Here is a 96606-nt window from a genome sequence, read left to right as displayed (position 1 = left end):
ACGAAGACGTAGTACGGGTGGAACGCGGCCTGCATATAGGTGAGGACCAAATAGTCCGAGACGAGCCAGCCGCCCCACAGGACCAGCGCCAGCCAGACAGGGTTGGACCTGGTCCCCTCGCCCCTGACGGCGAAAAAGCCCAGCGCCAGCGCGACCAGCGCCGTGGGGATCAGCCATGCGACGTGCAGGCCTTGGGAGTCCTCGAACACCCGCCACAGGCTCGGCGGCCCCGCGAATCCCGGGCCTCGTGCCGCGCCGTACTTGCCCCCGCCGAGCAAACGGTCGAACCCGTTGCCGCCGAGCGCGAGCTCCAACTCGCTGTTGCCCTGCGAACCGCCGACGTACGGCTTGCGGTCTGAGGGCGTGAGGGCCACGGCGAGGAACCACCAGCCCGAGCTGACCAGGACCGCCGCCGCAGCGGCGGCCAGATGCGCGATCCGCCGCCCCAGGCCGAACTTCTCGCTGAGCAGGTACGCCAGGCCCAGCGCAGGCAGGGTCATCAGCCCCTGGAAGGTCTTCGTGAGGAAGGCGAAGCCGATCCCGGCCCCGGCGAGCGCCAGCCAGCCGACCGCCGCCCGTTGCCGCGACGAGCCAAGCGCCCTGGTCACGCCGTACGCGCCGACCATCATGCCGAACACCATCGCCGCGTCCGGGTTGTTGTCGCGGAACATCACCGTCGCAATCGGGGTCAACGCGAAGACCGCCACCGCGAGCAGGCCCGAGGCGTGGCTCGCGAGCCTGCGCACCGAGGCGTAGAGAAGCCACGCGCTCGCCACGCCCAACAGCGCCTGCGGGACGAGCATGCTCGCGCTGGAGAACCCGAAGATCCGCGCCGAAAGGCCCATGAGCCACAGGCCGCCCGCCGGTTTGTCCACAGTGATGAAGTTCTGCGGGTCGAAGCTGCCGAAGAACCACGCCTCCCAGCTCTGGCTCCCGGAGAGCACCGAGGCGGCGTAGAAATCGTTGGACATGCCGTTGACCGTGATATGCCACAGCTGGACGAGCGCGAACGCCGCCAGCGCCGCCGCGACCTCCAGTCCCTCGCGCCGCTCGCGCGCCCACGCCCGGACCACGTCCTGCCTCGTTGTTCCCATACGCCAAGTCAACGCGGGCAAACTGGGAGAAAGCTGCGAACGCCGCCACCGAGCCAAAACCCACACCGGACGGAGACCAGTGAGATCCCGACGGCACCGTCTGCTGCATATCCGCAGAAGGCCAGTGCGACAACACCAGCCCTGGCCGAATCAGAGCCGCCCCTCACCCGCCAGCGGGTTTGCGCTCCACGAAATTGGTCTCATCGCGCCGTCGCGCGCTTCTCTCAGGGCGATCAGGGAGTCGTCTGAGCCGAAACCGGCACGCTCGCCAGATGCTCCAGCACCAGCGCGGCGGTCTCCTTCGGCCGCTCCTCTGGGATCCAATGCGAGACGCCCTCAAGGATCTCGAACCGGTACGGGCAGTCCACCCACTGGCCCGTACGCACTGCGGCAGCACGGCTGAGCGCGGCGTCGCGGTCGCTCCGCACATAGAGGGTCGGCCTCGACACCCGTCCGGGTATCTCCAGATGGGACGAATGCCGCACCGCTCGGTACCAGTTGATCGTGGCCGTGGCCGCGCCCGGCTCGCGCAGCAGCGTCAGAGCCTCCTGCACCAAAGAGTCGGACATCCCGAAGACGGGAGGCATCACCCTGCGGAACACCCACCCGTCCCGAACCCGCACGAGCCGCTCCGGGAGACGAGGCAGCTGGAAGAGAACCGCGTACCACGACTTGAAGAGCTGGCCACGCAAAAGGGCTGCAGCCATGGTGCGCGGATGCGGCACGGACAAACAGGTCACTGTGCGGACCTTGGCGGCGTGCTCGCTGACGAGCGCCCAGGCCACGGCGGCGCCCCAGTCGTGGACCACCAGGTCGAAAACCTCGGCTCCGGGCTGGTCGGCCAGCGCCAGGACATCGCCGACCAGCAGGTCCAACGTGTAATGCTTGGCGCCTTCCGGGCGAGCTCCTGGCGAGTAGCCGCGCTGGTCCGGAGCGAGCACACGGCGCCCGGCTGCGACCAGTGGCGGGATCACACCGCGCCAACTCCCCGAGCGTTCGGGGAAGCCGTGCAGCAGCACGACCACCGGCCCGTCCAGCGGGCCCTCGTCGAGCACGTCGAACGTCAGGCCGTCATTGGTGAACGGAGCTGAGCCTGCTCATGCTTTCGCTCCAGCGCGCAGGTAGCGCCCAGTCTGCTTGTCCGCGCCGTACCCCGGAACGAACTCGCCGTCCCGCCACACGATGCTGCCGCCCACGGCGGTCACGGAAACGGCGTTGTCATTGCGCCGCACCATCCGGGAGAGCCCGCCGAAGAACGGCACCTCTGCCTCGTGGTACTCCGCGAGGGAGTCATCGAGGCCTGCGGGGTTGACGACCACGAAGTCCGCGCGGTCCCCCAGCCGCAAAAACCCGGCGTCCAGACCGAAGAACTCGCCGAGCTCGCCGGTGAGCCGGTGCACCGCCTCGCCGAGCGAGAGCACCGGCGCGCCCTCGAGCACCCGGTCGTGCATGCGCTTGAGGAACCGCAGGTGGAAGTTGTAGAACGCCATGTTGCGCAAATGCGCCCCCGCGTCAGAGAAGCCCAACTGCAAATTCCGGTCTTTCGCCATGGCGTCGAGCTGCTTGGACCGCACGTTGGCAACCGTGATGCGCCAGCGGACGTTGCGCTCGCCGTGCTCCACGAGCACGTCGAGGAACGCGTCGGCGGGATTGACGCCGCGCTCGTCGGCGAGCTGGCCGAAACTCTTGCCGATCACGCTCTGGTCGGGGCATTCGACAATCTCGGTGTCATAGAGCATTTTCTTCAGGGCGGGGATCCGTTCCATGAGGCTGCCCGCGCGGCGGAATTTCTTCCGGTATTCCTCGTCCGACATGAGCTCATTGCGCTGAATCTGGTCCTTGACGTGCAGCGCGGCGGCGCCAGCGTTGAACCCTTCGAAGACAGGGAGGTCGATCCCGTCCGAGTACAGCTCGAACGGCACCGGGAGATGCTGGAACTTGACCTTCGCGCGGAAGAGGAGGTTCCCCAGCCACGCCAAGCCGCGAATGGCCAGCTGCGCCAGAGGAGCCCCCTCCGAGTCCGCCGCCATCAACAGGCTCACCGGCACAGCCGGTTTGCGCCAGAGCCAAGCGCTGGAGGCGACGAAAAACAACAGCGCCGACGGCGGGTTCATAGCGTTGGGCGCGCTCTGCAGCACGCGGCCGCGTTTGCGCAACACCGAGATCAGCCTGAAACGCTCATGCCACCAGGCGTAGGTGGACGGCAAGGCCCGCGACCGGTGCTCGCCCCCGTCGATCTTGTCGAGCGGCGTGTCCATTCCGGAAAGGCCCAGCATGCCCGCGTCCAATGCCTCGTTTAAAAGCTCCGCCATCTTGGCGAGCTCTTTGCGGGTCGGCAACACCCAGTTGTTCGTGGCGCGGCCAAGCCCCATCACAGCCGCGCGCAGATCGGAGTGGCCGACGAAGGAGCTGACGTTGGGGCCAAGCGGCAAGGAGTCCAGCGCCTTGACATAGCCGTCGGCGTTCTCCCAGGTCTTCTGGTCCTGCAACGCCTTGACCACGAACTGTCGGGGCACCGCCTCCACCCGGCTGAACAGGTCCGCCGCGTCGTCTGGCGTAGAGAACACGGTGGACATCGAGCAGCAGCCGAGCACCGCGGTGGTGACCCCGTGTCGCACGGACTCCCGCAGGCCGGGGTCGAGGAGCACCTCCGCGTCGTAGTGGGTGTGCATATCGACGAAGCCGGGGATGACCCATTTGCCCGTTGCGTCGACGACCTCCGGGCAGCCGTCCTCGTCCAGCGGCAAGACGGAGACCGCGGCCACCCGTCCGTTCCGGACGCCAAGGTCCGCGCGCACCGGGTCGGAGCCGGTGCCGTCGAACCAGAGCCCGTTTTTGACGATGATGTCGAACATGATGGGGCCTCCAAAGATGCTGGCGAGAAGTTCTTGAACTAAATTTATATGATACTATCAGTAACAGTATATTTATCCAGACCCTCTCCCAGGCAAGCCGGGTCATCCCAAGTCCGTGGCGCGCTTCTGAACCAGGGCCTTGATCGGAGTAAAATCTCACCACTTCTGCGGCTTGATCGCCCTCAGCCCAACCCGCCAGGCTGTCCATAGGCTCAGGCTCGCCGGATCACGCCAGACGACACGAAGAATCCGCCGGGGCGAGAAGCCGCTCTCCGACGAGCCGAGCGGCGCTCCTACCCGATCGCTGAACCGCCCTAGGGGCAGAAGCATCATTCGCTCCACTGAACGGGACTCGTGCGCGCCTGACCGAGCTGCGCCTATCGGTTGTAAGACCATGGCATACGCGTCATCGCGAGGGCGTCTCGAGACTGTGCAACAAAACTGGGAGAAAGCCGCCAACCCCGCAACGGGGAGTCCGGCCCGCCCGGCCGAGGGCGCATCAGCTCAAGCCCGCGAGGCGGGAGAGCGCCAGCGACTACACGGCTTCTTGTTCTTGCTGCGGATGAGCCGGCCGGTGGCGAGCGCGGAATTCCGCCATAATCTTCTTCCTGAATTCAGGGCTTGCGGGCTCGTGCAAAGGATCGCCGTCCACAAACCTGGGCGGGAAGACCACTCGACGCATCTCTTTGACCTCGGAAATCACATCGACCGGATACATCCTGTCGCGAGTGCTTCTGTAATGATTCTTGATCGCCTCGCGCACATCGCGATACGACCATCTCTCTTCCCTCGCGATCTCAAGCCACGCGTCGACCGTTTCATCGGTGATATAGCGGTCGTCGAACGCCTTCGCGAACCGCAGAAGGCTTTCCATCTGTTCTTTTTCCACCTCGGGCCTCCGTCTCGGAAGATCGCGTGTGTCAGAAGAGCATCCATGCTCGCAAGAACGGCAACGCGACGACGATAACCCCGCCGCTTCTCCGCGGTCCGCATATCGACCGGCGAGTCTCGACGCAAACGCCCAGCCACAACAGTTCACGGAACAGCTGCGCGACAGACGGAGCGGAGGTCTTTCTGTTGGACGCGAGGATCTTTATCCGCAAGAGCGGCTTCTGCGGCCCGCCCGAGCCATCGGCGGAAGGAACGCTCGCTTTCGGTTTGCCCCGGACAGCCGTATCCTCGTCGGCATGTTCGTGCTCGCCTTGCGGATGGAGCTGCACCTCCCCCACGCGCAGACCCTCAAAGACCGCCGCCAGGTGGTCAGGTCCATCCTCGACAAAGCCCGCCAGCGCTACAGCGTCTCGGCTTCGGAGGTCGGGCATCAAGACCTCGTGCAGCGCGCGGCGCTCGGCTTCGCGGTCGTGGCCTCCAGCGCGCAGCAGGCCGAGGAGATCATCGCGGACGTCGACCGCCTCGTCTGGTCGTACCCGCAAGTGGAGGTCGGCTCCGCCGAGCGCTCCTGGCTGGAGTAGCCAACGTCACCCTTCGGGCGAGGACCAGTCCTCGGCCATCCCCCGGATGTACGCGGCCTGGCCGAGGTGCTGGGCGCAGTCGTCGACCACGCTCACCAGGCGCACGCTCGCGGTCACCGGGGGGTTCCAGCTGCGGTCCACGATCCGGGCGAGCTCCGCGTCGGTGACCGTGTCGAGGTAGCCCTGCACCATGACGTGCACCCGGTTTTGGTACTCGTCCAGCAGCGCCGCGCTGCCTCGGAACTGGCCGACGTCCTCGGCGGTGTGCCCGTAGCCGTGCGCCGACGGCGGGTACGGCAGCTGGAAGCGTCCGTAGAAGCCCTCCCTCGTCCACACCTGCTCCACGCCGGCGATCTGGGCGACGTGGTCGTCCTGCACTCGGGCCGCGTGCCAGAGGAGCCAGCCGATGGAGTTGGAGGTCGGCGTGGGCCGCCACAGCAACGCCTCCTCGCTCAGTCCGTCGGCCACGCTCTGCACGTGCTCGCGGATCCGGTGGTACGCGTCGTGCAGCAACGACTTCGCGCTCTCGCTCATGCTTCGATGCTAATGAAAAACCAACCAGGCGGAACGCGGCTACGATCGGGCCATGGCCCCAACCGCGCGAGCGATCCTCTTCGACCTGCAGGGAACCTGCACCGATTTTTTCACCTCGGTCGTCGCCGCAGCCCGCGCCATCGACGGCGGCGAACACCCGGACCTGGACTGGGGGCCTTTCGTCTCGGACTGGCGCAAGGCCTACATGCGGGCATTGGGCAACGACGCGACGGCGAAAGCCGGAGCCGCTCCCGCGTGGCGCAGCGTCCGCGAGGTGTACCGGCAGGCGCTGGAAGCCCTCCTCGCGGAACGGGGCCTCGACGGGTTCGACGAGGACCAGCTCGTCGGCCTCGTCCTCGCCTGGGAGGAGCAGGAGCCATGGCCGGACGTCGTCCCCGGCCTCGCGCGGCTGCGCGCCCGCCACACCCTCGGGGCGCTGTCCAACGCGGACGTGCCCGCCGTCGCGCGCACGGCGAAGGCCGGAGCCCTGCCCTTCGACGTGCTCTTCTCCGCGCAGATGTTCCAGGCGTTCAAGCCCGACCCTGCGGTGTACCTCACCTCGGCCCGCTGGCTCTCCCTCGATCCCCCGGACATCATGCTCGTCGCCTGCCACGCCTACGACGTCGCCGCCGCGCACCGGCTCGGTTTCCAGACCGCGTTCGTCCCCCGGCCCGACGAGCTCGGGCCCGGCGCGGGGGCCGAGCCTGCGCCGGAGTCCGCGCTCCTCGCCCGCGATTTCCTCGACCTCGCCGACCAGCTCGGCTCCTGAAACGCCCCGGTCGCAAGAAACGTGCAGGAAACAGCCCCGGCGTAGCGTGATCATCACAGCCGTGGGCCCGCCCGCTCCCGGGCCCTCCCCCCGGCGCCATGGAGGACTAGACTGGAGCAAATCGAGAAAGGCGGTGCGCGGATGACGCATCCGCAGGTCACAGTCAGCGGGACCGTCACAATCAACGGCGCGAGCGTGCCGATCCCCGCCGAGGACGTCCACACCACGGCCCTCGATTTCGTCCGCTCCCGAGGCTGGACCGGGGCGAAAGAGGGCTGCGCCGAGGGCGAATGCGGCGCCTGCGCCGTCCTCGTCGCGAGGCCTGGGCTCGCCGCCGAGACCGAATGGACCGCCGTGAACGCCTGCCTGCTCCCCGCCGCCGCGCTCGACGGGCAGGAAGTGGTCACCGCCGAAGGCTTGGGCACGCCGTCCGCGCTGCACCCGGTGCAGCGCGAGATGGCGACGCGCGGCGGCTCGCAATGCGGGTACTGCACCCCCGGCTTCATCTGCAGCATGGCGGCCGAGTTCTACCGCCCGGACCGGGGCGCGGCGGGCGGAGCCGACGACGGGACCGTCGGCCCCAACGGCTTCGACCTGCACGCGCTCAGCGGCAACCTCTGCCGCTGCACCGGCTACCGCCCGATCCGCGACGCCGCGTTCGCGGTCGGCTCCCCCGACCCCGACGACCCGCTGGCCGAACGCTGCTCCGCGCCGCCGCCGAGGGCGAGGCGGACGAGCGTCGAGCACGGCGGCAACGTTTTCCTCCGGCCCGCCGCGTTGGACGAGGCGCTGCTCCTCCTGCGCGAGCGCCCCTCGGCGACGGTGGTCGCGGGCTCAACCGACGTGGGAGTCGAGGTCAACATCCGGGGCAGGCGCCCCGAGTTCGTGATCGCCGTGGACCGGCTGCCCGAGCTGCGCCGGCTCGTCGTTGGGCCGGATTTCGTTGAGATCGGCGCGGCGGTCCCCCTCACCGAAGTCGAACGCGCGCTGGACGGCGCGGTGCCGCTGCTCTCGCAGATGCTCCCGCAGTTCGCCTCGCGGCTGATCCGCAACAGCGCGACCCTCGGCGGCAACCTCGGCACCGGCTCGCCCATCGGCGACAGCGCGCCCGCCCTGCTCGCGCTGGAGGCGACGCTCGTCCTCGTCGACGCGGACGGCGAACGCGAGGTGGCGCTCTCGGACTACTTCACCGGCTACCGCCAGAGCGTGCGCCGTCCGGACGAGCTGATCCGCGCCGTGCGCGTCCCGCTGCCGCTCGCCCCCGTCGCCGGCTTCCACAAGATCGCCAAACGACGCTTCGACGACATCTCCTCGGTCGCCGCCGCGTTCGCCCTCGACATCGCGGACGGCGTGGTCCGCACGGCGCGCATCGGGCTCGGCGGGGTCGCCGCGACCCCGATCCGGGCGCTCCGGGCCGAAGCCGCCCTTGAGGGCCAGTCCTGGTCGCTCGCGACCGCGCGCGAGGCCGCGAGCCTCCTGCGCGAGGAGGGCACCCCGCTGGACGACCATCGGGCCAGCGCCCGCTACCGCGCGGCGATGCTGGAGCAGAGCCTGCTCAAGCAGTACGCGGCGACCACAGCGGCGGCGGCCCGATGAGCGCGCTGTCCGAGCGCCCGGAGGACCCCGTCGTCGGGGTCGCGATGCCGCACGAGAGCGCCGCCCTGCACGTCACCGGCTCGGCCCTGTACACAGACGACCTCGTCCACCGCGCCAAGGACGTGCTGCACGCCTACCCGGTGCAGACCGCGCACGCGCACGCGCGGATCCTCTCGGTCCGCGCCGACGCGGCGCTGGCTGTCCCCGGCGTGGTCCGGGTGCTCACCGCCGATGACGTGCCAGGGGTGAACGACGCGGGCGTGAAGCACGACGAGCCGCTCTTCCCGCAGGACGAGATCTCCTTCTACGGGCACGCGGTCTGCTGGGTGCTCGGCGAGACGTTGGAGGCGGCCCGGCTCGGCGCGCTCGCCGTCGAGGTAGAGGCGGAGCCGCTGCCCGCGCTGGTCACCGTCGCCGAGGCCATCGCCGCCGAGAGCTTCCATGGCGCGCGGCCCACGCTGCGCCGGGGCGACGTCGAAACGGGCTTCGCCGCCGCCGCGCACGTCTTCGAGGGAGAGTTCGAGTTCGCGGGCCAGGAGCATTTCTACCTGGAGACGAACGCCGCCCTCGCCCATGTCGACGAGAACGGCCAGATCTTCGTCCAATCCTCCACGCAGCACCCTTCTGAGACCCAAGAGATCGTCGCCCACGTGCTTGGCCTGAAGAACCACGAGGTCACCGTCCAATGCCTGCGGATGGGCGGCGGCTTCGGCGGCAAAGAGATGCAGCCGCACGGCTACGCCGCCGTCGCCGCGCTCGGCGCGACGCTCACCGGACGGCCGGTGCGGGTCCGGCTCACCCGGACCCAGGACATCACGATGACCGGCAAGCGCCACGGCTTCCACGCGGCCTGGCGGGTCGGGTTCGACGGGGACGGGCGTTTGCTCGCCCTCGAGGCGACCCTCACCTCGGACGGCGGCTGGAGCCTCGACCTCTCCGAACCGGTGCAGGCCCGCGCGCTCTGCCACATCGACAACGCCTACTGGATCCCGAACGTGCACGTGCGCGGGCGGATCGCGAAAACCAACAAGACCTCAAGCACCGCCTTCCGAGGCTTCGGCGGGCCCCAGGGGATGTTGGTGATCGAAGACATCCTCGGCCGGTGCGCGCCGCTGTTGGGGGTGGACCCGATGGAGCTGCGCAGGCGCAATTTCTACGCCGAGGGCCAGAGCACTCCCTACGGGCAGCCGGTGCGCCACCCGGAGCGCATCGAGCGCGCTTGGAACCAGGTCCTCGAACGCGGCGGGGTTGCCGAGCGGCTGCGCGAGATCGCCGTCTTCAACGCGGCCAACGAGCACGTCAAACGGGCCATCGCGGCGACTCCGGTGAAATTCGGGATCTCGTTCAACCTGACCGCGTTCAACCAGGCGGGCGCGCTCGTGCTCGTCTACAAGGACGGCTCGGTCCTGATCAACCACGGCGGCACCGAGATGGGCCAGGGCCTGCACACGAAGATGCTGCAAGTCGCGGCCACCACTTTGGGGGTGCCGCCCGGCTGGGTGCGGCTCGCCCCGACCCGTACCGACAAGGTGCCCAACACCTCGGCGACGGCGGCGAGCTCCGGGGCGGACCTGAACGGAGCGGCGGTCAAGAACGCCTGCGAGCAGCTGCGCGAGCGGCTGCTGCAAGTGGCCGCGACCCTGCTCGGCGCGAACGCGTCCGACGTGCGGATCGTCGAGGGCCGCGCCCGCGTGCTCGGCTCCGCCGAGGAGGGGATCGCCTGGCCCGACCTCGCCAGGGCCGCGTACCTCCAGCGGGTCCAGCTCTCCGCCTCCGGGTTCTACCGCACCGAGGGGCTGCATTGGGACGCGGCGACGATGCAGGGCTCGCCGTTCAAGTACTTCGCCTACGGGGCCGCGGCGGCCGAAGTCGAAGTGGACGGGTTCACCGGGGCGTACCGACTGCTCCGGGTGGACATCGCGCACGACGTGGGCGAAAGCCTCTCGCCGCTCATCGACCTCGGGCAGATCGAAGGCGGGTTCGTCCAAGGGGCCGGGTGGCTGACGCTGGAGGACTTGCGCTGGGACTGCGGGGACGGGCCGACGCGGGGCAGGCTCTTGACCCAGGCGGCGAGCACCTACAAGCTGCCCAGCTTCTCCGAGATGCCGGAGGAGTTCCACGTGTCCCTGCTGGAGAACGCGGCGGAGGACGGCGTCGTCTATGGGTCGAAGGCCGTCGGCGAGCCGCCGCTCATGCTGGCCTTCTCGGTCCGCGAGGCGCTGCGCCAGGCCGCGGGGGCGTTCGCCGCCGGGCCGGTCTCGGTGGACCTGCCCTCCCCCGCCACGCCGGAGGCGGTGTTCTGGGCGCTGCAAGCCGCTCGAAGCGCCGCGTTCAGCCATGTCTGACAGCGTGTGGATCGGCGCGGCGGCGCGGCTGCGTGAGCGCCGCGAGCCTGGGGCGCTCGTCACCCTGGCGCAGGTGCGCGGCCACGCCCCGCGCGGCGCGGGGGCGAAAATGGTGGTCGCGGCCGGCCAGACATGGGGGTCCATCGGCGGCGGCAGCATGGAGGCGGCCATGGTCGAACGGGCCAGGGCGCTGATCGAGGCGGGCGGCGGCGAGCCGGAGCTCGTCGAATTCGCGTTGAGCGACCGAGCCGTCCACGAGCACGGCGTGCAGTGCTGCGGCGGGACCGCGACCCTCCTGGTCGAGCCGCTGCCCGTGCCCCCCGCCGTCGCGATCTTCGGATTCGGCCATGTCGGGTTGGAGCTCGCCCGGATCCTCGCGCGCCACGACCTCGATCTGCACCTGATCGACAGCAGGGCCGAGCAGCTCGCCGCAGAGCGGCTGGGCGCGCTCGCCGACGCGGTCGCCCGCGTGACCGCGCACCACGCGCCGGTCCTGCCGGAATCCGTGCTCGACCAGCTCCCCGCAGGCTGCCACGTCCTCATCATGACGCACGACCACGCCGAAGACGCCGCGCTCTGCGACGCGGCGCTGCGCCGGGACCGTTTCTCCTCCATCGGCTTGATCGGCTCCGCCGCGAAATGGACTCGATTCCGCCAGCTCCTCACATCCGAGGGCGGCCACGACGAGGCGAGCCTCCAGCGGATCACCACGCCGATCGGACTGGCCGAGATCACCGGAAAAGAGCCCGCGACCATCGCGGTGAGCGTCGCCGCGGACCTGTTGCGGCGGTTTCAACGGCAGGGCGCTTCTCAGCGGGCTCTCAGACACGCATAAGCGAGCCCACAGCGACGAAGCAGTAAAATAAGGCGCATGCCTTACGAAACGATCGCCGTCACCCCCGACTTCATCGCAGACCCGTGGCCGACCTACGAGCGGCTGCGCGGCAAGGGGCCGGTGCACAAGATCGCGACTCCAGGAGGGATCACCGCGTGGCTGGTCATCGACTACGACCTCGCCAAACGCGCGCTCACCGACCCCGCCTTCAGCAAAGACCTCGCCGCGCGCCTGAAAATCATCGACCGCCTGCTCGGCCACCAGCCGTCCGACGAGCCGGTCCGCCCCGCGCTCTTGGGGCTCGACCCGCCCGAACACACCCGGCTGCGCAAACTCGCCGCGAAGGCTTTCACCGCCCACGCGAGCGCGACGTGGCGGCCGAGGGTGGAGGAGATCGTCGCGGGCCTGGTCCAAACGCTGCGCGACGCGCCGGGGCCGGTGGACCTCGTCGCGCAGTACGCCTACCCCCTCCCGGTCGCCGTGATCTCCGAGCTCCTCGGGGTCCCAGAGGCGGACCGGGGCAAATTCGGCGCGTGGAGCAGGGAGATCATGGACTTCCAAACCCCGGGCAGAGAAGGCGCGGCGGAAGTGGCCAACAAGGAGTTCCGAGCATTCGTCCGACAGCTCGTGGCCGCCAAACGCGCGCAGCCCGGTCCGGGCGACCTGCTGGACGACCTGATCGCCGCGACCGAAGATCCCCCGCTCGCAGAGCTCGCGGGAGGCGCCCCCAGCGACCGGCTCACCGACGAGGAGCTGTTCTCCATGATCATCATCCTCCTCATCGCCGGGCACGAGACCACCGTCAACCTCATCTCCACAGCGACCGCCCTCGTCGCGAACGACGACGGGCTGCGCGAGCGCGTGCTCACGCGCCCGGAGAGCGTCCCCGCGCTGATCGAAGAGACCTTGCGCTTCGACGGCCCGGCTACCGTCGCCACGATGCGGCACACCGTCGCCCCGGTCCTGCTCGGCGATGTCGAGATCCAGGCGGGCGAGCTGGTCATCGTCGGCCTCGGCGCGGCGAACCGCGACCCGGCGAAATACCCCGAACCCGGCCGCTTCGACCCCGACCGGTCCACCTCGGGCCATCTCGGCTTCGGGCACGGCGTCCATTTCTGCCTCGGGGCTGCGCTGGCCCGCATCGAGGGGGAAGTCGCCGTCCGCGAACTCTTTCGAGCCTTCCCCGGCCTCGTCCTCGCCGAGCAGGAGCCCCGCTGGCGCCCCAGCTTCCTGCGCGGCCGGCTCGCGCTGCCCGCCCGGCTGACGGCTACGCCCCGCTGATCGGCCAGCCCGGCCTGCGTTTCTCGCGCGGCGGGGCGTAGCTGCCCCGTTTGCTCGTCGCGAGCCCGAGATCGACTAGGGATTCGGCCAGCTTCACCGCGGCGGCGACCCCGTCCACCACCGGCACGTCCACCCGCTCGGCCACCGCTTCGGCCAACGCGGCCATGCCCGCACAACCCAGCACGAGCACTTCCGCGCCCCGCTCGAGCACGCGCACCGCAGCGGCGAGGACCGCGTCCACGGCGGCTCCGCCCTCCAGCTCCAGCACGCCCAGATCCGCCGCGACGATCCCGGCGCACCGGTCCAAGAGGCCCGCGACGCGCAGGCTGTCCTCGATCTGGCCCACCGCGCGGGCCAACGTGGTCACCACGCCGTAGGAGCGCCCGAGGAGCATCGCGACCTGCGCCGCGGCTTCGGTGATGTCCACAACGGGCACCTCGAGCAGCTCGCGCGCCCCCTCCCTGCCGTGCTCGCCGAAGCCAGCCATGACCAGGGCGTCGAAGGGGAATCCCACCGTGTGCAACCGGTCGAGCACGGCGGCGGCGGTCACGAAGCTGTCGTAGTAGCCCTCCGCCGACTCCGGCCCCCACAGCGGCTGGAGCGCGCTGATCTGCGTCTCGGGGCGCGCCGCCGCGCGCGCCTGCGCGCCGATGGCCTCGGTCATCGCCGCAGAGGTGTTGCAGTTCATCACGACGATGCGCATAGCGACAGTCTATGTGCGTGAGGCGGGACTCGAACCCGCACGTCGAGGACACCAGAACCTAAATCTGGCGCGTATACCAATTTCGCCACTCACGCTCGCCGGTCCAGGTTAACATCCGAAGCGCCAAGAGCGGCTGCGTCGCATCGGGCTCCCCGCGCCTGGTCCCTCGGCGCGGTCCCCCGTGTTCCGCACCCAGTACAGTGGTCGTATGTCCGCCGAGGAGAACCCGGGCCCCAAGCGCCTGGCCCACCATCCGGCGATGCTCGTGCTCACGTTCGCCGCGGCCTGCGCCTGCCTGCTGCTCGGGTGGTGGCAATGGAACCGGTTCCACCAGGCGGGCGGCACGTTCCAGAACCTCGGCTACGCGCTGCAATGGCCGCTTTTCGCGGTCTTCACAGTCTACGGCTACGTCCGCTTCTTCGGCTTGCTCAAACAGAGCCGCGAAGGCAGGGATGTCACCGCCGCGTCCCGCGAGTCCTCCGCGATGCCGCCGCTCCCCGAGCGCGAGGGCTCCGACGAGCTCGCCGGACCCAGGCATCGCGGGCTCGCCGCCTACAACGCCATGCTCGCCGACCTCGCCGAGCAGCAACCGCCTGCCGAAAGGAGCAGCCGATGACCGAGCCGAAGACCGCGCGCCGGTACACCCCGGCACAGATTCTGGCCGCCTTGCGCCGATTCCGAGTGATGGCATGGGCGACCGGCCTGTGGCTGCTCGTGCTCACCGCCGAGGTCGTCTACCACTACCTGGTGATCCCCAACTTCGGCGGGGAGCGGCCCGACTGGGCGAAGTACATCGGCACCGCCCACGGCTGGTTCTACTTCGTCTACCTCATCACCGCGCTGGACCTCTCGCTCAAAGCCAGGTTCGAGCCAAAGCGCCTGCTCGTCACCCTCATCGCGGGCACAGTGCCGTTCCTCTCCTTCTTCATCGAGCGCAAACGCACCCGCGAAGTCCATGCGGAACTCTCCGAAGCCCAGAGCTGAAGCAGTGTGCGATCATGGCATCCATGGGAACACCGCGTTCTTCTTTTCCGGGTGGCAGGCTCCGGCTTGGGTTCGCAATCGTCATGCTCGTCCTCGGGATGTCAGTCAGTGCGGCCTGCACGAAAACCGTCCACGGGAAGGCGTCTCTGCCGCAGAACAACACCGATCTGGCGCATGATCCGCAAATCACGAACATCGGCGTGGACACCCCGGTCTCCACGCGCAAAGAGGGGTCATCGAGCAGCGCTGGCGGCTCGGACGCGACGGGGAGCGACCTCAGCGATTATTTGAGCGAGAAAAGGGTCGCCGTCGCCCCCGTCTCTGCGGGGCAAGGGCTGACCGTCTCCGTCCGGACCCCGAGCGGCTGGAAACCGTCGCAGACCAACGGAGCCTCGCAGCAGGTGTCGATCGTGCTCCCCTCGGACGACGGCGTGTACGCGCTCATGACGGTCGACGTGTACCGGCTGTCGCAGACCCCGCCGACGGCAGAGCTGATCGCCGCCGCGAAGAACTCCATCAACGCCGCGGGCAACCTCCAGACGCCGAACGACACCCCTTACCAGGGGAACCCGTCGACCGCGGGCATCGTGACAGTCACGACGAAAAAAGGCAGCCGCGTCGTCGAGGTCATCCGCTACACCTTCGTCCAGGACGCGTCCCCGTCCACGACCTACCTCGTGGAAAGCGTGATCGTGTGCGGCACCAACAACTGGGAATCGATGCGCAACGACCTGCTGCGCCTCGACAGCAGCATGAGCTTCGACAACTGACCGTCTCCGGTCAGCGCAGAGCCGCGAGGTGCGGGAGCATCTCGGCGAGCGCTCTGCCCCGATGGCTGAGCGCGTCTTTCTCCAAGGGCTCCAGCTGCGCCGCCGTGCGCCCTCGCGCGTCGTCCGGCAGAAAGACCGGGTCGTAGCCGAAGCCGCCTGAGCCGGAAGCCGCCTCGGCCACCGCGCCAGCCCATTCCCCTCTCGTGAGGATTTCCGGGCCGTCGGGAACCACAAGGGCGCAGACCGAGACGAACCGGGCCCTTCGCTTGTCCGGCGCAAAGTCCTGCATCTGCTCCAGCAGAAGCTCCCGGTTCGCCTCGTCGCCGGCCCGTGCGCCCGCCCACCGCGCCGAAAGGACCCCCGGCATGCCGCACAGCGAGTCGACCGCGAAACCGGAGTCGTCTGCCAGCGTCGCCAGCCCGGTCGCGAACGCGCCCGCCCTCGCCTTGATCAGCGCGTTCTCCTCGAAGCTGGTCCCCGTCTCCGCGGGCAGCTCGTACGCGGCGACATCGCCGAGCCCGAGCACCGCGAGCCCGCCGACCCCAGCCCTCTCCAGGATCCGGCGCAACTCGGCGAGCTTCTTCGCGTTGCCCGACGCGACCAGTACCTCAGCCACCGAAGGCTTTCTTCTTGCCCCCAGAGGGCGGCTCGGGCAACGTTCCCGGATACGGCAGCGCAAGCGCCTCGCGCTGCGCCACCACAAGCTGTTCGATCCCCGCGAAAGCGAGGTCGAGCAGCTTGTCGAGCGTCTTGCGGTGGAAGGTCGCGCCCTCGGCGGTGCCCTGCACCTCCACCAAGGTGCCGGTGTCCGTCGCGACGACGTTCATGTCCACCTCGGCGCGGGAGTCCTCCTCGTAGGGCAGGTCGAGGCGCACCCGTCCGTCCACCAGGCCCACCGACACCGCGGCGATGGCGCAGGAGATCGGCTGCGGGTCGGCGAGCCTGCCGCTCGCGGCGAGCCAGGTCACCGCGTCGGAGAGCGCGACGAACGCGCCCGTGATCGCGGCGGTCCGAGTGCCGCCGTCCGCCTGCAGCACGTCGCAGTCCACCGAGATGGTGTTCTCGCCCAGCGCCGCCAGGTCGATGCAGGCCCGCAGCGACCTGCCGATCAGCCTGCTGATCTCCTGGGTTCGCCCGCCCAGCTTGCCGCGCACGGACTCGCGGTCGTTGCGCGTGGCCGTCGCGGCGGGCAGCATCGCGTATTCCGCCGTCAGCCAGCCCTCGCCGGTGCCCTTGCGCCATCTGGGCACGCCCTCGGTGACGCTCGCCGCGCAGAACACTCTGGTCTGCCCGAACTCCACGAGCACAGAGCCCGGCGGGTTTCCGGTGAATCCCCTGGTGATCTTCACCGGGCGCATTTCGTCGTCGTGGCGGCCGTCGAGGCGTGTGGTCATGCCTACCACCCTATCGGTCGCGCTCAGCGGGTCTGACGGCGCACGGCGCTGCCGCTTTTGGCCACGTCGAAGCTCTCGTCCGCGCGCACCGCCCGCACCGGGCCGTTGAACGCCGCGCGGGCTTCGGCCAGCACGTCCTCGCGCGAGGTCCACGGCGGAATGTGGGTGAGCAGCAGCTCGCCCACCCCGGCGCGGCGGGCGATCTCCCCCGCCTCAGTGCCGGAGAGGTGCACGCCGACCGGGCGGTTGTCCGGGTCGTGGGTCCACGAGGCCTCGCAGAGGAAGACGTCGGCCCCCTGCGCCAGCTCCTCGACCGCCTGGCACACCCCGGTGTCGCCGCTGTAGGCCAGCACCGCCCCCGAGGAGTCGACGATCCGGAGGCCGTAGGAAGTCGGCGGGTGGAAGACCCGGAACGGGGTCACGGAAAGCTCCCCGAACTTCACCGGCTCGCGCTCGGCCCAGGCATGGGCCTCCAACGTGTCGGAGATGTCGTCGCACTGCCCGCCGACTTCCGCCGAGGCGACGCCGAGCCGCAGCGCGGCGTCGGCGGGGCCGTAGAGCAGCGCCCGCTCCCCGACCGCGTCGGGGCCGTAGCGCCGCCACACCAGCAGGCCCGGAATGTCCAGGCAGTGGTCGGCGTGCAGATGCGACAGGAGCACTGTCACATCGTTCGGATTGGCATGCCGCTGCAAAGCCCCCAACACGCCGCCGCCGAAGTCCACGACGAGCGGCGGAGCGTCCGGAGCTGTCACCAAGTAGCCAGAGGCTGGCGAGTCCGGACCCGTGACGCTGCCGGTGCAGCCGAGAACGGTGAGACGCACCTGACTATCTTCCCATGGTCATCCAACCGCTGCGCGCCGGGTCCAATCCTGCTCCGCGCCGTCCGCGTCCTCGGCCCCCGTCGGGCCCGCCGCGAGGAGACGGCCCCCGAGGAGGTCGCCCGCCCATTGGAACAGCCGGTCCGACTGTCCGGTCTGCGTCACCAGCACTGGGGCCGGAGCCCCCGCGCCGGGCCGGGAGACCCCCTCCGCCGCGAGAATCCGCGCCACGTCTTTCGCCGTCTCCTCCGAGGGGGACACCAGCCGCACGCCCGGACCCATGACCTCCCCGATCAACTCGGCGAGCAACGGGTAGTGCGTGCAGCCGAGCACGAGCACGTCGACGTCGGCGGCTTCGAGCGGCGCGAGGTACTCGCGCGCCAGCGCCTCCAAGCGCGGCCCGGAGACGACGCCCCGCTCGATGAAGTCGACGAACTGCGGGCACGGGGCGGAGACGATGCGCGTGTGCGGCGCGACGGCGGCGAACGAGTCCTCGTACGCGCGGGACGCGATGGTGATCCGCGTGCCGATCACGCCGATCCGACCGGTCCGGGTCGCGGCCAGCGCGCTGCGCACAGCGGGCAGCACCACCTCCACCACCGGGACCGGGTACCGCTCGCGCGCGTCGGCGAGGCAGGCCACCGAGGCCGAGTTGCACGCGATGACGAGCATCTTGACGCCCTCCTCGACCAAGGAGTCCAACACCGCCAAGGCGTGCTTGCGCACTTGCGCGACGGACTGGGGGCCGTAGGGCTGGTGCGCCGAGTCCGCGACGTAGCGCATCTCCTCGTTCGGCAACAGCTCCGCGATGGCCCGCGCGACGGTGAGGCCGCCGACTCCGGAGTCGAAAACTCCGATCGGAGCTTCGGACTTCGCGCGGCGCATAGGTGCCAACCTTAGCAGAACGCCAAGGAGAAAGAGGGGAACTCGCTGTTCACAGCGGATTTCTCGGGTCGGTCAGGCTGCTGTGGGAAGGGTACCCGCCGAGCGAGGTCGCCGAGACGACCGCGTCCACGATCGCCCGCTCCACGCACTCCGCCGCCGCTTCGCACAGCTCGCTGAGCACGGCCAGCTCCAGGAGCGGGTCGAAGGCGCGGGGCCCTTTCCCCGTCGACAAGGCGAAGATCGCGTCGCCGTCGAACGGCCCGTGCGCCGGGCGCACCGCGCGCGCCAGCCCGTCCTGCGCCGCGCCCGCGAGGCGCAGGCACGCCTCTCTGGAGAGCGCCACGTCCACGGCCACCACGCCGATGGTCGTGTTGAACCCGATGCGCTGCTGCTCGGCTTTGGCGCGCTCCCGCTCGGCGAGCACCGCCAACGTCTCCTCCGTCAAAGCAGGGAACGTCCGCCTCGCCACCGGGAACGCCGCCTCGCCCCACAGCCTGCCGGTCAGCGGATCGTAGACCGATCCCGCCGAGTTCGCCGCCACAATCGCGCCGACCCGAGCCCCCTGCGCGGCCCCCGCGCGCACGACCGCGCTCGCGGTGCCGATCCCTCCTTTGAGCTGTCCCGCGGTCGCCCCCGTCCCCGCGCCGACCGTCCCGGTGGCGAACGCCTCGCCAGCCGCCTTGGCCGCGCGGTAGCCGAAGTCCGCGTCCGGGCGCGCCGACCACGCCCCGAGCGGCAAGTCGAAGAGCACTGCGGCCGGCACGATCGGCACGACCCCGCCCCAATCCGGGGCCGTGACGCCGTGGCCGCGCTCCTCAAGCCACCGCATCGTCCCGTCCGCCGAGGCCAACCCGTACGCGCTGCCGCCGGAGAGGACCACTGCGTGGGCCTGCGTCACGGATTTGCCCGGCGAGAGCGCGTCGGTCTCGCGCGTCCCCGGAGCCCCGCCCCGCACGTCCACAGCGGCGACAGCGCCCTCTGGGACGAGCACCGCCGTTGTGCCCGTGGCCCAGCCCGAGTCCAAATCCACGCGGTGATGGTGCCCGACCAGCACGCCCGCGACATCGGTGATCCGGTCGCCCGCGACACTCTCTGCCATCCCCCGAGCCTATCGCCGCCATGAGCACGGAGGCGGCAGGGGTGCGCGAGGCGCGATGGAACACCGCAGACCGAGGCTACCGCGTCAGGGCGATCAGGAGCGACTCCTGCAGGACCGTCAGCCAGTGGTACACCCCGAGCTGCGCCGCGTGGGGATGTCCGGGCGGGAGCTGTTCGGGGGTGTCCGGGGTAATGTCGAGGATCGAGCCGAGCGTCAGACGCAGATCGTTCAAAGCAGCGACCCAGGATCGCGCCTCGTCCATAGAGAGGACCGCTTCCCCGGCGTGCTCGGGCAGGCTCGCCGCGAAGACCCTGCCGAAGCCCTCCTTGGCTTCGAGCACTTCCGGCTCGTGCAAGCTGCGCATCGCCGAGTTCAGCTCGCGCGTCTCCCGCTCCTCGCGTCCGTCCCCGTCGTCCGGACGGTGCATGTCCGGGAGGAGCCTGCGCAGCGCCACCCCGGTCGGCGGCTCGGCGTGGCCGATTCTGATGCCGGTGAGCTCGGACAGCTCGTCGGAGGGCTCGCTCTGCCGGCGCTCGGCGAACCAGCCGAGGACCGAGCGCGACAACGCGCGCAGCACCTGCAGCTCGTGCTCGGCGAACTGGATCCTGATCTGTTGCCCGTCGCCGGAGTCGGTCCGCCGCCACGGCCCGACCCGGATCTCACCTCTGGCCATGACTTCTTTCCACAGTGGTCGTGCTTCCCGTCCTATTTGCCTTGTTGCATCGTGGCCCACAATCCGGCTTGCTGCAGCTTCACGACGTCGGTCTCCACCTTCTCCCGAGAGCCGGAGGAGACCACCGCCTTGCCGTCATTGTGCACTCGCAGCATAAGCTCGGTCGCTTTCGCCTCGCTGTAGCCGAACACGGTCTGGAAGACGTACGTCACGTATCGCATGAGGTTGACAGGGTCGTCCCAAACGATGGTCATCCAGGGCAGATCCGGTTCGGCCGAGCTGTCCGCCGCCTGCTCTTCCCCTGGCAGCCGGAGCGGAGCCTCCCGCAGCGGGGCCTCCGTCGCCAGGGTCGTTGTCGCCGCGTTTCTCACTCTTCTAGGGTAATCGACTATGACGATCCCCGCCGATGCCCCGTTCCTCGGAGGCGCCCCGAGCACGGCCTTGCTCACCGACCACTACGAGCTGACCATGCTCCAGGCCGCCTTGGCCGACGGCTCGGCGGAACGAGCCTGCGTGTTCGAGGTCTTCTCCCGCCGCCTCCCAGAGGGCAGGCGCTACGGCGTGGTGGCAGGGACCGGCAGGTTCCTCGAAGCGCTGGCCGAGTTCCGGTTCGGCGAGGCGGAGCTGGCGGTGGTGGAACCCTTCTTGAACGCGCAGACGCTGGACTGGCTGCGAGGCTTCCGGTTCGGCGGCGACGTCGACGGGTACCCCGAAGGCGAGCTGTATTTCCCGAATTCGCCGATCCTGTCGGTCCGGGGCGGCTTCGCCGAATGCGTCGTCCTTGAGACCTTGATCCTCTCCGTGTTCAACCACGACAGCGCCATCGCTGCGGCCGCCGCGCGCATGGCGGGGGCGAGCGGCGGGCGGCCGCTCGTGGAGATGGGCACCCGCCGCACGCACGAGCAGGCCGCCGTCGCCAGCGCGAGGGCCGCATGGATCGCGGGCTTCGCGGCCACCTCGAACCTCTCCGCCGCCCGCCGTTACGGCATCCCCACCACCGGCACCTCCGCGCACGCCTTCACCCTCGTGCACACCACCGCCGACGGGCCGGACGAGCTGGGAGCCTTCCAAGCGCAGGTGGCGGCCCTCGGCAAGGGCACGACGCTCCTCGTGGACACCTACGACATCGCGGCAGGGGTGCGCAACGCCGTCGCGGCGGCGGGGCCCGAACTCGGCGCGGTGCGGATCGACTCCGGCGACCTCGGGGTCATGGCCCGCAAGGTCCGCGCGCAGCTGGACTCGCTCGGCGCGCCGAACGCGAAGATCGTCGTCTCCGGGGATCTGGACGAGTACGCCATCGCGGCGCTGCGCGCCGAGCCGATCGACGTCTTCGGCGTGGGCACCTCGCTCGTCTCCGGGTCGGGGGCTCCGACCGCGGGGATGGTGTACAAGCTCGTCGAAGTGGAAGGCGTGCCGGTGGCGAAACGTTCGGCCAGCAAGCAGACCATCGGCGGGGCGAAAGCCGCGTGGCGGGTCAGCCGTCCTTCCGGAGTCTACGTCGAAGAGCTCACCTGCCCCTTCGGCGGCGAGGCTCCTCGGGCCGAGGAGCCCGGCCTGACCGTCGAGCCGCTGCTCGTCCCGCTCGTGCGCGAGGGCGGGCTCGTCTCGGACGAGCGGCTCGACGAAGCCCGCGCCCGCGTGGCAGACGGGCTCGCGCGGCTGCCGTGGGAAGGACTCTCCCTCTCCCCCGGCGACCCCGCGCTCGCCGTGCGCCACGTGCGCTGAGCCCCGCTCAGCCGAGGCCGAACTTGTCGATGACCCGGTCGATCTGCGGCCCGAAGATCATGCCGCGCTCGTTGGTGACCCGCACAAGCTCCAGCAAGATCGGGCCCATCTGCGGCGCGAGCGCTGCTTCCGCCGCTTCGCCCGCGAACGCGGACGACTCGACGAACCCGAGGGCGATCAGGCCGCGCACCGCGTCCGTCCCGTCTCGGAAGTCCTGCTCGATCCGCTCAAGGAGCCGGCGCGCCGGCTCGGTCCCGATTTCCGCCATGACCCACCTCGCCACGTCGGCCAGAATCAAATACGTGCCCATGGGGTACCCGTCGCCCTGCTCGGCTTCCTCGTCGATCAGCGCCTGCACCGCCGGTTCGAATTCGCCGAGCCTTCGGACGAAAAGCTCCCCCTCGGCCCGCTCCCGGCGTTCGACCTCCGCTTTCTCCTGCTCGTCGAGTTTGCAGAAGCCGCCGTCCGGGACCGCGCCCGAAGCCGCCATATCCCTGGAGGTCAGCCACCCGAGCTCGCCGAGCAGCGGAGTCCCGCCGCTCGTGACGAGCCACGCCCGGATCTTTTTCAGCCAGGCCGAACGGCCCCGCCGCCAGACCTCGAACCGCCACCCGCCCTCGTCCTCGACAAGGTCGCCGACGACCACGCCCCGCTCGAAAAGCTGCTCGAGCAGGCACTCGCCCAATGCCATGCTCTCCCGCAGCCCTCGCGCCAGCCCCCGTTCGCGCTGGATGCTCGCCACGTCGTGGTAAAGCACGGAGATGGGGATCCAATCCCTGCTGGCCCGCTCGACGAAATATGCGAGGCTTTCGTCGAACTCGCCGCCAGCTTGATCATCCACAGCCACGACGCTAGCAAACAACGCCGGACTCGGCATGTCGATTTACGGGCCGACGAGCGTCTGCCGCCCGGCGGAGCCCGCCGGGCTCGGCTCCGGCTTCAGACCCGGCGCACCCACGTGGTCTCGGTGAGCCGGTCGGTCCAGTCCCGCTTGAGCCGGGTGGGGTCCCAGAGCGCGGAGAGATACGTGAGCGGGGCGAGCGCCACGCCCGCGAACGGGACCAGCAGCGCCGCCGAGGGCAAGAGCTGGCGGAAGATCGACGTGTTCGTGTCCATCACTTCGCCGGTGTTGTACTGCACCACGTGGAGTTTGAAGATCGAGCGCCCGATGGTGCTGCCGCCGAACTGCGTGCACAGCACCTCGTACACCAGGTTCAGCGCCACGAAGACGAGCGCGAAGGCGAGGTAGCCGCCCACGCTGAAGTCCAGCACGAGCTTGCCCTTCAAAAGGTAGGCGAGCAAGAACCACAGCCCGACCGCGATCAACGAGACGAACACGACGTCGATGGCGCGGGCGAGGATCCGCACGCCCAGCGAGGCGGAGCCTGAGTAGGCGCGCAAGCGCGGCACGTCGGCCAAAAGCGATCTCGACTGCCCGTCCGAGGCCCCGCCGAGCGGCTGCGCGGCTCCGGGGCGCGCGCCAGGGTGCGTGCTTTCGGGGCGGATGCGCATCTGCTCGAAGGGATCGTCGGACGGACCGGGCAACGGAGCCGACTGCGCGGATTCCGCAGCCCGGCGCGCCTGCGGCGGGACGGGCTGGACCGGGGCTTGCGGCCGCCCTTGGACGGGCGGGGAGGACGGCTGCGGCGCGGACGGGGCAGCGGCTTGCTCCTTGGGAATCCGCATCGCCTCAAACGGGTCGCTCACGCCCTGACCTCCTACGTCTTTTGGGCGTGTCCGCCCGATCTCAACAGAACACTATCAAACCGGCCGTGCCGAGACGAGCGAGACCAGGCCGACGTTTCCCCGCATTCGCATGGATGCGGCACGGCTCGCCAGGCGAAGGCCGGGGATTAGAAACCGAAGCGGTCGAGCTGCTTCGGATCGCGCTGCCAGTCCTTGGCCACTTTCACCCGGAGGTCCAAATGGACCCGCGTCCCGAACGCGGCCTCGATGCGCGAGCGCGCGGCGGCTCCGATCTCCCGCAGCACGGAGCCTTTCGCGCCGATCACAATCGCTTTCTGGCTGGGCCGCTCCACGTACAGGGACGCGTACACGACCCAGAGGCCCTTTTTGCGCTCGGTCTCCTCCACGACCACCATGACCGAGTGCGGCAGTTCGTCGCGCAATCGGGCGAGAGCCGCCTCGCGGACCAGCTCTGCCACCCTCGCCTCGTCCGAGTCGTCCACCACCTGGTCCGTCGGATACCACGGCGGCCCTTCCGGCATGAGCCCCACCAGCAGCTCCGTCAGCGCCGACAACTGCTCGGGGGACTGCCGGGAGACCGGCACCACCTCGTGCTCGGGGCCGAGGAGCACCGAGAGCGCGAGCAGCTGCTCCGCCGTCCGCTCCCTGCCGCGTTTGTCGATCTTGGTGACGAGGCCGATCAGTTTGGCCTTCGGAGCCTCGCGCCGCACCTGGTCGAGGATGAACCGGTCCCCCGGCCCGATCTCCTCGTCGGCGGGGACGCAGAACCCCACCACGTCCACCTCGGCGAAGGCCTGGGCCGCCGCGTCGTTGAGCCGTTCGGACAGCGCGGTGCGCGGCCGGTGCACGCCGGGGGTGTCGACGATGACGATCTGGTGCTCGGGGGCGTTGAGGATCGCCCGCACAGCGCGGCGCGTGGTCTGCGGGTGCGCGGAGGTGATCATCACCTCCGCGCCGACGAGCGCGTTGATGAGCGAGGACTTGCCGACGTTCGGCCTGCCCGCGAAACAGACGAAGCCCGAGCGGAAGCCCTCCGGGAACCTGTGCTGCACTGCGCCTCCGAATCTCGTGCGGCCCTCCGTCACGCGATCGCCTCCTTGGGGAGTTCCGCGCGGTCCGTGTCGAGCCTGCGCACCAGAACGGTGGTGATCCGCAGCCTGCCCCGCGCGTCCGGGCCGCCCTCGGCGACCAGCTCCAGCCCGTCGGTGCGCACCGTCGCGCCGGGCAGCGGCACCCTGCCGAGGCGCAGGGCGAGCAGCCCGCCGACCGTGTCCACCTCTTCCTCGTCCAGCTCCACGTCCAAGAGTTCGCCGAGGTCTTCCAGATGCACCCTGGCGGACACCCGGTACTCGTTCTGGCCGATCTTGTCGACCGGGGCGACTTCGTTCTCGTCGTACTCGTCGACGATCTCCCCCACGATCTCCTCGAGCACGTCCTCGATGGTGACCAGCCCGGCGATGCCGCCGTACTCGTCCACCAAGAGGGCCATGTGGTTGCGGGTCCGCTGCATCTCCTCCAGCAGCTTGTCCAGCGGCTTGGAGTCCGGGACGAAGGTGGCGGCGCGCATGAACTCGCAGACCGGAGCCGCCTGGCCGTCTTTGCCCCGCAGCTCGCCGTCCGCGCTCTGGATCGTGTGCTCCACCAAGTCTTTCAGATAGGCCACCCCGACCACGTCGTCCACCGTCTCGCCGATGACCGGGATCCGCGAATGGCCGCTGCGCACCGCGAGCGAGATCGCCTGCGCCGCCGTCTTGTCCGCCTCGATCCACACCATGTCCGGGCGGGGCACCATGATCTCCCTCGCCGTCGTGTCCCCGAGCTCGAAGACCGACTGGATCATCCGGCGCTCCTCGTCGGCCACCACGCCGCGCTCCTTCGCGAGGTCCACCAGCTCGCGCAGCTCGATCTCCGAGGCGAACGGCCCCTCGCGGAACCCCTTCCCCGGCGTGATGGCGTTGCCGACGAGGATGAGCAGCTTCGAGACGGGGCTGAGGAGGCTGCTGATCATGCGCAACGGGATGGCCGAGGCGATCGCGATCTCGTAGGCGTGCTGTCGGCCGACGGTGCGCGGGCCCACGCCGATGAGCACGTAGCTGACCAGCACCATCACGGCGGCGGCGACGGCGAGGCTCGGGCCGAAGCTGAAGAATTCCCTGGTCACAGCGACGACGAGCGCGGTGGCCGTGATCTCGAAGGCGAGCCGCAGCAGCACGAGCAGGTTCACGTACCGCGCCCGGTCCGCGATGATCGGCAGCAGCCGGACGGCCCCTGGGCGCTCCCCCGCGGCGAGGTCCTCGACCCTGGCCGCGGAGATCGAGTTGATCGCGGCGTCCACGCTCGCGAACACGCCGGCGAGGCAGGCGCATCCGAGCCCTCCGACGACGAGGCCAAGCACGGAGGCTACCGAGTCAGAAGCGCTCACCGCTCAGTCGCCGCCCTCGCCGTCCAAACCGACGCTGCGCAGCAACTTCGCGTCCCTCCTGCCGAGCGCTTCCGCCTTGGCCTGCGCCTTCGCGTTCGCGTACCAACGCTCCACCAGCTTGCCCTGCAAGCCGAACATCTCGGCCTCCTCCTCCGGCTCGGCGTGGTCGTAGCCGAGGATGTGCAGCACGCCGTGCACGGTCAAGACGATCAGCTCGTGCTCCGTGCTGTGCCCGGCGGCCTCGGCCTGCTCGGCGGCGACCTCCGGGCACAGCACGATGTCGCCGAGGAGGGTCTGCGCCGCCTCGACCGCGTCGGGACGGCCGTCCGGCTCGGCGTCGTCCATGGGGAACGAGAGCACGTCGGTCGGCCCCGGCAGGTTCATCCACTGCTGGTGCAGGTGCGCCATTGTGCTCGTGTCCACCAAGAGCATGGACAACTCCGCGGCGGGGTTGACCCGCATTTGGTCCAGGGCGAACTGCGCCACATGGATCAGCATGCCCTCCGGGGCCGCCAGGCCCGACTCGTTGGCCAGCTCCACGCTCATCTGGGCTCCCCCTTCGTCCGCGCCTGGCCGCTCTGCGCGCGCCGCGACTCCTCGTCCGCCTCCGCGCGCTCGTACGCCTGGACGATCTGCGCGACCAAGCGGTGGCGCACCACGTCGGCGTTGGTGAGGTTCACGACCGCGATGTCGTCGACCTCGCGCAAGAGGCTGGTCGCCTGGGCGAGCCCGCTGCGCCGCCCGTGCGGCAGGTCGCCCTGGGAGAGGTCGCCGGTGACGACCATCTTCGAGCCGAACCCGAGCCTGGTGAGGAACATCTTCATCTGCTCGGCGGTCGTGTTCTGCGCCTCGTCGAGGATGATGAAGCTGTCGTTGAGGGTGCGCCCGCGCATGTACGCGAGCGGCAGCACCTCGATGACCTCGGTCTCCAGCAGCTTCGCGGCGGTCTCCGGGGCCATCATCTCGCGCAGCGCGTCGTACAGGGGGCGCAGGTAGGGGTCGATCTTCTGGTGCAGCGTCCCCGGCAAGAAGCCGAGGTGCTCCCCCGCCTCCACCACCGGGCGGGTGAGCACGATGCGGCGCACCTGCTTGGACTCCAGCGCCTGCACCGCCTTCGCCATGGCGAGATAGGTCTTCCCGGTGCCCGCGGGCCCGGAGCCGAACACGATGGTGTGGGCGTCGATGGCGGCGACGTACTGCTTCTGGCCGAGCGTCTTCGGCCGGATCGTCTTGCCATTGCGCGAGAGCACGCCGTGCCCGAAGACTTGGGCGGGCGACTCGTCGGTGACCGTCTGAAGGCGCGCGGCCTGGCGGACCGTCTCCGGGGTGAGCGCGCCGCTGCGCTCTGCGAGCTCCACCAGCTCGTTGACCACGCTCTCCGCGCGGGCCACGGCCTCCGGGGCTCCGGTCAAGGAGATCACGTCGCCTCTGGCGTGGAAGTCGACCGGCAGGATTTGTTCGAGCGCCCGCAGATTCGCGTCCATCGACCCGAGCAGCAGCAGCATGGTCTTCGGCTCGACGCTGATCCGGCGGCGGACTGGCCTCGTTTCGCCGGGTTCGGTGGGGATCGCCGCCAAGACTGGGCGGACAGTCGCCGCTTCCCGAGAAGTTTCTTCCCGATGGGCTTCGCGGGGGTCCCTGGTCACAGGGCCGCTCCGCTGCTGGGGTCGTCTTTCCTCTGGTGGATCGTGTTCTCCTGGTCGCTCTGTCGCTCTTTCGGGATATGCCGGAAAGTCTACCGTCTGCCGTGCGGATTGGCCAGCGCGTTCCCCTCCCGAGCAGCCGCGACCCCGGACCGCCGGGAACGCGGCGATTGCGACGAGCGCGGCAATCACCGAGAAAGAAATCGAAACGCCAGCCCGTGGGAGCCTCGGCCGGATCGCGCCCGGCGCGCTCGCCGCGTTCTGGCTAGCATGCGCGGGGTGACCTCCCGACCTCCGCTCTCCTTCCACTGGTTCCTGCCCACATACGGCGACTCGCGCGGCCTCATCGCCGGAGGCCATGGCACCCATATGTCCGGCGACCGCCCCGCGACGCTGCGCTACCTCAAGCAGATCAGCCTCGCGGCTGAGGAGAACGGCTTCGAGGCGGTGCTCACCCCGACCGGCGCGTGGTGCGAGGACGCGTGGCTCACCACGGCCCTGTTGGTGGAGTCCACCGAGACCCTCAAATTCCTCGTCGCGTTCCGCCCCGGCCTGATCAGCCCGACGCTTGCCGCGCAGATGGCCGCCACCTACCAGTGGCATTCCGGAGGCCGGCTCCTGCTCAACGTCGTCACCGGCGGCGAGGCGCACGAGCAGCAGGCATACGGCGACTTCCTGCCGAAGGCCGAGCGCTACGAGCGGTGCGCGGAATTCCTCGACGTGGTGCGCAGGCTGTGGACCTCCCACGAGCCGGTGAGCCTGGACGGCACGCACGTGCGCGTCCACGAGGCGCTGCTCGCCCGCAGGCCCGACCCGGTCCCGCCCGTGTTCTTCGGCGGCTCCTCCCCCGAAGCGGGCCGAGTCGCCGCCGCCCACGCGGACACCTACCTCACCTGGGGCGAGCCGCTGGACGCGGTGCGCGAGAAGATCGACTGGATCCGCTCGCTCGCGGCGGAGCGGGGCCGCGAGCTGACCTACGGCCTGCGCATCCACGTCATCTCCCGCGACACCAGCGAGCAGGCCTGGGCCGAAGCCGCCCGCCTCTTGGCCGGCGTCGACCCCGCCGACGTCGCACGGGTGCAGCAGAACCTCGCCCGCAGCGAGTCCGAGGGACAACGCCGCATGCTCGCCCTGCACGGGGGCAGCGCCGACAACCTCGAAATCTCCCCCAACCTCTGGGCGGGGGTCGGCCTGGTCCGGGGCGGCGCGGGCACGGCGCTGGTCGGCTCGCACGCCGAGGTCGCCGACCGCATCGCCGAGTACGCGGACCTCGGGATCGACCACTTCATCCTCTCGGGCTATCCGCACGTCGAGGAGGCCTACTGGTTCGGCGAAGGCGTGCTGCCGATCCTCGCCGACCGGGGCTTGTGGCGGAGCCCGAACCGAGGCGAAGCCGCAGCGTCAGGCGTCACAGCGTTCGTCGGCTCGAGAGGCTGATCACAGCCCGTGATGATCAAGGGAAGGTGCGTCGGCCACATGGGGACGTTATTCTGAAAGATATGTCCCAACTGGCGGCTTTCTTCGACCTCGACCGCACGCTCATCGCGAAATCGAGCTCGCTCGCCTTTGGCCGCCCCTTCTACGAGCAGGGGCTCGTCGGCCGACGCGCTGTCTTGAAAAGCAGCTACGCGCAGTTCCTCTTCCAGCTCTCCGGGGCCGACCACCAGCAGATGGACCGGCTCCGCAAGCACCTCGCGGACATGTGCACGGGTTGGGACGTCGCCGAAGTGCGGGCCGTGGTGGCGGAGACTCTGCGCGACATCGTCGAACCGATGGTGTTCTCCGAGGCGACCGAGCTGATCGCCGCGCACAAAGCGCGCGGGCACCGCGTCGTCATCGTCTCCGCTTCGGGGCAGGAGGTCGTCGAGCCCATCGCCAAACTGCTGGGGGCCGACCACTCCATGGCGACGCAGATGACCGTCAAGGACGGCAAGTACACCGGCGAGGTGGACTTCTACTGCTTCGGCGAGGGCAAAGTCGAGGCGATGGAGGCATTGGCGCAGCAAGAGGGCCTCGACCTCGCGGGCAGCTACGCCTACGCGGACTCCATCACCGATCTTCCGATGCTCGCCGCGGTCGGGAACCCGACAGCCGTCAACCCCGACCGGGCGCTGCGCAAGGCCGCGGGCAAGCGGAACTGGCCGGTGCTCTCCTTCTCCCGTCCGGTGTCGCTGCGGGCGCGGATCCTCTCCCGCACGGCGCAACAGTTGCCGAAGGGACGCGCCGCGCTGATCTCCGCCGCGGGTTCGCTCACGGCGGCGGTCGCGGGCACGATCACCTACATCGCCCTCACCCGCAAGCGGAGCTGATAACGCGAGGAGGCGCACGAGCGCCCAGCCGCGGCTCGGATCGCCGCTACAAACCCAGCAGCACTCCGTCGAGGATGTCTTCCTCCCGCACCAAAAACTCAGTGATCCCCGCGCGCTCGCGCAGGTAGAGCCCGACCTCCGCGAGAATCCATGCGCCGCAGGGGATGACCTGCGCCCGACCGGGGTCCATCGGCCCGAGCGCGGTCCGCTCGGCGAGGGTCATCGAGCTGAGCAGACCCGCCGTCGTCACGACCTGGGAGACCGACACCCGCTCGCGCGAGAGAAGGCCCGGCTCCAACGCCGTGTGGCCCAGCGCGATGGCCGCGACGGTCAGCGCGGTGCCCGCAACCGCGACCGCCGTGCGGACCTGCGTGAGACCGGCGGGCTCGTTCGCGTGGAGCAGATCCCTCGCGTAGGCGCGCGCCCCCGCGAGGTCGGCCTCCGCCGGCGGGTCGGCGCTCACGAACCGCTCGGTGAGCCGGACGCACCCCATCGCCAGCGACACCGTCCCCGCCGCCTCGGACGCAGAGCCGACCGCGAGTTCCGTCGAGCCACCCCCGACGTCCACGACGACATAGGGCCCCGGAGCCGCTATGCCTCCCGTGGCCCCCACGAAGCTCAGCTGCGCCTCTTCTCGTCCGCTGATCACCCGGACATCCGGGTCGGGACACACCCCGCCGAGCACGGCCCGCGCCCGATCCAGGAACTCGTCCGCGTTCCGCGCGTCACGCGAGGCCGACGTGGCGACCATCGCCGCGCTCTCGACGCCGGCCTCCCGCATCAAGCCCGCGTAGTCCGCCAAAGCGGCCAACGACCGCTCCATCGACTCGGCGGCGATCCTGCCGGTCTTGTCCACGCCCCTGCCCAGTCCGACGATCCGCGTCTCGCGGCGCACGACCCGCACGCCGTCCGGTCCGACCTCGCCGATCAAAAGCCGCAGCGAATTCGTCCCGCAATCGACGGCTCCCAGCATCCGGGCCTCAGACATGCACGGCCGCCAGCTGCTCTGCCACATCGGGCCATGTCGAAAGCGACGGCCACTCCTGCGGCCAGGCGCCTTTCTGGCGCTCCCCCGCGACGCGGACGCCCAGCGCCACGGCGATGTCGCCGACCGGGTTGAGCCCCGGCCCCTCCGACAGCGAGTGCGCGATCAGGGCGTGCAGGCACTTCACCCGGTCCGGCATGCCGCCCGCGCTGAACGTGCCCTCCAGCCGCGACGTGCCCGCGCGGTCGGCCGCTTCGTCCCGTTTCGCGAGGAACGCCTCATGCGCCCTCCGATACCCCTCGGCCAGCGCCGGGTCCGAGGCCAATGCCTTGGCCAGAATCGCCATCGTGCCCACCGACTCGAACCGGCCCGCTGTGGCGGTGAGCCTGGGGTCCGTCAAGTAGTACAGCGTCGGGAACGGCGTGCCGTCCGGAAGCCGAGGGCTCGTGAGCACCACGCCAGGGCTGCCGTCCGGGCACCGGTAGGACACTTCGAGGACTCCGCGCGGCACGCGCCCGAGCTGCTCCGCGATGACGGCGAGGTCTTCTTCAGAAACCATAAACGCGACCACCTCAACAAAAACAAGCTTGATCGGTCAAAACCCGGCCATCACGAGGAGGGGACGGTGATGGAGGACCATACTTGCCCGTACCACGGGCCCTCTTTCTTGCGCTCGGCGGCAGCCGGGACGGACTGCTGCTCGCCGTGCGACGGGAGCATCACCTGGACCGGGGTCTCCCCTGGGAAGACGTAGCCCATGCCTCTGGCCTGGATGATCTCGTTCGCGTTCGAGTCGCGACGCGCCCGCTGGTACCGCAGTGTGTCGATGGCCGCCTGCTTCTGGCGCTCTTGCGACGCGAGCTGGGCCATCTCATGCTGCTGGGTGAGGTACACCCGCAACGGCCCGGCCAACGTCAGCGCGAGCCCGCAGACGACCAGCGCGAGCACCACGGCCCGGCGGGCGAACATCGCTTGGAACATGCGGCCTCTCTCACGCCTTCTCGAAGCGGGGGAAGGCAAGCTCCCCCGCGTACCTCGCCGCGTCGCCGACGGCCCTCTTCGATGCGCAACAGCTGGTTGTACTTCGCGACGCGCTCGCTGCGCGCCGGGGCCCCGGTCTTGATCTGGCCCGAGGAGGTCGCGACGGCGAGGTCCGCGATGGTGGTGTCCTCGGTCTCGCCGGAACGGTGGCTCATCATGGTCTTGTAGCCGCTGGTCTGCGCGAGGGTGACCGCGTCGAAGGTCTCGGTGAGCGAGCCGATCTGGTTCACCTTCACCAAAAGCGCGTTGCCCGCGCCCTTGATGATGCCCTCTTCGAGCCGCTCGGGGTTGGTGACGAACAGGTCGTCGCCGACCAGCTGCACCTTCGAGCCGATGCGCTCGGTCAGCGCGACCCAGCCGTCCCAGTCGTCCTCGGCGAGCGGGTCCTCGATGGACACCAGCGGATAGTCGGCGAGCAGGCTCTCGTAGAAGTCGCCCAGCTCCTCGGCCTGGCGGATCTTGCCCTCGAACTTGTAGCCCTCGCCCTTCGCGAAGAACTCCGTCGCGGCGACGTCCAGCGCGAGCGCCACGTCCGAGCCGAGCTTGAGGCCGGTCGCGCTGATCGCGGCGTCGATCAGGTCGAGCGCCTCGCGCGTCCCGGCCACCTGCGGGGCGAAACCGCCCTCGTCGCCGAGCCCGGTCGCAAGGCCGCGCTTCTTCAGCTCCGCCTTCAAGGCGTGGTACACCTCGACGCCCCAGCGCAACGCGTCCTTGAAGTTCGGCGCGCCGATCGGGGCGATCATGAACTCCTGCACGTCCACGCCGGTGTCGGCGTGCGCGCCGCCGTTGAGGATGTTGAGCATCGGCACGGGGAGGATGTGCGCGGTCGGGCCGCCGAGGTAGCGGTAGAGCGGCAGGCCGACCGAGTTGGCCGCCGCCTTCGCCACCGCGAGGGAGACGCCGAGCACCGCGTTCGCGCCGAGCCGGGACTTAGCCGGGGTGCCGTCCGCGTCGATGAGCGCCTGGTCCACCAGACGCTGGTCCTCCGCCTCGAAGCCCGCGACGGCGGGGCCGAGCTCGCGGATCACCGCTTCGACCGCCTTCTGCACGCCCTTGCCGCCGTAACGCGGCCCGCCGTCGCGCAGCTCCACCGCCTCGTGCTCGCCAGTGGACGCCCCGGACGGGACCGCGGCCCGTCCCGCGCTGCCGTCTTCGAGCAGCACCTCGACTTCGACCGTCGGGTTGCCCCGAGAGTCGAGGATCTCCCGCGCGTGAACGTCCTCAATGCTCGCCATCGGCGGCCTCTCCTTCTTCGTCGTTGCGCCAGCCCACTCGTCTCGGGCTGACGGTCCTTAGCCTAGCGGCTCCTTGCGCCGCCGCCTCCCTCACATCGCCGATGGACGCGCGATCCGCCAGGATCCGCGCCCTCGGAGCGAGCCAGGTCACACGGCGCGAACGACAGAACCACAGCGCAGCGCCGAGAACGCCGCGAGGCGCCGCGCAGACCCCGCCTGGGGAGCCCTGCGCGGATGTATCGCAAGGCCGCAGGCGACGTGGCGTACGAACAAGCGAGGAACGAGCGGGTACGCGAGAAGCCGAGAACGCCGCGAGGCGCCGCGCAGACCCCAGGACTAATGCGAGAAGTGGCGGACGTCCGTCAGATAGAGCGTCACACCCGCCTTCTCCGCGGCCTCGATGACCTCGCCGTCGCGCACCGAGCCGCCAGGGGCGACGATCGCCTTGGCTCCCGCTTCGGCGAGGACTTCGAGCCCGTCCGGGAACGGGAAGAACGCGTCCGAAGCCCCGACTGCCCCGCGCGAGCGCTCCCCCGCGCGAGCCACTGCGAGCCGCGCAGAGTCCACGCGGTTCACCTGGCCCATGCCGACTCCGACCGTGGCGAGGTCGCGCGCGAGCACGATGGCGTTGGATTTGACCGAGCGGCACGCCCGCCACGCGAAGGCGAGGTCGGCGAGCGTCGCCGCGACGGCGGGCTCGCCCGCCGCGAGCCGCCAGGCGGACGGGGAGTCCCCCGGCGCGCCGAGGTCGTCGTACTGCTGTAAGAGCGCCCCGCCGGGGATCGGCCTGAGCTGCCAGCCCGGACGAGGCACCTCGGGGACGACGATGAGCCGGATGCTGGGCTTGCGGGAGAGGATCTCCCGCGCCGCCGGGGCGAAGCCGGTGGCGACCACCACTTCCGTGAAAATCTCGGCGATCTGCCCCGCCAGCGCCTCGTCCACCTCGCGGTTGACCGCGATCACCCCGCCGAACGCGCTCACCGGGTCGCAGGCGTGCGCCTTGCGATGAGCCTCGGCGACCGTCTCGCCCACCGCGATCCCGCACGGGTTGGCGTGCTTGATGATCGCGACCGCCGGGCCCTCGTGCTCTCCTGCCGCGCGGAGCGCAGCTTCCGCGTCGGTGAAGTTGTTGTAGCTCATCTGCTTGCCGTGCAGCTGCTCGGCCTGCGCGAGCCCGGAGCGCGCGGTCGCGTTCACGTACAGCGCGGCGCGCTGGTGCGGGTTCTCCCCGTACCGGAGCACATCCGCGCGGCGCAACGTGAGGCTCGCCCATGCGGGCGGCTCGTCCCCGGACTCTTGCGCGGAGAACCAGTTCGCGATCGCGGAGTCGTACTCGGCTGTGTGCTGGAAGGCGAGCTGGGCCAGCTGCCGCCGCCTCGCCAGGTCGAACCCGCCCGCGTCCACTGCGGCGAGCACTTCGTCGTAGAGCCCTGGATCGACCACGACGGCCACGCTCGGATGGTTCTTCGCGGCGGCCCGCACCATCGAAGGGCCGCCGATGTCGATCTGCTCGACGCACTCCTCGAACCCCGCCCCGGAGGCGACGGTGGCCGAGAACGGGTAGAGGTTCACCACGACCAGGTCGAACGGTTCGATCCCGAGCTGCTCCAGCTGCTCGAGGTGGGCGGCGAGCCTGGTGTCGGCGAGCACGCCCGCGTGCACCTTCGGGTGCAGCGTCTTGACCCTGCCGTCGAGGACTTCGGGGAAGCCGGTGAGCTCTTCGACCCGTTGGACCGCGACGCCCGCGCCCTCGATGAGGGCGGCCGTCGAGCCGGTGGCGACCAACGACACCCCGCGCTGCGCGAGGCCGGCCGCGAACTCTGCGATCCCACGCTTGTCCGAAACGCTCACCAGCGCCCGGCGGATCCCCCGCCGCTCAACGTCCGTCAACGATCCAGCTCCTTCCGATGTGCCGGCGCGACCGCGCCGGTGATAAGCCCTGCCACGGTTTGTGGCAAAAGCCGCCGTTCGACTTCTTTGATCCGCTCGTGCAACGTTTCTTCGGTGTCCCTCGCCAGCACCGGGACAGGCTCCTGCGCGAGGATCGGCCCGGTGTCCACGCCGTAGTCCACCAGGTGCACCGTCGTCCCGGTCACCCGCACGCCGTAGGCGAGGGCGTCCCGCACCGCGTGCGCGCCGGGGAACGAGGGCAGCAGCGCGGGGTGCGAGTTCACGATCCGGTCGGGGAAGCGGTCGACGAAGACCTTCGCGAGCACCCGCATGAACCCCGCGCAGACCACCACGTCCGGGCTTGTCGAAGCCACGGCGCGGGTGAGCGCTTTGTCCCAGGAGGCGCGGTCCGGCCTCGCCCTCGGATCCACCCGCTGCACCGGAACCCCCGCGTCACTGGCGATGGACTCCGCGAGACAGGCCCGGTCCGCGACGAGGCCGACCACCTGGCCGGGAAAGCCATCGGCCGACGCGGCTTCAAGGAGGGATCTGAAGAGACTGCCGGTCCCAGAGGCGAGGACAGCGATACGCGCTGATCGAGGAATCTCGGAACCTTCATGGGTCACCAGCAGATCCTACTCGGCGCGCTCCTCCCCCTCGGCCTCGGGCTCGGCTTCCTCGGCGGCGTGCTCGGCGGGCTCGTCCGACGCGTCCGGCTCGGCTTCCGCCGGTTCGCCAGCGCCTTCCTCCGCCTCGTCCTCGCCCTCCGCCCAGGAGTTCGCCTCCCGCGCCGGGGAGATGACCACGGCAGGCTCGGGCCGCTCGCGCAGCGCGGCTGGGGCGGTGGTGGCGACGGCCACGGCCACGGCGGGAGCCGCGAGCAGGACGAACGCCGCCCCCCAGACGAGCGGCAGATTCACCGACCACGAGCCGAGCACCGCCACCCTGCCGCACACGGCGGCGGAGACGAGGAGGACGAGCGTCGCCGCGACGCCAGCGGCCGCCGCAGAAGAGCGCGCCGAAGCCGTCACCGTCCGAGCCTTGCCCGCGCATTCGCCGCCGAGCCACGCGCCGACCAGGGCGGGCACCAGGAGCGCCGCGAACGAGGCCTTCCCGAAATGCCAGGAGACGAGCGGGGAGAAAACGGGCAGCAACGGGAGCTGTCCGATCTGCGCGTGGTCAAGGCCGATGGACGTGCCGCCCATCCGCACCGTCGCGCCCAGCAGCACATCGGTCCCGGAGACCATGACGTTCGGGAAGTACAGTGCGCTGATCAGCAGCACGCCGACCAGTCCGACGCCGTCAGAGCCCGCGCCGAACCCAGAGGCGAGCCTGGCCCAATGCGCGACCATGTTCAGCACGGTCAGCCCGCCGCCGAGGACGAACAGCCAGAGGCCGGCCCGGACCCCGAGCTGCAGAGCGGCGGGGCCCCAGCTCGGGAGCGCCTCGCCGACGGCCTCGCGCCGCGACCACAGGATTCCGAGGCCGGACGCGACAAGATGGACCCCGGTCACCCAGGCCAGCGCCGGGGCGGGCGCGGGAGCGTTGAGCGGGACGACCGTCGCCGCGTCTTTCGCCGTCGCGAGCAGAATCATCGTGATCACAAGCGGCCCGCCCATGGCGGCCGCGAGCACTTGCCGCAAGTCCCGCGACGTCGACCGAGTCGAAGCCGCCTGCGCCGAGATCCTGGCCACGAAGAGCATGACGAAAGCCGTCGGGGCGAGGGGCAGCGCGCCGAGCGTGTTGTCCGCGATGGAAATCGGGACTTGGTGCACCGCGAGCCACATCAACGCGATGGCCCCGAACGCCCCCTGCAAATCGCTGTCGACGCTCACCAGCGCCACCAGGGAGATCGCGGCGACCAGGCCGAGCAGCATGCCAGAAGGGGCGAACGCGACGGTGAAAAGCGAGCGGGGCTCCCGCGCAGTCCTCGACTCGGACCAGACCAACACGTCCCGAAGCACGCGGAGCGCGTTCGGGTTCAGCCCGGAAGCGTCGTCCCTCGTCGAATTCTGGACACGTGTCCTGTTCGGCTTCGCCCCGTCTTTTCTGAGCGCCGCGCGAGGAACCGTACGAGTGACCATCTCGACCAGGATCGCAGACCCTCCCCCAGAAACAGTTCAGGCTCGCCGCGAACGGCGAGCCTGAACTGTGCGCATTGTCGGCAGGAGAGTCCCGCGCGCCGCGCGGACCCCAGTCAGTGGGCGCGGGGCGGCTCCCCCAACCCAAGGTTGATCTGCGGCTGGCCGGGCGCGGCGGGCGGCTGAGCGCCCGCGCCCGCGGCGGGGATGCCGTAGGGGGAGGCGGGCGGCGGGGCCACCGGAGCCTGCTGCGCGGGCGGGGCCTGCTGCTGCGGGGCAGCCGGAGCAGGGCTCGCGTACGGGCTGGGAGCCGCGGCCTGGCCCTGTCCGAACTGCTGCGCCTGGGCCGGGGCCTGCGCGTAGGACGGCTGCTGCGGGGCGGACGGCTGCTGCGGAGCCTCGTAGGACTGCGGGCCGATCGGCTGCTGCGGGCCCGCGTACGGGCTCGCCTGGGTCTGCGAAGGCGGAAGCTCCGTCTTCACCAGGTCCTCGTCGCCCTTGTCGGTGAACACGACCGCCGAGGCGAGGCCGCCCTGGATCAGCGCGAGCACGAAGACGACGATCACCAGGACCAGCGTCGTCGTGTCGGGCTGGATGGCGGCGGCGAACACCTGGATCACCGCGACCAGCCCGGTCAGCGCGCCTGCGACGCTGAGCGCCGCGACGACGACCGTGTTCTTCTGGGCCGGCTTCGCCGCGAGGCCGAAGCCGACCACCAGCGCCGCGGCGAACTCCACCGCCGCCGTCGGCGCGATGAGCACAGGCCCGAGATCCCCGAGGATCACCGCGACGAAATGCAGCAGGCCGATCAACGCGCCGACGCCGAGCACCGAGAGGCCGAAGACCTTGCCGAGATCAGCGGGGGCCTTCGGAGCCTGCGGCGCGCCGTACGGGCCGGGCTGCTGCCCGTAGTATCCGCCCTGGGGAGGACCGTATCCGCCCTGGGGCGCTCCATACCCGCCTTGCGGGGGCGCCCCGTAACCTTGCTGTGGATAGCTCATGCGAATCTCCCTCGTTCAAATCTCAAGTGCACAGCACTGAACCTTTTCAGCGCCTCTGACGTTAATACAAGCCATCAGCCTACGCCACACCGGCATCAAAGATGATCAAGCTTTGCCCGTCAAGATCTCCCGTGCGAGCGCCGCGGTGCCCGACGGGGTCTTGCCGACCTTCACGCCGACCGCCTCGAGCGCGGCCTTTTTCGCCTCAGCGGTGCCCGCCGAGCCGGAGACGATGGCTCCCGCGTGGCCCATGGTCTTGCCCTCGGGGGCGGTGAAGCCCGCGACGTAGGCGACGACCGGCTTGGTCACGTTCTCTTTGATGTACGCCGCCGCGCGCTCCTCGGCGTCGCCGCCGATCTCGCCGATCATCACGATCAGCTCGGTGGCCGGGTCTTCCTGGAACGCCTTGATCGCGTCGATGTGCGAGGTGCCGATGACCGGGTCGCCGCCGATGCCGATGGCCGTGGAGAAGCCGAAGTCGCGCAGCTCGTACATCATCTGGTACGTGAGCGTGCCGGACTTGGACACCAAGCCGACCGGGCCGGAGCCTGCGATGTTCGCCGGGGTGATGCCGACGAGCGATTCGCCCGGCGTGATGATGCCGGGGCAGTTCGGGCCGATGACCCTGGTCTTGGAGCCCTTCGCCTTGTTATGCGCGAAGGCGGCGACGGTGTCGTGCACCGGCACGCCCTCGGTGATGACCACCAAGAGCGGGATCTCGGCTTCGATCGCCTCGATCATCGCCGACTTGGTGAACGCGGGCGGCACGAACGCGATCGACACGTCGGCCCCGGTCTTCTCGATGGCCTCGGCGACCGTGCCGAACACCGGCAGCTCGACATCGTTGCCGTCTTTGCCCTTGTGCGCGACCGTGGTGCCCGCCTTCTTGGCGTTCACCCCGCCGACCACCTGCGTGCCCGCCTTGAGCATGAGCGCGGTGTGCTTGGTGCCCTCGCCGCCGGTGATGCCTTGGACGATGACCTTGGAGTCTTTGTTCAGGTAAATAGACATTGCTTCTCTAGTCCCTTGTTTCCTTCGGTTACTCGCCCGCGGCCAGCTCGGCCGCCTTGTCCGCAGCTTCGTCCATGGTGCCCACCTCGGTCACGAGCGGATGCGCCCGCTCGGCGAGGATCTGCCTGCCCAATTCGACGTTGTTGCCGTCGAGCCGCACCACGATCGGCTTGGTGGCCGTGTCGCCGAGGGTGTCCAGCGCGCCGACGATGCCGTTCGCCACCGCGTCGCAGGCGGTGATGCCGCCGAAGACGTTGACGAACACGCTCTTGACCTGCTCGTCGCCCAGGATCACGTCCAGGCCCGCCGCCATGACCGAGGCCGAGGCGCCGCCGCCGATGTCGAGGAAGTTCGCGGGCTTCACGTCCTTGTGGCCCTCCCCCGCGTACGCGACCACGTCGAGCGTGGACATCACAAGGCCCGCGCCGTTGCCGATGACGCCGACCTGGCCGTCGAGCTTCACGTAGTTCAGGTCGTTCGCCTTCGCCTTCGCCTCAAGCGGGTCCTGCTCCACTGCGACCGCGAACTCCTCGTGGTCGGGGTGGCGGAACTCGGCGTTGCCGTCGAGGGTGACCTTCCCGTCCAGCGCAAGGATCTGGTCGTCCGTGGTGCGCGCGAGCGGGTTGACCTCCACCAGGGTGGCGTCCTCCTTCACGAAGACCTCCCACAGCTTCGAGATGGTCACCGCGGCCTTGTCCAGCACCGCCTCAGGGAGGCCGCCCGCCACGGCGAGCTCGCGGGCCTTGGCCACGTCGACGCCCGCGTTGTAGTCGACCGGGATCTTCGCGACCTTCTCCGGAGTGGTGTGGGCCACTTCTTCGATCTCCATGCCGCCCGCCGAGGAGACGATCGCGATGAAGCCTCCGACAGAGCGGTCAAGGAGGAAGGAGAAGTAGTACTCCTCGGCGATGTCCGCCGCCTCGGCGATGAGCAGCCGTTTGACGACATGCCCCTTGATGTCGAGGCCGAGGATGTTCTTCGCGTGCTCGTACGCGTCCTCCGGGGTGGCGGCGTACTTGACCCCGCCAGCTTTCCCACGGCCTCCGACCTGCACCTGGGCCTTCACCATCACAGGCTTTCCGATTCGCTCGGCGATCTCCCGAGCCCCTTCCGGGGTGTCGGTCACCGCCCCTGGTGTGGTCGGCACCCCGTGCTTGAGGTACAGCTCCTTCGCCTGGTACTCGAAGAGATCCATGCTCACCGCCTATGTCTTTGTCTGATCTCGTCGCAAGGAGCCTAGCGACTGCCGAGAAAGCCGCGACGTCGGGTCTGCCGCCACCCCCGCCGCCGCCGCGAACAACGCCGCGCCGACCAGCCCGGCCCAAAACCCCGGACCAGGCGTCGAGCCCGGCACGTTGCCCGAGAGGAAGGGGTAGCCAGCGACATACGCCACTAACGAAAGCGCGCAGCCCGCGCACAGCGCGGGCTGTCTGCTCCGGCGCGACCGCACGCCGACGACCGCCGAGGCCGCGACCACGAGCGCGAGCAAGAACTGTCCGAACGCTTGCGAGGCGAACGGCACGTCGGGCAGCCAGGTCGAGCGGAACCCCGGTCCGACATAGAGCGGCAACAGCGCGCCCAACGCCCCGAACGCGCCCGCCGCCGCGTAGAGCGCGACGGCGCGGCGGTCGGGCGGACGCTCGCGCGGGTCCGCCTCGACCGCCGCCTCGCGACGCGCCTTGCGCCTTTTGCCCTTCTCGGCCCGGGCCGCCTCGGCAAGCTCGCGCGCGTGCTCCCACGCCTCGCGGTCGAGCACCCCCGCGACCAGGCAGGCGAAACCCGAGGCCCCGGCGAAAACAACCGAGGCCACCAGCAGCCAAGCGCCCCAGTCGAACGCCAGCGTCGGAGCCGCGAGCCGCATGAGCGGATCAGGGCTCTGCGCGGCTTCGACGGCGGACGAAGCGGTGCGCAGCGCCGAGAGCGCAGCCGGAACCGGGGCCGCCCACAGCACCGAGGCGGCGGGGCGGATCCGCTGCGCGCGGCCGGGCACGAGGAGCCCGATCCCCGCCACGAGCAAGAACGCCCCCGCGAGCGCGGCCCAATGCGCCGAGAGCACAGCCGGGGAATGCACAGGGCCGCTGTCGAGGATCTCGCCAAGCGCCGAAGCAGAGCGCACCTTGAGCAGCGGGCCGACCCCGCCGAGCACGCTCAGCGCCCCCGCCGCGAGGCTCAGGCAGCCTGCGGCGCGGTGGGCGATAAGAAGCGCGGACATCGCCCTTGACGGTACCTCGCCCGCCTCGCATATCCACGACACAGCTCGGACTCAGACAGTTCATAAGAAATTTGTAAGAACGCACCAGAGAAGTTGCGCCGCCTCTGTGGGTTTGGCTAGTCTCCTGTGGACAGAATCACGGAGCGATCACGGCCGCGTGGCGACACGGGTCACACTCCACACGCCTGTTCCCAGGTAGAGCAGGTCTCCGAATGAAAACCCCTATCGGCGCTAATCTCAGGAGGAAATGAGCGGTGTTCATGCTGCCGCGTCGCGCGAAGCGCACGGAACAAACCGCGTATGCGCCTTTCCGGATGGCCGATATCCCGCAAGACTCGTCCGTCGCGCAGCTCGGATCCGAGCAGTTCGCGCCGGAGCAGACCGGCTCCGCGCAGGCTTTCGGGCACGCCGGGCAGTCCGACGAGGAGTTCTCGCTGCGGCGCGCCGCGCATTGCGGAGCCTCCGCCGAGCGCCCGCTTTCCGTCGCCGAGCTGGTGGCCAAGGTCCACGGCGGCCAGGACGACGAGGCTTCGGCCCGGACCGCCCACCGCGCCCGCTCGCTGCGAGTCACCCCCGTCGGCATCGGAGCCGTCATCGTCGGCGCGTCGTTCACCGGAGCGTGCGGCTTGGAGTCCGCCAAATCCAGCAACGCGGCGCAGAACTCCGTCACCACCCAGCTGACCGCTGTCTCCACCGACGGCCAGCTCGTCGGCGGCGCGGGCGCTGACGACCAAGTCGCCGTCATCCCCCGCGCCGACTTCTCCGGCTACCTCGACCAGCTCGCCACCGGCGCGCAGTTCTCGCAAGAGCGCGAGCAGCAGGAGGCCGCGCATCTGCGCCCCCTGTACACCGCCCCCGCTTTCGGCACCTTCACCTCCGGTTTCGGCTACCGCTGGGGCAGCCTGCACGCGGGCGCGGACATCGCGGGCGCGTACGGCAGCCCGATCGTCGCGGTCGCGGACGGGACGGTCGTCGAGGCCGGCCCCGCCTCCGGGTTCGGCCAGTGGATCCGCATCCAGCACGAGGACGGCACGATCAGCGTCTACGGCCATATCAGCGCGATCTACGTGCGCGCGGGCCAGAAGGTTCTCGCGGGCGACCGTATCGCCGGAATGGGCAACCTCGGGTTCTCCACCGGCACGCACCTGCACCTTGAGATTTGGCTGGGCGGCAAGGACAAGGTCGACCCCGTGCGCTGGCTCGCCGCGCGCGGCGTGAAGTTCGACGGCACGCCGTACGTCGCGGGCTCTCCCGCCAGCAAGCAGTAGCGCCGCCCCAAGCGTCCGGCCCCTCCGGTCGGCCCCCGCTTCCGTTCCTTTTTCTCCCTTTTTCGCCAACGCGGCGCGCGGCGCGCCCCCGCACTAGAAGACGCTGGACGTTGCGCTCTGCGGACGATGTGCTGGGCTGCGGCCAGAAAGTCCGCTGCGCGTCCGAAATGCCTTCCTCGGCGAAGAACGACGAACTGCTCCAACAACCGCGACGTGAGGTCCACGCGCGGAGCTGAGCGAGGTCAGAGTTTGGACATGGGGACGCCGCCGATCAGCATCAGCTTCATCGTCCCGCTGCTGCCGAAGTCCACGGTGACCGTGGCCGCCGCGCCGTGCCCGCTGCTCGCGACCACCTTGCCAAGGCCGTATTTGTCGTGGTTCACGCGGTCGCCGACCTCGAAGCTCTCGTGGCGCAGGTTCGGCCTTGGCCTGGGGCCGCGCTCGGCGGCGGGCCTGCGGAACGGGGCCGCGTTCTCGGCCCTCGGCGCGGACACCGAGCCGAAGTCGCTCCTGGTGAAGCCCGCCCAGGTCTGATCGGGCTCGCCCCGCCGCCACGAGACCAGGTGCGGCGGGATTTCGATCAGGAACCGGGAGGGCGGGTTGGTCATCGGCGAACCCCGGAACGTGCGGGTGAGCGACCTGCTGACATACAGCTGTTCCCGCGCCCGCGTGATCCCGACGTAGGCGAGCCTGCGCTCCTCGGCCAGCTCGACCGGATCGCCGAGCGAGCGCAGGTGCGGGAACTGTCCCTCCTCCAGCCCGGTCATGAACACCACGGGGAACTCCAGCCCTTTCGCGGTGTGCAGCGTCATAAGCGTGACCACGCCCGACTCCGAGCCGCCCTCCGGGAGCCGGTCCGAATCCGCGACGAGCGAGACCTGCTCGAGGAAGTCCCGCAATTTGGCCACGCCCGCGTCCCCGTCCGCCCCGCTCTCGCCCTCCTCCTCCGGTGGCAGGGCGACCCGGAGCTCTCCCGCCAGGCCGTCCGCGACCGCGCCGCCCTCTTGCCCCGCCGCCATTTCTCCGTACTCCACCGCGACGGAGATAAGCTCGTCGAGGTTCTCCAGCCGCGCGCCGTCCTGCGGGTCCGTGCTGTCGGCGAGCGTCGCCCGGTAGCCGCTGCGCTCCACCGTCTGGGCGACGAGCTCGCCGACTGTCAGCTCGCCCGCCGAGAGTTCGTCGCGCAGTCCGGCGAGCATCGCGACGAACTCCGCGACCGACCGCTGCGAGCGGGCCGCGAGCGCGGGGATCGCCCCCTCGGCCGCCGCCTGGCACCCTTCCCAGAAGGTCTTCCCCTGCGACCCAGCCCACGACGCGATCTGCGCTTGCGCCTTGTCGCCGACCCCGCGCCTCGGCGTGTTGATGATCCGCGTGAGGCTGACCGCGTCGGACGGGTTGGCGATCACCCGCAGGTAAGCGATCACGTCGCGGACCTCTCTCCGGTCGTAGAAGCGTTGGCCGCCGACCACCCGGTACGGCACGGCGTGCCGGATGAACGCCTCCTCGAACACGCGCGACGCGTTGTTCGTGCGGTAGAACACCGCGATGTCGCCGTGCTTGGCCCCGGCGCGGACCAGCTCGGCGATCTCCGTCGCGATGAAGCCCGCCTCGTCGTGCTCGTGGTCGGCCACGTAGCCGACGATCTGCCGGCCGTCGCCCGCCTCGGTCCACAGCCGTTTCTCCCGCCTGCCCTCGTTGTGCGCGATGACGGCGTTCGCGGCGGAGAGGATGTTCTGCGTCGAGCGGTAGTTCTGCTCCAAAAGCACGGTGCGGGCGTTGGGGAAGTCGCGCTCGAACTCTTCGATATTGCGGATCGTCGCGCCCCGGAACCGATAGATGGACTGGTCCGAGTCCCCCACCACGGTCAAGGCCGAGGTCTCCGCCCCGACCTGGGTGCCCGCGCCCGCGCCGACGAGTTCGCGGATCAGCACGTACTGGGCGTGGTTGGTGTCCTGGTACTCGTCCACGAGCACGTGGCGGAACCTCGCCCGCCAGCGCTCGGCGACCTCGTCGTTCGTCTGCAAGAGCTGCACCGCCCGCATGATCAGATCGTCGAAGTCCATCGCGTTCGCGGCGGCCAAGCGCTCCTGATAGCGCCGGTACACCTGGCCGAGCAGCAGGTCGAACGGGTCTTCCACCCCGGCGAGGGCCGCCTCGGGGGTGATCAGCTCGTTCTTCAAATCGCCGATCTTCGCGGCCAGCATGCGCGGCGGGAACCGGTTCGAGTCCAGCTCCAGCTCCTCCGCGACCATCGAGAGCAGGCGTTTGGAGTCGTCCGAGTCGTAGATGGTGAAGTTGCGGTCGAAGCCGGCCTCCGCGCTCGCCTCGGCCCGGAGGAAACGCGCGCAGGAGGAGTGGAAGGTGGAGACCCACATCTCCCACATCCGGCCTCCGACCAAGGCTCCGACACGTTCTTTCAGCTCGCCCGCCGCCTTGTTCGTGAAGGTGATCGCGAGGATTTCGCCCGGCCTCGCTTGCCGCTCGGCCAAGAGCCAGGCCACGCGCCTGGTGATGACGGAGGTTTTGCCCGACCCCGCGCCCGCGATGATGCACAGCGGCGCGCCGAGATGGACGACCGCTTCTGCCTGCTGCGGGTTGAGGCCATGGAGAATCTGCTCGGACGCGTTCATGAGGACATCGACGTTACCGAAACGCAACCCTTCTTGACGACAACCCGATCCGCGTTTCGCGAAAGCTTGTTCGAGAGCCCCGCCCGGCTACGGCCCTCCGCCGATCGCCCCGGCGTTCCCCTGCGGCATCGGCGGCGGGCCTCCGGGCCGGACCGGAGCGGGCCGGGGGTTCGGCCCGCCGTCGCTGTCCGGCGAGTACTCGTTGGGGTAGGGCCCGTTGCGCTGCCCCTGTCCTTGCGGGGTCGCGGCAGGGTGCACCGTGCCGTTGCGGTCCACCCAGACGTTGCCCTTCGGGGTGTACACCAGCCCCCCGCCGATCGGGCATGGGGCGAACGCCTGTCCCGTGTCCCAGTCGTGCATCAAACCGTCGCCCGGGCAGTATCCCGGCGAACCGGGCGGGCCCGCCTGCGCGGTCGAGGCCCAGAGCGGAGCGGCGGCGAGGCACAACGCCGACACAACCGCGCGAGTGGTGTAGCCAGCCATAGCGCCTCCTGATTCCGGGGTACCGCGTCCATTCTACCCCGCCGCCGCGAACCAGACCCGGCCTTCGGGCAACCCCGCCACCCGCACGCCCCCGGCCCTCCTGACGGGCGGGGGCAAGCCGGAAGCGAGGGGCCTCGGAGCTAGCTCAGAGCGCTCATGCCCCGCCAAGTCTCCCAGTCGTAGGTCCAGTCGTAGATCTCGCCGTCCGACGGGGAGAGCTGCACCGACGTTCCGGTGACTTCCACGGGGTCGCCGTAGAGCGCCGAGCTGAAGTACTGCTGGGCGTTCTCGGGCGAGAGGTTGACGCAGCCGTTCGAGACGTTGGTGCTCCCCTGGTCCCCGATGGTCTGCGGGTTGGCGTGGATGAACTCGCCGTTGTTGGAGATCCGCACCGCGAAACGCTCGTGCGCGTTGTAGTAGTACGGCGGGTTGGACATGTAGAAGTCGGCGTATTTCTCGGTCACCACGTGGATGCCGCTGCGCGTGGTGTTGCGGACCTCGTTGCCCTCGCCGTAGCTGCACGGGAAGTCCATGATGACCGCGTCGCCCCGGAGCACCTGCATCCGGTGCGAGGGCACGAAGCACTGCACGAGCTGGTGGCGCGCGATGGTGAAGTCGCTGGTGAGGGTCTGCGTCCCGCAATAGACGCCGTCGCCGAAGTCCTCCGCGAACAGCGGCACCTCCAGATGCACCTTCGTGCCCGGCTCGAAGTACTCCTTGGTGCGCCAGTGCGCCTGTTCCCCCACCGCGTCGGGCAGCCAGGCCCAGGAGCCTTCCGTCGCGGGCTCGCAGGTCACCTTGAGCTTGCGCTCCACGGCGGCTTTGTTTTTGATCGGCGCGGAGAAGCGCAGGATGATCGGCACGGCCACACCGACGGGCTGCCCGTCGCCGATGTTCACGTTGACCTCGGCGACCTTGTCGGGGTCGAGGGTCGAGAACGAGGAGAGGAAGGGCTCGGGGGTTCCGTCCGGCCCTTTCGCCTGCCCGGTGAAGAGGTACTTGCGCCCGAATTCGAGCGAAGCGGAGGTCTCGAAGCTCGTGCCGTCCGGGCCGATCTTCCCTCCGACGAGCTTCCCGTCGTCGCTGATCAGCCTCGCTTCTGCGAGCGTTCCGCCGCTCGCGGAGATTTTCGCCGTGCTCGCCGGGCTCACGTCTTTCGCGCCGTCGGCGGGCTCGAAGACCAGTTTCGCCGTTGTTTTGGGCGCGGCGGAAGAGCTCGCGGGGCTGCGGCCCTCTTCTTCCGGGTGTCCGCAGGAGAAAAAGCCCGCGCACGCCGTCACGCCGGTGAGGGCGACCAAGGCGACGCGCCGGGGAACGGGAGCGGCCTCCCAAGAGCGCGCGGCCCCCTCAGCAAATCTACGGAGATGTCCGTCCACGGCAGAAAGGTTACCTCCTCGCGACCGCTTCGTGCCGCCACCGACACGAAAGCTTCATGGAAATGCCTGCGAGCCCAGCGAGCAGGGATTTCCATGAACGTCGCGGGCGGCTCTCCACGGAGAACCTAGTTTTTCTTCGGTAGAATGCATGCGAACATCGAAATATTCTGATCGCCCCTGACGAAGGAGACGAGATGCCCGACCAGCAGTCCGACGAGTTCCAGGGTACCGAACCAGCGGCCCCGTCGGGGCCGCCCTCGGCCGGGGTCGACCGGCGTGTCTTCTTGCGCGGCGCGGCGCTCGCCACGGCGGTGGCCGGGGCGGGCGCGGCGGCCTGCTCGACCAAGCCGAACCCCTTGGGCGAGTCCTCCTCCGTCGACGGCTCCGCCTCGGCGACGGCCCCCAAGGGCCCCGCCGCCGCCTCCGGCGAGACCGAAGCCCGAGGCTGGGCCGCGCACGACGGGACGGGGAACCTCTCCCCGATCTCCTTCAAACGCCGCGCGGTGCGGCCCGACGACGTGCGGATCGACATCAAGTACACGGGGGTCTGCCATTCCGACGTCCACTTCGGGCACGCCGACTGGGGCACGCCGCCCTACCCGCTCGTGCCGGGGCACGAGATCGCCGGGGTCGTCGCCGAGGTCGGCTCGGCGGTCGTCCGGTTCAAACCGGGCGACGAGGTCGCGGTCGGCACGGTGGTCGACTCGTGCGGCCACTGCGCGGAATGCGTCTCGGGGAACGAGGTGTACTGCCTCAACGGCTACACCCACACCTACGGGGCGAAATCGCAGGACCCCGGCGGCTACACCCAGGGCGGCTACTCGAACAGCATCGTCGTCCGCGAGCGGTACGTCCTCAAAGCGCCGCACGGCGTCGATCTGGCCCAGGTGGCCCCCATGGCCTGCTCGGGCATCACGGTGTACTCGCCGATGCGGGCCTGGGGCGTGCGCGAGGGCTGGCGGGTCGGCGTGGTCGGGATCGGCGGGCTCGGACACTTCGCCGTGCAGGTCGCCAAGAAGCTCGGGGCCGAGGTCGTCGCGTTCACCACATCGCCCGACAAAGTCGCCGACGCCGCACGGCTCGGCGCGGACACGGTGGTCGTGAACGAGGACAAAGAGCAAATGGACCGGATGCGCAGATCGTTCGACTTCATCCTCGACACCGTCCCCTACGCCCACAACCTCGAGCCCTACTACCCGCTGATGAAGCGCCAGCGCGTGTTCTGCCGCGTCGGCCTCGGCAAGCTCAGCACCCCGAACGAGTGGGGGCAGATGTCGACCTTCGGCAACCAAGTCATGATCGCCGCCTCCAACACCGGCGGCATCCGGGAGACGCAGGAGGCGATCGACTTCTGCGCCGCGCACAAGATCGGCCCGCAGATCCAGGTGATCCCCGCCGACCAGATCAGCGACGCCTGGAAGAAGGTCTTCGACAAACAAGCCCGCTACCGCTACGTCATCGACGCGTCCACGATCAAGGCGTAGCGGGGCCGAGCAAAACTAGTCGAGGCCTTTGCCGAGGATGATCGGCTCGGGCTCCAAACGCACGCCGAACGCCTCCCGCACCCCCGCGCGGACTCGCCCGGCCAACGTCAGCACGTCCGCCGAGGTTGCCGCGCCCCGGTTCGTGATCGCAAGCGTGTGCTTGACGGACAGCCGCGCCGGCGCGTCCTCGCCGGGGAAGCCCTTGCCGAACCCGGCGTGTTCGATGAGCCAGGCCGCCGAGAGCTTCACCTGCTCCCCCTCCACGAACCAAGGCATGCGCTCGGGGCGCTTCGCCCGAGGGAACAGCCGCTCGGCCTCGTCCAGCGGCAGCACCGGGTTCACGAAGAACGATCCGGTGCTCCAGGTGTCGTGGTCGCCCTCGTCCAGCAGCATCCCCTTGCCCGCCCGCAAGGACAGCACCGCGTCCCTGACCTCCCGCGCCGGCGCGCGCTCGCCTTCTCGGACCCCGACCGCCGAAGCAAGCTCCCGGTAGCGGATCGGCGCGGACAGCCCGTCCGAGGTCAGCCGCAGGCGCAGCGTCAGCACGACGACGCACTCCTCGTGCCGGATCGCCGAGGAGCGATAGCCCAAGCGCAAGCTTTCCGCCGAGGCCCAGCGGTGCTCCCCGGTGCTCCAGTTCCACAGCTCGGCCTCGACAAGGCAGTCGGAGAGCTGGGAGCCGTACGCGCCGATGTTCTGCTTCACGCTCGCCCCCACGTTGCCGGGGATGCCGGACAAGCACTCCAGCCCGCCGAGCCCCGACTCGACGGCGAACGCGACGAGGTCGTCCCAGCGGACCCCCGCGTCCGCGAGCACCAGGGCTCCGTCCGAGTCGAGCGCGCTGGAGAGCCCTTCGCTCGTCACGCGCAGCACCGCGCCCGGCCAGCCCTCGTCCGGAGCCACCAGGTTGCTGCCGCCGCCGAGGTGGATCGTCGGCACCTGCGCGTCCGCGAGCTCCTTGACGGCCCCGAACACGATCTCCCGGTCGGGGCAGTCCACGAGCAGCCCGATCGACCCGCCCACCCGCAAGGTTGTGAGCTGCGCGAACGTCGCGTCCTTGCGCGTCAGAGCGCCAAGATCGGCCAATTTTCGGGGGAGCTGCGCGCTTTCCATGACTGAACACGGTAGCCTGCCCTAGTGGCGACACCTATTGACTATTCCGCCGAGTTCTCTGTCGACTCGAAACGGTTGCACGACGTATTGACCAGCCAGGCCTACTGGACGGACCGGATCAACGAGGTCGGCGGCGAGGGCTCGACCCTCGCGTTCGGGCCCGACCCGGACGGGGAGCCCGTGGAAGAAGGCTGGTTCTCGGTCCGCTCCAGCCACATCATCCCCGCCGACGAGCTTCCGCCGATGATCGCGAAGATCCGCAGCGGCGACCTGGTCATCGAGCGCAGCGAGCACTGGAGCCCGCTCAAGGACGGCAACGCCGTCGGCTGGTACACCGTCAGCGTCCCCGGCACCCCCGCGCGCGTGCGCGGCGAGGGCAAGCTCACCTCGACCGGCGGCGGCTCCGCTGTGAGCTACACCGGCGAGGTGAAGGTGAGCATCCCGTTCCTCGGCGCGAAGATCGAGTCCAACCTCTCCGGCCAGGTCGTGGAGCTTCTCGACAAAGAGCGCGACTTCACCACCGCCTGGTTGGCCGAGCACTAGGCCAGTTCCCCCTACGGGCGCAGTAGTAAGCTACAAGCACTATGGCACGTACCTTGCATCTCCCCGTCCGGTACCGGCATCCTCCCGAGCGGGTCTTCGAAGGCCTCTCCGACCAGCAATTCTGGGACGACCTGATGCAGCTGTGGCTGCAGCTCACCGACAAGTCGGAGGTCGTGAGCTTCGAGAAGACCGACGACTACGTCGAAATCGAGGTCAAGCAGAAGCTGCCGCGCGAGTACCTCCCGCCGATCGCCAAGTCGATCATGAAGGTGGACATGCACATCACCCGCAAGGAGAAATTCCTGCGGCCGGGGCTCGCGGACGAGGACGGGAACAACGGAGCCTTCTCCGCCTCGGTGCCCGCCGCGCCGGGCAAGTTCGGCGGCACGCTCACGATGCGGGAGAGCGGCGTCGGCCTGGTCGACAACGGCTCCGGCGGGACGCTCATCCGCAGGAGCATGAACATCCGGGTGTTCGTGCCGGTCCTCGGGCCCAAGCTCGAGCAGCTCATCCTGGTGAACCTCAAAGAGCTGGTCCGGGGCGAGGCCGAGTACCTGTGCCAGTGGCTCTCGCCGCGCCCGCCCGCCTGGACCCAGGAGGAAGTGGACGCTTTCTACAACGGCTGGCGCCCCTCGGAGGACGACCCGAGGACGGCCGCGCAGCGCCTCGCGCAGAGCGCGGCCGACATCATCCAGACCTGGTGAGCTGATGGCCCTGTTGCGCGTCGCGCTGGCGCAGATCTCCTCCGGGCCCGATCCCGCCGCCAATGCGGCGCTCATCGCGGAGAGCGCCCGCGCCGCCAAGGCGCGCGGCGCGCAGCTCGTGGTCTTCCCAGAGGCGGGCATGCGGTGCTTCGGCGAACCGCTCGCCCCGGTCGCCGAGCCGGTGGACGGGCCGTGGGCGGCGCAGATCCGCGCGCTCGCAGCCGAACTCGGCGTCGCCATCGTCGTCGGCATGTTCTCCCCCGCCGAAGCGGGAGAGGGCAAGGTGCGCAACACCCTGATCGCCACCGACGGCGCGCAGGTCTGGCCCTACGACAAAATCCACCTCTTCGACGCGCTGGGATTCCTCGAGTCCCGCACCGTGGAGGCGGGGAGCGACCTGGTGGTGTTCGACCTCGGTCCGGCGAGGATCGGGCTCACAACGTGCTACGACGTGCGCTTCCCCTGGCTGTACCAGGAGCTGGCCCGGCTCGGCGCGCACGCGCTCGTGGTCAGCGCCTCCTGGGGCTCGGGGCCGCGCAAACTCGAACAGTGGCGCCTGCTGACGGCGGCCCGCGCGTTGGACAGCACCTCCTACGTGCTCGCCTGCGGCCAGGCGGATCCCGGAGCGGCGGCGGCGGACTCGTCCGCGCCGAGGGGGATCGGGTTCAGCCGCGTCGTCTCGCCGTTCGGCGAAGTGGTCGGGGAGGCCGGAGCCGCGCCAGAATTGCTCGTCGTCGAAATCGATCTTGACGTCGTCGACCAGGCGCGGACCGCGCTGCCTGTTCTCAAGCGGAACCCCCTCCAGCGAGCACTGGTAAAGTGCTGACTCGATGAGCCAGTCGAACGATTCCGATCCGAAAGAGCCAACAGAGCACAGCTCCAGCGCGAGCGAGGACGTCGAACGTCCCGAGAGCGATGCGCAGGAAGAGCCGCCGACGGAGAAACTGCCCGCCGCAGACGACGAGACGACCGTCCTGCCCGCCGCAGACGACGAGACAACCGTCCTGCCTGCCGTCGAACACGATCCCGCCGGCCTCGGCTCCGAACCTCCCCCGGCGGAGCGCGACGTGGCGGACGAGACGACCGTCCTGCCCGCCGTCGAGCCAGAGGGGGCGGACCTGACCGAAGAACTCCCCGCCCCCGCACCGACCGAAGCCACGACGGAGCTGCCTGTCGCCGAGCAAGGCCGGAGAGAGCCGGACCAGGCCGAGCAAAGCGTTTCCGACGAGACGGCCGTGCTCCCGCCGGCCGCAGCCGGAGCCGCCGCCGTCACGACCGGCGGGGCTTCCTCGAAGGGGCATGACGCGGACGACGAGCCCGGAGCCGCGCCTGGCTCTCGGCCGTCGAGATTCGGGCTGAAGACCGCTGTGCTCAGCCTTGTCGTCCTGCTGCTGCTCGGCGTCGTCGGGGTGCTCGGAGGCGAGCTGGTCGCCCGCCACCTGCTCGCCGTGTGCGCCGACGAGGCTGCGGAGAACGTGCTGCACACGAAGGCAAAGGTCGACTACGACCACAGCAAGTTCCTGCTCGCGAGCCTGCTCGACCACGAAATCCCCTACCTTTCGGTGGACGCGAAGAACAGCGCGGTGGACAAGTACGACCGCAACGGCGAGGTGCAGCTCAAAGAGGCCATCAAAGGGCTGGACATCATCGCCCACCTGGAAGACGTGCACGTCACCAAAGGCGGCGGCTCCGTCGGCCACATGACCACTCAAGTCACGTGGACCGCCGAAGGGATCCGGCAGACCTTGGCCAACCGGGACTTGAAGGACCCTGGCCAGACCGAATCCCCGATCACCTCCGTCAACTCGGTCAAGCTCGATCCGGAGCACAACCAGTTCGACATCGACGTGAACGGCAAGATCGGCATCCTCCAGGCCCGTGCCGTCATCATCGTGCAGCCGGAGGTCGACAAGCAGCACAACTTGCAGATCAGGATCAAGAGCATCGACCTGCCCGAGGCCCATAACTTCATCGGGTTCGACGTGTCCGGCTTCGCGAACTCGATCGCCCGGCCCGCCATCGAACAGGTCGCAAAGAAGGTCGCGAGCTACCCCATGGGGCTGAAGGCGAAATCCGTGCAGGTCAAGCAGGACTCGATTGTCTTCCAGTTCTACGCGGACGACGCTCCCCTCGTGAAGGGGACCAAGTGCTCCGCGCTGCGCTGGCTGGAGTGACCAGCGAGAGCGAAGAGAATGAGAAAAGGAGCCCCGCCGACCGGCGGGGCTCCTTTTCTCTTCGCCCTCAGGCGAGCGTTCACACGGGGAACCCGTCGAGGACGGCGCGCGACCCCGACAAGCCGAGGCGGTGCGCCCCGGCCTCGATCAGCGCGCGAGCCTGCTCCGCGGTGCGGATCCCTCCGCTTGCTTTCACCCGCACCCGCGAGCTGACCGCGGCCGACATCAGCGAGACAGCCGCGACGCTTGCCCCTCCCGCGGGGTGAAAACCCGTCGAAGTCTTCACGAACTCCGCGCCGCCGCGTTCCACCGCCCGTGAGGTCTCGGTCACCGCGCTCGCGCCGTCCGGGGCCAGCGTGAGCAGCGCCTCCGACTCGATGATCACCTTGAGCAGCGCGTCGCCGCAGGCCGCGCGCACCAGGGCGACCTCGCGCTCCACCGACTCGTAGTCGCCGACGAGCGGGTTCGAAAGGTCGACGACCATATCGATCTCCTGCGCCCCCTGACGGGCGGCGAGCGCCGCTTCGGCGGCCTTGATCTCGGCGTGGTGCCGTCCGGATGGGAAGCCCACCACCGTGACCAGCACAAGCCCCTGCGCCTCGACCGGCAGTACGGACGGCGAGAGGCACACGCCGAGCACGCCCAGCGCTTGCGCTTCTGCCACAGTCTGCGCTGCGTGCTCCGCGAGCGCTTCCGGCTTGAGCAGCGTGTGCTCCACCATCGCGGCGACATCCGCGCGCCGCAGCCCGCTCACCGCCCCGCTCCCGCTGTCGCCGAGGACGCAGTCCGGGCGGTCTCGCGCAGCAGCGCGTTGTACTGCTCGGTCGCCTCCAGCTGGACCATATGGCCGGACCCCGGCACGACGACCAACCGCTCCAGCCAGCCGGTCTCGACCAGCTCTGCCGCCATTTCGTAGCTGTGCTCCACCGGCAGAAGGCGATCCTGCAGGCCCGCGACCACCACCGTCGGCACGGTCAGATTCCTCAGGCCCGCCACGAGGTCGGCGAACGCCAAGACCTGGAACCAACCGCCCCTCGACCGACGCGCGCACGTGAGGGCCATCTCGGCGGTCCGGTCCACGTCCGCGTCGCTCGCCTCGGCGCACAGTACGCTGTGCCGGACGAGGAACCGCGTCGCCCACGCGCTGCGGAGCAGCCACAGGTTCAGCGGGGCCGAGAGCGCGGCGCTCAAGGCGGACACCGCCTTCTTCATGGTCTCCTCCCCCGCCGAGCTGAACAACGTCAACGGCTGGATCTTGATCCTGCTGGGCAGCTCGCGCACCGCCGTGGCGGTGAGCACCACCGACTTCGCGCGGCGCGGCACCTCCTCGGGGTAACGGGCGGCCCAGGACATGATCGTCATGCCGCCCATGCTGTGCCCCGCGACGACCGCCCGCTCGCCCTCGCGCAACGTGTGGCCCAGCACGGCGGAGAGGTCGTCGCCCAGCAGGTCAACGTGGAACGGCCCCGATTCGCCCTCGCTCTGCCCGTGCCCCCGCTGGTCGTAGGCGATCACGCGGAACTCCCCCGCGAGCGCGTGCACCTGCGGCAGCCACACCTCCGCGGTGCAGGTCCATCCGTGGGCGAAGACGAGCGGCGGCGCGTCCGCCGGCCCGTACTCCACCACGCGCAGGCGCACCCCGCCCGTGCTCTCCACCCAGGACTCGCGCCCTGGGTGCTTCGGCGGGGCGAAGTCGGCGCGGGTTTGGGGCTTGACCGGCCACAACAATCCCCCAGTTGCCACCGACGCGAGCGCGCCGACAGGCGGGAGCGCGAAACGGATCAGACGAAGCAATGCACTCACATCGCTGATTATGCCAAAACCCACGAACGCCGCAGGCTCTGGCCGTCGTGACGACGGCCAGAGCCTGCGGCGTTCGGGCCCGCCTCGCTCACTTCTCGGCGGAGTCGGCCTTCTTCGTTGCGGCGGAGCGGCGGGTGGTGGAGCCGGTCCCGGTCCCCTTGCTCGCCTGCTCGCCGAGCGCGCGGGTGCCGCTGGCGACCTTGCCGAGCGCATCGTCGGTGAGCTCGCGGACCTCGTCCACCTTGTCCGCGACGGCCTTCTTCACGTCCTGCACCTCGGACTGCTTGAGCAGACGTTTGGTGGCCTCCTCGCCCCGCTCCGCGAGGAGGTTGAAGATGTCGAGGGCGACTTTGCTGTACGCCTCGGCGACCTTGCGCAGCTCTTCCGGCGAGAACTTGGCGACCAGGTCGCGGATGTCGCCGATCGGCTCGGCCTTCTCGCCCTTCTCCGGCAGGTGCTTGTCCCGCGCCTCGTTGACCTTCGCGAGCACTTCGCTCGTGGCGCTTTCTGCGGTCTCGCGGATCTTCTCCACGATGTCGTTCACCGCGGCGAGCGCGAAGTCGCCGACGCCGACCGCCGCGTAGAACGGGGCTTTGATGTCGAGGGACGGGGTGCTCTTCTTCTCAGTCTTCTCAGCCATGTCAATCTCCTTTGTTGTGGTGGTTGGGTTGATCTCTTAGGAGATCCCGCGCACGTGAGGTCTCCTGGACAAACGCTTCGTACACTTGGACCAGCGCTTCTTTTTGCCGTTCGGTGATCGACTCGTCCGCGAGCACCGCCTCGCGCACCCGGCTCGGCTCGCGCTCCGCCAGCAGCTCCGCCTGCGTTCCCAAGGCCTCCGCCGAAAGCCGCAAAGCCTTTGCGATCTGCCCCATCACTTGGGCGGACGGGTTCCGCAGACCTCGTTCGATCTGGCTGAGGTACGGATTGCTGACCCCAGCCCGTTGGGCCAATTGGCGCAACGAGACCTGCGCCAGCTCCCGCTGAGTCCGGATGAACTCACCGATGTCTCCGACTTCTCGGATGTCCCAGATCTCTTTGACCTCTCGACCCATGCCACCATGCTAGCGCGCCTTGCTAGCACTTGCAAGCATTCTGCGCTAGCAGATTCGAGAGCCGCGCCAGCGGCCCTCGCCAGGCCCCCGTCGACCCCGATAGCCGCGGCGCAAGGCGGAAGGCCGCGCGGTGCGCACGAGCGGCCGACGACGCGGCAGATCGCTCCTGGGCGGCGGGTCACACCCCGGTCAGGACGAGGACTCTTTCTTCGGTGAGGTCGTGCATCGCGCTGCGCACGCCCTCGCGCCCGACGCCGGAGTCCTTGACCCCGCCGTAGGGCATCTGGTCGGCCCGGTAGGAGGGCACGTCGCCGACGATCACTCCCCCGACTTCGAGCTCCCGCCCCGCGCGGAACGCCAGCTGCAAGTCGTGGGTGAACACTCCGGTCTGCAATCCGAACCGGGAGTCGTTCACCTTGGCGAACGCCTCGTCCGTCGAATCGACGGCGAACACCGACACCACCGGGCCGAAGACCTCCTCCGCGACGACTTTGGCATTGTCCGGCACGTTCGTCAGGACGGTCGGCGCGTAACTCGTGCCGGACCGGACCCCGCCGGTCGCCACGCGCGCGCCGTCCGCTTTAGCCTCCTCGACCCACGCCTCGACCCGCTTGGCCGAGTCCTCGTCGATCAGCGGGCCGACTTGCGTCGCCGCGTCCGCCGGATCCCCCGTCCCCAGCGCCTCGGTCTTGGCCACGATGCGCTGGAGCAGATCGTCGTGCAACGACCGGTCCACGTAGACCCGCTGCACCGAAATGCAGGACTGCCCCGCCTGATAGTTCGAGAAGGTCGCGATCCGGCTCGCCGCCCAGTCCAAATCCGCCTCGCTGCGCCAATCCGCGCAGACCACCGCGGCCCCGTTGCCCCCCAGCTCCAGGATCACTTTCTTGCGGGGCGCGCTGTCGCGGATCGACCAGCCCACCGGCACCGACCCGGTGAAAGAGACCACCGGCAGCCTCGGGTCCTGCACGAGCGCGATCGTCTGCTCGTTCGAGACGTTCAGCACCGCGAACATGCCGTCCGGCAGGTCGGTCTTCGCCACGATCTCGGCGAGGAAGCGCGCGGCCAACGGGGTGCGCGGGGCGGGCTTGACGATGATCGGGGCCCCGACCGCGAGCGCGGGCGCGACTTTGTGCGCGACCAGGTTCAGCGGGAAGTTGAACGGCGTGATGCCCAGGATCGGGCCGAGAGGGGCGCGACGGGCGATCGCGAGCCTGCCGACCCCGCCGGGGTCGGTGTCCAAACGTTGCAGCTCTCCGGAGAAGGTCCGCGCCTCCTGCGCGGCCCAGCCGAACGTCGACACCGCGCGCGCGACCTCCGCCTTGGCCCACTGGACCGGCTTCCCGCTCTCGGCGGTCAAGATCGCCGCCGCCTCGTCCGCCCGCGCGGCGATCTCGTCCGAGATCTGCCGCAGCGCCCCGGCGAGCACGTGCGCGGGAATCGCCGCGCGGCGCAACGCGTGCGCGGCGGACACGGCACGCTCGACCTCCTCGTCGTCCGCGAGGGCGACTTCCCCGACAACACGGCCATCATATGGACTACGCACCAGCATGGGTTACATCCTATGCTGGACAGTCATGTCTCGATGGGCCCCTCTGATCAACAACGCGCGCCGCCGCGCCGCAATCGCCGTCGAGCTCGCCCCTCGCCCGTCCGGGCGGACCCTCGCGTTCCTCGGGGTCTGCGCCGCGATCACCGCGGCCTGCGTGTTCTGGCTCCCGATCCCGTCCCCCGCCGTGATGCGCGACTGGGCGCAGTCCTTCGGCGCGGTGGGCCTGCTCGTTTTCCTCGCCGCCTACGCGATCATCACGGTCACCCCCGTCCCCCGCACCATCTTCACCCTCGCGTCCGGCCTGCTCTACGGGTCGCTGCTGGGAGTGGCCGTCTCGGTGACCGCCTCGACGCTCGCCGCCGTGCTCGCCTTCCTCTTCGCCAGGCGGATCGCGGGCGAACGCGTGCAGTCCTATATCCGCCATCCGCTCGCCAAACACGTCCAACAGCAGCTCAGCCAACGCGGCTGGCTCGCCGTCTGGTCGGTGCGCCTGATCGCCCCGGTGCCGTTCGCGCTGCAGAACTACTTGTGCGGCGTGTCCACGGTGCGCCTGGTCCCCTACACGCTCGCCTCGTTCATGGGGCTCATCCCCATGACCACCGCCGTCGTCCTGTTGGGCGACGCGACGACCGGACACTTCGACCCGAAGTTCTTCCTCGTCAGCGCGTGCTGCATCACCGTGGGGCTGGTCGGGCTCGCCATCAACGCCCGGCTGTCGAAAGCCGACGACGCGCAAACGGACGACGCGCTAGGGCAGCGCGCGGCCGAGGAAGAAGTTTGAGGCCACCGCGGCCATCACCAGGAGCGTGCCCGCCAGAATCCACGCGCGGGAGGACTCCTGCTTCACCAGGTCGTACCCGATCTCCGCGTTCAACGAGCTGTAGACATCGGTGAGCTGGTCGAGCGAGCTCGCCGTGAAGAACTTGCCCCCGGACAGCTCCGCCACCTTCTGCAGCGACGCGTCGTCCGCCGGGACGGGCACCCGCGACCCCTGGATGTTCACGTACGGGATCGGGCTCGCGGTGCCGAACGAGATCGAGTAGATCGGCACCTCCTTCGCCTTCGCCTCTTTCGCCGCCGTGAACGCGCCGCGCGGCGCGTTCAAGTCGTCCGGGACGGTCTCCTTGCCGTCGGACTCCAGCACGATGCGCGCGGGCGGGGCCTTCGAAGCGCCGCCGAGGATGCCTTTGAGCGTCTCGATCTGCTGCAGCGCGGTGTAGATCCCCTCGCCGGTGGCGGTGCGCGCCGCGAGCTTGTCCGGCCGGATCGCGTCGTCGAGCGCGCGTTTGACCACCTCGTGGTCCGAGGAGGGCGCGATCAGCGTCTGCGCCGTCCCCGCGAACGTGACCAGGCCCAGCTGCAGCGTCGGCTCCATCTCGTCGACGAACTTGATCGCGGCCTGCCGGGCGGCGTCCACCCGCGTCGGGCGGACGTCGTCGCACATCATCGAGAGCGAGATGTCGATGACCAAGACGACCGTGGCCCGGTTCTTCGGCACTTTCGCGAGGGTGGTCGGACCGCTCAGCGCCACCGTCAGCAGCAACAGCCCGACGAGGAACACCGCGACAGGGACGTGCGTGAGGAACTTCGAGCGCTTCGGCGCGACCTTGTCCAGGATCTCGGTGTTCGCGAAACGCAAGTAGCGCGAGCGCAGGTAGACCCGCGCCACGACGTAGAGCGCCAGCAGGAGCGCCACCACGATCGCGAAGAGGTACCACCAGGGGTGCATGGGGGCGAACGGATTGCCCCAATCGGGCTGGAACTGGAGAGGACCGCCGAATGGCTCCGCGAGCAGCGTCACGCCGCCCCGTTCACCAGGCCGCGACGACGGGCCGCGACGAACCGCACGATCTCCGCGATCCAGTCCTTATCGGTGCGCAGGGACAGCACGCCCCCGCCTGCTCCGCGCAATGCCCGGTGCACGGCTTCCTGGTGTTCCCGCGCGGCCTCCGCGAAACGCTGGCGCAGCGAGTCGGTGACCCGGTAGGACTTGATCTCGCCGCTCTCCGCGTCGCGGAGCACGACCTCGCCGACCGGGGGCAGCTCCAGATCCCTCGGGTCGAGCACTTCGATCCCCAGCACCTCGTGCCGTCCGCCGACGCCGCGCAGCGGACGGTCCCAGTCCACCGGGCCGAGGAAGTCGCTGATGACCACCGCGAGCCCCTTGCGCCGCTGCGGGCGGCGCAAGGCGTCGATGGCCTGCGCGAGGTTCCCCCGCCTGCCCTCGACGGACTTCGGGGTGGTCGCGATCGTCGACAACAAGTTCTGGACGTGCTGCCTGCCTGAGCGGGCGTTCACCCGGATGATGTCCGTCCCCGTCGCGATGATCGCGCCGTGCCGGTTGCCCGGCGCGGTGGTCAGATGCACGATCGCCGAAGCCGCCGCCACCGCCAAGTCCCGCTTCTCGCAGTTCGTCGTGCCGAAGTCCATGCTCGCGGAGAGGTCCACCACCAGCCACGTCTCCAGCTCCCGGTCCGCGGTCATCTGCCGCACGTGCGGATGCGTGGTCCGGGCGGTCACCGACCAGTCCATCTGCCGGACGTCGTCGCCGGGCACGTACACGCGCGAGTCGCCCGGCTCGGACCCCGGTCCGGGCAACAGGCCGAGGTGGTCGCCGTGCAGCTGGCCGTCGAGCTTGCGCCTGACGGTCAGCTCCAGCGTCTTCAGCGCCGCCGCGAGCTTCGGGTTGCGCAACGTGCCCTGCGCGAACGACGGGGTGCTCTGCGGCACGTCAGGCCTGTCCCGCGAACTGTCCGGCCACATTGCCGACCTGCGGCGGGACCGGAGCGCCCTGCGGGGCCTGATGCGCGCTCACCTGCGGCAAGGCGATGGTCTTGAGCACCCGCGCGATGACGTGCTCGGTGGTGACCTCGTCCGCCAGCGCGTCGTAGCTCAGCACGAGGCGGTGGCGCAGCACGTCGGGGATGACCTCGACCACGTCGACGGGGATGACGTAGTCGCGGCCCCGGACCAGCGCAAGCGCCCTGGCCGCCGCGACGATGCCGAGCGTCGCGCGCGGGGAGGCCCCGTACGACAGCCAGGACGCCACGTCCGGCAGGCCGTGGGCCCGAGGGTCGCGGGTCGCGGCGATCACCCGGACCACGTAGTCGATCAGAGCGTGGTGCACGAAGACCTCGCCCGCGGTCTCCTGCAGCCGCAGGAGCGTCTCGGAGTCCAGCACCTGGCGGGGGGTCGGAGGCTTGGTGCCCATCCGGTAGATGATCTCCCGCTCCTCCTCCACCGTCGGGTAGGAGACGAGCACCTTGAACAGGAACCGGTCGCGCTGCGCCTCCGGCAGCGGGTACACGCCCTCGTTCTCGATCGGGTTCTGCGTCGCCATGACCAGGAACGGGCTCGGCATCGGGTAGGTCTGCCCGCCGATGGTCACATGCCGCTCGGCCATCACCTCCAAGAGCGCGGACTGGACCTTGGCCGGGGCGCGGTTGATCTCGTCCGCCAGCACGAAGTTCGCCACGACCGGGCCGAGCTCGGTGTCGAACTCCTCCCGGCCCTGCCGGTAGATGCGCGTGCCGACCAAGTCAGTGGGGACCAAGTCCGGGGTGAACTGCACACGGGAGAACTTTCCGCCCACCACTTTGGCGAACGTCTCCACCGCCAGCGTCTTCGCCACCCCCGGCACGCCTTCGAGCAGGATGTGCCCCTTGGCCAGCAATCCCACCAAAATCCGCTCCACGAGCTGTTCCTGCCCCACGATCACACGCTTGACCTCGAACATCGTCTCCTCGAGGAGTTTCGCGTCCTTAGCCACCTGCGCCTGGATATCTGTGCTCACTACAGCCCTATCGCCTTTCCAGATCTTCATCATCGCCCACGCTCGTCACGACCGCAGACCTCGGCCCGCGCGCCAGCTTGAGCCGAAACCGACAGCTTACTCCCGAGAGCTGAGAGCCCGCTGACGGACATCCTAGCCAAAAAGGGCGACAACGCGCCGGAAGCGCACGCCAGAGGCCGCAGGAAGCCCGCCCCCAGTGGAAACCTCGTGCGGCTCCGTCTTGCGCATTAAGGGCCGACGACCAGAAACATAGAGAGATACGCCGGCACGAGCGCGGCGCACACCGCGAATACGGCAACGAACCGCAGGAACGGACTCGTGCGCTCGGGACGGCGGGCCGAGGCCACGACGCATCCGAACGCCAGCGCCAGAAGTCCGTACGAGGCGGCCCCGGCCGCCCGCATCCCGACAACCGCCCAGAGCTTCCGCGACACGTACTCATTGGAATCGACCGTCCAATAATCGGGATCTCCGGCCAGGAGGAAACACGTGCCGCAGGTGAGGAAATTGCTCACCGCCACCAGCCATATCGCATACTGAAGAAGTCGGCTGGCCCGTGACGGACGCCCTTCTGGAGGGGAATCGCCCGTCACCAGTCGAAGACCTTATGCGGCGGCTCCGACACCTCTGGCGACTCCGCAGGCTCGTCGTACTGCAAGCCGTCACGGGTGATCACTCGCGGTTTCGGAACGTGATCGTCACGGAGCTTAGGAGAGAAACACGGGCTTCGTCCACCGAAAGTCGGCGGGTACCCGGCGAGCCTTCCTGCGTATCCCATGACGTTTAACTCGTATCCGTCTGGCGAGCGCCCGTACCAGCTGGGGCTGCTATCACTTTCACGCTCTTCGACGCGCCAACCCCAGCTCCTCCAGAGATCCCTGATTTTTCCAATCAGTGCATCATGATCAGTGCCTATCGGCACCTTCATGTCGAAAGTATCGTGATAGGTGATCGGCGCGTTCTCCTGGTCGATGCGGTCATCGCAAGCGCTTGTTTTCCCTCCTTGCCATGGGTGAGCGCTGAAGATGGATACACCATCCGGCAACCCCTCGAGGGTTCTTCGCATGTACCCGTACAAGGTCTCTTGGGCCTGCTGCTGGCTCTCGACGTGCGGGGCGGGGATCATGATCTGGCCTTGCGATACTGAGGCAGACGCGGTGTGACCATCCTGCGCCGGTCGCGGCTGGGGACCGCAACCAACGACAAGCAGCACGGAGGCAAGCACCGCAACCCTCGCCAAAACCCCCACCGCAGCACGAGACCACATCACCACCGCCCCCGCCGCACGCACAAACCACCCCCATCCGACACCGAACAAAACCAGACGATCACCAATTGAAAACCCTATGCGGCGGCTCCGACACCCCTGGCGACTCCGCAGGCTCGTCGTACTGCAAGCCGTCACGAGTGATCACTCGCGGTTTCGGAACGTGATCGTCACGGAGCTTAGGAGAGAAACACGGTGTTCTGCCGAGCATTGTGGGTGGATAGCCGACCGGATTACCAGCCTCAATACTTAGTATGTAGCCATCCGGCGAGATAGCGTAACGGTTAGGCTTGTTGTCCCCGCTGCGTTCCACAACACGCCAACCCCAGCCCTTCCAAACATCACCAAATCTGAGAATCAAGTCGTTGTAGTCGGTTCCCGCAGGAGCGCGAATTCCTCGAAAATCTGAATAACTGACAGGCGCGTTCTCCTGGTCAATACGGTCATCGCAAGCACCTGTACTCCCTCCTTGCCAGGGATGGGCGCTTTCAATGTCAATGCCCGCCGAGAGCGCCTCAAGGGTTTTTCGCATGTACCCGTACAAGGTCTCTTGGGCTTGCTGCTGGCTCTCGACGTGCGGGGCGGGGATCATAACCTGTCCTTGCGATACTGAGGCAGACGCAGCGTGACTATCCTGCGCCGGTCGCGGCTGGAGACCGCAACCAACGACAAGCAGCGCGGAGGCAAGCGCCACGCCCCTCGCCAAAACCCCCACCGCAGCACGAGACCACATCACCACCACCCCCGCCGCACGCACAAACCACCCCCATCCGGCGCCCAACAAAACCAGACGATCACCAATTGAAAACCCTACGCGGCGACTCCGACACCTCTGGAGGTTTCGCAGGAGCCGCATACTGTGGGCCGTCACGAGTGATGAGGGTAGGGATCGGGATGTAGTCATATCGGGCTTTATCACCGGTGAAGCACGGTGAGCTGCCTTCAAACATCACAGGGTATTGGGCATCCGATTCGACATGGAGCACGTAGCCGTCCGGGGCGATCCCGAATCGATTGGGCTTGTTAAATCCGTCGCGCTCTTCGACGCGCCACCCCCAGTTCTTCCAGATCTCCCCAATTTTGACCACGAGCGCAAGATTGTCCGTTCCAGGCGGGGCGATGATTGTCCGCGCATCGTGGTACTTAGCGGGGGCGGTGTTAGGAGGTTCGTAGTCATTGCACGCGCTCACCGTCGCTCCTACCGCGCCGTAGCGGGAGTTGTCGAGCGCGTAGCCGTCCGGCAGTTCGCGCAATGTCTTCTGGTAATAGCGGTACACCGCGTCTTGCGCTTGCTGCCTCGTGGTCGGCATGGGCTCCATCGGGGCTCCTTTCACGTTGGGCGGCGGACGGTCGTCCGGCCCTAGGTACTGGGCGATCCGGTCGCATCCGGCCATGGCGAGAACGACTGCAAACAACAGCGCCACGCCTCTCGCGATGGACTTGTGAGCGATGGGGTTGTTAGTACGGGGTGACACCGTTGCTCCCGTCGTGTCTGGTGATGATTTGGCCGAGATTCTTCATCGCGGGGTTGTCCGGGTCCCAGTAGCTGCTGTGTCCGCCGAGGCCAGCGTCGATACGATACGCGTCGTCCCACAGCGAGGGGTCGCTGCCGAGGTCGCTGAGCCCGACAGCGGCCCCGACATTGGCGATGTCGATGGGGTCGAAGAAGGATTTGCCGACGAACACCTTCGCACCCTCGGGAAGGGAGAGGCCGTGCGCGTTGTCCGCGAACGCGCCGGGGCTAGCGAGAAGCACCACCGCGTCCGCGTCTAGATGGTTCCCGTGCGTGGCGGCTGCTCCGACCTCGGTGGTGCCGTAAGAGTGCCCGATGACGGTGTTGTAAGAGCGGCCACCAGCGGCTGCGTCGTCATGGGAGGCGCGGATACCGGCCTGGTAGTCGTCCAACGCCTTCGCGCCGCGCAGGGCGGGATCCGGGTCGCCCGCCCACGGCGACGTGCCCTCGATGCCGGAGATGGTCATGGGTCGGTCGTAGCCTAACCACTCCGTCACCGACACGTCACCCTCGTGCAGCTGCCCATGAGATGCCTTGATAGCCGACTGGATGATGTCCTGTGAATGCTGGTCGTAGGCTTCTAGCGTGCTCAGGTCCGAAAAAGTGCCCGGCACGACGGTGGCGGTGTCTCTCGCCCTGTCGGGGTTGTACAGGGCGACGGCGGCATGGCCCTTGTCGTCCACAGTCCCGAGGAAACGCGGCACCCCGTCTTTGCCGCTGCGGTCGAGGGTCGCCCGGATGTTGTTGTAGCCGTCCAGCTCTTGCTGCAGGGCCTTGCGTTTCGCTTGCCAAGCCGCCCAGTCTTTCTCGTACTGCTCGGCGTCCTTTCCTCCGCTGATGGGAACCTCGGGCGGGTGTTGGTTGATAGCGGCAAGTTCCTGTTCCGCGTGTTTCGTCATCCGGTCAAGGTTCGCCCGGTTGTAATGGTCCCGATCATCGAAGGGGATGCCGCCGTGGTTGCCGATGTCGTGGTAGCGGTCGTAGATGGCGTCTTTCTCCGTGGGGCTGAGCTGCAGCCAGAGGTCGTGGAGCTGTTTGGGGTCCGAGGGGATGTCCATGGTGCCGTCGGCGATGGCGGCGGCTTGCTCGTGGGCGGCTCTGCTCGGGTCGTACGGCTGGTAGGGCTGGCCTTTGGAGTCAAGCGCGAGTTTGGAGAGGTCCAGTGCCTCTTTGATCTTCCCCGCCCAGGTCTGGCCGAGGTCTTCGAGCTGCTGGACGAGACGTTTTATGTCCTCGGTGAACCCGTAGGCGATGAGCTTGAGCAGCTCGCCGATCTGGTACGGGGCCCCGGCCGGGACCGCCCCCGGTTTGACCTGCACGGTGAAGTCGTCCGCCACCTGGAACGGTTTGCCGCACGGCCACATCTTCCCGTCGCCGGTCCCGAGGGTGACGTCTTTGTCCTCCACCCCGCCGATGAACTGGCGCGCGGTCTTCCTGCTGTCCGAGATGAACCCTTGCGCCTGGTCCAATTGGCCCGCCGCGGCGCCGAGGGCGTGGGTCGTGTCGCCGTAGGTGCGGGCGACCAGGCCCGCGCGCTGCTGGAGCGCGTCGGACGCTTTGCCGGTCCACTCGTCCCCGCCAGCCGGGAATCTCAAACGGCGCGGGAACTGGGACTGCTGGGGCTCGTACTGCTGCGCCTTGGTCCGCATCGCCTGCGCGAGGTCCCCGAGGGCTTCCGGGTTGAGCGCGTCCAGCAAGGGGCGGGTCAGTTGTCCGCTCATCCGGGGATGTCCAGCCTGGCTATCGAGGCTTGGGCTGCCTCGTCGGTCATGTCGATGATCTCTGCTGCCGCGATGACGGTGTGCCCGATGTAGTCCAGCTCGTTGCCGAACCGGGTCTTGAACCCTTCGTAGCCCTCGGCGCAGGCGGCGAGGGCGTCCTGCAGCGCCAGCCCCTTCACGCCTTCCGCCGCCGCCCGCAGGCTGTCGGGCGTGCCGTCGCCCGACAGCTCGTCTTTCGCCGCCAGCACCTCCCGGCCGGATTGACGCGCCTTCTCGGTGTCGAGCTTCACGCGCGGCCTCCCTCTCGGATTTTCTTGACCGCGGCCTCGCGGCGGTTGACCTCACGGGCGTTCGCGTCCAGATAGACGTCGATCTTCATGCCGCCGACCTCTTTCGTTTCATCAGGCTTGACCGGGGGCTGGCTCTCCCGGTACGCCCGCACCCGCTGTTCGACCAGCTCCGCCTCGTCGCGCTCGGCCTCGGCCATCCGGCCCAGATCCACGAACCGCCCCGGCTCCGGGGGTGCCCCGCCCGGAGGCGCGGGCGGCGGTGTCCGCGGATTCTGCCCCTCGAACCACAACGCGGGATTCACCGGAAACGCCCCCGGCTGCGGGTCCAACGGGGCGACGGGCGGAGCCGACTGCGAAGGCGGCCAAGGCGACTCCTCGTCCGCCTTCGCGAACGCCTCCGCCTTCGCGAACGCCTCCGCCGTCGCGGCGTCGTAGCCGCGCGCGACGTAGTACTCGTAGCTAGCCACGGCGGCGCGCCCCGTCGAGCGCGCCGCAGGACGCGCGAAGATCCGGGCCGGGATGGGCACGCCCGAAATCGTTGTTCAAGTGGATCATCATGTCCTGCCTTATCGGTGACATCGCCTGTTGCGCTGATCATACAGGCCGGTGGCCGCGTCCGCCACTTCGCATCAAACATTTGTATCCGCCATTTATTTCATCCATACGTGACGATCATTGTCGACGTGCCGAGCATGGGTGCATGGGACCAGGCGATCTGAGCGGTAGCGTGTGAGCCGTCGTATCCTGCGCGGTTTCCGCCATAGCGAATTCACCAAAGCTCGCCTCGAGTACAAGCGCAAAGGCATCAGCAACCACGACCTCGGCAGGCTCTCCGGGATCGGGGAGAACACACTGAGAAGATGGCAGAGCGGCGAAGTCCTACCGACCATCGACAAGCTCAGCGCAGCGCTGGCCGTCCTCGGCGTTCCAGTCAGTCGCGTCGTGGTCATCCCGCCCGAAAAGCGCACGTTGGGAGATCTGCGCATCCTCGCCGGATTCACCCAGCCGCAATTGGCGAAAGCAGCAGGGATGAGCACGACGGCCCTGTCCATGCTCGAACGCGGCGGAACGCCGCTCACCCCGCAAAGAGCCGAAGCGCTCGCCCCGCTGCTCGGCGTCGGAGCCGACGAGCTGCGCGCCGCGTGGCAGCGGGCGAAGGACCGGCCGCCCGGCGCGCCGGCCTAGGGGCGGCGCAGCGGATCAGAACATGCGGACGACGTCCGGGCACATCCCGCCCGTGCGCAGGCGGGTGACGTGGACCCGCTCGCCCGACTGCGGCGATTCGAGCATCCAGCCGTTGCCCAGATAGAGGGTGACGTGCTCGCTCGCGTTCGGCCCGTAGAAGATCAGGTCGCCCCGGCGCATCTGCGCCGCCGGAATATGCCTGCCCGCCCGGTACTGGTAGCCGGTGTAGTGCGGCAGGAGGATGCCCGCGCCCGCGAAGGCGTAGATCATCAGGCCCGAGCAGTCGTACCCGGAGATCATGTAGTCGCCGTACCGGTCGGCGACGCCGCCGTCGTGGATGCCCCGGGTGGGGCCGTAGGCCGAACCGCCGCCCCAGGAGTAGATCCGCCCGATCTGGGAGAGGCCGCGCCGGATCACCGTCTCCACCGCCTGCTGGCCGTACAGCCTCGGCACGTATCCGCCCGCCTGGGGCGGGGGCTCTTGCGCGGCGGCAGCGGCGGGGGTCGCGCCGTAGAGGATCAGCTGGGAGAGGGCGGGGTCTTGCGCGGCGACCTGCTGGGCCAGCTGCTGCTCGACGTCCGGCGCGGCCGCGGGCCCTTGCTCGGGCGGCGCGGGAGCCTGCTGCTGCTCGCCCGTCGGCGCGGGAGCCTGCTGCTCGCCCGCCGACGCGGCGGCAGAGGTGGCCGGGGCTTGCTGCGCCTTCGCCTGCTGGTCCGCGAGGGCTCGGGCTGAGTCTTTCGCCTCGTCCAATTTGCGCTGCGCCTCGTCGCGGGCGCGAACGAGCTCGTCGCGTTTGGCCAGTTGCGAGTCGGAGGCGGCCTTGGCCTCGGCGACCGCCCGGTCCGCGTCCTGCTTCGCGCGTTCCGCGTCGGCGACGGCCTGCTGCGCCGATCGGTCGGCGGCGTTCGCCGCGGCCGCGCGGTTGGCCTCGTCGTTGCGCGCCCGCCGGACCTCGTCGAGCACGCGCCGTTGGTCCGAGGCGATCATTTGGACCACCGCCGCCCGGTCCAGGCCGTCTGCCACGCTCGGAGCGCCGATGAGGGCCAGCTCCGGCGAGAGCGCGGATCCGTTGGCGTACATGAGCTGGACCAAGGAGTCCGCCTGGTCTTGCGCCGATTGGACCTGGGTCTGCGCGCCCCGGAGCTCGTCGCGGGCCGCGCCTGCGCGGTTGCGGGCCTCGTCGGCGGAGGACCGGGCGGCCCGCAAGTCCTCTATGGCCTTGTTCGCGGCCTGCTGTTTCGCCTCGACCGCCCCGTCGAGGCGGTCGATCTCGCTGTTCGCGGCGGCCAGTTCGCTCACCGCGTCGCCCAAGGCGCGCTGGTCGCGGTCCACCTCGGCGTTCGCCGCCGCGACGTCGCCGTCCGGCTGCGGAGCCGGCTCCGCAGCTGCGAGCTGCATGGAGGGGAGCACGACGCCCGCGGACACGCTCAATGCGGCAATCGCGCGGCGCAGCGAGCCGATCTGGCGGTCCGCGCGCGCCAGCGCGGCAGCTTCCGCCTTGGAATTGGCCGTCTGTGTCATGGTTCTCCTCGCCTGCGCGACTCTCGTGTGTCGTCTCCGCGCTTCACGTTGTTCGGATATGCGTCAGTCTTTCACAGAAACACCACAGACATCAGGAAAAACATGCGTATCTCCGACAACATGTCGATAACGCTTTGCTCCGGCGCGGCTTTATAAAAAAAGAAATCAGGAGAGCGCGAGTTCGGAAATCGGCGATAGGACAGGCTGGCCGCGCGGCTTTTTCAGGAAGCGCAATTCAGCGGATATCGAACATCAGCGCGACATAAAGCATCGGCTAATGGAAGGCGATTAGAACAATCGGACGACGTCCGGGCACATGCCCGGCGTGCGCACCCTGGTGACGTGCACCCGTTCCCCCGACTCGGGCGACTCGAGCATCCAGCCGTTCCCGAGGTAAAGCGCCACGTGCTGCGTCCCGTTCGGGCCGTAGAAGATCATGTCGCCGCGCCGCATCTGCGCCGCCGGGACATGCCTGCCGGATCGGTACTGGTTGCCGCTGTATTTCGGCAGGAGGACGCCTGCGCCGGCGAAAGCGAAGACCATCAGGCCGGAGCAGTCGTACCCGGAGATGTTGTAGTCGCCGTAGCTGTCGGCGACGCCGCCGTCCCGGACGCCCCTGGACGGGCCGTACGCGCTGCCGCCGCCCCAGGAGTAGATGTGGCCGAGCTGCGTGAGGCCGCGCCGGATCACCGTCTCGATCGCCTGCGGGCCGTACAGCCTCGGCACGTATCCGCCGCCCGACGGGGGCGGCGGCGCTTGAGCCGCGGCGGGCGTGGGGCCGTAGTAGATGTAGCGGCCGAACTCGGGGTCTTGCGCTGCGATTTGGGCCGCGAGCTGCTGCTCGACGCCCTCCGGAGCCGCCGGAGCCTCCGGCCCCGGCATGCCGTCCGAGGGCGGCTCCGGGTCGGCGGCCGCGAAGGAGGGCGTGGCCGCGAGGAGCCCAGCCGCGAGGCCGAACGCGACGAACGCGCGCCTCGACGCGCCGGGGCGGCCGTGGGCCCGCGCGGGCTCCTCGTCCGAAATCTTCCTGCCAGCCACCTGCACCTCATCTCCTTACGTCACGCCGTTTACGTCACGCCGTCGTCGGCCTCGTCCGCCCCCTCCGGGCGAGCCTTCTCGCACCGGCACCGCGCCCAGCGCTCGAGCAGACGTTCTTCAGTCTTTCACACGCACACCATGCGTTCCAAGAGCAACTTACGCAACCCTGGCAACGGATCTATAACGCTTTGCCGACTGCCGTTTATAAAACAATCGGAAATGAGAAAGGGAATTCGCAATCAACGTTTCGGATTAACGCAGAGAATTACAGAAAGGTAATTTTATTGTCCGCTGTTCACGGCGGTCTCGGGCTCCGAAACCGCGCCTCGCCCGCCTTCCCGCGAGCCCGGCCGGAATTTCCGCGAGACGAGTCTGCATTTTTGTGAGAGCCTCGCCACAACCACCGCGCCGAGGACCAAGACGGACAAAACGGCGGTGATTTCCGTCCACGAGACGCTCGGGGCGAGCAACCGGTCGAGGAACTGGTTCGCCGCGACCGTCGGGTTCCCGTCGAGCTCGTCCTGCGCGTTCTCCAGCCGCGCCCTGGAGATGCTCGCGGAGTAGGACCCCGCGTAGCCCGGCGCGACGGCCAGCACGGTGACCGGATCCGAGCCCGCCACCTCCGTCGCCAGGTTTCGTAACTGCGTGGGGACGTAATCGCCCGGCGGCAGCACGAGGACCTCGAAGTCCAGGCCCTGCCCCTTCGCCCGCGCCACGACCTGGGCCAGGCCCGGCCGGTCCGCCGGGCCCGCGTACACGCCGGTCCGAGCGAGCTCCGCGCGGATCGCCGCAGGATCGGCCCCCGCGGGCAGGTCTTGCTTCAGCGGCCATGGACTCATGACGTGCATCGTACCGCCAGCCGACGCAGATCCGCCGCGACCGCGCCCGGATCGGCGTTGACGCACCCCCGCACATAGCAGTATGCTTGTACTGTTACGATGGTTCCCGTCCCACCAGCCCTGGGTCATCCGATGCGAGAGGCATGTTCCTGCGCGCCGGATGCCGAATAAGGAGGTCCACTATGGCCAGCATCAACTCCTTCAACTCCCGAGACACCCTCAAGGTCGACGACCAGGAGTACGAGATCTTCCGCCTCGACCGCGTCGAAGGCCTCGAAAAGCTCCCCTACTCGCTCAAGATCCTCGCCGAGAACCTTCTTCGCACCGAAGACGGGGCGAACATCACCCAAGACCACGTCAACGCCCTCGCCAACTGGGACCCCTCCGCCGAGCCCTCGGTCGAGATCCAGTTCACCCCGGCCCGCGTGGTCATGCAGGACTTCACCGGCGTGCCGTGCGTCGTGGACCTCGCCACCATGCGCGAGGCCGTGACCGAGCTGGGCGGCGACCCGAACAAGGTGAACCCGCTCTCCCCCGCCGAGCTCGTCATCGACCACTCGGTCATCCTCGACGTCTTCGGCCGCGCCGACGCCTTCGAGCGCAACGTCGAGCTGGAGTACGAGCGCAACGCCGAGCGCTACCAGTTCCTGCGCTGGGGCCAGGGCGCCTTCGACGACTTCAAGGTCGTCCCGCCCGGCACCGGCATCGTCCACCAGGTGAACATCGAATACCTCGCCCGCACGGTCTTCACCCGCAACGGCCAGGCCTACCCGGACACCTGCGTCGGCACCGACTCGCACACCACCATGGTCAACGGCCTCGGCGTCCTCGGCTGGGGCGTGGGCGGCATCGAGGCGGAGGCCGCGATGCTCGGCCAGCCGGTCTCGATGCTCATCCCGCGCGTGGTCGGCTTCAAGCTCACCGGCTCCATCAAGCCGGGCGTGACCGCCACCGACGTGGTGCTCACCATCACCGAGATCCTGCGCAAGCACGGCGTGGTCGGCAAGTTCGTCGAGTTCTACGGCGCTGGCGTCGCCGAAGTGCCGCTGGCGAACCGCGCGACCCTCGGCAACATGAGCCCGGAGTTCGGCTCCACCGCCGCGATCTTCCCGATCGACGAGGAGACCATCGACTACCTGCGCCTGACCGGGCGCGACGAGCACCAGCTCAAGCTGGTCGAGGCCTACGCCAAGGAGCAGGGCCTGTGGCACGACGCCGCGCACGAGCCCGCCTTCTCCGAATACCTGGAGCTGGACCTGTCCACCGTGGTGCCCTCCATCGCAGGCCCGAAGCGCCCGCAAGACCGCATCCTGCTCTCCGAGTCGAAGGTGGCGTTCCGCAAGGACATCCACAACTACGTCGAGGAGCAGCAGCCGACCCCGCACACCAAGCTGGACGAGGCGGTCGAGGAGTCCTTCCCCGCGAGCGACCCGGCCAAGCTGTCCTTCGCCGACGACGACGCCGTGCCGGTGTTCTCCGCCGCGAACGGCTCTGAGGGCCGACCGTCCAAGCCGGTGCTGGTCAAGTCCGACGAGCACGGCGAGTTCATCCTCGACCACGGCGCGGTGGTCGTCGCGGGCATCACCTCCTGCACCAACACCTCCAACCCCTCGGTCATGCTCGGCGCGGCCCTCTTGGCCAAGAACGCCGTGGAGAAGGGCCTGACCTCCAAGCCGTGGGTGAAGACCAACATGGCTCCGGGCTCCCAGGTCGTCACCGACTACTACGAGAAGGCCGGCCTGTGGCCGTACCTCGAGAAGCTGGGCTTCTACCTCGGCGGGTACGGCTGCACCACCTGTATCGGCAACACCGGGCCGCTGCCCGACGCGATCTCCAAGGCGATCAACGACAACGACCTCACCGTCACCGCCGTCCTCTCGGGCAACCGGAACTTCGAGGGCCGCATCTCCCCCGACGTGAAGATGAACTACCTGGCCTCTCCGCCGCTGGTCATCGCATACGCGCTCGCCGGGACGATGGACTTCGACTTCGAGCACGAGCCGCTCGGGACCGGGACGGACGGGCAGCCGGTGTACCTCAAGGACATCTGGCCCGCGCCCAAGGACATCGAGGACACCATCAAGTCGACGATCAACCGCGAGATGTTCACGAAGTCGTACGCGGACGTCTTCAAGGGCGACGAGCGCTGGCGCTCCATCCCCACGCCCGAAGGCGACACCTTCGAGTGGCAGGACTCCTCCACCTACGTGCGCAAGGCCCCGTACTTCGACGGCATGCCGCTCGAGCCCGCGCCGGTCGCGGACATCAAGGGCGCCCGCGTCCTCGCGCTGCTCGGCGACTCGGTGACCACCGACCACATCTCCCCCGCCGGGTCCATCAAGCCGGGCACCCCTGCCGCGCAGTACCTCGACGCCCACGGCGTCGACCGCAAGGACTACAACTCCTTGGGCTCGCGGCGGGGCAACCACGAGGTCATGGTCCGGGGCACCTTCGCGAACATCCGGTTGCAGAACCAGCTGCTCGACGGCGTCTCCGGCGGGTACACCCGCGACTTCACCCAGCCGGGCGGCCCGCAGGCGTTCATCTACGACGCGTCGGTGAACTACCAGAAGGCCGGCATCCCGCTCGTCGTCCTCGGCGGCAAGGAGTACGGCTCGGGCTCGTCCCGCGACTGGGCCGCGAAGGGCACCACGCTGCTCGGCGTGCGCGCCGTGATCACCGAGAGCTTCGAGCGCATCCACCGCTCCAACCTCATCGGCATGGGCGTCATCCCGCTCCAGTTCCCCAAGGGCGAGTCCGCGTACTCGCTCAAGCTGAACGGGACCGAGGTCTTCGACATCAGCGGCATCGAGAAGCTCAACGAGGGCGTCACCCCGAAGACCGTCCACGTCACGGCGACCAAGGAAGACGGCTCGAAGGTCGAATTCGACGCGGTGGTGCGGATCGACACCCCCGGCGAGGCGGACTACTACCGCAACGGCGGCATCCTGCAGTACGTCCTCCGCAACATGATCGCCGCCGGGTAGTCGAAGAGCTTCCGGCCGTCCAGGTGGATGAGATGCAAGGCGCACCGAGCCGTGGCGCACGGAGGCGGTATGGGCACACGAGGCGAGGAGCAACGCAGCAGCTCGCCAGCTGGGCGTGTCGGACATGCCTAGGGTAAGCCCCGACCGCATAGCCGCCACGAAGGGGCAGATCCTCGACGGGGCCCGGCGCTGCTTCGCCGAGCACGGCTACGACGGCGCGACCGTCCGCCTGCTCGAAGCGGCGACCGGGCTCTCTCGGGGCGCGATCTTCCACCATTATCAGGACAAGGCGGAGCTGTTCTTCGCCCTCGCCAAAGAGGACGACGAGCGGATGGCGCAGCTCGCCTCCTCGCACGGGCTCGTCCAGGTGATGCGGGATCTGCTGCGCAGGCCCGAGGAGCTGGGGTGGCTCACCACCCGGCTTGAGATCACTCGGCGGCTGCGCACCGAGCCGGAGTTCCGCGAGCGCTGGACGCACCGCTCCACCGCGGTCCGCGAGGCGGCTCTGGCCCGGTTGAGCCGCAAGCAGAGCGACGGCAGGGTGCGCGCCGACATCCCGGTCGAGGTGCTCTACGAGTACCTGCAGCTCATGCTCGACGGGCTGGTCAGCCATCTCGCCAGCGGCGAGGACACCTCCCGGCTCGACGCCGTCCTCGACATGGTCGAGACCGCGATCCGAGTGCCGAACCCGTCTGCCGATTAAGCCGCGAACCTCTTCGCGGCGGCCACGGCGACGTCTTTGAGCGAATCCCCGCAAAGGCCTTGGGCCACAGCCCCAGGCGTGATGAGGCCGCTCGTGCCCGCAACGGCTTCGCCGGGGTGCAACGACACCGGCGCGAAGGACCGGCCAAGGAAGACCACGACCTCGCACAGATCCTTGCGGTCGGAATTCGGATGCTGGATGACGTGCAGCTCGACCCCGTCGCGTCGTTCGACGGCGCGTTCCTTGTTGAGCTGGCCTATCGCGTTGCGGCCGTTCAGGTCGTCCGCTGTGAGCGGCTTGAGGGTCAAGACCACTCTCCGCGCGTCAGACGGCTCGCCGAAGACGCACGTGTTCGGCCCGCCGCCGAACGCATAGGGGTCGTAGCCCGCGAACCCGCGCAGCTTCGGGAACAAGGAGCATGCATCGGCTTTGGCGAATTTCGCGAGCTGGTCCTGCGGCTCCCAGATCGGCAGCCGCTTCGCCCAGACCTGGGCTGCGACCGTCGCGATCGCCCTCCCCGCGTCGCACAGCCGCGCGTTGTTCCACTCGCTCGGCTCGTCCCGCTCGTACAAGTACGCGCCCGCCTCGACCCGGAACAAACTCATTCGGCCCGCAGTCTCCGGATCTCTCGGCGCGGAGGGCAGATCGCCGAGTTTCAGGTCGAAGAAGAACCTGCAAGCGCCCCGGTTGCTCGTGGAGCTGAAAAGCCGGCGCACTTCTATCCCGTCCACATCGAACGGCTCCCCGCCCATCTCCGAAGGCTGGGGCGCGGTCCCACGGTCGTGAACGAGACGAAACCCCTGATCTGGGCCGGACCCGCATCTGCGAAATTCAGCGAACACAAGCTGTAGCTGCTCGCGTGGCCGTAGGAGGCCAACGTCGGGACAGCGGCGTGGAGCGCGTCCGGGTCGACGAAACCGCAGAAGTCAACCTGGCGCAAGGCCTGCTCCACTTCTGCCCTGACCGGATCCACGTCGGCCGAGGCGCGCGCATCCGGACTCGGACGTGAGCTTTCCCCGCCTGGCGCGCAACTCGCCAGCACAAAACTTGCCACCAACACGGCAAGCCTCAGGACAAAAAGAAAATGCCGACCCCAGAACACGAGGTCACTATAACCTTGTGCGCGTGGCTATCGTTCCTGACACGAAAAACTGGACTTGGGTGCTCGAACGCCCCTGCCCCGACTGCGGCCTCGAAACCTCGCAGATCGCGTTCCGCGCCATACCTGGGCTCGTGCGGGAGAACTCGCAAGGCTGGCGGGCGGCGCTCGCGCGCGAGGACGTCCGCGTCCGCCCGGACGAACGCACCTGGTCCGCCCTCGAATACGGGGCGCATGTGCGCGATGTGTTCCGGATCTTCCGAGCGCGATTGGCCCTGATGCTCGAACAGGACGAGCCGTCTTTCCCGAACTGGGACCAGGACAAAACCGCCGAGAAGGACCGCTACGGCGAGCAAGATCCCGGCCAGGTGCTCGCGCAGCTGCTCGAAGCCGCAGAAGCCGTTGCGTCGGCTTTCGAGGCGGTCCCCGACAGCGCGCTCGGCAGGCGCGGGCTGCGCGGCGACGGCAGCGCGTTCACGGTCGAGTCGCTAGCCCGCTACTTCATCCACGACCCTGTCCACCACCTCTGGGACGTCGGCCGGGCTTAGTGCGGGAAGTCCAGCACCAGCCGAGGCGGATCGGTCAGCTCGGCGACCGAAGGGCAGCGCTTCTCGCCGAGCCCGATTCCGAAGCCCTCATGCCCCTCAAAAAGCTCGCCATGCGCCACCTCTTTGACCAGCGGCAAATCCAGCACCGGGCCGTTGCGCTCCGGGTAGCGGATCCCAGCGGTCCAAGCAATGCCTTTGAAGAGGACGTCGACAAGAGCCGAGCCATACACCGGCCTGGTCCCGCCTCTCGGTCCTGGGCTGATCCCGCCAGGCCCCCGACATTGATCGCATACTGCGGAACTCCCGATCCGGGTTTCGCCGACGCAAGAGGGGCTTTGGCGTCGTCGGCTTCCGGGTCGCCGGCTTTCGCAAGTGTGGCGAATTCGAAGACAACACGGTCGAAGCCCTCGTGCTCGGCGACGCGGACATGGCTGACGACATCTCCGCCCACATGCACGCCGCCTCCCGTCACCACGCCGCACGGGGCAGGATCAGCCGCAGCGCGGACCGGAAAATGGACAAGGGCGGCAATGACTGCCACTACCGCCGAGAACCGAACACACCCCATCCGTTAGATATAGCACGGACGAGGCGCGCGCAGCTACTTCTTCTTGCTATTCGCCTTTTTCGCGGGCTCGGGCTCCACATTGTGCGCGCCGCCTCGGGCGCGCAGCGCCGTCTTCGACTCGACCAGCACCTTGTGGACGAAGCCGTAGGAACGGCCCGTCTCTTGGGCGAGGCTGCGGATACTGGCTCCCGCCTCGTACTTCGCCTTCAGGTCCGCCTGGAGCTCGGCCCGGTCGGAGCCGAGCACGCGCACTCCCTTGCGCCGCAGCGCGGCGGCGGTCTTCGCTTTGCCCGCAGGCGCTTTCGCCGACGCGCCCTTCACGGCGCGCGCCGAGTCTTTCGCGATGGGAGATTTTGATTGGGCTGGCGCCATTGCGCACCTCCTGGGGCTCGACGTACGGCATCAAGACCCTCTCTACAGTAGCGCGATGTTGGGAGGAGGGTCAATAACCAAGTGATCGAGAACTCACCCTTTCCCGGCTCCGCGCGGCCCGCTTTCCCGGCTCCGCGAGGCCCGAAAAAGTTGGCCTCAAGCCGACTTGAAGCCAGAGAGCCGAACCCACAAGAAAACACCATCGAGGAATGAGGACCGATCACGGCGCCCGAGTCCTTCACCGAGAACATGACGCTCCTCGTCCGCGGCGAGGAGCGGGAGATCCTGGGCGCGGCGCGCGACGGGAACCGGACCGGGCTGATCCTCGAAGCCGAAGCCACCGGCGGCCTTGCCGGAGCCTCGGCCATCGGCCTCGCCGCAGGCAGGCGCGGCGCAGCGGGATCTGCGCGCGCCGCTCCCGAAATAACTCAGCTGCTCGCGCAGACGTCCCGCTCGACGGTGTTGAGCCGGTCCGCGGCCGGGGCGATCCGAGCGGCGGCGGCGTTGAACTTGTCCGTGATGTCCTCCGGCACGCCGTCCGTGTCGTCGGAGGAGACGATCTCGTCTTGGACGTCCGCGAGATCCTGGTAGGCCGAAGCCTGGTCGCGCAGCGCCTGCTCCGCGTCGTCGTTGCCGACGCCGTCGGCGGTCCGCTCCAAAAGCTGCTGGCTGTCGCGGAACAACCCGCCGAGCTGGCGCTGCAGGTCGCGCCACTTGTCGATATCGCCCTGCTGCGGGCGCGAGCCGTGCAACGCTTTCAACTGGTTCTGCAACGCGGCGCGCTTCTGGTCGAGATCACGGAACGTCGGCCCCGCCGCCTGCAGCGCCTGGCAGGCGTGCTGATCGGGCGCGGCGGCGGCCACAGGAGCGGGAGCGACCGACAACGCGGCGGCGAGCAACGCCGGACGGGCCCATCTTCTGGCTTTTCTCATAGGCGACAATCTCATAGCTATCGATGCTAACAATCTTCCGGCTGCCCACGGCTCTCTCTCGGCTCCGACAACGCCGCACGGACTGCTCCGGCGCGTTCCCTCCGGCCAAAAACGTGAGCGGACGGGTGAACCGCACGCCCTCGCCCACCAGCTGCGCGGGGATCCGCGCTCCCGACACGAACGGCGCGGCGGGCTCGTCTGCGGCAGTCTGATCGTTCAGAGCAGCGAGGAACGAGCGGGTGCGCGAGGAGCCGAGAACGCCGCACGGACCCCAGGAAAGATCAGGCGAGTTCGACCAGCTCCAGGTAATCCGCCGACCAGTGGTCCTCGGTGCCGTCCGGCAGGACGATGACCCGCTCCGGGGCGAGCGCCTCCACCGCGCCGGGGTCGTGGGTCACGAGGATGATCGCCCCGGTGAACTTGCGCAGACCGCCGAGGATGCGCTCGCGGGAAGCCGGGTCGAGGTTGTTCGTCGGCTCGTCCAGCAACAGCACGTTCGCGCCTGAGGAGACCAGGCCCGCGAGCGCGAGCCGGGTCTTCTCGCCGCCCGAGAGCGTCCCGGCGGGCTGGGAGAGCTGGTCGCCGGTGAGCATGAACTGGCCCAAAAGGTCGCGCAAGCGCTGCTCGGGGGCGTCGGGGGCGGCGTGGCGGATGTTGTCCCAGACCGAGTCGTCCGGGTCGATGGTGTCGTGCTCCTGGGCGAAGTACCCGATCTTGAGGCCGTGGCCGGGGATCACCGCGCCGGTGTCCGGGGTCTCCGCCCCGGCGAGCAGCCGCAGGAGCGTCGTCTTCCCCGCGCCGTTGAACCCGAGGATCACCACGCGCGAGCCTCGGTCGATGGCGAGGTCCACCCCGGCGAAGATCTCCAAGGAGCCGTAGCTCTTCGAAAGCCCTTCGGCCATGAGCGGGGTCTTGCCGCACGGGGCCGGGTCGGGGAAGCGGATGTCCGCGACCTTGTCGGCGATCCGGTCCGGCTCCAACGCCGCGAGCATCTGCTCCGCGCGCCTCGCCATGTTCTTCGCCGCGACCGCCTTGGTGGCCTTCGCGCCCAACTTCGCCGCCTGGCTCTGCAGCGCGCTCGCTTTCTTCTCCGCGTTGGCCCGCTCGCGCCGCCTGCGCTCCTCGTCCAGCGCCCGGGTCTTCAGGTACGTCTTCCAGTTCGTGTTGTAGACGTCCGCCTCGCCGCGCATCGCGTCGAGGTACCAGACCCGGTTCACCACCGCGTCTAGCAGCTCCACGCTGTGCGTGATGAGCAAGAGGCCGCCCTCGTGGCGTTGGAGAAACGACTGGAGCCAGGTGATCGAGTCGGCATCGAGGTGGTTCGTCGGCTCGTCCAACAGGAGCGTGGTGCCGGACCCGTCGCCGCCCTCGGTCGCCGCGAAGAGGATCCTCGCGAGCTCCACACGGCGGCGCTGCCCGCCGGAGAGCGTGCCGATGGCCTGCTGCATCACGCGTTCGGGCAGGCCGAGGCGGACGCAGATCTGCGTCGCCTCGCTCTCGGCGAGATAGCCGCCCCGCGCCTCGAACCGCTCCTGCAGCTCGCCGTACGCGCGAATGGCGCGGTCCCGCTCGCGCTCGTCGACCACCTCGGCCATCTTGACCTGCTGCTTGTCCATCTCGCGGAGGATCGTGTCCAGGCCTCGCGCGGAGAACACCCGGTCTTTCGCGAGGACGGACAGATCGCCCTCTTTCGGATCCTGCGGCAGATAGCCGAGTTCTCCGGTGCGGGATATGGTCCCGCCGTACGGCTTGGTCTCGCCCGCGAGAATGCGCATCGTCGTGGTCTTGCCCGCGCCGTTCCGGCCCACCAGGCCGATCCGGTCGCCCTGCTGGATGCGAAGCGCCGCCCCCGCCGCCGAGAGCAGCGTTCTGCTCCCAGCTCGCACTTCCAGGTCGTTCGCCACAATCACGGGCGCTCATTCTACCGGAGCGCCGCCAATGGGAAGAACCATTTTCCCCGCCCTCTGACCGGGGAAGCTCTGCAAGCGTGCTGGTCCGGACACCGCGCGGACACTCGCGAATGATGACGATCCGGTGACGATCAATGCGCGAAAAACAACGATAGCGTCAAGACTTCACACACAGCTAGACGTGTTCCGCGCCCTCATGCCAGGCTTTTCCCGAAGTACACCGACGCGTGCAGAACACGGAAAGAGCCAACATCTCTATGAAGAACACATCTCGCATGGCAGCGGCCATTGTGGGCTCCCTCGCCACGGCCGGGCTCGGCGTCGCCGCCTTCTCGGCGGCCGCGCCTGTTCCCGAAGGAGCCCAAGACGTCCAGTCGGCCTGCGACTCGTTGGCAGGCCCTGCCAACGACGCCGCCATCGCCGTCAGCAAGATCCACGACATCGGCCCGACGATCGCTCCCGCGCTGCCGCACCCGGACAACCCGGAGCTTGAGACCGGCCAGGTCAACATGATCCAGCTCTTCCTCCAGTCGCGCGACATCTCCGGATCGCTGCGCCACGCCAGCGGCGGACTGCGCGCCGCCGAGGGCGGCGTGGAAGCCGACGACCTGCGCTCCGCCGCCGACGACCTCGCGCAAGCGGACGACGACACGGCGGCGGCCTTCGACTCCGCCTCCAACATCCTTGGCCCGCGCCCGCCCATGGACGAGGCCGCGCAGCAGATCATGCAGCACCTCGGCGACGCCATGAACGCGTTCCACCACTTCAACGACCTCTATTCCGCTCGCTGCGGGGTGGACTTGCGCCCGGACTGGGACAACCCGTCCGCCGCCGCGGCAGAGGTCGACCAGGCCGCCGCGCCTGAGGACGACCAGGCTCCCGCTCCCGAGGACGACCAGGCTCCCGCTCCCGAGGACGACCAGGCTCCGGCCCCTGCCGACGACCAGGCCGCCGCGCCTGAGGACGACCAGGCTCCGGCCCCTGCCGACGATGCGGCTCCCGCTCCCGAGGACGACGGCGGACAGTAGTCCGATTCCAGCCCTTTCATGGGAGTTTCCTGTGAACGTAAGGCTGCTGAACTGGGATTTTATAAAAACCCCAGTTCGTTTATGGTAGTGTCCGGAAGGAACTGGCGCACAGGAGAGCTACCGTTCCGGCACGGGTTTTTCGCCGAATGCCGGAGCGACGCGCAGACGAGGAGACGGCGATGACATCAAGTTGTCTGATCTTGGCTGGACGTGCCTAGTTCACCAGTGCCAAAGCTGGCCCTGCAACGAACCGCTGCGCGTCCAGCCAAGTCGATACCGACGGCTGAACGAGCCGAGATACCTGAAAGAGTCGAAGTTGTCCATAAAAGCATTTCGCGCGACCACCGCATTGTTGAGCTCCATCGCTGTGGCCGGGTTCGGCGTCGCCGCCTTCTCGCACGCCGACCCCGCCCCGGAAGCCCAGTCCTCGTGCGACGCTCTCGGCGCCGCCGCGCGCGACTCTGCGGCCAACATGGACAAAATCCACGGCATCGCGCAGACCATCTCCCCCGCTCTGCCGCACCCGGACAACCCGGAGCTTGAGACCGGCCAGGTCAACATCATCGACCTGTTCTTCAAGGCTCGCGACCTCTCGCGTTCGCTTCGCCAGTCCAGCGGCGAGCTTCGCGCCGCCGAGGCCGGGATCGAGCTGGAAGACCTGCGGGACTCCGCCGACAACCTCGCCCAGGTGAACGACGAGACGGCGACCTCGTTCGACAACGCCTCCAACCCGCTCGCGCCCCGTCCCCCGATGAACGAGCTGGCGAACACGATGTTCGACACCGTGAAGAACGCGATCCAAGCGTTCCAGGGCTTCAACGGCCTCTACCAGAAGCACTGCGGCGAAGACTTGATGCCGAACTACGACGAGCAGCCCTCGGCCGCGGACGTGAACGAGGAGGCCGCTCCCGCGACCGACCCCGCTCCGGCGGAGAACGACAGCGAGAACTAAGCCTCGCGAAACCAGAAGCGCCCGGCCCTCGGAATATTCCGAGGGCCGGGCGCTTCTGGTTTCTCCCTCCGCTGCCGCTCGGCGGGCGATAGCGGATAATCGACAAATGCCAGCCTCGGTGCGCGCGCTCGCCGCCACAACCATCGCCCTCGGAGTCGTCTACGGGTACGACAGCTCGATCATCGGCGGCACGCTGTTCATGTTGGAGCATCAGTTCCAGCTGGACGACGCGCACAAAGAAACCCTCACCACCGCCGCCGTGGTCGGCCAGCTTCTCGGAGCCGCGCTCGGCTCGCCCTTCATCGAGAGAGCCGGGCGGCGGCGCTCGACCCTGCTGGTCGCTGCGGGCTTCGCGGTGTTCTCTCTCTTCTCCGCCCTCGCTTGGGGGCTCGGTCCGCTCATCGTGGCGCGGTTCTTCGTCGGCCTGGTCACGGGCGTGTCCATCGTGGCGGTGCCGGTCTTCGTCGCCGAGTCCGCCCCGACGCGGCGGCGCGGCGCGCTGTTGGCCTCGTATCAGGTCGCCTGCGTCTGCGGCATCATTCTCGGCTATCTCTGCGCCCGCGTCGCGAGCGGCCACGAGGCGTGGCGCGCCGTGCTCGCCGTCGCGGCGATCCCCGCCGTGCTGGCGTGCGTCCTGCTCATGTCGCTGCCCGAACCGGCGAACGCTCCGGAAGAAACGGGGCCGACGTGGACGAGGATCCGGGAGATCCTGCGCCCCCCGTATGCGCGGGGGTTCGTCTTCGTCGTCGGACTCGGGGCGTTCGCGCAGCTCACTGGTGTCAACGCGGTGGTCTACTACGGTCCGGCCATCTTCAAGGCGATGGGCTTCGGCGAGAACGACGCGCTGACCGTCTCCGCCGGGGTGCAGGCGGCGAGCCTCGCGTCGGTGCTCCTCGCTATGGCGGTCGTCGACCGGCTCGGACGCAGACCGGTGCTGCTGACCGGGATCGCCGTCATGGCCGCCTCCTGCGTCCTGCTCTCCGTCCTGTTTTTGGGAAACACAGCGGCCGGACATCCCGAGGCCGAGGTCCGGTTCAGCCATTGGGAGGGCGTGCTCGGCTTCGTCGGGACGGCGGCGTTCACGATGGGCTTCACCTTCGGGTTCGGGGCGCTGATCTGGGCATACGCGGGCGAGAGTTTTCCCGCCCGGCTGCGCTCGACCGGGTCCAGCGCCCTGCTCACCGCCGATTTGGCGGCCAATGTCGTCGTCTCGTGGCAGTTCCTCACCGTGCTGCACACGTTCGGCGGAGCCGGGACGTTCGCGCTGCTCGCCGCCGTCGCGGCGGCGGCTTTCGGCTTCGTCTGGCGGCTCGCCCCGGAGACGAAAGGACGCGACGTGGAGGAGATCGAGCGGTTCTGGGCGAACGGGGCCCCGTCGAAATTTTTCGGCAAACGGCAGTGGCCCGACGAGCCCTCGCCCCAATCTGACGAGAAGAATTCCGAGGGGAACGCGAATCGAGGACGCCGATGAGCGGCATGGGCATCGCTGTCGGCATCGACATCGGCGGATCGAAGACCCACGTCATCGCCGCCAGGGACGGCGAAGTCGTCTTGGACTGCACCACCGGCAGCGCCAATCTGCAATCGGTCAGCCAGGAGCTGGTGTGCCAGCGCCTCGACGAGATCTTCGCCCGCCTCGACACGGGCGCGGTGCGCTCGATCTGCGTCGGGGCGGCGGGCGCGGACAGCGAGCGGCAGATCGGCCTGCTCAAAGCGATGCTGCGCGAACGCGCGCCGGGAGCGAAAGTCTCCGCCGCGCACGACACCGAGCTGCTGCTCCCCGCCGCGGGCAAGGACACCGGGATCGCGCTGCTCTCGGGCACCGGCTCGGTCGCTTTCGGCGTCGCGCCGGGCGGGCAGAGCGCGCGAGCGGGCGGCTGGGGGTACTTGCTCGGCGACGAGGGAAGCGGGTTCTGGATCTTCCGCGAGGCGGTCCGCCACACGCTGCGGGCCGACGACCGGGGCGAGGGCCACGACGAGCTGAGCCGCCAATTGCTGCGCCACTGCGGCTGCGCCTCCGCGATCGAGCTGCTCGACCACGCGTACGCCCAGCAGGAGCGTCGGGCGTGGGCCAAGCGCGCCGAGCTCGTCCTCGCCCTTGCCGAACAAGGCGAGCCGTCCGCCGCGCGTATTCGGGAGCGGGCCGCCCTCGCGCTGCTCGAGCTGGCCCAGACCGTGCGCAACCGGCTCGGGCAGGAGCCGATTGCCGGTACATTGGAAGTCGTGCTGGCCGGCGGACTGCTCACCTATACCTCCTCGTTCCAAAACGAGGTGCGCGCGAAACTGCTCGACGCGGGGTTCGCAGAGGTGTCCGTGCTCGACAAACCGCCAGCGCACGGGGCGTTGATCCTCGCCGAGAGGAACCGATGAGCGCTCCCGGCTCGCTGATGGAAGCCGAGATCCGCGAGCAGCCGGAGGCCTGGTCGCGTTTTCTCGCCAACGGGCTGGGATCCGTCGTCCGGGCCGCGAGGCGGATCGCCGAATTCGGCCCGAAGCATGTGATTTTCGCCGCCCGAGGCACGAGCGGCCACGCGGCTTTGTACGCGAAGTACTTGTTCGAAACGCTCCTCTCCGTCCCGGCCGGCTTCGCGTCCCCCGCCTCGCTCACGGTCTACGGAGCCCGGCCGGACTACGCCGGGGCGCTCGTCATCGGAATCAGCCAGTCGGGCGGCTCCCCCGATCTCGCGCGCTCTCTCGCCGCCGCGCGCGAGGGAGGCGCGCTCACCCTCGCCGTGACCAACGCCTCCGGCTCGCCGTTGGCGCAAGCCGCGCACGAGCATATCGACGTGCTCGCCGGACCGGAGCGGGCCGTGGCGGCGACCAAGTCCTACACCGCGCAGCTCCTCGCGCTCCACTCGCTGGTCGGCGCGCTCCGGGGCGAGACGGACGAAACAGCCCGGACGCTGCCGGGGTTGGCGCGCGAGCTCCTCGACAGGCAGGAGGAAGCGGTCGTCCGCCTCGCCGAGCGCTACCGCTTCGCCTCCCGCGCGGTGGCGGTCGGGCGGGGCTACTCGTCCGCCACGGCCAAAGAAGCGGCGCTCAAGCTGATGGAGACGAGCTATCTCTTCGCGCTCCCCTTCTCCGCCGCGGATCTCCTGCACGGGCCGCTCGCGGCGCTGGACGCGCTCACGCCCGTCCTGCTCGTCGCCGCCGAGGGCAGAGGCGGAGAGGCCGCGCGGAGCGTCCTGCCGGAGCTGCGCCGCCAAGGCGCTGACGTCGTTTGCCTCGGATCGGAGGAAAGCGTCCGCGCCGCCGGGGCCGGGATCGTCCTCCCCGGCCCGGTCGCAGAAGCGGCTTCCCCCTTGCTCGAAGTCCTGCCCGCGCAGGCGCTCGCGCTCCGCCTCGCGCTGCTGCGCGGCGAAAACCCCGACTCCCCGCGCGGGCTCAGCAAAGTGACGAAAACGCTTTAGCCCTCCGCTCAGGCGGGGCTGCGGCTCAGATGTCGGACGGGACGAGCGGGATCTCCGGAACGCCGGGGGTGTGCAGGTAGCCGGCGAGCCACGGCAGCGAGTCCGCGAACGTGGAACGCGCGAACGGCCACAAGTGCCTGCCGGGGCCGACATAGACCGAACACGCGATGCCGACCTTCCGCCCGGCTTCGCACAATGTCGTGGCCGCGTTGGTCGAGTCCGGGTCGACCCAGACGTTCGGGTCCGAATCCGACTTCGCCTCGTTCACCCGGCCAGGATGGCCGGTCACCTGGAACCAGCCAGCGGTGCGCGGGTAATGGCCGCGCTGCGCCATCACCGCGAGGTTGTCGTGCTGGTCGTACGCCGCCTTGTTGCCGCCGAACAGCTCGCCGAGGGTGTCCGCGTCCTCGCCGAGCGACGGGCGCAGGAAGCCGACGATGTCCACGAACCCGCTGAACTGCTCGGGGTGGGTCACCGCCAGGGTCACCGCGCACGTGCCGCCCATCGACCAGCCGACGAGGCCCCAGCTGCTCGCGGCAGGGCTCGCGCCGAATTTCGACACGATGAACTGCGGCACCTCTTTCGTCAGATGGTCCTCGGCGTTGCCCCTCGGCCCGTTCACGCACTCTGTGTCGGCGTTGGAGTACCCGCCGAAGTCGACGAAGACCAGGATCGGCGCGTTCCCCCCGTGCTCGGCGGCGAAGTCATTCGCGATCTGCACGGCCTGGCCGTTGCGCGCCCAATACTCCGGCGAGTCCCCCTGCCCCGCGATCATCATCACTGCGGGCAGCTGCGGCGGCTGTTTCGAGGCGAACCACGCGGGCGGCAGGTACACGTATTCTGGCCGGTGCGGGAAATGGCTCACCGTGTCGGGGATGTCCACCCTGACCAGCTTCCCGAGCGGCTGCGGGACGCCTCGCAGCGCGTCGAGCCCCTTCTCGTCGATCGCGGCGGGGATCGGATCTTCGACCTCGGGGTCCGCCGAGGCGGACGGGATCAGGCCGATCCGGCCAGGCGTGTTGCTCGCAAGCAGAGCCAGCAAGATCGTGAGCGCGCCGAACGCCCGGAGCCATCCGACGACCTTGCCCATAGACTTCGAAAACAACAAAAAGAACACTCCGATCATCAGGTCAAGCCTTGCGCGCCACCGGACAACTCCAGAAACAGGCGCCTACTGAGTCGCTGGCGTGGAAGCCGGCAACGGCGACGGCGGCACACCCGGAGTACCAAGATACCCGGCCAGCCATGGCAGCGCGTCTCGATACGCCGAGGAGGCGAAATCCCACGTGTGCCTGCCCGGTTTGACGATCACCGAGCACTGTATGCCGTGCTGCTCGCCAGCATGGCACAGCTTCCGCGCAGCTCCGAGGTAGTCGCCCGACCCCGCGAACCCGCCTGGGTCGTACCCGCCGAAGCCGACGTTCCCCGCGTTCGCGGCCGCCGGTTTCGGCTTCTGCCCTTTCGGCGCTTTCATCGGCGTGCTGGAAGTCTGGAACCAGCCCGCCGTGCGGTCGTAACGCCCGTGCGCGTTGATCGCGTTGAGCGGGGCGTACGAGTCGTAGGCCGCCTTGTCGCCGCCGAACAAATGCTTGACCGTGGTCGCCTCGTCCCCAGCGCTCGGCCGGATGTCCCCCGCGATGTCCACGAAGCCGCTGAACAGATCCGGGTGGCGAGCGGCGAGGTTCACCGCGCACGTCCCGCCCATCGACCAGCCGACCACCCCCCATTTCGCGGGATCCTCGCTCGCGCCGAATTTCGAGACCACGTACGGCGGGACGTCTTTCGTCAGATGGTCCTCGGAGTTGCCCCTCGGCCCGTTCACGCACTCCGAGTCGGTGTTGAAGCTCCCGCTCGTGTCCACGAAGACCATGATCGGCGCGTTGCCGTCGTGCTCGGCGGCGAATTTGTCGGCGATGTCCGCCGCGTCGCCAACGCGGATCCAGTGCGACGGCGTGTCGAACTCGCCGCCGATCATCATGACCACCGGCAGCTGCGGCGGCTGTTTCGAGGCGAACCACGCGGGCGGCAGGTACACGTACTCCGTGCGGTGGGTGAACCGGCTCGCGTCGTTCGGAATATCCACCGGCACCACGCGCCCCGCGGTCTGCGTGGTGCCCTGCAGCGCCGGGAGGTCGGCGGCGCTCACCTCGTTCGGCAGCGGCCCCGCCGTCAGCTCGTCCCACGCCTGTTCCAAAGTCTTGTAGTACCCCACCCATTGGTTGACCACCACGCCCGTCGAAAGCAGGCACAGCGGCACCGCGAGGAGCGCGACCGCGCGCCTTCCCCACCACTGCCCCCGCCAGCCGAGGACGAGCACCGCGAGCGCGGCCCCGGACACGCCGACCCAGAACCAGAGCGCGCTCGGCGCGGGATCCCCCGCGAGCCCGTTCTCCTCGATGTAATGGTACACCGCCCAAAGCACGCCGAACGCCACCAGCGCGGCCACCGGGACCCAGCACAGCCACCACCGTTTGGTCCTGTCGCGGCCGCTGAGCGCGTAGGCGAGCGCGGTGACCGCGAGGATCTCCACGACCCACGGGAACCAGCCCTGCTGGATCTTGATCCCGTTGCGGTATCGCATCATCGGACTGCCCGCAGAGATGGCGAACGACACGACGGGCTGGGCCGCCAACGTCCCGAGGTGGTACGTCATTGGGTTGAGCACCGTGCCATCCTGCCAAGACAGGCTGAGCGGTTGCTGAGAGCGCGGGGCCTGCTACGCCAGCGCCGAGAGGAACGGGAGGAAGGGCGGGATCTCGTCCGGGTCGCAGAGCGCTTCCACGAGCGCCGGACCGTCCGCCTCCGCTGTTTCCGCCAACGCGCTGCGCAGCTCCGAAGAAGTCCGCGCCGAAGCTGCCGGCAGGCCGGGGAACATCGCCGCGACGCCGGCCGCGATCGACGCGGGCCGGAAACGGTAGCGGCCGTGCCCGCCGGAATGGAAGAGCTGCTCTTGGACCACGCTCCTGCCGTGCGCGTTGTTATTGCAGATGACGAACGTGATCGGAAGCTCGTGCTCGACCGCAGTGTGCAATTCCATGCCGTGCGCGTAAAACGCCCCGTCCCCTGCGACCACGAACGTGCGCCTGCCCCTCGCGAACGCGCACCCGATCCCCGCGCCGAAGCTGTAGCCCGGCGTGGCGGCTCCGAGCGCGACCACGAACCTGCCCTCTTCCCGGCATGGGAGCCGGTGCAGGCACGAGGCCCCGATGTTCCCCGTGTCCACGACGATGTCCGCGCCTTGCCCGACCGCCTCGTCCAACGCGGCGACCACGTCCGCGTGGCTGATCCCGTGGCCGGAGCGGGCGGGGACGGGGAGCGCCGAGGGCGCGTGGCGCTCGGGCTGGCGGTGCTGGGACATCGGCCGCAGCGCCTTGCACAGCACCCTCAGCGTGCCTCGGAGGTCCGAGGTGAGCAGATGCGCCGCTTCGATGTGCGGCGGACGCTCCCCGAGGGAGAGCACCTCCACGCCCTTGAGCGCCTGTTCGAGGCCGCAGCGGGTCTGCTCCGGAGCCCTGGTGCCGATGAGCAGGCACACCTTGGCCCTCCGGATCGCTTCGCCGACCTGCGGATGGCCCATGCTGCCCGCCACCCCGATGAGGTGGCGGTCCGCCGGGCTGATCGCGTCTTTCGCCTCCGGGGCGACGGCCACGCTCGCGCCGAGCACACGGGCCAGTTCGGCGAGCTCCGCGCGGGCGCCGTGCCTGCCGATCTCCTCTCCCGCGATGATGACGACCTTCGGGGCGGCTTTCGCCAGTTCGGTGGCGAACCCCATCAGGCCGAGCCCGTTCGCCCGCAATTTCCCCGCCGGGGACGACGAGGCCAGCAGGCGCGGCCTGCCCGGCAGCCGGGTCTGCTGGATGTCTTTCGGCAAGATGACCACGGCGGGCCCGGACAGCCGGAGCGCCATTTCGAGCGCCTGCTCGACGAGGTTCGCGACCAGCGACAGGTCCTGCGCGCGTCGGCAGAACACGGAGACCGACTGCAGCACCTGCGCCACGTCCAGGCTCCCCGTCCGCCCGCTGCCGTCGCCGAACGCCCCGAAACCCGCCGCGTTGACGGGCGGCTGTCCGACGAGCGCGAGCACCGGCACCCTGCTCGTGAACGACTCGCCAAGAGCGGGGACCAGGCTCAGGCATCCGCCTCCCGAGCCCGCCATGACGACCCCGACCCGTCCGACCGACTCGCTGCGGCCCCAGACCGGACGGGGCCGCCCGCCGACTCTGGCGTAGCAGTCCGCCATTGCCGCCGCCGAGAACTCGTGCTTGGCGACCACCGCGGTCATGCCGGCCCTGCTCTGCACGGCGTCGTAGAGGTCGTCGACATGCTCGCCGCCCGCGCCGAAGACATGGCGGACCCCCGCCTCGAAGAGCTGGTCCGCCACCTGGTCCACCACCCGCGGGACGGCGCGGGGGTCCGCTGCGGCCGAGGACGGCTCGTTCTGGAGAACACGGGACTCAAACATGTCGCTCACCTCATTGAGAACCACATCGAACATCAGAAAAGTATGACGCGCGTCACTCTTGCGTTCGTTCTAGTCTGCACCTCGACGGACGGAAACGCAAGAGGCTTCCCGCTCGGGGAAACACCAGATCAAAACAGATTTACCTTTGCTCTGGTAGCATCCAGCTCGCCCACCCTTTTCAGACCTAGGAGACCGCCGTGACCTTCAACGAGGGCATCCAGCTCGACGCGAGCGACATCCAAACCGGAGGAGGCGGCATGGGCCGAGGCCCGCAGCTCGCCCTCGGCGGCGGGGTCGGCGGCATCATCGTGCTCGTGCTCGGCCTCTTGCTCGGCGGCAACGGCGGGGGGCGGCTGCAGAACGCCGTCAACGGCGCGGGCGCGGGCGCGCAGTCGAGCGCGCAAGACCCTCAGCTGGAGGCCGAGCTCAAGGAGTGCGGACGAAACCCCTCCCTCGCCAACACGAACGCGACCTGCCTGATCGCCTACACCGGCAACAGCGTCAACAGCGTGTGGGCCAAGATCCTCCCCGAGCAGACCGGGAAGGCATACGTCAAACCGACGATGCAGCTCTTCCACGGCGGGGTCAACACGGGCTGCGGCGCGGCGGACAGCTCGGTCGGGCCGTTCTACTGCCCCGCCGACCACACCGCGTACTTCGATCCGACCTTCTTCAAGGAGCTGGTGCGGCTCGGCGGCAGCAACGGCAATTTATCCGAGGAGTACGTCGTCGCCCATGAGTACGGGCACCACATCTCCAATATCGAGGGCTCCCTCGCCGCCGCCTCGCGCAGCCCCAAGGGCGCGCAGTCCGGCGGCGTGCGCACCGAGCTGCAAGCCGACTGCTACGCCGGGGTCTGGGCGCACTGGGCGACGCGGATCCCCGCGCCGGGCAGCGACCGGCCATTCATCAAGTCCATCACCGAGCAAGACGTCAAAGAGGCGCTACAGACCGCGCAGGCCATCGGCGACGACAGCCTGCAAAAGCGGGCAGGCAGGCGGGTGAACCCCGAGTCGTTCTCCCACGGCAGCGCGCAGCAGCGCCAAGCCTGGTTCATGGAGGGCTACAACACCGGGCAGGTCGACAGCTGCGACACCTTCCGCGCCCGCGACCTCAACAACCCCTGACACACCTGGCCGAACGATCTTGAAGTCAAAATTTATCGAACGAATGTTCTTGACATAGGAGCCGAACGGGTGTTCCATTGTCAGTATGCGATGGCAAGGACAGCTGCTTCGGAACGACGACGGCGAAGGCGCCCGTCCGGGCGAGACGCAGGCGCTGCCCGGCCTTGAGGCGACCACGTTCCTCCGGTCGGTGACCACCCCGGATTTCGCGGGCGTCACGTTCCACGAGGTGCTCTGCCGCAGCGCGCTCAACCGGGTGCCGAAGAGTTCGTCCATGCCCTTCGGCTGGACGATCAACCCGATGCGCGGCTGCTCGCACGCCTGCCGGTACTGCTTCGCCCGCTCCAGCCACGAGTACCTCGACCTCGATCCCGGCGACGACTTCGACAGGCAGATCGTCGTGAAGACCAATCTGGTCGAAGTGCTGCGCAGGGAGCTGCGCAGACCGTCTTGGGCCAAAGAGCCGGTGGCGATGGGCACGAACACCGACCCCTACCAGCGCGCGGAGGGCCGCTACCGGCTCATGCCGGGGGTGATCGAAGCCCTCGCGGGCTCCGGGACCTCTTTCTCGATCCTCACCAAAGGCACCCTGCTGCGCCGAGACCTCCCCGTCCTCAAAGAGGCCGCCAAACGGGTCCGCGTGCACCTCGCGGTCTCGATCGCCCTCGTCGACGAGCCGCTGCAGCAGTCGCTCGAACCCGGCACGCCGACCCCGAAGGCGCGGCTGGACCTCGTGCGGGCGGTCCGCGAGGCCGGGTTCTCCTGCGGCGTCATGGCCGCGCCGATCCTGCCTGGCATCACCGACTCGCGGGACCAGCTCGACCAATTGGTCAAGGAGGTCACCGCCGCCGGGGCCACCGGCGTCACCGCGTTCCCGCTGCATCTGCGCCCGAGCACCCGGGGCTGGTTCATGTCCTGGCTCGAACAGGAGCGCCCCGATCTCGTGCCCCGGTACCAGGAGCTCTACGCCAAGGGCTCCTACGTCACCCCGGCCTACCGCGCCTGGCTCTCGCAGACGATGGCCCCGATCCTGCGCAGGCACCGGGGCAGGCGGCCCGCCTCCCCGAGGCATGAGCACCGGGGCCTGCCGGACGCGCAGCGCGCTGCTTCGGCCAAGGCGCGGTCGCCGCAGGCCGAACCCGCGACGCTGTTCTAATGCTCGGCGGCGATCCGCCGCGCCAGCTCGGCGACGACGTCCGGCAGCGGCACCGCCGACTGCTCGCCCGAGCGCATGTCTTTCAGCTGCGCGTGCTCGGAGGCCAGCTCCGTCTCGCCGAGGATCAGCACGAACCGCGCGCCGGAGCGGTCCGCCGCGCGCATCGCCGCCTTCATCGCCCGGTCGCCGTACGCGAGGTCCACGCCGATGTCCGCCTTGCGCAATTCGCCGGCCAGCCGCGTCATCCGCTCTTTCGCCGCCGAACCCAGCGCGACGCCGAACACCGGGACTGCGCCCGCGCCGTCGTCCTTGATGTCTTCCGCGGCCAGGGCCAGCATGGTCCGCTCCAGCCCGATGGAGAAACCGACGCCAGGCAGCTGCTGCCCGCCGAGGTCGGCGACCAGGCCGTCGTAATGGCCGCCGCCGCCGATGGCGGACTGCGCCCCGAGCCCGGGGTGGACGAACTCGAAGGTGGTCTTCGTGTAGTAGTCCAGCCCGCGCACCAGTTTCGGGCTCAAGGTGTACTCGACCCCCAGCCCGCGCAAATGCGCGAGCACCGTCTCGAAGTGCTCCTTCGCGGAGTCTGAGAGGCAGTCCACCAGCAGCGGGGCGCCCACGAGCTGCGCCTTGACCTCCGGCCGCTTGTCGTCCAACACCCGCAACGGGTTGCGCTCTGCGCGCTGGCGGGTCGCCTCGTCCAAGTCCAGGCCGCGCAAGAACGAGAGCAGCCGCTCCCGGTACTCGGGACGGCACGTCTCGTCCCCGAGGGAGTTGATCTCCAGCCGGTAGCCGCCCAGGCCCAGCCTGCGCAAGCCCTCGTCCGCGACCGCCACCACTTCGGCGTCGAGCGCCGGATCGTCCACGCCGATCGCCTCGACGCCCATCTGCTGGAATTGGCGGTACCGCCCGGACTGCGGCCGCTCGTAGCGGAAGCACGGCCCCGCGTACCAAAGCTTCACCGGCAGCTGGCCCCGGTCCAAGCCATGCTCGACCACCGCCCGGACCACGCCCGCTGTCCACTCCGGGCGCAGGGTGAGCGAGCGCCCGCCTTGGTCCGGGAAGGTGTACATCTCCTTGCCGACGATGTCGGTGGACTCCCCGACGCCTCGGACGTACAGGGCCGTGTCCTCGAAGACCGGCAGCTCCGCGGGCTGGTACCCGGCCAGCTCCGCGGCCTCGACCAGCGCGCGCTTCGTCGCGACAAAACGCACCGAGTCCGGCGGCAAATAATCAGGCACCCCTTTGGGCGCCTGAAGCTTCTGCGCCTTTTTGGTCTGCGCGCCGGTTTCGGTCATGCCCGCAACTCCCTGATCCACTCGTTCATCCTTCGCTCCCGGCCTATTGTGGTGGCCGGGCCGTGTCCGGGCAGCACAAGGGTGTCGTCGGGGAGCGTCAGCAGCTTCTCGCGGATCGAGCGCAAAAGCCTCGGCATGCTCCCGCCTGGCAAGTCGGTGCGGCCGATCGAGCCCGCGAAGAGCACGTCGCCCGAGAACACCAAGCGGGAGGGCACGTCCCCCCGCAGACCTTGGGTGGCTTCGCCGATGCCGTCGAACTCACCGCCGAACAGCACCGACCCCGGCGTGTGGCCTGGGGCGAGGTCCACGGCGAACCGCAGGCCTGCGATGTCGAGCTCGTCCCCGTCCGCGAGGTCGAGCACTTTCTCCGGCTCGCGGAAGACAGTGCCCGCCGTCAAAAAGGACAGCGCGCCGAACATGGCCCCGATCCCTTTGCCGGGTTTGGTCAGCAACTCCCGGTCGTCGGGGTGGATGTACGCCGGGATCGAGTATTCGTCGCACACCTCGCGGGCGGACCAGATGTGGTCGATATGCCCGTGCGTGAGCAGCACGGCGACCGGCTTGAGCTTGTGCTCTTCAAGGGTTTGCCGCACTTGTTTCGCGGCGGACTGGCCCGGGTCCACGATGATCGCGTCCGCGCCAGGGGCGAGCGCGAGAACGTAGCAGTTGGTGTGGAACATCCCGGCGGAGAAGCTTTTTATGAGCATGGCCCGTCAAGTCTAGCCGTACTCCTTTCGGCTCTCCGCTAGAATGCATCGTCTGAATATTCCGGGACCGAATGCCATGGAGGTTGAGCTCTCTTGCCGAGCAACGAGCAAAAACGAGCTGCAGCGAAACGCAAGCTCCAGCGCCAGCTGGCCAAACGTGTCGAGCGCGAGCGTCAGCGCCAACGGCTGACCCTGGTGTTCGCCGGCGTCCTGGTCGTCGCCCTTGTCGCGGGCGGCGTGTTCTGGTGGATCAAATCCCGGCCGAAGCCCGACGTGCTCTCCTGCGCGTTCGAAACCTCGTCCGAGCCGCCGTCGAAACCGGTGGTCCGGCCCGCGAACGGCCCTGCGGTCACCACGCCCGCGACGCAGAGCCTGACGCTCAAGACCGACCAGGGCGACATTCCGCTCACCCTCGACCGCGCCAAGGCCCCGTGCGCGACGCAGAGCTTCCTCTCCCTCGCGGAGCAGAAATTCTTCAACGACACCAGCTGCCACCGGCTCACCACGGACGGCATTTTCGTCCTGCAATGCGGCGACCCGACCGGCTCCGGTTCCGGCGGCCCCGGCTACAGCTTCGCCGACGAGTCTCCCGTCTCCAAGAACAAGCTCTCTGTGACCAACGGGACCACGGACTACACCCGAGGCGTCCTCGCCATGGCGAACTCCGGCCCGGACACCAACGGCAGCCAGTTCTTCCTCGTCTACAAAGATTCCTTGCTCCCGCCGAAGTACACCGTCTTCGGGCACATCGGCGAGGCCGGGCTCGCGGTGCTCGACAAGGTCGCGGCGGGCGGCGTCGCCGCCCCGGCAGGCCAGGCTCCCGCCCCGAACCAGCCGCAGCCGACGGACGGCAGCCCGAAGATCCCCGTGAAGATCCTCGGCGTGGATCTCTCCGGGGCGAAGGCGGAAGCTTCTGCTCCGCCCGCTCCTGCGGCTCCGCCCGCTCCTGCGGCTCCGCCGGTCCAACCCGCCCCCGCCGGGCGCTAAGCGCGGGCGGGTCATGTTCCGAAAGGTTTTCGCGTCAGCGGCGCTGGCGGCGGCGCTCCTCGCCGGGTGCAATCGCGCCCCCACCTCGACCGTTGCGGCGCTGACGCCCAGCTCGACCCCGGCCAGCTCGGCCACGCTCGCCGCGAGTCCGACGACGGAGAGCTCGCCCAGCGCCACGACGATCGCGCCAGTGATCTCACCGTGCGATTTCCGGCCGACCCCTGTGGCCCCGCCCGCGCGGCCGGTCGCCCCGCCGCCGAACGGAGCCGCCCCCACCGACCCCGACGTCGTGCACGCGGTGATCGCGACTGACCAAGGCGATATTCCCCTGACCCTCACACCGGGGAAGACGCCCTGCACGGTGCTCAACTTCCTCAGCCTCGCGCAGCAGCATTTCTATGACAACACCGCGTGCCACCGGCTCACCACGGACGGCATTTTCGTCCTGCAATGCGGCGACCCGACCGGCACCGGCACAGGCGGCCCCGGCTACAGCTTCGCCGACGAGTACCCGATCGGGACCAGGGCGGCCCCGGTCCCCAACGCCTCGGACACCCTCTACACCCGAGGCGTCCTCGCCATGGCCAACTCCGGCCCGGACACCAACGGCAGCCAGTTCTTCCTCATCACCAAGGACTCCCCGCTGCCGCCGCATTACACCATCTTCGGGTCCACGGACGCAGCCGGCCTCGAAGTCCTCGACAAGGTCGCCGAGGGCGGCGTCATCCCCGGCCCGATGGGCGAGAACGACGGCGAGCCCAAGCTCCCCGTCCAGATCCTCAGCGTCCAAGGCCCGTAAGCCTGCGGGCGCGCTCCCCCTTTCTTCCCGCTCCCGACCCCGTCCGCAGAGGCCCGCCCGGCGAATCCTCGATCTGAAGCTGGAGCACCGCGACGAAACCGCGCTTCGCGCCCGCGTCGCGCGGGCGCAGTCACGCCGCCGAGGTGACCCGGTAGACGTCGTACACGCCCTCGACGTTGCGGACCGCCGAGAGCAGATGCCCGAGATGCTTGGGATCGCCGATCTCGAACGTGAACTTGGAGAGCGCCACTCGGTCGCCCGAAGTGGTCACTGAGGCCGAGAGGATGTTCACCCGCTCGTCCGCGAGCGCCTTGGTGATGTCGGAGAGCAGCCGGTGGCGGTCGAGCGCCTCGACCTGGATCGCCACCAGGAAGACCGAGGACGGGGACGGGGCCCAGGCCACCTCGATCAGGCGCTCCTGCTGGGCCTGCAGCGACGCGGAGTTCGTGCAGTCCACCCGGTGGACGCTCACGAAGCCGCCCCTGGTCACAAACCCGAGGATCTTGTCGCCCGGCACCGGCGTGCAGCACTTCGCGAGCTTCGTCGGCGTGTCCGAGGAGCCGACCACCTGCACGCCGCAGTCTTCCGAACGCCGCCGAGTGCGCACCGGCAACGTGGCCGCGCCCGCCCGCTCCACGGCGGCCTCGGCGGCCTCCTCCTCGCCGCCGAAATGCGCCACGAGGCATTGGACGACCTTCTGCGCGGAGACATGGCTCTCGCCGACCGCCGTGTAGAGCGCGGACACGTCCGGGTAGTGCAGCTCCCCCGCGACCGAGGCCATGGTCTCGCCGTTCAAGATCCGCTGCAGCGGCAGGCCGGACCGGCGGACTTCCTTGGCGATCG

Annotated in this window: 92 protein-coding genes, 1 tRNA gene and 3 pseudogenes (1 of these 96 running past the window's edge); 32 read left to right on the top strand and 64 right to left on the bottom strand. The window is 69.1% G+C overall.

The annotated features are described in order from the left end of the window. The 4 genes and pseudogenes from HMPREF9336_RS09930 to HMPREF9336_RS09915 form a co-directional block, all read right to left on the bottom strand. The coding region (locus HMPREF9336_RS09930) for an ArnT family glycosyltransferase (RefSeq protein ID WP_156920333.1) at positions 1–1094 on the bottom strand (1094 nt) is incomplete at its 3' end. A 233-nt stretch (positions 1095–1327) separates the two neighbouring features. Continuing rightward, positions 1328–2195, bottom strand: a pseudogene (locus HMPREF9336_RS09925) (alpha/beta fold hydrolase). Then, positions 2192–3949, bottom strand: a complete 1758-nt coding sequence (locus HMPREF9336_RS09920; RefSeq protein WP_007471394.1) for an N-acyl-D-amino-acid deacylase family protein — start codon at positions 3947–3949, stop codon at positions 2192–2194. Before HMPREF9336_RS09920 ends, HMPREF9336_RS09925 begins: the two are co-directional and overlap by 4 nt. 535 nt (positions 3950–4484) lie before the next feature. Further along, positions 4485–4838, bottom strand: a complete 354-nt coding sequence (locus tag HMPREF9336_RS09915; protein ID WP_007471392.1) for a hypothetical protein — start codon at positions 4836–4838, stop codon at positions 4485–4487. 298 nt (positions 4839–5136) lie between these two features. Between HMPREF9336_RS09915 and HMPREF9336_RS09910 the strand changes: the two genes are divergently transcribed. Further along, a complete protein-coding gene (locus HMPREF9336_RS09910) occupies positions 5137–5421 on the top strand; it encodes a DUF503 domain-containing protein (protein WP_007471390.1) in 285 nt (94 codons plus the stop codon). A gap of 6 nt (positions 5422–5427) precedes the next feature. Here HMPREF9336_RS09910 and HMPREF9336_RS09905 read toward each other — a convergent pair whose 3' ends face one another. Further along, positions 5428–5955 carry a mycothiol transferase gene (locus HMPREF9336_RS09905; protein WP_007471388.1) on the bottom strand — a complete coding sequence of 176 codons (528 nt, stop codon included), beginning with the start codon at positions 5953–5955 and terminating at the stop codon, positions 5428–5430. A gap of 52 nt (positions 5956–6007) precedes the next feature. On the opposite strand from HMPREF9336_RS09905, the gene HMPREF9336_RS09900 reads away from it, so the two are divergent. The 5 genes from HMPREF9336_RS09900 (at position 6008) to HMPREF9336_RS09880 (ending at position 12781) form a co-directional block, all read left to right on the top strand. Next, the gene (locus tag HMPREF9336_RS09900; protein WP_007471386.1) at positions 6008–6724 is read left to right on the top strand and encodes a haloacid dehalogenase type II; all 717 of its coding nucleotides are present in this window, start codon (positions 6008–6010) and stop codon (positions 6722–6724) included. Positions 6725–6865: 141 nt separating this feature from the next. After that, positions 6866–8320 carry a xanthine dehydrogenase small subunit gene (locus HMPREF9336_RS09895; protein WP_007471384.1) on the top strand — a complete coding sequence of 485 codons (1455 nt, stop codon included), beginning with the start codon at positions 6866–6868 and terminating at the stop codon, positions 8318–8320. Then, entirely contained in the window at positions 8317–10665 is a 2349-nt protein-coding gene (xdhB, locus tag HMPREF9336_RS09890) for a xanthine dehydrogenase molybdopterin binding subunit (protein ID WP_021030449.1), read from the top strand. Before HMPREF9336_RS09895 ends, xdhB begins: the two co-directional genes overlap by 4 nt. Continuing rightward, positions 10658–11500, top strand: a complete 843-nt coding sequence (xdhC, locus tag HMPREF9336_RS09885) for a xanthine dehydrogenase accessory protein XdhC (RefSeq protein ID WP_021030448.1) — start codon at positions 10658–10660, stop codon at positions 11498–11500. Before xdhB ends, xdhC begins: the two co-directional genes overlap by 8 nt. 36 nt (positions 11501–11536) lie before the next feature. Further along, entirely contained in the window at positions 11537–12781 is a 1245-nt protein-coding gene (locus HMPREF9336_RS09880; RefSeq protein WP_007471378.1) for a cytochrome P450 family protein, read from the top strand. Here the strand turns inward: HMPREF9336_RS09880 and HMPREF9336_RS09875 are convergent. Together HMPREF9336_RS09875 and HMPREF9336_RS09870 are read right to left on the bottom strand one after the other, a co-directional pair. Then, positions 12768–13484: an aspartate/glutamate racemase family protein gene (locus HMPREF9336_RS09875; protein WP_007471376.1), complete on the bottom strand. Its 717-nt coding sequence runs from the start codon at positions 13482–13484 to the stop codon at positions 12768–12770. The genes HMPREF9336_RS09880 and HMPREF9336_RS09875 overlap by 14 nt on opposite strands. A 14-nt stretch (positions 13485–13498) precedes the next feature. After that, positions 13499–13579 (bottom strand) — tRNA-Leu (locus HMPREF9336_RS09870). A gap of 113 nt (positions 13580–13692) precedes the next feature. Between HMPREF9336_RS09870 and HMPREF9336_RS19250 the strand changes: the two genes are divergently transcribed. The 3 genes from HMPREF9336_RS19250 to HMPREF9336_RS09855 all read left to right on the top strand — a co-directional run bounded on the left by HMPREF9336_RS19250 (position 13693) and on the right by HMPREF9336_RS09855 (position 15238). Further along, the gene (locus tag HMPREF9336_RS19250) at positions 13693–14100 is read left to right on the top strand and encodes a hypothetical protein (protein ID WP_007471374.1); all 408 of its coding nucleotides are present in this window, start codon (positions 13693–13695) and stop codon (positions 14098–14100) included. Further along, positions 14097–14468, top strand: coding sequence for a DUF3817 domain-containing protein (locus tag HMPREF9336_RS09860; RefSeq protein ID WP_007471372.1), 372 nt, complete (start codon positions 14097–14099; stop codon positions 14466–14468). Before HMPREF9336_RS19250 ends, HMPREF9336_RS09860 begins: the two co-directional genes overlap by 4 nt. A 98-nt stretch (positions 14469–14566) precedes the next feature. Then, positions 14567–15238 carry an LpqN/LpqT family lipoprotein gene (locus tag HMPREF9336_RS09855; protein ID WP_244431622.1) on the top strand — a complete coding sequence of 224 codons (672 nt, stop codon included), beginning with the start codon at positions 14567–14569 and terminating at the stop codon, positions 15236–15238. 10 nt (positions 15239–15248) lie between these two features. On the opposite strand, the gene HMPREF9336_RS09850 is transcribed toward HMPREF9336_RS09855, so the two are convergent. The 7 genes from HMPREF9336_RS09850 to clpS all read right to left on the bottom strand — a co-directional run bounded on the left by HMPREF9336_RS09850 (position 15249) and on the right by clpS (position 20415). Further along, positions 15249–15854: a non-canonical purine NTP pyrophosphatase gene (locus HMPREF9336_RS09850; protein ID WP_007471368.1), complete on the bottom strand. Its 606-nt coding sequence runs from the start codon at positions 15852–15854 to the stop codon at positions 15249–15251. Beyond that, positions 15847–16632 (bottom strand): ribonuclease PH, encoded by a 786-nt coding sequence (rph, locus tag HMPREF9336_RS09845; RefSeq protein ID WP_007471366.1) that lies wholly within the window; start codon positions 16630–16632, stop codon positions 15847–15849. Before rph ends, HMPREF9336_RS09850 begins: the two co-directional genes overlap by 8 nt. A gap of 23 nt (positions 16633–16655) precedes the next feature. Next, positions 16656–17453 carry a cyclic nucleotide-degrading phosphodiesterase gene (locus tag HMPREF9336_RS09840; RefSeq protein ID WP_007471364.1) on the bottom strand — a complete coding sequence of 266 codons (798 nt, stop codon included), beginning with the start codon at positions 17451–17453 and terminating at the stop codon, positions 16656–16658. 18 nt (positions 17454–17471) lie between these two features. Continuing rightward, entirely contained in the window at positions 17472–18335 is an 864-nt protein-coding gene (gene murI, locus HMPREF9336_RS09835) for a glutamate racemase (protein ID WP_007471362.1), read from the bottom strand. Positions 18336–18384: 49 nt separating this feature from the next. Continuing rightward, positions 18385–19434 carry a P1 family peptidase gene (locus HMPREF9336_RS09830; protein WP_021030446.1) on the bottom strand — a complete coding sequence of 350 codons (1050 nt, stop codon included), beginning with the start codon at positions 19432–19434 and terminating at the stop codon, positions 18385–18387. Between the two features lie 76 nt (positions 19435–19510). After that, the gene (locus HMPREF9336_RS09825; RefSeq protein WP_007471358.1) at positions 19511–20107 is read right to left on the bottom strand and encodes a DUF2017 domain-containing protein; all 597 of its coding nucleotides are present in this window, start codon (positions 20105–20107) and stop codon (positions 19511–19513) included. A 32-nt stretch (positions 20108–20139) separates the two neighbouring features. Beyond that, on the bottom strand, positions 20140–20415 hold the full coding sequence (gene clpS / locus HMPREF9336_RS09820; protein WP_244431650.1) for an ATP-dependent Clp protease adapter ClpS: 276 nt from the start codon (positions 20413–20415) through the stop codon (positions 20140–20142). Positions 20416–20497: 82 nt separating this feature from the next. On the opposite strand from clpS, the gene HMPREF9336_RS09815 reads away from it, so the two are divergent. Further along, positions 20498–21832, top strand: coding sequence for a nicotinate phosphoribosyltransferase (locus HMPREF9336_RS09815; RefSeq protein ID WP_021030445.1), 1335 nt, complete (start codon positions 20498–20500; stop codon positions 21830–21832). A 7-nt stretch (positions 21833–21839) separates the two neighbouring features. Here the strand turns inward: HMPREF9336_RS09815 and HMPREF9336_RS09810 are convergent, their stop codons facing one another. From HMPREF9336_RS09810 to HMPREF9336_RS09785, 6 genes are all read right to left on the bottom strand, one after another. Next, on the bottom strand, positions 21840–22673 hold the full coding sequence (locus HMPREF9336_RS09810; RefSeq protein WP_156920332.1) for a hypothetical protein: 834 nt from the start codon (positions 22671–22673) through the stop codon (positions 21840–21842). A 98-nt stretch (positions 22674–22771) separates the two neighbouring features. Beyond that, positions 22772–23539, bottom strand: coding sequence for an RDD family protein (locus tag HMPREF9336_RS09805; RefSeq protein WP_007471353.1), 768 nt, complete (start codon positions 23537–23539; stop codon positions 22772–22774). Positions 23540–23685: 146 nt separating this feature from the next. After that, positions 23686–24624, bottom strand: a complete 939-nt coding sequence (era, locus tag HMPREF9336_RS09800; RefSeq protein WP_021030444.1) for a GTPase Era — start codon at positions 24622–24624, stop codon at positions 23686–23688. Then, complete coding sequence (locus tag HMPREF9336_RS09795) at positions 24621–25961, bottom strand: hemolysin family protein (protein ID WP_021030443.1); 1341 nt, start codon at positions 25959–25961, stop codon at positions 24621–24623. Before HMPREF9336_RS09795 ends, era begins: the two co-directional genes overlap by 4 nt. A 3-nt stretch (positions 25962–25964) precedes the next feature. Further along, complete coding sequence (gene ybeY / locus HMPREF9336_RS09790) at positions 25965–26507, bottom strand: rRNA maturation RNase YbeY (RefSeq protein WP_007471348.1); 543 nt, start codon at positions 26505–26507, stop codon at positions 25965–25967. Beyond that, entirely contained in the window at positions 26504–27538 is a 1035-nt protein-coding gene (locus HMPREF9336_RS09785; RefSeq protein WP_040584754.1) for a PhoH family protein, read from the bottom strand. Before HMPREF9336_RS09785 ends, ybeY begins: the two co-directional genes overlap by 4 nt. 336 nt (positions 27539–27874) lie before the next feature. Here HMPREF9336_RS09785 and HMPREF9336_RS09780 point away from each other — a divergent pair, with 336 nt between their 5' ends. Both HMPREF9336_RS09780 and HMPREF9336_RS09775 read left to right on the top strand, forming a co-directional pair. Further along, positions 27875–29041 (top strand): LLM class flavin-dependent oxidoreductase, encoded by a 1167-nt coding sequence (locus HMPREF9336_RS09780; RefSeq protein ID WP_007471344.1) that lies wholly within the window; start codon positions 27875–27877, stop codon positions 29039–29041. A 62-nt stretch (positions 29042–29103) separates the two neighbouring features. After that, positions 29104–29913, top strand: coding sequence for an HAD family hydrolase (locus tag HMPREF9336_RS09775; RefSeq protein WP_007471343.1), 810 nt, complete (start codon positions 29104–29106; stop codon positions 29911–29913). A gap of 46 nt (positions 29914–29959) precedes the next feature. On the opposite strand, the gene HMPREF9336_RS09770 is transcribed toward HMPREF9336_RS09775, so the two are convergent. From HMPREF9336_RS09770 to HMPREF9336_RS09720, 11 genes and pseudogenes are all read right to left on the bottom strand, one after another. After that, positions 29960–30901 (bottom strand): Ppx/GppA phosphatase family protein, encoded by a 942-nt coding sequence (locus tag HMPREF9336_RS09770; RefSeq protein ID WP_007471342.1) that lies wholly within the window; start codon positions 30899–30901, stop codon positions 29960–29962. Further along, positions 30894–31457 carry a DUF501 domain-containing protein gene (locus HMPREF9336_RS09765; RefSeq protein WP_007471341.1) on the bottom strand — a complete coding sequence of 188 codons (564 nt, stop codon included), beginning with the start codon at positions 31455–31457 and terminating at the stop codon, positions 30894–30896. Before HMPREF9336_RS09765 ends, HMPREF9336_RS09770 begins: the two co-directional genes overlap by 8 nt. Positions 31458–31507: 50 nt before the next feature. Continuing rightward, positions 31508–31879 (bottom strand): FtsB family cell division protein, encoded by a 372-nt coding sequence (locus tag HMPREF9336_RS09760; RefSeq protein WP_051357200.1) that lies wholly within the window; start codon positions 31877–31879, stop codon positions 31508–31510. A gap of 10 nt (positions 31880–31889) precedes the next feature. Beyond that, positions 31890–33174: pseudogene (eno, locus tag HMPREF9336_RS09755) on the bottom strand (phosphopyruvate hydratase). Positions 33175–33510: 336 nt separating this feature from the next. Continuing rightward, entirely contained in the window at positions 33511–35064 is a 1554-nt protein-coding gene (purH, locus tag HMPREF9336_RS09750) for a bifunctional phosphoribosylaminoimidazolecarboxamide formyltransferase/IMP cyclohydrolase (protein ID WP_007471339.1), read from the bottom strand. Further along, positions 35061–35690, bottom strand: a complete 630-nt coding sequence (gene purN, locus HMPREF9336_RS09745; protein ID WP_007471338.1) for a phosphoribosylglycinamide formyltransferase — start codon at positions 35688–35690, stop codon at positions 35061–35063. Before purN ends, purH begins: the two co-directional genes overlap by 4 nt. Positions 35691–35699: 9 nt before the next feature. Beyond that, positions 35700–37148: a cell division protein PerM gene (locus tag HMPREF9336_RS09740; RefSeq protein ID WP_007471336.1), complete on the bottom strand. Its 1449-nt coding sequence runs from the start codon at positions 37146–37148 to the stop codon at positions 35700–35702. Between the two features lie 113 nt (positions 37149–37261). Beyond that, positions 37262–38146, bottom strand: a complete 885-nt coding sequence (locus HMPREF9336_RS18800) for a hypothetical protein (protein WP_021030440.1) — start codon at positions 38144–38146, stop codon at positions 37262–37264. A 105-nt stretch (positions 38147–38251) separates the two neighbouring features. Then, positions 38252–39157, bottom strand: a complete 906-nt coding sequence (sucD, locus tag HMPREF9336_RS09730) for a succinate--CoA ligase subunit alpha (RefSeq protein WP_007471333.1) — start codon at positions 39155–39157, stop codon at positions 38252–38254. A 28-nt stretch (positions 39158–39185) separates the two neighbouring features. Beyond that, positions 39186–40352, bottom strand: a complete 1167-nt coding sequence (sucC, locus tag HMPREF9336_RS09725) for an ADP-forming succinate--CoA ligase subunit beta (RefSeq protein WP_007471332.1) — start codon at positions 40350–40352, stop codon at positions 39186–39188. Positions 40353–40361: 9 nt separating this feature from the next. Further along, positions 40362–41369 (bottom strand): hypothetical protein, encoded by a 1008-nt coding sequence (locus tag HMPREF9336_RS09720; RefSeq protein ID WP_021030439.1) that lies wholly within the window; start codon positions 41367–41369, stop codon positions 40362–40364. 254 nt (positions 41370–41623) lie between these two features. Here HMPREF9336_RS09720 and HMPREF9336_RS09715 point away from each other — a divergent pair, with 254 nt between their 5' ends. Then, positions 41624–42637 (top strand): M23 family metallopeptidase, encoded by a 1014-nt coding sequence (locus HMPREF9336_RS09715; RefSeq protein ID WP_007471330.1) that lies wholly within the window; start codon positions 41624–41626, stop codon positions 42635–42637. 242 nt (positions 42638–42879) lie between these two features. Here HMPREF9336_RS09715 and HMPREF9336_RS09710 read toward each other — a convergent pair whose 3' ends face one another. The 3 genes from HMPREF9336_RS09710 to HMPREF9336_RS09700 all read right to left on the bottom strand — a co-directional run bounded on the left by HMPREF9336_RS09710 (position 42880) and on the right by HMPREF9336_RS09700 (position 47126). After that, complete coding sequence (locus HMPREF9336_RS09710) at positions 42880–45267, bottom strand: UvrD-helicase domain-containing protein (protein WP_021030438.1); 2388 nt, start codon at positions 45265–45267, stop codon at positions 42880–42882. 87 nt (positions 45268–45354) lie between these two features. After that, entirely contained in the window at positions 45355–45750 is a 396-nt protein-coding gene (locus HMPREF9336_RS09705; RefSeq protein WP_007471328.1) for a hypothetical protein, read from the bottom strand. 140 nt (positions 45751–45890) lie between these two features. Then, positions 45891–47126: a L,D-transpeptidase gene (locus tag HMPREF9336_RS09700; protein WP_007471327.1), complete on the bottom strand. Its 1236-nt coding sequence runs from the start codon at positions 47124–47126 to the stop codon at positions 45891–45893. A 194-nt stretch (positions 47127–47320) separates the two neighbouring features. Here HMPREF9336_RS09700 and HMPREF9336_RS09695 point away from each other — a divergent pair, with 194 nt between their 5' ends. Next, on the top strand, positions 47321–48610 hold the full coding sequence (locus HMPREF9336_RS09695) for an NAD(P)-dependent alcohol dehydrogenase (protein WP_007471326.1): 1290 nt from the start codon (positions 47321–47323) through the stop codon (positions 48608–48610). Positions 48611–48625: 15 nt separating this feature from the next. Here the strand turns inward: HMPREF9336_RS09695 and HMPREF9336_RS09690 are convergent, their stop codons facing one another. Continuing rightward, positions 48626–49723, bottom strand: coding sequence for a UDP-N-acetylmuramate dehydrogenase (locus HMPREF9336_RS09690; protein ID WP_007471324.1), 1098 nt, complete (start codon positions 49721–49723; stop codon positions 48626–48628). A 24-nt stretch (positions 49724–49747) separates the two neighbouring features. Between HMPREF9336_RS09690 and HMPREF9336_RS09685 the strand changes: the two genes are divergently transcribed. Genes HMPREF9336_RS09685 through HMPREF9336_RS09670 form a run of 4 tightly spaced genes read left to right on the top strand, consistent with a single transcriptional unit; the run spans position 49748 to position 53144 of the window. Further along, positions 49748–50266 carry a DUF2505 domain-containing protein gene (locus HMPREF9336_RS09685; RefSeq protein WP_007471322.1) on the top strand — a complete coding sequence of 173 codons (519 nt, stop codon included), beginning with the start codon at positions 49748–49750 and terminating at the stop codon, positions 50264–50266. Positions 50267–50307: 41 nt separating this feature from the next. Further along, entirely contained in the window at positions 50308–50970 is a 663-nt protein-coding gene (locus HMPREF9336_RS09680; RefSeq protein WP_021030437.1) for a DUF2505 domain-containing protein, read from the top strand. A 13-nt stretch (positions 50971–50983) separates the two neighbouring features. Then, on the top strand, positions 50984–51796 hold the full coding sequence (locus HMPREF9336_RS09675; RefSeq protein ID WP_040585406.1) for a carbon-nitrogen hydrolase family protein: 813 nt from the start codon (positions 50984–50986) through the stop codon (positions 51794–51796). A gap of 4 nt (positions 51797–51800) precedes the next feature. Then, entirely contained in the window at positions 51801–53144 is a 1344-nt protein-coding gene (locus HMPREF9336_RS09670) for an LmeA family phospholipid-binding protein (RefSeq protein WP_007471318.1), read from the top strand. 79 nt (positions 53145–53223) lie between these two features. Here the strand turns inward: HMPREF9336_RS09670 and deoC are convergent, their stop codons facing one another. The 5 genes from deoC to HMPREF9336_RS09645 all read right to left on the bottom strand — a co-directional run bounded on the left by deoC (position 53224) and on the right by HMPREF9336_RS09645 (position 57554). Next, the gene (gene deoC / locus HMPREF9336_RS09665; protein WP_051357327.1) at positions 53224–53865 is read right to left on the bottom strand and encodes a deoxyribose-phosphate aldolase; all 642 of its coding nucleotides are present in this window, start codon (positions 53863–53865) and stop codon (positions 53224–53226) included. A 29-nt stretch (positions 53866–53894) separates the two neighbouring features. Further along, positions 53895–54947 (bottom strand): alpha/beta fold hydrolase, encoded by a 1053-nt coding sequence (locus HMPREF9336_RS09660; RefSeq protein ID WP_051357197.1) that lies wholly within the window; start codon positions 54945–54947, stop codon positions 53895–53897. A gap of 88 nt (positions 54948–55035) precedes the next feature. Then, positions 55036–55587 carry a hypothetical protein gene (locus tag HMPREF9336_RS09655; RefSeq protein ID WP_007471312.1) on the bottom strand — a complete coding sequence of 184 codons (552 nt, stop codon included), beginning with the start codon at positions 55585–55587 and terminating at the stop codon, positions 55036–55038. A gap of 1 nt (position 55588) precedes the next feature. Next, entirely contained in the window at positions 55589–56002 is a 414-nt protein-coding gene (locus tag HMPREF9336_RS09650) for a helix-turn-helix domain-containing protein (RefSeq protein WP_007471311.1), read from the bottom strand. 178 nt (positions 56003–56180) lie between these two features. Next, entirely contained in the window at positions 56181–57554 is a 1374-nt protein-coding gene (locus tag HMPREF9336_RS09645; RefSeq protein WP_007471309.1) for an aldehyde dehydrogenase family protein, read from the bottom strand. 25 nt (positions 57555–57579) lie between these two features. Here HMPREF9336_RS09645 and HMPREF9336_RS09640 point away from each other — a divergent pair, with 25 nt between their 5' ends. After that, positions 57580–58335, top strand: a complete 756-nt coding sequence (locus HMPREF9336_RS09640) for a TVP38/TMEM64 family protein (RefSeq protein WP_007471308.1) — start codon at positions 57580–57582, stop codon at positions 58333–58335. Here the strand turns inward: HMPREF9336_RS09640 and HMPREF9336_RS09635 are convergent. The 10 genes from HMPREF9336_RS09635 to HMPREF9336_RS18445 all read right to left on the bottom strand — a co-directional run bounded on the left by HMPREF9336_RS09635 (position 58303) and on the right by HMPREF9336_RS18445 (position 66665). Next, positions 58303–59355, bottom strand: coding sequence for a VWA domain-containing protein (locus tag HMPREF9336_RS09635; RefSeq protein WP_007471306.1), 1053 nt, complete (start codon positions 59353–59355; stop codon positions 58303–58305). The two genes, HMPREF9336_RS09640 and HMPREF9336_RS09635, sit on opposite strands and share 33 nt — an antisense overlap. Then, complete coding sequence (locus HMPREF9336_RS09630) at positions 59352–60317, bottom strand: DUF58 domain-containing protein (protein ID WP_021030435.1); 966 nt, start codon at positions 60315–60317, stop codon at positions 59352–59354. Before HMPREF9336_RS09630 ends, HMPREF9336_RS09635 begins: the two co-directional genes overlap by 4 nt. Further along, the gene (locus HMPREF9336_RS09625; protein ID WP_007471303.1) at positions 60286–61380 is read right to left on the bottom strand and encodes an AAA family ATPase; all 1095 of its coding nucleotides are present in this window, start codon (positions 61378–61380) and stop codon (positions 60286–60288) included. The genes HMPREF9336_RS09630 and HMPREF9336_RS09625 overlap by 32 nt, the downstream gene beginning before the upstream one ends. Before the next feature lie 194 nt (positions 61381–61574). Further along, positions 61575–61868 carry a hypothetical protein gene (locus HMPREF9336_RS09620; RefSeq protein ID WP_007471302.1) on the bottom strand — a complete coding sequence of 98 codons (294 nt, stop codon included), beginning with the start codon at positions 61866–61868 and terminating at the stop codon, positions 61575–61577. Positions 61869–61936: 68 nt separating this feature from the next. Beyond that, positions 61937–62473, bottom strand: a complete 537-nt coding sequence (locus HMPREF9336_RS09615) for a hypothetical protein (RefSeq protein ID WP_007471301.1) — start codon at positions 62471–62473, stop codon at positions 61937–61939. A gap of 202 nt (positions 62474–62675) precedes the next feature. Next, positions 62676–63206 carry a hypothetical protein gene (locus tag HMPREF9336_RS18795; RefSeq protein ID WP_084206643.1) on the bottom strand — a complete coding sequence of 177 codons (531 nt, stop codon included), beginning with the start codon at positions 63204–63206 and terminating at the stop codon, positions 62676–62678. Between the two features lie 202 nt (positions 63207–63408). Then, on the bottom strand, positions 63409–64038 hold the full coding sequence (locus HMPREF9336_RS09610; RefSeq protein ID WP_244431619.1) for a hypothetical protein: 630 nt from the start codon (positions 64036–64038) through the stop codon (positions 63409–63411). A 34-nt stretch (positions 64039–64072) separates the two neighbouring features. Beyond that, positions 64073–65848, bottom strand: a complete 1776-nt coding sequence (locus tag HMPREF9336_RS09605) for an alpha/beta hydrolase (protein ID WP_021030432.1) — start codon at positions 65846–65848, stop codon at positions 64073–64075. Then, positions 65845–66138 (bottom strand): hypothetical protein, encoded by a 294-nt coding sequence (locus HMPREF9336_RS09600; protein WP_007471297.1) that lies wholly within the window; start codon positions 66136–66138, stop codon positions 65845–65847. Before HMPREF9336_RS09600 ends, HMPREF9336_RS09605 begins: the two co-directional genes overlap by 4 nt. After that, positions 66135–66665: a hypothetical protein gene (locus tag HMPREF9336_RS18445; RefSeq protein ID WP_007471296.1), complete on the bottom strand. Its 531-nt coding sequence runs from the start codon at positions 66663–66665 to the stop codon at positions 66135–66137. The genes HMPREF9336_RS09600 and HMPREF9336_RS18445 overlap by 4 nt, the downstream gene beginning before the upstream one ends. A 202-nt stretch (positions 66666–66867) precedes the next feature. On the opposite strand from HMPREF9336_RS18445, the gene HMPREF9336_RS09590 reads away from it, so the two are divergent. Further along, positions 66868–67323: a helix-turn-helix transcriptional regulator gene (locus HMPREF9336_RS09590; protein ID WP_007471295.1), complete on the top strand. Its 456-nt coding sequence runs from the start codon at positions 66868–66870 to the stop codon at positions 67321–67323. A 15-nt stretch (positions 67324–67338) separates the two neighbouring features. Here the strand turns inward: HMPREF9336_RS09590 and HMPREF9336_RS18995 are convergent, their stop codons facing one another. The 3 genes and pseudogenes from HMPREF9336_RS18995 to HMPREF9336_RS09575 form a co-directional block, all read right to left on the bottom strand. Further along, positions 67339–68844 (bottom strand): NlpC/P60 family protein, encoded by a 1506-nt coding sequence (locus tag HMPREF9336_RS18995; RefSeq protein WP_021030431.1) that lies wholly within the window; start codon positions 68842–68844, stop codon positions 67339–67341. Between the two features lie 288 nt (positions 68845–69132). Beyond that, positions 69133–69555, bottom strand: a pseudogene (locus tag HMPREF9336_RS19380) (C40 family peptidase); the annotation flags it as partial. Positions 69556–70163: 608 nt separating this feature from the next. Then, a complete protein-coding gene (locus tag HMPREF9336_RS09575; protein ID WP_084206640.1) occupies positions 70164–70721 on the bottom strand; it encodes an Rv1476 family membrane protein in 558 nt (185 codons plus the stop codon). A gap of 182 nt (positions 70722–70903) precedes the next feature. On the opposite strand from HMPREF9336_RS09575, the gene acnA reads away from it, so the two are divergent. Further along, positions 70904–73708 (top strand): aconitate hydratase AcnA, encoded by a 2805-nt coding sequence (acnA, locus tag HMPREF9336_RS09570; protein WP_007471287.1) that lies wholly within the window; start codon positions 70904–70906, stop codon positions 73706–73708. 124 nt (positions 73709–73832) lie between these two features. Continuing rightward, a complete protein-coding gene (locus HMPREF9336_RS09565) occupies positions 73833–74411 on the top strand; it encodes a TetR/AcrR family transcriptional regulator (RefSeq protein WP_021030429.1) in 579 nt (192 codons plus the stop codon). Here the strand turns inward: HMPREF9336_RS09565 and HMPREF9336_RS09560 are convergent. Further along, positions 74408–75163 carry a hypothetical protein gene (locus tag HMPREF9336_RS09560; protein ID WP_007471283.1) on the bottom strand — a complete coding sequence of 252 codons (756 nt, stop codon included), beginning with the start codon at positions 75161–75163 and terminating at the stop codon, positions 74408–74410. The genes HMPREF9336_RS09565 and HMPREF9336_RS09560 overlap by 4 nt on opposite strands. A 373-nt stretch (positions 75164–75536) precedes the next feature. Here HMPREF9336_RS09560 and HMPREF9336_RS09555 point away from each other — a divergent pair, with 373 nt between their 5' ends. Next, entirely contained in the window at positions 75537–76058 is a 522-nt protein-coding gene (locus HMPREF9336_RS09555) for a DinB family protein (RefSeq protein WP_007471281.1), read from the top strand. Here HMPREF9336_RS09555 and HMPREF9336_RS19325 read toward each other — a convergent pair. The 4 genes from HMPREF9336_RS19325 to HMPREF9336_RS09535 form a co-directional block, all read right to left on the bottom strand. After that, positions 76055–76540 (bottom strand): AMIN-like domain-containing (lipo)protein, encoded by a 486-nt coding sequence (locus HMPREF9336_RS19325; protein WP_425277256.1) that lies wholly within the window; start codon positions 76538–76540, stop codon positions 76055–76057. The genes HMPREF9336_RS09555 and HMPREF9336_RS19325 overlap by 4 nt on opposite strands. Positions 76541–76659: 119 nt before the next feature. After that, complete coding sequence (locus HMPREF9336_RS09545) at positions 76660–76998, bottom strand: helix-turn-helix domain-containing protein (protein WP_007471278.1); 339 nt, start codon at positions 76996–76998, stop codon at positions 76660–76662. Positions 76999–77426: 428 nt separating this feature from the next. Next, on the bottom strand, positions 77427–77945 hold the full coding sequence (locus tag HMPREF9336_RS09540; RefSeq protein ID WP_007471277.1) for a hypothetical protein: 519 nt from the start codon (positions 77943–77945) through the stop codon (positions 77427–77429). 266 nt (positions 77946–78211) lie between these two features. After that, positions 78212–79840 carry an ABC-F family ATP-binding cassette domain-containing protein gene (locus HMPREF9336_RS09535; protein ID WP_007471275.1) on the bottom strand — a complete coding sequence of 543 codons (1629 nt, stop codon included), beginning with the start codon at positions 79838–79840 and terminating at the stop codon, positions 78212–78214. Between the two features lie 257 nt (positions 79841–80097). Between HMPREF9336_RS09535 and HMPREF9336_RS18990 the strand changes: the two genes are divergently transcribed. From HMPREF9336_RS18990 to HMPREF9336_RS09510, 5 genes are all read left to right on the top strand, one after another. After that, positions 80098–80868: a hypothetical protein gene (locus HMPREF9336_RS18990; RefSeq protein ID WP_040584749.1), complete on the top strand. Its 771-nt coding sequence runs from the start codon at positions 80098–80100 to the stop codon at positions 80866–80868. Positions 80869–81220: 352 nt separating this feature from the next. Next, positions 81221–81820, top strand: a complete 600-nt coding sequence (locus HMPREF9336_RS09525) for a hypothetical protein (protein ID WP_007471270.1) — start codon at positions 81221–81223, stop codon at positions 81818–81820. 106 nt (positions 81821–81926) lie between these two features. Continuing rightward, the gene (locus tag HMPREF9336_RS09520) at positions 81927–83291 is read left to right on the top strand and encodes an MFS transporter (RefSeq protein WP_007471268.1); all 1365 of its coding nucleotides are present in this window, start codon (positions 81927–81929) and stop codon (positions 83289–83291) included. 5 nt (positions 83292–83296) lie between these two features. Beyond that, complete coding sequence (locus tag HMPREF9336_RS09515) at positions 83297–84190, top strand: N-acetylglucosamine kinase (RefSeq protein ID WP_244431618.1); 894 nt, start codon at positions 83297–83299, stop codon at positions 84188–84190. A gap of 17 nt (positions 84191–84207) precedes the next feature. Beyond that, positions 84208–85230 carry an SIS domain-containing protein gene (locus HMPREF9336_RS09510; protein ID WP_051357323.1) on the top strand — a complete coding sequence of 341 codons (1023 nt, stop codon included), beginning with the start codon at positions 84208–84210 and terminating at the stop codon, positions 85228–85230. A 25-nt stretch (positions 85231–85255) separates the two neighbouring features. Here HMPREF9336_RS09510 and HMPREF9336_RS09505 read toward each other — a convergent pair whose 3' ends face one another. The 3 genes from HMPREF9336_RS09505 to HMPREF9336_RS09495 all read right to left on the bottom strand — a co-directional run bounded on the left by HMPREF9336_RS09505 (position 85256) and on the right by HMPREF9336_RS09495 (position 89725). Next, positions 85256–86356 (bottom strand): alpha/beta hydrolase, encoded by a 1101-nt coding sequence (locus HMPREF9336_RS09505; RefSeq protein ID WP_007471252.1) that lies wholly within the window; start codon positions 86354–86356, stop codon positions 85256–85258. Positions 86357–86401: 45 nt separating this feature from the next. Beyond that, positions 86402–87811, bottom strand: a complete 1410-nt coding sequence (locus HMPREF9336_RS09500) for an alpha/beta hydrolase (RefSeq protein WP_051357322.1) — start codon at positions 87809–87811, stop codon at positions 86402–86404. A gap of 135 nt (positions 87812–87946) precedes the next feature. Then, positions 87947–89725 carry a thiamine pyrophosphate-binding protein gene (locus tag HMPREF9336_RS09495; RefSeq protein ID WP_021030422.1) on the bottom strand — a complete coding sequence of 593 codons (1779 nt, stop codon included), beginning with the start codon at positions 89723–89725 and terminating at the stop codon, positions 87947–87949. A gap of 164 nt (positions 89726–89889) precedes the next feature. On the opposite strand from HMPREF9336_RS09495, the gene ypfJ reads away from it, so the two are divergent. Both ypfJ and HMPREF9336_RS09485 read left to right on the top strand, forming a co-directional pair. Then, the gene (ypfJ, locus tag HMPREF9336_RS09490) at positions 89890–90819 is read left to right on the top strand and encodes a KPN_02809 family neutral zinc metallopeptidase (RefSeq protein WP_007471247.1); all 930 of its coding nucleotides are present in this window, start codon (positions 89890–89892) and stop codon (positions 90817–90819) included. 85 nt (positions 90820–90904) lie between these two features. Beyond that, positions 90905–91975, top strand: coding sequence for an Rv2578c family radical SAM protein (locus HMPREF9336_RS09485; protein ID WP_007471245.1), 1071 nt, complete (start codon positions 90905–90907; stop codon positions 91973–91975). Here HMPREF9336_RS09485 and hisS read toward each other — a convergent pair. Together hisS and HMPREF9336_RS09475 are read right to left on the bottom strand one after the other, a co-directional pair. Beyond that, positions 91972–93270 (bottom strand): histidine--tRNA ligase, encoded by a 1299-nt coding sequence (hisS, locus tag HMPREF9336_RS09480; RefSeq protein WP_007471243.1) that lies wholly within the window; start codon positions 93268–93270, stop codon positions 91972–91974. The genes HMPREF9336_RS09485 and hisS overlap by 4 nt on opposite strands. After that, positions 93267–93977, bottom strand: a complete 711-nt coding sequence (locus HMPREF9336_RS09475; protein WP_007471241.1) for an MBL fold metallo-hydrolase — start codon at positions 93975–93977, stop codon at positions 93267–93269. Before HMPREF9336_RS09475 ends, hisS begins: the two co-directional genes overlap by 4 nt. 93 nt (positions 93978–94070) lie before the next feature. On the opposite strand from HMPREF9336_RS09475, the gene HMPREF9336_RS09470 reads away from it, so the two are divergent. Both HMPREF9336_RS09470 and HMPREF9336_RS09465 read left to right on the top strand, forming a co-directional pair. Then, positions 94071–94964, top strand: coding sequence for a peptidylprolyl isomerase (locus tag HMPREF9336_RS09470; protein ID WP_007471239.1), 894 nt, complete (start codon positions 94071–94073; stop codon positions 94962–94964). A 13-nt stretch (positions 94965–94977) separates the two neighbouring features. Next, on the top strand, positions 94978–95763 hold the full coding sequence (locus HMPREF9336_RS09465) for a peptidylprolyl isomerase (RefSeq protein WP_007471237.1): 786 nt from the start codon (positions 94978–94980) through the stop codon (positions 95761–95763). A gap of 130 nt (positions 95764–95893) precedes the next feature. Here HMPREF9336_RS09465 and HMPREF9336_RS09460 read toward each other — a convergent pair whose 3' ends face one another. Further along, positions 95894–96606 carry the 3' end of a RelA/SpoT family protein gene (locus HMPREF9336_RS09460; protein WP_021030421.1) on the bottom strand. Its footprint extends 1666 nt past the window's final position, so 713 of the gene's 2379 nt are visible here — the last part of the coding sequence; the start codon falls outside the window, past its right edge — the gene reads right to left on this strand; the stop codon is at positions 95894–95896.

Source organism: Segniliparus rugosus ATCC BAA-974 (assembly GCF_000185725.2).
Lineage (GTDB): Bacteria > Actinomycetota > Actinomycetes > Mycobacteriales > Mycobacteriaceae > Segniliparus > Segniliparus rugosus.
Note: the sequence above shows the minus strand (reverse complement) of the source record. Positions and strands in the feature narration are given on the sequence as shown.

Excerpts from the sequence above, each read along its gene's own strand:
- HMPREF9336_RS09920 (WP_007471394.1), bottom strand. The coding sequence starts at position 3,949 with ATGTTCGACATCATCGTCAAAAACGGGCTCTGGTTCGACGGCACCGGC.
- HMPREF9336_RS09910 (WP_007471390.1), top strand. The coding sequence starts at position 5,137 with ATGTTCGTGCTCGCCTTGCGGATGGAGCTGCACCTCCCCCACGCGCAG.
- HMPREF9336_RS09905 (WP_007471388.1), bottom strand. The coding sequence starts at position 5,955 with ATGAGCGAGAGCGCGAAGTCGTTGCTGCACGACGCGTACCACCGGATC.
- HMPREF9336_RS09900 (WP_007471386.1), top strand. The coding sequence starts at position 6,008 with ATGGCCCCAACCGCGCGAGCGATCCTCTTCGACCTGCAGGGAACCTGC.
- HMPREF9336_RS09895 (WP_007471384.1), top strand. The coding sequence starts at position 6,866 with ATGACGCATCCGCAGGTCACAGTCAGCGGGACCGTCACAATCAACGGC.
- xdhB (WP_021030449.1), top strand. The coding sequence starts at position 8,317 with ATGAGCGCGCTGTCCGAGCGCCCGGAGGACCCCGTCGTCGGGGTCGCG.
- xdhC (WP_021030448.1), top strand. The coding sequence starts at position 10,658 with ATGTCTGACAGCGTGTGGATCGGCGCGGCGGCGCGGCTGCGTGAGCGC.
- HMPREF9336_RS09880 (WP_007471378.1), top strand. The coding sequence starts at position 11,537 with ATGCCTTACGAAACGATCGCCGTCACCCCCGACTTCATCGCAGACCCG.
- HMPREF9336_RS09875 (WP_007471376.1), bottom strand. The coding sequence starts at position 13,484 with ATGCGCATCGTCGTGATGAACTGCAACACCTCTGCGGCGATGACCGAG.
- HMPREF9336_RS19250 (WP_007471374.1), top strand. The coding sequence starts at position 13,693 with ATGTCCGCCGAGGAGAACCCGGGCCCCAAGCGCCTGGCCCACCATCCG.
- HMPREF9336_RS09860 (WP_007471372.1), top strand. The coding sequence starts at position 14,097 with ATGACCGAGCCGAAGACCGCGCGCCGGTACACCCCGGCACAGATTCTG.
- HMPREF9336_RS09855 (WP_244431622.1), top strand. The coding sequence starts at position 14,567 with ATGTCAGTCAGTGCGGCCTGCACGAAAACCGTCCACGGGAAGGCGTCT.
- rph (WP_007471366.1), bottom strand. The coding sequence starts at position 16,632 with ATGACCACACGCCTCGACGGCCGCCACGACGACGAAATGCGCCCGGTG.
- murI (WP_007471362.1), bottom strand. The coding sequence starts at position 18,335 with ATGCGCCGCGCGAAGTCCGAAGCTCCGATCGGAGTTTTCGACTCCGGA.
- HMPREF9336_RS09830 (WP_021030446.1), bottom strand. The coding sequence starts at position 19,434 with ATGGCAGAGAGTGTCGCGGGCGACCGGATCACCGATGTCGCGGGCGTG.
- HMPREF9336_RS09825 (WP_007471358.1), bottom strand. The coding sequence starts at position 20,107 with ATGGCCAGAGGTGAGATCCGGGTCGGGCCGTGGCGGCGGACCGACTCC.
- HMPREF9336_RS09815 (WP_021030445.1), top strand. The coding sequence starts at position 20,498 with ATGACGATCCCCGCCGATGCCCCGTTCCTCGGAGGCGCCCCGAGCACG.
- ybeY (WP_007471348.1), bottom strand. The coding sequence starts at position 26,507 with ATGAGCGTGGAGCTGGCCAACGAGTCGGGCCTGGCGGCCCCGGAGGGC.
- HMPREF9336_RS09780 (WP_007471344.1), top strand. The coding sequence starts at position 27,875 with ATGCGCGGGGTGACCTCCCGACCTCCGCTCTCCTTCCACTGGTTCCTG.
- HMPREF9336_RS09775 (WP_007471343.1), top strand. The coding sequence starts at position 29,104 with ATGTCCCAACTGGCGGCTTTCTTCGACCTCGACCGCACGCTCATCGCG.
- HMPREF9336_RS09770 (WP_007471342.1), bottom strand. The coding sequence starts at position 30,901 with ATGTCTGAGGCCCGGATGCTGGGAGCCGTCGATTGCGGGACGAATTCG.
- HMPREF9336_RS09765 (WP_007471341.1), bottom strand. The coding sequence starts at position 31,457 with ATGGTTTCTGAAGAAGACCTCGCCGTCATCGCGGAGCAGCTCGGGCGC.
- HMPREF9336_RS09760 (WP_051357200.1), bottom strand. The coding sequence starts at position 31,879 with ATGTTCCAAGCGATGTTCGCCCGCCGGGCCGTGGTGCTCGCGCTGGTC.
- HMPREF9336_RS09740 (WP_007471336.1), bottom strand. The coding sequence starts at position 37,148 with ATGGTCACTCGTACGGTTCCTCGCGCGGCGCTCAGAAAAGACGGGGCG.
- HMPREF9336_RS18800 (WP_021030440.1), bottom strand. The coding sequence starts at position 38,146 with ATGAGCTATCCACAGCAAGGTTACGGGGCGCCCCCGCAAGGCGGGTAT.
- sucD (WP_007471333.1), bottom strand. The coding sequence starts at position 39,157 with ATGTCTATTTACCTGAACAAAGACTCCAAGGTCATCGTCCAAGGCATC.
- sucC (WP_007471332.1), bottom strand. The coding sequence starts at position 40,352 with ATGGATCTCTTCGAGTACCAGGCGAAGGAGCTGTACCTCAAGCACGGG.
- HMPREF9336_RS09720 (WP_021030439.1), bottom strand. The coding sequence starts at position 41,369 with ATGTCCGCGCTTCTTATCGCCCACCGCGCCGCAGGCTGCCTGAGCCTC.
- HMPREF9336_RS09710 (WP_021030438.1), bottom strand. The coding sequence starts at position 45,267 with ATGAACGCGTCCGAGCAGATTCTCCATGGCCTCAACCCGCAGCAGGCA.
- HMPREF9336_RS09705 (WP_007471328.1), bottom strand. The coding sequence starts at position 45,750 with ATGGCTGGCTACACCACTCGCGCGGTTGTGTCGGCGTTGTGCCTCGCC.
- HMPREF9336_RS09695 (WP_007471326.1), top strand. The coding sequence starts at position 47,321 with ATGCCCGACCAGCAGTCCGACGAGTTCCAGGGTACCGAACCAGCGGCC.
- HMPREF9336_RS09690 (WP_007471324.1), bottom strand. The coding sequence starts at position 49,723 with ATGGAAAGCGCGCAGCTCCCCCGAAAATTGGCCGATCTTGGCGCTCTG.
- HMPREF9336_RS09680 (WP_021030437.1), top strand. The coding sequence starts at position 50,308 with ATGGCACGTACCTTGCATCTCCCCGTCCGGTACCGGCATCCTCCCGAG.
- HMPREF9336_RS09670 (WP_007471318.1), top strand. The coding sequence starts at position 51,801 with ATGAGCCAGTCGAACGATTCCGATCCGAAAGAGCCAACAGAGCACAGC.
- deoC (WP_051357327.1), bottom strand. The coding sequence starts at position 53,865 with ATGGTGGAGCACACGCTGCTCAAGCCGGAAGCGCTCGCGGAGCACGCA.
- HMPREF9336_RS09655 (WP_007471312.1), bottom strand. The coding sequence starts at position 55,587 with ATGGCTGAGAAGACTGAGAAGAAGAGCACCCCGTCCCTCGACATCAAA.
- HMPREF9336_RS09650 (WP_007471311.1), bottom strand. The coding sequence starts at position 56,002 with ATGGGTCGAGAGGTCAAAGAGATCTGGGACATCCGAGAAGTCGGAGAC.
- HMPREF9336_RS09645 (WP_007471309.1), bottom strand. The coding sequence starts at position 57,554 with ATGCTGGTGCGTAGTCCATATGATGGCCGTGTTGTCGGGGAAGTCGCC.
- HMPREF9336_RS09640 (WP_007471308.1), top strand. The coding sequence starts at position 57,580 with ATGTCTCGATGGGCCCCTCTGATCAACAACGCGCGCCGCCGCGCCGCA.
- HMPREF9336_RS09630 (WP_021030435.1), bottom strand. The coding sequence starts at position 60,317 with ATGTGGCCGGACAGTTCGCGGGACAGGCCTGACGTGCCGCAGAGCACC.
- HMPREF9336_RS09625 (WP_007471303.1), bottom strand. The coding sequence starts at position 61,380 with ATGATGAAGATCTGGAAAGGCGATAGGGCTGTAGTGAGCACAGATATC.
- HMPREF9336_RS09615 (WP_007471301.1), bottom strand. The coding sequence starts at position 62,473 with ATGATCCCCGCCCCGCACGTCGAGAGCCAGCAGCAGGCCCAAGAGACC.
- HMPREF9336_RS18795 (WP_084206643.1), bottom strand. The coding sequence starts at position 63,206 with ATGATCCCCGCCCCGCACGTCGAGAGCCAGCAGCAAGCCCAAGAGACC.
- HMPREF9336_RS09605 (WP_021030432.1), bottom strand. The coding sequence starts at position 65,848 with ATGAGCGGACAACTGACCCGCCCCTTGCTGGACGCGCTCAACCCGGAA.
- HMPREF9336_RS18995 (WP_021030431.1), bottom strand. The coding sequence starts at position 68,844 with ATGACACAGACGGCCAATTCCAAGGCGGAAGCTGCCGCGCTGGCGCGC.
- HMPREF9336_RS09575 (WP_084206640.1), bottom strand. The coding sequence starts at position 70,721 with ATGAGTCCATGGCCGCTGAAGCAAGACCTGCCCGCGGGGGCCGATCCT.
- acnA (WP_007471287.1), top strand. The coding sequence starts at position 70,904 with ATGGCCAGCATCAACTCCTTCAACTCCCGAGACACCCTCAAGGTCGAC.
- HMPREF9336_RS09565 (WP_021030429.1), top strand. The coding sequence starts at position 73,833 with ATGCCTAGGGTAAGCCCCGACCGCATAGCCGCCACGAAGGGGCAGATC.
- HMPREF9336_RS09560 (WP_007471283.1), bottom strand. The coding sequence starts at position 75,163 with ATGGGCGGGGAGCCGTTCGATGTGGACGGGATAGAAGTGCGCCGGCTT.
- HMPREF9336_RS09545 (WP_007471278.1), bottom strand. The coding sequence starts at position 76,998 with ATGGCGCCAGCCCAATCAAAATCTCCCATCGCGAAAGACTCGGCGCGC.
- HMPREF9336_RS09540 (WP_007471277.1), bottom strand. The coding sequence starts at position 77,945 with ATGAGATTGTCGCCTATGAGAAAAGCCAGAAGATGGGCCCGTCCGGCG.
- HMPREF9336_RS18990 (WP_040584749.1), top strand. The coding sequence starts at position 80,098 with ATGAAGAACACATCTCGCATGGCAGCGGCCATTGTGGGCTCCCTCGCC.
- HMPREF9336_RS09520 (WP_007471268.1), top strand. The coding sequence starts at position 81,927 with ATGCCAGCCTCGGTGCGCGCGCTCGCCGCCACAACCATCGCCCTCGGA.
- HMPREF9336_RS09515 (WP_244431618.1), top strand. The coding sequence starts at position 83,297 with ATGGGCATCGCTGTCGGCATCGACATCGGCGGATCGAAGACCCACGTC.
- HMPREF9336_RS09510 (WP_051357323.1), top strand. The coding sequence starts at position 84,208 with ATGGAAGCCGAGATCCGCGAGCAGCCGGAGGCCTGGTCGCGTTTTCTC.
- HMPREF9336_RS09505 (WP_007471252.1), bottom strand. The coding sequence starts at position 86,356 with ATGATCGGAGTGTTCTTTTTGTTGTTTTCGAAGTCTATGGGCAAGGTC.
- HMPREF9336_RS09500 (WP_051357322.1), bottom strand. The coding sequence starts at position 87,811 with ATGCGATACCGCAACGGGATCAAGATCCAGCAGGGCTGGTTCCCGTGG.
- HMPREF9336_RS09495 (WP_021030422.1), bottom strand. The coding sequence starts at position 89,725 with ATGTTCGATGTGGTTCTCAATGAGGTGAGCGACATGTTTGAGTCCCGT.
- HMPREF9336_RS09485 (WP_007471245.1), top strand. The coding sequence starts at position 90,905 with ATGCGATGGCAAGGACAGCTGCTTCGGAACGACGACGGCGAAGGCGCC.
- hisS (WP_007471243.1), bottom strand. The coding sequence starts at position 93,270 with ATGACCGAAACCGGCGCGCAGACCAAAAAGGCGCAGAAGCTTCAGGCG.
- HMPREF9336_RS09475 (WP_007471241.1), bottom strand. The coding sequence starts at position 93,977 with ATGCTCATAAAAAGCTTCTCCGCCGGGATGTTCCACACCAACTGCTAC.
- HMPREF9336_RS09465 (WP_007471237.1), top strand. The coding sequence starts at position 94,978 with ATGTTCCGAAAGGTTTTCGCGTCAGCGGCGCTGGCGGCGGCGCTCCTC.